Annotated in this window: 111 protein-coding genes (2 of these 111 only partly in view); 67 read left to right on the forward strand and 44 right to left on the reverse strand. The window is 62.1% G+C overall.

Annotation, left to right across the window (positions count from 1 at the left end; all coding sequences use genetic code 11):
- Positions 1-1,276, reverse strand: partial view of an alpha/beta fold hydrolase gene (locus tag YH3_RS16130; protein WP_064444208.1) — the 5' portion only. 281 nt of this gene lie to the left of the window's left edge; only the first 1,276 of its 1,557 coding nucleotides appear in the window; the start codon lies at positions 1,274-1,276; the stop codon falls past the left edge of the window.
- A 78-nt stretch (positions 1,277-1,354) separates the two neighbouring features.
- A complete protein-coding gene (locus YH3_RS16135) occupies positions 1,355-2,122 on the reverse strand; it encodes a MerR family transcriptional regulator (RefSeq protein ID WP_003940101.1) in 768 nt (255 codons plus the stop codon).
- Positions 2,123-2,297: 175 nt separating this feature from the next.
- Here YH3_RS16135 and YH3_RS16140 point away from each other — a divergent pair, with 175 nt between their 5' ends.
- From YH3_RS16140 to YH3_RS16155, 4 genes are all read left to right on the forward strand, one after another.
- Positions 2,298-3,248, forward strand: coding sequence for a TauD/TfdA family dioxygenase (locus YH3_RS16140; RefSeq protein ID WP_054187475.1), 951 nt, complete (start codon positions 2,298-2,300; stop codon positions 3,246-3,248).
- Positions 3,249-3,390: 142 nt separating this feature from the next.
- Positions 3,391-4,521: an ABC transporter permease gene (locus YH3_RS16145; RefSeq protein WP_030536958.1), complete on the forward strand. Its 1,131-nt coding sequence runs from the start codon at positions 3,391-3,393 to the stop codon at positions 4,519-4,521.
- Positions 4,518-5,204: an ABC transporter ATP-binding protein gene (locus YH3_RS16150; RefSeq protein WP_064443714.1), complete on the forward strand. Its 687-nt coding sequence runs from the start codon at positions 4,518-4,520 to the stop codon at positions 5,202-5,204. Before YH3_RS16145 ends, YH3_RS16150 begins: the two co-directional genes overlap by 4 nt.
- Positions 5,205-5,231: 27 nt before the next feature.
- The gene (locus tag YH3_RS16155) at positions 5,232-5,783 is read left to right on the forward strand and encodes a TetR/AcrR family transcriptional regulator (RefSeq protein WP_021331952.1); all 552 of its coding nucleotides are present in this window, start codon (positions 5,232-5,234) and stop codon (positions 5,781-5,783) included.
- 9 nt (positions 5,784-5,792) lie between these two features.
- Here YH3_RS16155 and YH3_RS16160 read toward each other — a convergent pair whose 3' ends face one another.
- On the reverse strand, positions 5,793-6,167 hold the full coding sequence (locus tag YH3_RS16160) for a nitroreductase family deazaflavin-dependent oxidoreductase (protein ID WP_058037648.1): 375 nt from the start codon (positions 6,165-6,167) through the stop codon (positions 5,793-5,795).
- A gap of 110 nt (positions 6,168-6,277) precedes the next feature.
- Here YH3_RS16160 and YH3_RS16165 point away from each other — a divergent pair, with 110 nt between their 5' ends.
- From YH3_RS16165 to YH3_RS16200, 7 genes are all read left to right on the forward strand, one after another.
- Positions 6,278-6,952: a TetR/AcrR family transcriptional regulator gene (locus YH3_RS16165; protein WP_058037649.1), complete on the forward strand. Its 675-nt coding sequence runs from the start codon at positions 6,278-6,280 to the stop codon at positions 6,950-6,952.
- A gap of 197 nt (positions 6,953-7,149) precedes the next feature.
- The gene (locus YH3_RS16170; RefSeq protein ID WP_064443715.1) at positions 7,150-8,622 is read left to right on the forward strand and encodes an aromatic amino acid ammonia-lyase; all 1,473 of its coding nucleotides are present in this window, start codon (positions 7,150-7,152) and stop codon (positions 8,620-8,622) included.
- 99 nt (positions 8,623-8,721) lie between these two features.
- Entirely contained in the window at positions 8,722-9,837 is a 1,116-nt protein-coding gene (locus YH3_RS16175) for an ABC transporter ATP-binding protein (RefSeq protein ID WP_064443716.1), read from the forward strand.
- A complete protein-coding gene (locus tag YH3_RS16180; RefSeq protein WP_003940005.1) occupies positions 9,834-10,484 on the forward strand; it encodes an ABC transporter permease in 651 nt (216 codons plus the stop codon). The genes YH3_RS16175 and YH3_RS16180 overlap by 4 nt, the downstream gene beginning before the upstream one ends.
- Positions 10,481-11,221, forward strand: a complete 741-nt coding sequence (locus YH3_RS16185) for an ABC transporter permease (RefSeq protein WP_030536962.1) — start codon at positions 10,481-10,483, stop codon at positions 11,219-11,221. The genes YH3_RS16180 and YH3_RS16185 overlap by 4 nt, the downstream gene beginning before the upstream one ends.
- Before the next feature lie 11 nt (positions 11,222-11,232).
- Complete coding sequence (locus YH3_RS16190) at positions 11,233-12,141, forward strand: ABC transporter substrate-binding protein (RefSeq protein WP_030536963.1); 909 nt, start codon at positions 11,233-11,235, stop codon at positions 12,139-12,141.
- A 238-nt stretch (positions 12,142-12,379) separates the two neighbouring features.
- The gene (locus YH3_RS16200; RefSeq protein WP_030536965.1) at positions 12,380-12,649 is read left to right on the forward strand and encodes a hypothetical protein; all 270 of its coding nucleotides are present in this window, start codon (positions 12,380-12,382) and stop codon (positions 12,647-12,649) included.
- A gap of 13 nt (positions 12,650-12,662) precedes the next feature.
- Here YH3_RS16200 and YH3_RS36060 read toward each other — a convergent pair whose 3' ends face one another.
- The 12 genes from YH3_RS36060 to YH3_RS16255 form a co-directional block, all read right to left on the reverse strand.
- Positions 12,663-12,821, reverse strand: a complete 159-nt coding sequence (locus tag YH3_RS36060) for a hypothetical protein (protein ID WP_155277930.1) — start codon at positions 12,819-12,821, stop codon at positions 12,663-12,665.
- A gap of 121 nt (positions 12,822-12,942) precedes the next feature.
- On the reverse strand, positions 12,943-13,911 hold the full coding sequence (gene hutG / locus YH3_RS16205) for a formimidoylglutamase (RefSeq protein ID WP_042926100.1): 969 nt from the start codon (positions 13,909-13,911) through the stop codon (positions 12,943-12,945).
- A 23-nt stretch (positions 13,912-13,934) separates the two neighbouring features.
- Entirely contained in the window at positions 13,935-15,125 is a 1,191-nt protein-coding gene (gene hutI / locus YH3_RS16210) for an imidazolonepropionase (protein WP_064443718.1), read from the reverse strand.
- A gap of 37 nt (positions 15,126-15,162) precedes the next feature.
- Positions 15,163-16,836, reverse strand: coding sequence for a urocanate hydratase (hutU, locus tag YH3_RS16215; RefSeq protein WP_064443719.1), 1,674 nt, complete (start codon positions 16,834-16,836; stop codon positions 15,163-15,165).
- Positions 16,837-16,878: 42 nt separating this feature from the next.
- Entirely contained in the window at positions 16,879-18,315 is a 1,437-nt protein-coding gene (locus YH3_RS16220; RefSeq protein ID WP_064443720.1) for a cytosine permease, read from the reverse strand.
- Between the two features lie 203 nt (positions 18,316-18,518).
- Positions 18,519-19,883, reverse strand: coding sequence for an FAD-binding oxidoreductase (locus YH3_RS16225; RefSeq protein WP_064443721.1), 1,365 nt, complete (start codon positions 19,881-19,883; stop codon positions 18,519-18,521).
- 16 nt (positions 19,884-19,899) lie between these two features.
- Entirely contained in the window at positions 19,900-20,973 is a 1,074-nt protein-coding gene (locus tag YH3_RS16230; protein ID WP_003940619.1) for a histidinol-phosphate transaminase, read from the reverse strand.
- Positions 20,970-22,538: a histidine ammonia-lyase gene (gene hutH / locus YH3_RS16235; RefSeq protein ID WP_007732730.1), complete on the reverse strand. Its 1,569-nt coding sequence runs from the start codon at positions 22,536-22,538 to the stop codon at positions 20,970-20,972. The genes YH3_RS16230 and hutH overlap by 4 nt, the downstream gene beginning before the upstream one ends.
- A gap of 109 nt (positions 22,539-22,647) precedes the next feature.
- Positions 22,648-23,439, reverse strand: coding sequence for an IclR family transcriptional regulator (locus YH3_RS16240; protein ID WP_029256284.1), 792 nt, complete (start codon positions 23,437-23,439; stop codon positions 22,648-22,650).
- Positions 23,440-23,530: 91 nt separating this feature from the next.
- Positions 23,531-24,193: an IclR family transcriptional regulator gene (locus YH3_RS16245; protein WP_030536970.1), complete on the reverse strand. Its 663-nt coding sequence runs from the start codon at positions 24,191-24,193 to the stop codon at positions 23,531-23,533.
- Positions 24,194-24,230: 37 nt separating this feature from the next.
- Positions 24,231-25,373 carry a CaiB/BaiF CoA-transferase family protein gene (locus tag YH3_RS16250; protein WP_003940060.1) on the reverse strand — a complete coding sequence of 381 codons (1,143 nt, stop codon included), beginning with the start codon at positions 25,371-25,373 and terminating at the stop codon, positions 24,231-24,233.
- A gap of 11 nt (positions 25,374-25,384) precedes the next feature.
- Entirely contained in the window at positions 25,385-26,554 is a 1,170-nt protein-coding gene (locus YH3_RS16255; protein WP_007732726.1) for an acyl-CoA dehydrogenase family protein, read from the reverse strand.
- Positions 26,555-26,788: 234 nt separating this feature from the next.
- On the opposite strand from YH3_RS16255, the gene YH3_RS16260 reads away from it, so the two are divergent.
- The 6 genes from YH3_RS16260 (at position 26,789) to YH3_RS16285 (ending at position 36,651) form a co-directional block, all read left to right on the forward strand.
- Entirely contained in the window at positions 26,789-31,435 is a 4,647-nt protein-coding gene (locus YH3_RS16260; RefSeq protein WP_238592628.1) for an NAD-glutamate dehydrogenase domain-containing protein, read from the forward strand.
- A gap of 109 nt (positions 31,436-31,544) precedes the next feature.
- A complete protein-coding gene (gene hutC, locus YH3_RS16265) occupies positions 31,545-32,300 on the forward strand; it encodes a histidine utilization repressor (RefSeq protein ID WP_024487384.1) in 756 nt (251 codons plus the stop codon).
- A 217-nt stretch (positions 32,301-32,517) separates the two neighbouring features.
- A complete protein-coding gene (locus YH3_RS16270; RefSeq protein ID WP_003940270.1) occupies positions 32,518-33,912 on the forward strand; it encodes a serine hydrolase in 1,395 nt (464 codons plus the stop codon).
- Between the two features lie 97 nt (positions 33,913-34,009).
- Entirely contained in the window at positions 34,010-35,089 is a 1,080-nt protein-coding gene (locus YH3_RS16275) for a dipeptidase (protein ID WP_064443722.1), read from the forward strand.
- A gap of 32 nt (positions 35,090-35,121) precedes the next feature.
- Positions 35,122-36,057: an alpha/beta fold hydrolase gene (locus YH3_RS16280; protein ID WP_007732711.1), complete on the forward strand. Its 936-nt coding sequence runs from the start codon at positions 35,122-35,124 to the stop codon at positions 36,055-36,057.
- Positions 36,058-36,144: 87 nt separating this feature from the next.
- Complete coding sequence (locus tag YH3_RS16285; RefSeq protein WP_064443723.1) at positions 36,145-36,651, forward strand: ClbS/DfsB family four-helix bundle protein; 507 nt, start codon at positions 36,145-36,147, stop codon at positions 36,649-36,651.
- Here the strand turns inward: YH3_RS16285 and YH3_RS16290 are convergent.
- Positions 36,642-37,220 carry a GNAT family N-acetyltransferase gene (locus YH3_RS16290; protein WP_003940097.1) on the reverse strand — a complete coding sequence of 193 codons (579 nt, stop codon included), beginning with the start codon at positions 37,218-37,220 and terminating at the stop codon, positions 36,642-36,644. The genes YH3_RS16285 and YH3_RS16290 overlap by 10 nt on opposite strands.
- Positions 37,221-37,434: 214 nt before the next feature.
- Between YH3_RS16290 and YH3_RS16295 the strand changes: the two genes are divergently transcribed.
- Positions 37,435-38,229, forward strand: a complete 795-nt coding sequence (locus YH3_RS16295) for an SDR family NAD(P)-dependent oxidoreductase (protein WP_054187462.1) — start codon at positions 37,435-37,437, stop codon at positions 38,227-38,229.
- A gap of 1 nt (position 38,230) precedes the next feature.
- Here the strand turns inward: YH3_RS16295 and YH3_RS16300 are convergent, their stop codons facing one another.
- Genes YH3_RS16300 through YH3_RS16315 form a run of 4 tightly spaced genes read right to left on the reverse strand, consistent with a single transcriptional unit; the run spans position 38,231 to position 40,997 of the window.
- On the reverse strand, positions 38,231-38,689 hold the full coding sequence (locus YH3_RS16300) for a nuclear transport factor 2 family protein (protein ID WP_064443724.1): 459 nt from the start codon (positions 38,687-38,689) through the stop codon (positions 38,231-38,233).
- Between the two features lie 51 nt (positions 38,690-38,740).
- Complete coding sequence (locus YH3_RS16305; RefSeq protein WP_020909164.1) at positions 38,741-39,529, reverse strand: SDR family oxidoreductase; 789 nt, start codon at positions 39,527-39,529, stop codon at positions 38,741-38,743.
- 30 nt (positions 39,530-39,559) lie between these two features.
- Positions 39,560-39,856 (reverse strand): hypothetical protein, encoded by a 297-nt coding sequence (locus YH3_RS16310; RefSeq protein ID WP_064443725.1) that lies wholly within the window; start codon positions 39,854-39,856, stop codon positions 39,560-39,562.
- Positions 39,834-40,997 (reverse strand): Rieske 2Fe-2S domain-containing protein, encoded by a 1,164-nt coding sequence (locus YH3_RS16315; protein WP_003940257.1) that lies wholly within the window; start codon positions 40,995-40,997, stop codon positions 39,834-39,836. The genes YH3_RS16310 and YH3_RS16315 overlap by 23 nt, the downstream gene beginning before the upstream one ends.
- 237 nt (positions 40,998-41,234) lie before the next feature.
- Here YH3_RS16315 and hsaA point away from each other — a divergent pair, with 237 nt between their 5' ends.
- The 7 genes from hsaA (at position 41,235) to YH3_RS16350 (ending at position 47,173) form a co-directional block, all read left to right on the forward strand.
- The gene (hsaA, locus tag YH3_RS16320; protein ID WP_042448427.1) at positions 41,235-42,401 is read left to right on the forward strand and encodes a 3-hydroxy-9,10-secoandrosta-1,3,5(10)-triene-9,17-dione monooxygenase oxygenase subunit; all 1,167 of its coding nucleotides are present in this window, start codon (positions 41,235-41,237) and stop codon (positions 42,399-42,401) included.
- 38 nt (positions 42,402-42,439) lie between these two features.
- Positions 42,440-43,732 (forward strand): glutamine synthetase family protein, encoded by a 1,293-nt coding sequence (locus YH3_RS16325; RefSeq protein ID WP_007732696.1) that lies wholly within the window; start codon positions 42,440-42,442, stop codon positions 43,730-43,732.
- 65 nt (positions 43,733-43,797) lie between these two features.
- On the forward strand, positions 43,798-44,157 hold the full coding sequence (locus tag YH3_RS16330; protein WP_003940373.1) for a helix-turn-helix transcriptional regulator: 360 nt from the start codon (positions 43,798-43,800) through the stop codon (positions 44,155-44,157).
- On the forward strand, positions 44,150-44,611 hold the full coding sequence (locus YH3_RS16335; protein ID WP_042448421.1) for an SRPBCC domain-containing protein: 462 nt from the start codon (positions 44,150-44,152) through the stop codon (positions 44,609-44,611). The genes YH3_RS16330 and YH3_RS16335 overlap by 8 nt, the downstream gene beginning before the upstream one ends.
- An 80-nt stretch (positions 44,612-44,691) precedes the next feature.
- Positions 44,692-45,573: an SMP-30/gluconolactonase/LRE family protein gene (locus tag YH3_RS16340; protein ID WP_030536983.1), complete on the forward strand. Its 882-nt coding sequence runs from the start codon at positions 44,692-44,694 to the stop codon at positions 45,571-45,573.
- Position 45,574: 1 nt separating this feature from the next.
- On the forward strand, positions 45,575-46,591 hold the full coding sequence (locus tag YH3_RS16345) for a TIGR03617 family F420-dependent LLM class oxidoreductase (protein ID WP_042924836.1): 1,017 nt from the start codon (positions 45,575-45,577) through the stop codon (positions 46,589-46,591).
- 30 nt (positions 46,592-46,621) lie between these two features.
- Positions 46,622-47,173, forward strand: a complete 552-nt coding sequence (locus YH3_RS16350) for a pyridoxamine 5'-phosphate oxidase family protein (RefSeq protein ID WP_030536985.1) — start codon at positions 46,622-46,624, stop codon at positions 47,171-47,173.
- A gap of 79 nt (positions 47,174-47,252) precedes the next feature.
- Here the strand turns inward: YH3_RS16350 and YH3_RS16355 are convergent, their stop codons facing one another.
- Positions 47,253-48,785, reverse strand: coding sequence for an FAD-dependent oxidoreductase (locus tag YH3_RS16355; RefSeq protein WP_037128865.1), 1,533 nt, complete (start codon positions 48,783-48,785; stop codon positions 47,253-47,255).
- Between the two features lie 153 nt (positions 48,786-48,938).
- Between YH3_RS16355 and YH3_RS16360 the strand changes: the two genes are divergently transcribed.
- The 7 genes from YH3_RS16360 (at position 48,939) to YH3_RS16390 (ending at position 56,732) form a co-directional block, all read left to right on the forward strand.
- A complete protein-coding gene (locus YH3_RS16360; RefSeq protein ID WP_030536987.1) occupies positions 48,939-49,565 on the forward strand; it encodes a TetR family transcriptional regulator in 627 nt (208 codons plus the stop codon).
- A gap of 192 nt (positions 49,566-49,757) precedes the next feature.
- A complete protein-coding gene (locus YH3_RS16365; protein ID WP_064444210.1) occupies positions 49,758-50,921 on the forward strand; it encodes a steroid 3-ketoacyl-CoA thiolase in 1,164 nt (387 codons plus the stop codon).
- Positions 50,922-50,955: 34 nt separating this feature from the next.
- Entirely contained in the window at positions 50,956-53,136 is a 2,181-nt protein-coding gene (locus YH3_RS16370) for an acyl-CoA dehydrogenase (RefSeq protein ID WP_064443726.1), read from the forward strand.
- A gap of 7 nt (positions 53,137-53,143) precedes the next feature.
- Positions 53,144-54,346 (forward strand): lipid-transfer protein, encoded by a 1,203-nt coding sequence (locus YH3_RS16375; RefSeq protein WP_064443727.1) that lies wholly within the window; start codon positions 53,144-53,146, stop codon positions 54,344-54,346.
- Positions 54,346-55,215, forward strand: a complete 870-nt coding sequence (locus YH3_RS16380) for a MaoC/PaaZ C-terminal domain-containing protein (RefSeq protein WP_042448411.1) — start codon at positions 54,346-54,348, stop codon at positions 55,213-55,215. Before YH3_RS16375 ends, YH3_RS16380 begins: the two co-directional genes overlap by 1 nt.
- Positions 55,215-55,865: a PaaI family thioesterase gene (locus YH3_RS16385; protein WP_003940283.1), complete on the forward strand. Its 651-nt coding sequence runs from the start codon at positions 55,215-55,217 to the stop codon at positions 55,863-55,865. The genes YH3_RS16380 and YH3_RS16385 overlap by 1 nt, the downstream gene beginning before the upstream one ends.
- Before the next feature lie 78 nt (positions 55,866-55,943).
- Positions 55,944-56,732 (forward strand): SDR family NAD(P)-dependent oxidoreductase, encoded by a 789-nt coding sequence (locus tag YH3_RS16390; RefSeq protein WP_003940182.1) that lies wholly within the window; start codon positions 55,944-55,946, stop codon positions 56,730-56,732.
- A 31-nt stretch (positions 56,733-56,763) separates the two neighbouring features.
- Here the strand turns inward: YH3_RS16390 and YH3_RS16395 are convergent, their stop codons facing one another.
- On the reverse strand, positions 56,764-57,588 hold the full coding sequence (locus tag YH3_RS16395) for a mycofactocin-coupled SDR family oxidoreductase (protein ID WP_064443728.1): 825 nt from the start codon (positions 57,586-57,588) through the stop codon (positions 56,764-56,766).
- Between the two features lie 135 nt (positions 57,589-57,723).
- On the opposite strand from YH3_RS16395, the gene YH3_RS36065 reads away from it, so the two are divergent.
- Positions 57,724-57,879: a hypothetical protein gene (locus YH3_RS36065; protein ID WP_003940615.1), complete on the forward strand. Its 156-nt coding sequence runs from the start codon at positions 57,724-57,726 to the stop codon at positions 57,877-57,879.
- Between the two features lie 40 nt (positions 57,880-57,919).
- Here YH3_RS36065 and YH3_RS16400 read toward each other — a convergent pair whose 3' ends face one another.
- Positions 57,920-59,416, reverse strand: coding sequence for a DUF222 domain-containing protein (locus YH3_RS16400; RefSeq protein WP_064443729.1), 1,497 nt, complete (start codon positions 59,414-59,416; stop codon positions 57,920-57,922).
- An 832-nt stretch (positions 59,417-60,248) separates the two neighbouring features.
- On the opposite strand from YH3_RS16400, the gene YH3_RS36700 reads away from it, so the two are divergent.
- Entirely contained in the window at positions 60,249-60,764 is a 516-nt protein-coding gene (locus YH3_RS36700) for a hypothetical protein (RefSeq protein WP_230691710.1), read from the forward strand.
- An 8-nt stretch (positions 60,765-60,772) separates the two neighbouring features.
- Here the strand turns inward: YH3_RS36700 and YH3_RS16410 are convergent, their stop codons facing one another.
- Genes YH3_RS16410 through YH3_RS16425 form a run of 4 tightly spaced genes read right to left on the reverse strand, consistent with a single transcriptional unit; the run spans position 60,773 to position 64,322 of the window.
- Positions 60,773-61,282: a nuclear transport factor 2 family protein gene (locus YH3_RS16410; RefSeq protein WP_042924821.1), complete on the reverse strand. Its 510-nt coding sequence runs from the start codon at positions 61,280-61,282 to the stop codon at positions 60,773-60,775.
- A gap of 1 nt (position 61,283) precedes the next feature.
- On the reverse strand, positions 61,284-62,180 hold the full coding sequence (locus tag YH3_RS16415; RefSeq protein ID WP_042924820.1) for a TIGR03619 family F420-dependent LLM class oxidoreductase: 897 nt from the start codon (positions 62,178-62,180) through the stop codon (positions 61,284-61,286).
- 13 nt (positions 62,181-62,193) lie between these two features.
- On the reverse strand, positions 62,194-62,664 hold the full coding sequence (locus YH3_RS16420; protein WP_054827056.1) for a nuclear transport factor 2 family protein: 471 nt from the start codon (positions 62,662-62,664) through the stop codon (positions 62,194-62,196).
- Positions 62,661-64,322: a class I adenylate-forming enzyme family protein gene (locus tag YH3_RS16425; protein ID WP_007732670.1), complete on the reverse strand. Its 1,662-nt coding sequence runs from the start codon at positions 64,320-64,322 to the stop codon at positions 62,661-62,663. The genes YH3_RS16420 and YH3_RS16425 overlap by 4 nt, the downstream gene beginning before the upstream one ends.
- 254 nt (positions 64,323-64,576) lie before the next feature.
- Here YH3_RS16425 and YH3_RS16430 point away from each other — a divergent pair, with 254 nt between their 5' ends.
- From YH3_RS16430 to YH3_RS16440, 3 genes are read left to right on the forward strand one after another with little or no spacing between them, the layout of a single operon-like run.
- Positions 64,577-66,208: an AMP-binding protein gene (locus YH3_RS16430; RefSeq protein ID WP_037128859.1), complete on the forward strand. Its 1,632-nt coding sequence runs from the start codon at positions 64,577-64,579 to the stop codon at positions 66,206-66,208.
- Positions 66,205-67,035, forward strand: coding sequence for an SDR family NAD(P)-dependent oxidoreductase (locus YH3_RS16435; RefSeq protein WP_030536994.1), 831 nt, complete (start codon positions 66,205-66,207; stop codon positions 67,033-67,035). The genes YH3_RS16430 and YH3_RS16435 overlap by 4 nt, the downstream gene beginning before the upstream one ends.
- Positions 67,032-67,913, forward strand: a complete 882-nt coding sequence (locus YH3_RS16440) for an LLM class F420-dependent oxidoreductase (protein WP_058037669.1) — start codon at positions 67,032-67,034, stop codon at positions 67,911-67,913. The genes YH3_RS16435 and YH3_RS16440 overlap by 4 nt, the downstream gene beginning before the upstream one ends.
- 52 nt (positions 67,914-67,965) lie before the next feature.
- Here YH3_RS16440 and YH3_RS16445 read toward each other — a convergent pair whose 3' ends face one another.
- The gene (locus tag YH3_RS16445) at positions 67,966-69,087 is read right to left on the reverse strand and encodes a tyrosine-protein phosphatase (RefSeq protein ID WP_082845730.1); all 1,122 of its coding nucleotides are present in this window, start codon (positions 69,085-69,087) and stop codon (positions 67,966-67,968) included.
- 55 nt (positions 69,088-69,142) lie between these two features.
- On the opposite strand from YH3_RS16445, the gene YH3_RS36705 reads away from it, so the two are divergent.
- The gene (locus YH3_RS36705; protein WP_223304510.1) at positions 69,143-69,301 is read left to right on the forward strand and encodes a hypothetical protein; all 159 of its coding nucleotides are present in this window, start codon (positions 69,143-69,145) and stop codon (positions 69,299-69,301) included.
- A 36-nt stretch (positions 69,302-69,337) separates the two neighbouring features.
- Here the strand turns inward: YH3_RS36705 and YH3_RS16450 are convergent, their stop codons facing one another.
- Together YH3_RS16450 and YH3_RS16455 are read right to left on the reverse strand one after the other, a co-directional pair.
- Positions 69,338-69,901, reverse strand: a complete 564-nt coding sequence (locus YH3_RS16450) for a GtrA family protein (RefSeq protein WP_003939753.1) — start codon at positions 69,899-69,901, stop codon at positions 69,338-69,340.
- Between the two features lie 65 nt (positions 69,902-69,966).
- Positions 69,967-71,172, reverse strand: a complete 1,206-nt coding sequence (locus YH3_RS16455) for an enhanced intracellular survival protein Eis (RefSeq protein ID WP_064444211.1) — start codon at positions 71,170-71,172, stop codon at positions 69,967-69,969.
- A gap of 133 nt (positions 71,173-71,305) precedes the next feature.
- On the opposite strand from YH3_RS16455, the gene YH3_RS16460 reads away from it, so the two are divergent.
- Positions 71,306-72,526, forward strand: a complete 1,221-nt coding sequence (locus YH3_RS16460; protein WP_021331991.1) for a fatty acid desaturase — start codon at positions 71,306-71,308, stop codon at positions 72,524-72,526.
- Positions 72,527-72,530: 4 nt separating this feature from the next.
- Here the strand turns inward: YH3_RS16460 and YH3_RS16465 are convergent, their stop codons facing one another.
- The 4 genes from YH3_RS16465 to YH3_RS16480 form a co-directional block, all read right to left on the reverse strand.
- Complete coding sequence (locus YH3_RS16465; RefSeq protein ID WP_007732650.1) at positions 72,531-73,199, reverse strand: methionine ABC transporter permease; 669 nt, start codon at positions 73,197-73,199, stop codon at positions 72,531-72,533.
- Positions 73,196-74,197, reverse strand: a complete 1,002-nt coding sequence (locus tag YH3_RS16470) for a methionine ABC transporter ATP-binding protein (protein WP_064443730.1) — start codon at positions 74,195-74,197, stop codon at positions 73,196-73,198. The genes YH3_RS16465 and YH3_RS16470 overlap by 4 nt, the downstream gene beginning before the upstream one ends.
- A 12-nt stretch (positions 74,198-74,209) precedes the next feature.
- Complete coding sequence (locus tag YH3_RS16475) at positions 74,210-75,067, reverse strand: MetQ/NlpA family ABC transporter substrate-binding protein (RefSeq protein WP_003940478.1); 858 nt, start codon at positions 75,065-75,067, stop codon at positions 74,210-74,212.
- Positions 75,068-75,181: 114 nt separating this feature from the next.
- Positions 75,182-75,640, reverse strand: coding sequence for a nuclear transport factor 2 family protein (locus YH3_RS16480; RefSeq protein WP_063315782.1), 459 nt, complete (start codon positions 75,638-75,640; stop codon positions 75,182-75,184).
- A 130-nt stretch (positions 75,641-75,770) separates the two neighbouring features.
- Between YH3_RS16480 and YH3_RS16485 the strand changes: the two genes are divergently transcribed.
- The 6 genes from YH3_RS16485 to YH3_RS16510 are packed head-to-tail and all read left to right on the forward strand — an operon-like array spanning position 75,771 to position 81,435.
- Positions 75,771-76,937, forward strand: a complete 1,167-nt coding sequence (locus tag YH3_RS16485) for an acyl-CoA dehydrogenase family protein (RefSeq protein WP_003940442.1) — start codon at positions 75,771-75,773, stop codon at positions 76,935-76,937.
- The gene (locus YH3_RS16490; protein WP_054827060.1) at positions 76,934-77,881 is read left to right on the forward strand and encodes a bifunctional MaoC family dehydratase N-terminal/OB-fold nucleic acid binding domain-containing protein; all 948 of its coding nucleotides are present in this window, start codon (positions 76,934-76,936) and stop codon (positions 77,879-77,881) included. The genes YH3_RS16485 and YH3_RS16490 overlap by 4 nt, the downstream gene beginning before the upstream one ends.
- Entirely contained in the window at positions 77,881-78,996 is a 1,116-nt protein-coding gene (locus YH3_RS16495; protein ID WP_030537002.1) for an acyl-CoA dehydrogenase family protein, read from the forward strand. Before YH3_RS16490 ends, YH3_RS16495 begins: the two co-directional genes overlap by 1 nt.
- A complete protein-coding gene (locus YH3_RS16500) occupies positions 78,993-79,421 on the forward strand; it encodes a MaoC family dehydratase (protein ID WP_003940399.1) in 429 nt (142 codons plus the stop codon). Before YH3_RS16495 ends, YH3_RS16500 begins: the two co-directional genes overlap by 4 nt.
- Complete coding sequence (locus YH3_RS16505) at positions 79,421-80,599, forward strand: lipid-transfer protein (RefSeq protein ID WP_003940050.1); 1,179 nt, start codon at positions 79,421-79,423, stop codon at positions 80,597-80,599. The genes YH3_RS16500 and YH3_RS16505 overlap by 1 nt, the downstream gene beginning before the upstream one ends.
- 14 nt (positions 80,600-80,613) lie before the next feature.
- The gene (locus tag YH3_RS16510; protein ID WP_064443731.1) at positions 80,614-81,435 is read left to right on the forward strand and encodes a MaoC/PaaZ C-terminal domain-containing protein; all 822 of its coding nucleotides are present in this window, start codon (positions 80,614-80,616) and stop codon (positions 81,433-81,435) included.
- A gap of 110 nt (positions 81,436-81,545) precedes the next feature.
- Here YH3_RS16510 and YH3_RS16515 read toward each other — a convergent pair whose 3' ends face one another.
- Positions 81,546-82,322, reverse strand: a complete 777-nt coding sequence (locus tag YH3_RS16515) for an SDR family oxidoreductase (RefSeq protein WP_003940546.1) — start codon at positions 82,320-82,322, stop codon at positions 81,546-81,548.
- A gap of 199 nt (positions 82,323-82,521) precedes the next feature.
- On the opposite strand from YH3_RS16515, the gene YH3_RS16520 reads away from it, so the two are divergent.
- Complete coding sequence (locus tag YH3_RS16520) at positions 82,522-83,283, forward strand: SDR family NAD(P)-dependent oxidoreductase (protein WP_007732643.1); 762 nt, start codon at positions 82,522-82,524, stop codon at positions 83,281-83,283.
- A gap of 15 nt (positions 83,284-83,298) precedes the next feature.
- Here the strand turns inward: YH3_RS16520 and YH3_RS16525 are convergent, their stop codons facing one another.
- Positions 83,299-84,075, reverse strand: a complete 777-nt coding sequence (locus YH3_RS16525) for an SDR family NAD(P)-dependent oxidoreductase (RefSeq protein ID WP_042448376.1) — start codon at positions 84,073-84,075, stop codon at positions 83,299-83,301.
- Positions 84,072-84,710, reverse strand: coding sequence for a hypothetical protein (locus YH3_RS16530; RefSeq protein ID WP_007732640.1), 639 nt, complete (start codon positions 84,708-84,710; stop codon positions 84,072-84,074). Before YH3_RS16530 ends, YH3_RS16525 begins: the two co-directional genes overlap by 4 nt.
- A gap of 188 nt (positions 84,711-84,898) precedes the next feature.
- Here YH3_RS16530 and YH3_RS16535 point away from each other — a divergent pair, with 188 nt between their 5' ends.
- The 5 genes from YH3_RS16535 to YH3_RS16555 all read left to right on the forward strand — a co-directional run bounded on the left by YH3_RS16535 (position 84,899) and on the right by YH3_RS16555 (position 89,852).
- Complete coding sequence (locus YH3_RS16535; RefSeq protein ID WP_007732639.1) at positions 84,899-85,798, forward strand: LysR family transcriptional regulator; 900 nt, start codon at positions 84,899-84,901, stop codon at positions 85,796-85,798.
- Positions 85,799-85,882: 84 nt separating this feature from the next.
- Positions 85,883-86,914, forward strand: a complete 1,032-nt coding sequence (locus YH3_RS16540; RefSeq protein ID WP_042448370.1) for a hypothetical protein — start codon at positions 85,883-85,885, stop codon at positions 86,912-86,914.
- Between the two features lie 5 nt (positions 86,915-86,919).
- Positions 86,920-87,906, forward strand: coding sequence for a hypothetical protein (locus YH3_RS16545; protein WP_064444212.1), 987 nt, complete (start codon positions 86,920-86,922; stop codon positions 87,904-87,906).
- Between the two features lie 9 nt (positions 87,907-87,915).
- Positions 87,916-89,205: an adenylosuccinate synthetase gene (locus YH3_RS16550; protein ID WP_064443732.1), complete on the forward strand. Its 1,290-nt coding sequence runs from the start codon at positions 87,916-87,918 to the stop codon at positions 89,203-89,205.
- On the forward strand, positions 89,202-89,852 hold the full coding sequence (locus YH3_RS16555; RefSeq protein WP_020909123.1) for an NUDIX domain-containing protein: 651 nt from the start codon (positions 89,202-89,204) through the stop codon (positions 89,850-89,852). The genes YH3_RS16550 and YH3_RS16555 overlap by 4 nt, the downstream gene beginning before the upstream one ends.
- 6 nt (positions 89,853-89,858) lie before the next feature.
- Here the strand turns inward: YH3_RS16555 and hppD are convergent, their stop codons facing one another.
- On the reverse strand, positions 89,859-91,064 hold the full coding sequence (hppD, locus tag YH3_RS16560; protein ID WP_064443733.1) for a 4-hydroxyphenylpyruvate dioxygenase: 1,206 nt from the start codon (positions 91,062-91,064) through the stop codon (positions 89,859-89,861).
- A 195-nt stretch (positions 91,065-91,259) separates the two neighbouring features.
- Here hppD and YH3_RS16565 point away from each other — a divergent pair, with 195 nt between their 5' ends.
- Positions 91,260-91,772 carry an Lrp/AsnC family transcriptional regulator gene (locus YH3_RS16565; RefSeq protein WP_003939810.1) on the forward strand — a complete coding sequence of 171 codons (513 nt, stop codon included), beginning with the start codon at positions 91,260-91,262 and terminating at the stop codon, positions 91,770-91,772.
- Here YH3_RS16565 and YH3_RS16570 read toward each other — a convergent pair.
- Positions 91,760-93,304, reverse strand: coding sequence for an MFS transporter (locus tag YH3_RS16570; RefSeq protein WP_050656830.1), 1,545 nt, complete (start codon positions 93,302-93,304; stop codon positions 91,760-91,762). The genes YH3_RS16565 and YH3_RS16570 overlap by 13 nt on opposite strands.
- A gap of 56 nt (positions 93,305-93,360) precedes the next feature.
- Between YH3_RS16570 and YH3_RS16575 the strand changes: the two genes are divergently transcribed.
- Positions 93,361-94,011: a TetR/AcrR family transcriptional regulator gene (locus tag YH3_RS16575; protein WP_064443734.1), complete on the forward strand. Its 651-nt coding sequence runs from the start codon at positions 93,361-93,363 to the stop codon at positions 94,009-94,011.
- Positions 94,012-94,014: 3 nt separating this feature from the next.
- Here the strand turns inward: YH3_RS16575 and YH3_RS16580 are convergent, their stop codons facing one another.
- The gene (locus tag YH3_RS16580) at positions 94,015-95,115 is read right to left on the reverse strand and encodes an adenylate/guanylate cyclase domain-containing protein (protein WP_007732623.1); all 1,101 of its coding nucleotides are present in this window, start codon (positions 95,113-95,115) and stop codon (positions 94,015-94,017) included.
- A 206-nt stretch (positions 95,116-95,321) separates the two neighbouring features.
- On the opposite strand from YH3_RS16580, the gene YH3_RS16585 reads away from it, so the two are divergent.
- Positions 95,322-96,041 (forward strand): DUF6319 family protein, encoded by a 720-nt coding sequence (locus YH3_RS16585; protein ID WP_003940205.1) that lies wholly within the window; start codon positions 95,322-95,324, stop codon positions 96,039-96,041.
- A gap of 74 nt (positions 96,042-96,115) precedes the next feature.
- Entirely contained in the window at positions 96,116-96,772 is a 657-nt protein-coding gene (locus tag YH3_RS16590; protein ID WP_007732621.1) for a S1 family peptidase, read from the forward strand.
- 13 nt (positions 96,773-96,785) lie between these two features.
- Here the strand turns inward: YH3_RS16590 and ilvD are convergent, their stop codons facing one another.
- A complete protein-coding gene (gene ilvD / locus YH3_RS16595; RefSeq protein WP_003940201.1) occupies positions 96,786-98,480 on the reverse strand; it encodes a dihydroxy-acid dehydratase in 1,695 nt (564 codons plus the stop codon).
- 142 nt (positions 98,481-98,622) lie between these two features.
- Between ilvD and YH3_RS16600 the strand changes: the two genes are divergently transcribed.
- From YH3_RS16600 to YH3_RS16610, 3 genes are all read left to right on the forward strand, one after another.
- A complete protein-coding gene (locus YH3_RS16600) occupies positions 98,623-98,964 on the forward strand; it encodes a hypothetical protein (protein ID WP_003940142.1) in 342 nt (113 codons plus the stop codon).
- 103 nt (positions 98,965-99,067) lie between these two features.
- On the forward strand, positions 99,068-100,756 hold the full coding sequence (locus YH3_RS16605; protein ID WP_064443735.1) for an alkaline phosphatase: 1,689 nt from the start codon (positions 99,068-99,070) through the stop codon (positions 100,754-100,756).
- Entirely contained in the window at positions 100,753-102,027 is a 1,275-nt protein-coding gene (locus tag YH3_RS16610; protein ID WP_007732611.1) for an alkaline phosphatase family protein, read from the forward strand. Before YH3_RS16605 ends, YH3_RS16610 begins: the two co-directional genes overlap by 4 nt.
- Here the strand turns inward: YH3_RS16610 and YH3_RS16615 are convergent.
- Positions 102,024-102,581: a TIGR03086 family metal-binding protein gene (locus YH3_RS16615; protein ID WP_007732609.1), complete on the reverse strand. Its 558-nt coding sequence runs from the start codon at positions 102,579-102,581 to the stop codon at positions 102,024-102,026. The genes YH3_RS16610 and YH3_RS16615 overlap by 4 nt on opposite strands.
- Positions 102,582-102,682: 101 nt before the next feature.
- Between YH3_RS16615 and YH3_RS16620 the strand changes: the two genes are divergently transcribed.
- The 6 genes from YH3_RS16620 (at position 102,683) to YH3_RS16645 (ending at position 109,169) form a co-directional block, all read left to right on the forward strand.
- Positions 102,683-103,678 carry an aldo/keto reductase gene (locus YH3_RS16620; RefSeq protein WP_064444213.1) on the forward strand — a complete coding sequence of 332 codons (996 nt, stop codon included), beginning with the start codon at positions 102,683-102,685 and terminating at the stop codon, positions 103,676-103,678.
- A gap of 45 nt (positions 103,679-103,723) precedes the next feature.
- A complete protein-coding gene (locus YH3_RS16625) occupies positions 103,724-104,995 on the forward strand; it encodes a nitrate/nitrite transporter (RefSeq protein WP_007732605.1) in 1,272 nt (423 codons plus the stop codon).
- 70 nt (positions 104,996-105,065) lie between these two features.
- A complete protein-coding gene (locus YH3_RS16630; protein WP_007732604.1) occupies positions 105,066-105,494 on the forward strand; it encodes a DUF6325 family protein in 429 nt (142 codons plus the stop codon).
- A gap of 24 nt (positions 105,495-105,518) precedes the next feature.
- Positions 105,519-105,845: an SHOCT domain-containing protein gene (locus YH3_RS16635; RefSeq protein ID WP_003939954.1), complete on the forward strand. Its 327-nt coding sequence runs from the start codon at positions 105,519-105,521 to the stop codon at positions 105,843-105,845.
- 63 nt (positions 105,846-105,908) lie between these two features.
- A complete protein-coding gene (locus tag YH3_RS16640; protein ID WP_064443736.1) occupies positions 105,909-107,816 on the forward strand; it encodes an alkyl/aryl-sulfatase in 1,908 nt (635 codons plus the stop codon).
- A 114-nt stretch (positions 107,817-107,930) separates the two neighbouring features.
- Positions 107,931-109,169, forward strand: coding sequence for an HNH endonuclease signature motif containing protein (locus YH3_RS16645; protein ID WP_064443737.1), 1,239 nt, complete (start codon positions 107,931-107,933; stop codon positions 109,167-109,169).
- Positions 109,170-109,239: 70 nt separating this feature from the next.
- Here the strand turns inward: YH3_RS16645 and YH3_RS16650 are convergent, their stop codons facing one another.
- Both YH3_RS16650 and YH3_RS16655 read right to left on the reverse strand, forming a co-directional pair.
- On the reverse strand, positions 109,240-110,235 hold the full coding sequence (locus YH3_RS16650) for an endonuclease/exonuclease/phosphatase family protein (RefSeq protein WP_064443738.1): 996 nt from the start codon (positions 110,233-110,235) through the stop codon (positions 109,240-109,242).
- A gap of 67 nt (positions 110,236-110,302) precedes the next feature.
- The gene (locus YH3_RS16655; RefSeq protein WP_064443739.1) at positions 110,303-111,724 is read right to left on the reverse strand and encodes a short-chain fatty acyl-CoA regulator family protein; all 1,422 of its coding nucleotides are present in this window, start codon (positions 111,722-111,724) and stop codon (positions 110,303-110,305) included.
- A gap of 167 nt (positions 111,725-111,891) precedes the next feature.
- On the opposite strand from YH3_RS16655, the gene prpD reads away from it, so the two are divergent.
- The 3 genes in view from prpD to YH3_RS16670 are tightly spaced (each overlapping or abutting the next) and all read left to right on the forward strand, a layout consistent with a single transcriptional unit that may run on beyond the window.
- Positions 111,892-113,394, forward strand: coding sequence for a 2-methylcitrate dehydratase PrpD (gene prpD / locus YH3_RS16660; protein WP_064443740.1), 1,503 nt, complete (start codon positions 111,892-111,894; stop codon positions 113,392-113,394).
- On the forward strand, positions 113,394-114,311 hold the full coding sequence (prpB, locus tag YH3_RS16665) for a methylisocitrate lyase (protein ID WP_003940134.1): 918 nt from the start codon (positions 113,394-113,396) through the stop codon (positions 114,309-114,311). Before prpD ends, prpB begins: the two co-directional genes overlap by 1 nt.
- Positions 114,308-114,749 carry the start of a bifunctional 2-methylcitrate synthase/citrate synthase gene (locus YH3_RS16670; RefSeq protein WP_020909098.1) on the forward strand. The gene runs 680 nt beyond the window's last position, so 442 of the gene's 1,122 nt are visible here — the first part of the coding sequence; it begins with the start codon at positions 114,308-114,310; its stop codon lies beyond the right edge, outside the window. The genes prpB and YH3_RS16670 overlap by 4 nt, the downstream gene beginning before the upstream one ends.

Consider the following 114,749-nt stretch of genomic DNA (forward strand, 5'->3'; position numbering starts at 1 on the left):
TGTTGTGTGTGCCGGCAAAGATCGGCTGATCATCACGGTGCTCCTCCAACTTGTTGCGGTACCACTGGGGATCGCTCGGCATCGACACATCTCCGCAGACGATGGCGATTGTCCCGGCATAGTCAGGACCGGTTCCCAGTTCGGTCTGGAACCATGCCTGCATCAATCCCGTCAGCTGGGGATGGATGTTCTCGACGGTCTTGCCTGCGGCGAGATCGCGCAACTGAACCAATACCTGTGCGAATGCCTCGCTCTCCTTCTCGGTGTCGCCGGTTCCGTTGACGTACATCAGGAATGGAAGGACGTGATTGTCGACGGCATGATCACCGATCTGTATCGGAGTGGTGGCCGCGTCCGAGATCAGCTTCTCGATGAGGGCGCGAACTTCGGCGGGCGTCGATCCGAGTGCATAGGTGGAGTTGTGTTCTGCTGCCCACTGCGAGAATCCGTCGATCGCTTTCTCGTTGGCCGGGCCCATGTCCTGGAACATCTCGTATCCGTATTTCTTCGGATCCGGTGCACTGTCGAGAACCACACGGTCGATCCTGTCCGGGAACATTTGAGCATAGGTTGCACCGAGGTATGTACCGTACGACCACCCGAAGTACGACGCCTTCTCCTGGTCGAGGGCGCCACGAATCACGTCGAGGTCTCGGGCGATGTTTTGAGTATTGATGTGCGGCAGATAGTCCGGGTACTTGTCCCAGCATGTGTCAGCGGCCTCGCGTGCGAGCGCAACACTCTCGTTCCATCCCTCGTCCGTGGTGCCCGGCGACCGCATCCATGTCATCTGTTCGACGCCGCAGTCGATCGGTGTGCTCTTGCCGAGTCCTCGGGTGTCCATGCCGATGACGTCGTATGCCGCTGCGACTTCCGGTGTCATGCCCGCATTCAGAATCTCGGGCAATCCCAGTCCTCGGCCACCCGGGCCACCAGGGTTGGTGAGCAGGATCCCGCGTCGCTGTGCGGGGTCGGTGGACGCGACCCGCGAGATCGCCACTTCGATCGTTTTGCCGTCAGGGACGGAATAGTCCAAAGGTACTGTGACCATGGCGCATTCACTTGCGGTCGACGTTCCGGTATCTGTGGCGCATGGCCCCCACTCGAGATCCTGTTCGTAGAACGCGCTGAGATTCGATTGTGGATCTTCCTGCGGAGTAGCAGGATCCGAGCACGCCGCCAATGCAGGTACGGCGAGCGCGGCAGCGGCGATTGTGGTAGCCAGCCACCTTCGTGGTCGAGGCATGCGTGATCTGGGCATGGTGAATCCAGTCATTGTCGTGTCCTTGCGTTGAGCCCATTTTCGGGCAGTGTTGGTCACCCCACTTCGAATGTGGGGGTTGATCAGGGTTTTTCAGAGGCGGGATTGACGGGCGGCGAACTCCGCGGCCACAGCCTTCGCGAATCTTTCCTGGGTGACGGTTCGTCGATCCGCTTGGTGTTCGCGCAGTACCGCTACCAGCCGGGTGGGGGAAGCGTCCTCCGGTGCAGCCTGTTCGGGTAGCACGCTCTCGGTGAAGTCGCAGAACTGAATGGCAAGGGCCGCAATCGTGTCCGCGTCAGCCGGTGCGTCGGCGAGGGCATACATGCGAGTTATCAATTCGATGGCCTGCTCGCGGTTCGGCTCGGCCAATACCCGGCGATGGGCGGACAGGAGTGAATCGCAGACCTCGGGATCGCCCCCGGAGACCGTGAGTGCGAGGATCAGAAGTTCACGCTCGTTGTCGATCCACGCTGTCGGCGCACCGGCAACGACGTACTGTGCGAGCACTTCCGAAAACGCGTCGGGTAGTTCAGGATCGGCATTGCGGCGTAGCGACTCGATGTGCGCACGCTGAACAGCGATCTGTTCGGCTTTCGTCGCCAATTCCTTGTCGAGGGCATCGAGTGCGGACCGAGTGTCGTGAGCGTCGCCGTCGAGTAGTTCGGCGATCTTGGCGACAGGAATCCCCAGATCGCGCAGGCGGCGGATGCGACTCAGTCGTGCCAGGTCCACCGCCCGGTACATGCGGTAGCCGTTGGGTTGGCGTTGTGGTTCTTCGAGAAGGCCGTTCGAGTGGTAGTAGCGCACGGATCTGACGGTGGTGCCGGCCAATTTGGCCAGCTCGCCGATGGTCATCATCGCCCTGCCCTCCCGTGATCGAATCGGATTCCGTCTGTGAAAACCATTCTCCAACCTTGACGCGGCGTCAGGGTCAAGATTCGCGCCGGAGAACGTGACCGTTGACACTTTAAGGAGGCGGACTTAATCTGACCTTTGTCCTTTACGACATCGTCGATTTCGAGGAAGTGCCCTGATGGCTACCCTTTTTCCTGCGGCAACAATCTTTCCGATCCCCACCGACCCGCTTGCTGCGTACGGTCCACTCGTTGCTCGCCGGAATCCCGAGTCGGTAGTTCCGGCACCGTACGAACACTTTGCGGTCAAGGCGGTCGCGCCGACGATCGGAGCGGAAATCTCCGGTATTCGACTCGGCGGGGGTCTGTCTGATGCCGTGATTGCGGAACTCCGCCGAGCTCTCCTCGAATGGAAAGTCCTCTTCTTCCGCGATCAGGACCTCGACCGAGCGGAACATCGAGCTTTTGCCGAGCGTTGGGGCGATCTCGAACAGCATCCGTTCTTCAAGTACACGCAGCCCGGGCAGACGGACGTCGATGTCACGACACTGGCGAAGGATGCGATGGTCGGCGGAGTCGAGAACAACTGGCACAACGACGTTACGTGGCACGAGTTTCCTTCGTTCGCAGCAGTTCTTCGTGCGGTGGAGGTGCCGGAGGTGGGTGGTGACACTTTGTGGGCCGATACTGCAGCTGCCTACGATCTGCTTCCTGAAGACATCAAGAAGCGTATCGACCCGCTTGTTGCAGAACACGATTGGATCAACTCGTTCGGCAGGTCGATGCCGGTGGATGCGGTCGAGATGTTGCGTCCGAAGTTCCCCGCTGTGCAGCATCCGGTGGTTCGGATCATTCCGGAAAGTGGCAGGCGGGTGTTGTTCGTCAACATGACCTTCACGCAACGGATCTTGGGTGTGTCAGAAGAAGAATCGAACGAACTTCTCACGATGCTGTATCGCCACGTCAATCGTCCGGAATTTCAGGTCCGTTTGAAGTGGGAGCCGAATACTGTTGCCTTCTGGGACAATCGGACCTGCCAGCACTACGCGGCCAGTGACTACTTCCCGGCTCGTCGTGTGATGGATCGAATCTCGATTGTCGGGGATCGACCGGTGGGCGTCGGGGGATGATGCGGCGCTCAGTCCCTCGAGTGTCTACTACGGGTAGTAGTAACGCACCTCACATAGTTTTTCGACGCCATGTCGATATGATTTCGACAAGGCGTCGATAAAAGTCGGCGTGACTCGCACCGACGACTTTGGAGCTTCCCGAATGTTCCTCGCCCTGCGTGAACTGTGGTTTGCGCGAAATCGATTCCTCTTGATGGGTGCCGTGGTTGCCCTCATCTCGATCCTGATGGTGATTCTGTCCGGCCTCTCGTCCGGCCTGGTAAACGACGGTGTCTCCGCTTTGCAGCGGACGCCGATTCAGGCGTTTGCCTTCGCGCCGGACACCAAAGCCGACTCAGCGTTTTCGCGCTCGGTCGTCACCGAGGAGCAGGCGCAGGCATGGCGTATGCAACCCGATGTCCAAGACGCCGAGCTCTTCGGCAACATGATCGTCAATGCAAAAACTCGCAGTGGCACGCCTGTCGATCTCACGCTCTTCGGCATCGAACCTGGCTCCTTCCTCGAGCCCGTCTCCGCCGACGGGAGGGGGCTGCAAGCCGACACGGACATCATCGTCAGCTCTACCTTCCGTGACGACGGTGTTGCGATCGGTGACACCGTGATACTCGATCGACTCGGTACGGAGCTGACAGTTGTCGGATTCACCGAAGACAAGCGCACTTTCGGTCACGTCGACGTCGCCTACCTGCCCCTGCGTACTTGGCAGGAGGTTCACGCCGGTGCCAAGATCGGCGAAACCGCCAATGCCAGTGCCTATTCCGAAGCAAGTGTTGTTGCGATTCGGGGCATTGGTGGCGCGTTACCGGATCTCGTGTCGGGCGATGCGGCGGCGGGAACGTCCGCAAAGACGCTCGAGGAATCTTTCGACTCCTCACCAGGGTTCTCCGCGGAAATGATGACTATGTCGATGATCAAGGCGTTTCTGTACGCGATTTCGGCCCTGGTGGTCGGTGCATTCTTCAGTATCTGGACGGTTCAGCGCGGTCGTGAACTCGCAGTGTTGCGCGCGATGGGAGCCTCTACCGGCTTCCTGCTTCGTGACGGCATGGCGCAGGCACTGGTAGTGCTGCTTGGTTCCATCGGCCTCGGTGTGTTGCTGGGCTTGGGGCTCGGTTCGGGGCTCGAAGGCGGGGGGATGCCGTTCGCCCTCGAGTCCGGCCCAGTCGTCAACGGCGCAGTGCTCTTGGCGGTACTCGGGCTGGTCGGCGCAGCCGTTGCCATCGTCCGTGTTACCCGTGTCAACCCGCTCACCGCATTGGGAGAAAACCGATGACCACAGTCGAAAAGACCACAACCGGATTGGTATTGACCGCTGTCAGTCTTCGATTCGGTGACGGTGACTCCACCGTGCTCGCCCTCGACAACGTGAACCTGGGGGTCTCGTGCGGCGAACTTGTCGCGATCGTCGGACCGTCAGGCGCTGGAAAGTCGAGCTTGCTCGCTGTGGCCGGCGGACTCGGTCGGCCGTCGAGTGGAACGATTGTCATCGACGGCGTGGACGTGTCGGCGATGCCGGCCCGTGCTCTCGCCAAACTTCGACGAGACAAGGTCGGCTTCGTCTTTCAGTCCGGCAACCTGATTCCAGCGCTGACGGCGCGCGATCAGCTTCGGCTGATTCCCAAGCTCACGGGGCGGCCGGGTCGCGATCCCGAGGAGTTGCTCGACTCGGTCGGTATGAGTCACCGTGCAGATCGTCGACCCGGTCAACTCTCCGGCGGTGAACGCCAGCGCGTCGGTATCGCTCGGGCATTGATGAGCAATCCCTCGCTACTGCTCGTCGACGAGCCGACGGCTGCTCTCGACCGCAAACGCAGCCATGAGGTGGTCGAACTGCTCTCGCGCGAAACTCACGAGGCAGGCGTCGCTACGATCATGGTGACCCACGATCACGACGTGCTCGGGCACTGCGACCGCATCCTCGAAATGGTTGACGGTCGATTGCGTCAGAGCGAGTAAGCCCGCAAGGGGGCTGGAGGAGATTCGGTGCCGAGGATCGATGCCCCCACTGTGGTCGAGCATCGTGCTGCTCAGCGCCGTGCCCTCCTCGACGCTGCACACGCTCTTCTGTCCGAGACCCCGGACCGGCCGCCGGGGCTCGGTGAGGTGGCAGCGAAGGCCGGGCTCGCCAGGTCGAGTGCCTACCACTACTTCCGGTCCCGAGAAGATCTCCTCAGTGCCGTCGTCGAAGACATGTTCCCGCGCTGGAACGACAAGATCGTCGAGGCGATGGCAGGCGCAGACGATCCGGTATGGGCGTACGTCGAGGCAAACCTCCAGCTGGTTGCCGACGGGGAGCATGCGATAGTCGGAGCGCTGGCGACGCTGACCCCGCAAACGTTTCGAGATTCGCGGATCATGGAAATGCACGACAGTCTTGTGCTTCCGCTGGTCGAGGCCCTTCGCCTCCGTGGCGTGTCGGACCCGAAGCTCACCGCCAAGTTGATCAACTCGCTGGTGCATACGGGTACTGAACTGATCGAATCCGGTTGCAGCATGGACGAAGTCAGGTCCGCCGTGCGTGAGGTCCTCGCGTGACGGGCACCCTCAGGCCGTAATCAGATCCATCCGAAGGTACTCGGTGATGCGGAGCAGCCTCGGGGGTTGGGACACGTCTGAGGAAAGTGCTTGAAATGCTTCGTCTTTCGCGACGAGGCGTGGGGTGCCGAGGCTCACCTCCGTCTCGTCGACCGACAGTCGAGCGCTTCCCGCTCTCAAGACGTTCTGCACCCAGTCCGAGCCCGATCCGTACACCAGAATGAAGACGTAGCCACCCTCGACCGGATAGGCGTCGAGGGGCGTCCGGTAGGTCGTGCCGGATGTGCGTCCGACGTGAGTCAGTACCGGCCATTTACCGCTCGAAATTGCACGCGGGTTGAACACTCGTTTGTTGACATGTCCCCACCATCTCGGCATCGGCATTGTGATCTCCTCTCTCGATCGCCTTACGAGCGTAAGGCGGGCTTACACCTGTAAGGGTGACTTACGTATGTAAGGTTGTCAACGTATTCGTTCCGCCGAGGGGAGTCTGTGTGTCACGGCAACCGCGACAGTCGCTGAACAGGACTCGCGTAATCGAGGGTGCGATCCGCGTTGCCGACGCGGGTGGTGTCGAAGCCGTCACGATGCGACGGGTGGCCCAGGAGCTGGGCATCGAGGCGATGTCGCTCTACCACCACGTGCCCAACAAAGATGCGATCCTCGACGGCCTCGTCGATGCGGTCTTCGAGGCGATCGACCTGCCCGACAGTGAGTGTGCGGATTGGCGAGATGCAATCCGTGGACGCGCCTTTTCCGCTCGCACAGTCCTGTCGCAGCACCGTTGGGCTCTCGGTCTGCTGGATTCGCGACGCAGCCCTGGCTCGGCGACCCTGCGTCATCTCGACGCTGTGCTCGGAGTGCTCCGGAAGGCCGGGTTCACACTCCCGATGGCCGCCCACGGAGCCTCGCTGATCGACAGCTACATCGGCGGATATGTTCTCCAGGAGGCGAATCTGCCGATCAGCGGGCCCGTCGACGTCGAAGAAGTTGCGAGTGACATCCTCGAGCGCCTTCCGGCTGAAGAGTTGCCCTTCCTTCACGAGATGATCGTCGATCACGGTCTGAGTCCGGCTTACGACCACACGAGTGAGTTCGCCTACGGTCTCGATCTCATCCTCGATGCGCTCGAGGCGCGTCGCGCATCGGCGGCACCGGTCCTCGAATAGCAACGATTCGTGCCCAGTTGCTCACTCGTACTGGGGTAACGCAAGGTGTGTGCACGCGGATGAGCTGCAGTGTCCTATTGACAGGTGGCTGTATATACAGGACTATACATTCATCAAAAGTGACCCAAGGCACATTACGTAGATGATGTGATGCACGCCGACCGCGGTGGCCGAGTCCTTCGATCGATGGAGTTCTGATGACTGAACGTCTTCCTGGAGAAGACCGGACGGAAGACGACAATGTCCTGCTCGACGGGAAAGGGTTGTCGGTTCACCGGGTGAACGAAATCGCGCGAGAGCCGGCCGTGATTCGACCTGCCGACGCGGCTCTCGAGCTCACACGGCGGTCATGGGAGACCGCGGTTCGGGTTTCCTCCCGTCAAGCGGTGTACGGGCGCACTACCGGGGTGGGCGGGAATCGCGAAACATCCGTCTCCGACGGTGTGCAGCAGGATCTGAGGCTTCTGAGAAGTCACGCAACGGGATCGGGCCCCAGGCTCCCCGACCGGGTGGTGCGCGCCGCGATCGTCATCCGCACCAACCAGATCCTCAACGGCGGCTCAGGTATGCATCCCGACATCATCGACGGTCTGGTTGCTGCTGTTGCTTCGCAGAACCTGCCGACAGTGCACGCACGCGGTGCGATCGGAACGGGTGACCTGAGTGCGTTCTCCGAAATCGCCATGGGGCTGATCGGTGAGAGCCCGCTTCGCGACGGACGCACCGGAATCGGTTGGACTCCGCACCACGGTGATGCACTTCCGTTCATCTCCACCAACGCGATGACGGTGGCGATCGCCGGCGACACCAGTATCGAAGTCGCGGGGTGGCTTCAGCACTGCTTGGTTGTCAGTGTTCTTTCCGTGCTTGCGTCGCGTAGTTCGATCGAACCGTTTGCTGCACAAGTACAGTCGGCAAGAATGCACTTCGGTCAAGCGGAAGTCGCAGAGCGGGTTCGCGATCTGCTGGCACCACACGACATCACACCCGTGAGAGTTCAGGACTCGTTCGGGTTTCGCGCCCTACCGCAAATCTTGGGTGCCACCTGGCAAGCGGTGCATCGACTGCAGAACACGCTGAGTATCGAGATGAATTCGTCTTCGGAGAATCCGCTGGTGTCGGTCGAAGACGACATGGTGTTCCACAACGGAAATTTCCACGCAATGCCAATAGCCCTTGCAGTCGACGAGGCGAAGTTGGCGGTCGCCAGTGCTGCCCTGCTCTCGCAATGTCGGCTCGCCAACCTCTCCGACCCCGCAGTCACCGGCCTTCGTGCGTTCCTTGCAGACGGTCCCGACGGCAGCAGCGGAACCATGCTTCTCGAATACACGACTTCTGCTGCCATTGCCGAGATCCGCTCGTCGGCGGCACCGGGGTCGTTGGGCCACACGGTAATTTCGCGCGGCACCGAGGATCACGCAAGTTTCGCATCCCAAGCTGCAACTCAATTGGCGGACATTCTTGCCCAATCTCGATTGGTGCTGGCGTGTGAACTGATCTCGGCAGTTCGCGCACTCTCGCAACAACAGCGTGAGCTGGATCCGGCGACCGAGCTCGGCGCGTACCTCGCGCGTGCGCGTTTGGTGCTGGACACGAGGACCGAAGACCGGCCACTCAGTGCAGATCTGAGTGCCGCCGTGAACTTTCTTTCTCAACCGCTCGACCAGTAAGCAGGTGGACCGAATCACAAGTAGGTGTGTGCTCGAACGGAACTCGACCATTTCTCCTGGGTGCGTCCGGACTCAGGTCGACACGAAAGTAGTTCGTAGATGATCAAATTCGACAAGGTCACCAAGGCGTATCCAGACGGAACCATTGCCGTCGATGCTCTCGATCTGGAGTGCCCGACGGGAAAGATCACCGCGTTGGTGGGTCCTTCCGGCTGCGGCAAGACGACCTCACTCCGCATGATCAACAGGCTGATCGAACCGACGTCAGGCACGATTTCGCTCGACGGCGAGTCCACGGCGGGAATGGATCCGGCCCTTCTGCGTCGACGCATCGGGTACGTGATCCAGCACGCGGGTCTCTTTCCCCATCGCACCATCGTCGACAACATAGCGACCATGCCTCGATTGCTCGGTGCGAGTAAAAAGGAATCTCGCACTCGCGCTATGGAATTGCTCGAAACGGTTGGTCTGACGACCAACTTCGCCGACCGCTATCCGTGGCAGCTCTCCGGAGGGCAGCAGCAACGAGTCGGTGTTGCGCGAGCATTGGCTGCGGATCCGTCATTCATGCTGATGGACGAACCGTTCAGCGCCGTTGATCCGGTTGTTCGCGGCCAGCTGCAAGACGAGTTTCTCCGTCTGCAGAAGGAAATCGGAAAAACGATCATCATCGTCACCCACGACATCGACGAAGCGCTGAAACTCGGGGATCAAGTGGTGGTTCTGCGTACCGGCGGCATTCTTGCGCAGGCGGCGACGCCCCTCGAATTGCTGACTCAACCTGCCGACGAATTTGTTGCCGACTTCGTCGGACGTGACCGTGGGTACCGATCGTTGGGGTTCACGACATTGGACGGCGACCTACCGACGGTGTCAGAACCCGTTGCGCATCTGGGCGATTCCGCTGCGGCGGCCCGCGCACTCACCGGCGATGCGTGGCTGTTGGTAGTGGATCCCGCGAACAAGCCGCTCGGATGGGTGAGGCCGGACGCGCTCACGGATTGTATCCGCCCGGATGACTTGAATCTCAGTGGAACACTTGCTGATTCCACCGGGACGATGCGCGCTCTGCTGGATGCGGCGCTGTCAGCGCCGAGCAAGCGGGGCGTTGTCGTGGACGACGCCGGACGCCTGGTGGGAACCGTCACTGCGCATGCTGCAGTGGAAGCCATCGAGGCTGCCGATCTGGCTGACGCGGGGAGGGCGCTCCGATGAACTTCGAATGGCTCGGACGTCAGTCCGACCGGATCATGGACTTGGTGGGATGGCATGTTCTGCTGTCGTTGATTCCCTTGGTGATCGGCTTGGTGGTCGCGTTGCCGATCGGCTGGGTCGCCTATCGCAGTCGTCGGTTGCATCCCTACGTGGTGGGGACGGCCGGATTGCTCTACACGATCCCTTCGCTCGCGCTCTTCGTGCTCCTGCCTCCAATTCTGGGTACCAAGATTCTGGATCCGATGAACATCATCGTGGCGCTCACCGTGTACACCGTTGCTCTGCTCGTGCGGGTAGTGGCCGACGCGCTCGATTCGGTTCCGCCGGAGACGGTTCTGGCAGCGACGGCGATGGGTTACCGGCCGTATCAGACGCTGTTGAAAGTACAGTTGCCAGTAGGAGTTCCGGTGATCTGTGCAGGTTTGCGCGTCGCAGTCGTCTCGAACGTCAGTCTTGTCTCACTCGGCGCACTCCTGGGTATTCCGCAGATAGGTTCCTTGTTCACCCAGGGATTTCAGTTGCGTTTCTACACGCCCATCATCGCGGGTATCGCTCTGTGTCTGGTGCTGGCGTTGATCCTTGATCTCCTCATCATGTTGGCGAATCGGCTGTTGACGCCGTGGACCCCGAAAGTGACTACATCATGATCAGCTTCCTTCTCGACGGATCCCACTGGACCGGGCCGGACGGCATCCCCACCCTTCTCGTTCAGCATTTGATGTACACATTCGCCGCGCTGGCGGTGGCTGCGGTTATCGCGATCCCGCTCGGTCTCTACATCGGACATACGGGCCGTGGCTCCGTTGTTGTTGCTGGACTGGCCAACTCGCTACGAGCGCTGCCGACCATCGGTCTGCTGATCCTACTGGTTCTCATCATCGCGCCGTCATTCCCGAACAAACTCGCGTATCTGATCCCCAGCCTCATCGTCCTGGTGCTTCTCGCGATCCCTCCCATTCTCACCAACACGTACGCCGGAGTTCGAGCGGTCGATCAGGCTGCAGTCGACGCCGCGCGGGGGATGGGATTTCGGTCGATGCGGATCTTGACCGAGGTCGAGATTCCATGTGCCCTACCACTCATGTTGTCCGGCATCAGAAGTGCCGTGCTTCAGATCGTCTCCACTGCGACTGTCGCCGCTTACATTTCTTTGGGCGGACTCGGCCGGTTGTTGATCGACGGAAAAGCTCAGAGCGATTACGGCCAGATGGCGGCCGGAGCCGTACTGGTATCGCTGATTGCCCTGGTTTTCGATCTCGGAATCGGAGCACTGACTGCGCGGGTCGTTTCGCCTGGCCTGACCAGGCGCGATCGGAAGAAGAAGACCGAGAAGACCGCCGCCCCCTCACAGCGCACCGCTGTGCCTGAGCCCGCACCGATCTGAGGACGTTCGACATGAAGAAGGTATTGATCGCCGCGTTGGTCGGCGTGACAGCGGTTGCGTTGTCCAGCTGCGGAATCGGCAAGGACCCCTTGGCTACGGACGGCGGCGGTAGTGCTGAGGGCGCCATCGTGATCGGTTCCGCCGATTTTCCCGAGAGCCAACTGATTGCGACCATTTACGCCGAAGCGCTTCGTGCCAACGGTATCGACGTTACCGAGAAGTTGAACATCGGTAGCCGAGAACTCTATGTACCGGCACTGCGCGACGGTTCCATCGATCTGATCCCCGAGTATTCCGGCGCCTTGTTGCAATATCTGGACAGCAAGACAACGGCGACGGCTTCAGATGAAGTATCCGCTGAAATCGATGCGAAATTGCCCAAGGGTCTGGTGGCTCTCGAGCCCTCGCCCGCAGAGGACAAGGATGTACTTGCCGTCAAACAGGAGACGGCGGAAAAGTATTCGCTGGAGACCGTCGAGGATCTGGTGCAGCATGCCGACGAGTTGACTCTCGGCGGACCGCCGGAATGGAAGACGCGCGAAAACGGCGTCGCCGGCTTGAAGACCAAATACGGCCTGACATTCCGGGAGTTCCTGGCACTCGATGCAGGTGGACCCCTCACGCTCAATGCGCTTCTGAGCGGGCAGATACAGGTTGCCGATGTCTTCAGTACCGATCCTGCGATGCGCTCGGAGAACTTGGTTGCACTCGAGGATACGAAGCACCTCTTCCTCGCGGAGAACATCACACCGATCATCAACGAGTTGAAGGCTCGCGATGACGTCCGCTCAGTGCTCGCGGGGGTTTCGGCGGCGCTGACCACCGAAGATCTCATCGAGATGAACCAGCGCGTTGCCGATCTCGACGACATGAGTGACATCGCTCAGGACTGGTTGCAGGAGAACTCCCTGGTGCCATGATCGAAGGCCGGGGTGGCGTCCTTGTCGTCGGCCGAACAGACGATATCGATTCGACCCCGCTCGGGGTAGCGTCGCGAAGTCAGGCATGCCTCGACCTCGCGGCGAGCCGTTCCGACCAAGGATGCCGACATGCCGAGAAGCCGACCGCGCGCACCCATTGGACGAGTTCGGAACGGCGCAGCCACTACAACCACGGTTGTAGTGTCCGGCCTGTGTCTGGCATCAGGCTGGAACGCCCATGCAGTTTCCGAGTTGCGCTGTAGTTCCGTTCACGACGCCTGGTGGCACCGGACGGGCAATTCTCACCAGCGAGGGCGTCACCGTCATCGAATCACCGCCGGGAACGCTGACTGACCGCGGCGTCGGTGACGGCTCACCGTGGCTCAAATCGAATCGGCCTACGGCAACGATCATTCGACACGGACGATTCAGACTGAGTCAGGCCAATCGATCTTCGTCACCACCGGTGATCCGGGGCAAGTCGGTAATGGCGACCCCGGAGGGTTGATCGGCTTTTCGATTCACGACGGTACGGTCGGGCCTCCTGTGATCGGTGGTGTCCCCGGCTTCGAGTACTGCTCGGGCAATTCGTCGACTTCGACTTCACGATTGCCGACGGCATCCACATCCGAGGGGTGCGGAACGATCACGTACCCCGAGACAGGCGTTGTCGCCGCCATCGGCAATCTGCAAGGCGGCATCACTTGTGAGGTGGCAAAGGACATAGTTTGGAGTGCTCGGACAGAACTCGTGGAATCAGTTTTCAGGCAGTCCCGTAGATCTGCTGGAGGCGCGCCGAGGCTAGCGCTGAACCGGCACGTGCTTCGTGACTATCCGGTGGATCAGACGAGCAGCCGTTCGGGCAGTGCGATTGTCGACGTCGAGGCTCGGGTTCAGTTCGGCGACATCGAGAACCGCGAGTTTTCCGCTGGACGTGACTCGGTCACATACGTATTGGATGGTTTCGAGGCTGACTCCGTAGGCCGCAGGTGCGCTGACGCCCGGCGCCACAGCTGCAGGCAGGACGTCGAGGTCGATGGTCAGGTAGACCAGATCGACGTCGTCGAGGAAGTCTGCGAGGAACTGATCCACGACGCCTCGGCCGATCGCTCCGCATTCTTCGTCGAGCAGATAGCGAACACCGAGGCGGTGAGCCGTGTCGAACAGTGCCGTGGTGTTGCTCGGTTGGCTGATTCCGATCACGCTGTACTGATGCGAGGTGCCTGCCGCGGCTTCGTCCTCGGCGATCTGACGAAAGGGTGTGCCGGAGCTGGGTATCGGATCGCCCCGCAGGTCGAAGTGCGCATCCAAGTTGAGGATTCCGAGTTTGGCTCCGGCGGTTCGCAACTCGGAGCCCGCGACGCCGAGGTATGTACCGTAGGCGATTTCGTGTCCTCCCCCGAGAACCACGGGGAAGTGTCCCGAATCAAGCGCAGCGCTGACGGCGTTCCCGAGTGCGGCCTGACCGGCCTCGAGTTCTTCACCCGACACGGCAACGGTTCCGGCGTCCTGAATCTGCAGTGGTTCGGCCAGCGCCATGGAAGCCAACCCGGCTCGCAAAGCGTCGGGGCCATCCGCGGCACCGCGGCGGCCCTTGTTGCGGCGGACTCCTTCGTCGCTGGAGAATCCGATCAGAACACAGTCGCCGGGAGCTGTTTCGGCTGAATACGGTTGCACGGCATGATGCCACCGCAGATGCTCGGCAGTGGTGCCGTCGGAGCGCCCGGTCCACGGCTTGGGTTCGATGTCGACTGCGATCTGATGTGCCACGACGGCCTCCCGGTGAGTGTATTTCAGTAGCTTGTGGCGAGTGCGCCGTTTTTCCAGACCTCGCGCACCAGAGGGACGCCCGGGCGGTAGGCGAGGTGGAGGTACGACGGTGCATCGAGCGCGATGGCGTCGGCACGTGTTCCGAGAGAAAGGGTTCCGACGTCGGTGCGCTGCAGCGCCCGGGCGCCTCCTGCAGTGGCTGCCCAGACTGCCTCGGCGGGTGTCATGTGCATGTCTCGCACCGCAATTGCTATGCAGAACGGGAGGCTGGTGGTGTAGCAGGTGCCGGGATTGCAGTCGGCGCCGAGAGCTACTGTGACGCCGGCGTCCAGCAGTGCGCGGGCGTCGGGGTACTTGTTGCGGGTGGAGAAGTCGGCGCCGGGCAACAGTGTTGCGACGGTGGAACTCTGAGCCAGGGCGTCGATGTCCTCGGCGGTGACGTAGGTGACGTGATCGACGGACGCGGCTCCCATCTCGACGGCGAGCTGAACTCCTGGCCCATCGCCGAGTTGATTGCCGTGGACGCGGGGGATCAGTCCAGCGGCGACGCCTGCGCTCAGGACTGCATGTGCCTGTTCGCGGTTGAACGCCCCTCGTTCGCAGAAGACGTCGATCCACTTCGCGTGTGGCGCACAGGCAGGGATCATCTCGTCGCACGCCATGGCGACGTAGTCATCGGCGCGGCCGGCATATTCGGGTGGTGGAACGTGGGCGGCCAGCAGTGTGACCTCGTCGGTGAACTGTCCGGCGATCAGTGCGCTGCGTAGTTCGCTCTCGGTGTTCTGCCCGTATCCGGTCTTGCATTCGACGGTTGTGCTGCCCGAGCGCAGGGATTCGTCGAGTAGGCGTCGAACATTGGCCTGCAATTGTTCGTCGGTGGCCGAGCGCGTCGCTTCGATGGTGTTGCGAATACCGCCCGCCGCGTACTTCTCGCCCGCCATGCGAGCTGCGAATTCCTCGGCCCGCTCGCCACCGAACACCAGGTGCGAGTGACTCTCCACGAATCCGGGGAGCAGGGCCCGACCGCCGATATCCTGACCGATATCGGCAGCCGGGGCGTCGGCGGAATCACCGACCCAAGCAACAACGCCCTCGTCGAAAACGATTGCCGCGTCGTGTCGTACGCCGAGCTTGCCCTCACCCAGAGTCGGGTCATTGGTGACGAGGGTTCCGATGTTGGTCAGAACTGTGGTTCGAGAACCATTCGTGGTCAATGTAATTCCTAACTCAGGGTGAGGTGGTGGGGCTGTTTCAGTTCTCGGTCATCGGGATTCGGACGCCGCGGGTGGCTGCCGTGTCGATGGCGTGGTCGTATCCTGCATCCGCATGCCGGATGACGCCCATCCCGGGATCGTTGGTGAGAACTGCTTCGAGCTTCTTGGCTGCGAGTTCGGTGCCGTCGGCGATGCACACCTGTCCCGCGTGGATGGAGCGTCCCATACCGACGCCGCCGCCTTGGTGGAGTGAAACCCACGAAGCGCCGGACGCGGTGTTGACCAGGGCGTTGAGCAGCGGCCAGTCGGCGATCGCGTCGGACCCGTCGATCATCGATTCGGTTTCGCGGTACGGCGAGGCGACCGATCCGGAGTCGAGGTGATCGCGGCCGATGGCGATCGGTGCGGAGAGCTCGCCCGAGGCCACCATCTCGTTGAACTTGAGGCCGGCGAGGTGGCGCTCACCGTATCCGAGCCAGCAGATGCGAGCCGGAAGGCCTTCGAAGGCAACCTTTTCGCCGGCCATGGTGATCCAGCGGCGCAGGTGCTCGTTCTCGGGGAAGAGTTCGAGGATGGCCTTGTCGGTGGCCTCGATGTCCTTGGGATCACCCGAGAGCGCCGCCCAGCGGAAGGGGCCGAGGCCTTCTTCGAAGAGCGGACGGATGTAGGCGGGAACGAATCCGGGGAAGTCGAATGCACGGTCGTAGCCGGCCTTGCGGGCCTCGTCGCGGATGGAGTTGCCGTAGTCGAATACCTCGGCGCCGGCGTCCATGAATCCGACCATGGCCTTGACGTGTGCGGCCATCGCGTTGCGGGAATCTTCGGTGAACTTCTGCGGATCCTTCTCCGACATGGTCTTCATGTCGCCGAAGTCGATGCCGATCGGCAGGTAGGCGAGGGGATCGTGCGCCGAGGTCTGGTCGGTCACGATGTCGATGGGGGCCTTCATCTCCAGCAGCGCCGGGAAGATCTCTGCCGCATTGCCTTCGAGGCCGATGGAGAGCGGCTTCTTGGCATCGCGTGCCGCGGTCGCCAGTTTGAGCGCGTGCTCGATGCTGTCTGCCTTGGTGTCGAGGTACTTGTGGGCGATACGACGGTCGATGCGGGTGATGTCGCAGTCGACGCAGATCGCGACGCCGTCGTTCATAGTGACGGCGAGAGGCTGAGCGCCGCCCATGCCGCCGAGACCCGCAGTGAGGGTGATCGTTCCGGCGAGTGAGCCGTTGTAGCGCTTCTTCGCGATGGCGCCGAAGGTCTCGTACGTACCCTGCAGGATTCCCTGGGTGCCGATGTAAATCCAGGAGCCTGCGGTCATCTGGCCGTACATGGTCAGGCCGAGGTCTTCGAGACGGCGGAACTCTTCCCAGTTCGCCCAGTCACCGACCAGGTTGGAGTTGGCGATCAGCACTCGCGGTGCCCACTCGTTGGTGCGGAAGACACCGACCGGCTTGCCGGACTGCACCAGCATGGTCTCGTCGTTCTTCAGCGTCTTCAGCGTGGCGACCATGGCGTCGAAGGCAGCCCAACTACGCGCTGCGCGACCGGTTCCGCCGTAGACGACGAGGCTGTCCGGGTGCTCGGCAACATCGGGGTCGAGGTTGTTCATGAGCATGCGCAGGGCACCCTCCTGCTGCCAACCGAGCGTCGTGAGCTCGGGGCCGCGGGGAGCACGGACGGGGCGCGGCTCGTGGCCGGGGGTGCTGATTTCCATTGTGTTCTCCTAGCTTGCTGAAGTTCGAAAGACGTTGGGGGATCAGACGCGAGAGTCGGTCATCGCGGTGTGATCGGGGTAGATCATCGACGAAGGGGGATTGCTCGTGCGCTTGGCGAGTGGGTAATAGATCAGCCCGGTGAACACGATGCCGACCAGCCACGAGATGTCGGCGCCGCCGAGCATGTCCGTGACGGGGCCGGTGTACATCTTCTGGGCGAGGAACGGGATCTGGGCGAGAACGCCGGCGGCGTAGCAAGCCAATGCGGTGAAGTTCCATGCTCCGTATCGACCGTTGACGTCGTACAGCGCCGGAATGTCGATGCGTTCCTTGGAGATCAGGTAGTAGTCGATCAGATTGATCGCACTCCACGGCGTGAACACCATCAGCAACACCAGGACGAAGTTCTTGAAGTTGTCCAGGAAGTCGGCGCTGGCGGCGATGGCGATCAAGACCGAGACCGCAGTGAAACCGAGGATGTAGAGGGTGCGCGCTGTGCTCGAGATTCGCGACTGTCCGTTGAAGGCGGTGACGGTGGTCAGGATCGACATGAATCCGCCGTAGGCGTTGAGCACGTTCACCGTCAACTTGCCGACCAGGATGACGAAGTAGATCAGGAAGGCGATGGCAGCGGGTCCGGCCAGATCTCCAATGAAGCCGACCTGGTTACCCAGGAACGCGTCGCCGGCGCAGGCCGCGACGAGAGCGCCGAAGGTCATGGACCACTGCGATCCGATGACACTACCGAGGAACGTCGACCAGAACGTGGTGCTCTCGGAAGTGCTGCGCGGCAGGTAACGCGAGTAGTCGGCGACGTACGGGCCGAAGGTGAGCTGCCAACCGGCACCCAGCGAGATCGCGAGCAGGAAGGTGACTATGTCGAAGCCCTTGATGCCGACGTACGAGGCGACGTCGTACTCGAGGAACAGTCGAACGGCCAGGTAGGAGAATCCGACGATGCCCACGACGGTGGCGATCCTGCCGACGATGTGGATCAGCTTGTAGCCGGTGACCGCGACGAATGCGGTGAGGAGACCGAAGACGACGATGCCGACGGTGGGGCTGTCGATGTGCAGGATCTTGTTGACGGCCTGTCCGGCCAACACGGTGCCGGTGGCAGCGAAGCCGAGGTACATCAGGATGACGAGAACAAGCGGTACGACTGCTCCCTTGACGCCGAACTGGGCGCGACTCGAGATCATCTGGGGGAGACCCATACGCGGGCCCTGGGCGGAGTGAAGCGCCATGACAGCGCCACCGAAGATGTTGCCGATCAGAAGTCCGACGATCGCCCAGATGGCGTCCGCGCCGAATACGACGGCGAGAGCGCCGTCGACGATTGCAGTGATCTGCATGTTGGCGCCGAACCAGAGAGTGAACTGGCTGCGCGGGGTGCCGTGTCGTTCTGCATCCGGGACGACGTCGATAGTGCGTCGTTCCGGAGTGAGGATGACCTCGGCCGGTCCATCGTGAGTCATAGGCCTGTCTTTCTGCTGCGAGCCCGTCGAGCGACGGAATCGACGTCGGGGTATTGCCCACCTTCTTCGTGCTTGGTGCTTTGCGCCGTGTGCTTTGTGCGCTGGGTCACTGTCACTGCGGATAAATGTATATGCCTGTATATACAGGCGTCAATACCCGGGACCCGTTTTCGCGTAAATGCTGTGTAACACCGCGCGAGAAATCAGAAACCCTTACCCGGGTTGAGGATTCCGAGCGGGTCGAAGGCAGCCTTGATCGATCGGTGCAGTTGCATGCTGTCCTCGCCGAGCTCGAGAGAGAGCCAGCGACGCTTCAGAACGCCGACGCCGTGCTCTCCGGTCAGAGTTCCGCCGAGTTCGAGAGCACGCCGGAAGACCTCGTCCGCGGCGGTCCACACGGCTTCGGGGACCGAGCCGTCGGCAGTGCGGTCGAAGACGAAGGTCGGATGGACGTTGCCGTCACCAGCATGCGCGACAGTCATGATCTTGACCATGTACTCGGCGGCCGCTCGGTCGATACTCTCGAGCATGTCGGGCAGTTTCGACCGCGGGACCCCGACGTCTTCCACGAGACATTGCCCGAGTCGTTCGGAAGCCGGATAGGCGAGTCGACGAATCTCGAGTAGCTGTGCGGCTTCTGCCGCGTCCTGCGAGACGGCGACAAAATCGGCGCCCGCCCTCTCGAAGTGTTTCTGCATCGCCGCGGCTGCTGCGTCGGCATCGACCCCGTCGGCCTGTGCGATCAGCATCGCGGCGGTGTTGTCTTCCAACCCGATTCGTTTCCAGTCGTCGACGGCGCGCAGCGTTGCTCGATCGATCAGCTCCAGCAGGCTCGGCCCGATTCCGTCGCGAACGACCGCGGCAACCGCGTCCGCTGCGGAGCGGAGAGAATCGAAACTGCCGACGACGGTGACCGGTGCTCTCTTGGGCTTGGGCTGCAACTTCAGCGTGGCACTCGTGACGACTCCGAGCGTTCCTTCCGAACCGACAAGAAGACTGGTCAAGTCGTATCCCGCAACACCTTTGACGGTCCTTCGGCCTGTCCGCACGATCCGACCGTCGGCGAGCACAACCTCGAGACCCAGGACTGAATCGCGGGTGACGCCGTACTTCACGCAACGCAGTCCACCGGCGTTGGTGGCGATGTTTCCGCCGATCGTGGAGATCTCGAAACTGCTCGGATCAGGGGCGTACATCAGCCCGTACTCGTCTGCTGCTCGGCTGATGTCAGCGTTGATCACCCCGGCTTCCACGACAGCGAGCTGATCGTCCGGATTGACCTCGAGAATCGAGCGCATGCGAGTGGTCGAGATGACCAGGCAGCCCTCGACGGCTACCCCGCCGCCCGCCAAACCGGTTCCCGCACCGCGGGTTACCACCGGGACACGGTGAGCAGTAGCCCATTTCAGAGCCTCGGAAATGTCGGCCGCAGTTTCGGCGAGCATGACGGCTACCGGATGGCCGGGTTCGGCGAGATGGGCCTCGTCACGGCGGTACGAGTCCATTACCGCAGGGTCGGTGATCAGGCGACTCGAACCGATCGACCGAGCAAGTTCGTGGACGGACATTCTTTTCTCCAGTCGGTCAAAGGTTGTGTGCGAGTGCATCCACAGCGGCGATCACGGCGTCTTCTGCTGCCCGCTCACCTACGGTCACCCGCACTCCCTCGCCGGGGAACATCCGGACCGAGACACCCTGCGCGACGCAGGCCGCTTCGAGTGCAGAAGCTCTCTTGCCGAGAGGGATCCACACGAAGTTGGCACCGCTCGGGACCGTCTCGACGCCGCGCAGAGCCAATTGCTCACGTAGGTGAGAACGACCCGCGGTCACCGTTTCGACTATCGAATCGGTGTGTGCCGGATCGGTCAGGGCCGCGCAGGCCGCGGCCTCGGCAACGGCGCTGAGCCCGAAGGGCGGTGCAGCGCTGCGAAGATCCGCTGCGATCGCCGAGTTGGTGACGGCATAGCCGGCACGAAGTCCGGCCAATCCGTAAGCCTTGGAGAAGGTTCGGAAGACGACGATGTTGGGAAAGGCTCGAAGCAGGTCGACGCCGTCGACGTCGCTGGTCGCGAACTCCCGGTAAGCCTCGTCCAGAAGGATGAGGACGTCACCCGGGATCGAGCGGGCGAACGAGACGAACTCCGCGGTCGAGAACTCGCTTCCGGTCGGATTGTTGGGGTTGCAGACGAGTACTGCGCGGGTCTGCGGCGTCACGGCTGCCGCCATTGCACTCAGATCGTGCCGATGTTCGGAATCGAGTGCGACGGGGACACCGCTCGCCCCGGCGATTCCGATCAGTATCGGGTACGCCTCGTAGCTGCGCCACGGGTAGACGACTTCGGTGCCAGGGCCCGTGTATGCGGTCAATACCTGCTGGAGCAGTGCCAACGACCCGGCGCCGACCAGTACCTGGTCGTCGCCCACGCCCAGACGGTCGCTCAACCGGGCTATCAGTGTGTCGCCGAACAGCGACGGATACAAGTGCGAGTGTGAGGCCGCGAGATTGACGGCCTCGAGAATGGCCGCCGAGGGTGCAACCGTCGACTCGTTGCTCGACGCCCGCCACCGAACCTGCTCGAGGCCGGCGGCTTTGGAGTATCGAGGAAGCGCTTCGATTTCGGGTCGGGGGCGAGGCCTCAGCGCACCGGGCGCGCTCATGCCAGGGCGCCGATCGCGTTCTCCGCAGCCGCAACAAGTGCACCCGATGCCGCCAAGTCCACCGCGGCCTCGATCTCGGGGGACAGGAAGCGATCGGTACCCGGCCCCTGCACCTTCTCGCGCAGGGTCCGAAGGACGGCTCCGGTGGCGGGGGAGGGCTCGAGTGGGGAGCGCAAATCGATTCCTCTTGCTGCAGTCAGTATCTCGATCGCGAGAACTCGGGTGAGACCGTCGATGGACCGGCGGAGCTTGCGTGCACCCGACCATCCCATGGAGACGTGATCTTCCTGCATGGCCGAGGAGGGAATCGAATCGACACTGGCCGGGCTCGCGAGTCGCTTGAGTTCGGACACGATGGCAGCTTGTGTGTACTGCGCGATCATCAGTCCGCTGTCGACACCGGGGTCGTCGGCGAGGAAGGGGGTCAGACCGTGATTGCGTGCTACGTCGAGGAAGCGGTCGGTTCGGCGTTCGCTGATACCCGCGACATCCGCGGTCACGATGGCGAGGAAGTCCAAGACGTAGGCCACGGGAGCTCCGTGGAAGTTACCGTTGGATCGAACCCGTCCGTCGAGGGTGACAACGGGATTGTCGACAGCACTGGCCAATTCGCGCCCGGCGACGAGGCGGGCGTGATCGACGGTGTCGCGTGCGCCGCCGGCGACCTGCGGTGCGCACCGCAGTGAGTACGCGTCTTGAACCCTGGTGCAGTCAGGGCCCGCATGGCTGGCGACGATCGGGGAATCGGCAAGCAGACGCACCATGTTCGATGCGGCCGCGCCCTGGCCGGGGTGGGGGCGAAGCGCTTGGAGGTCCGCGGCGAACACCTGATCGGTGCCGAGCAAGCCCTCGACGCTCATGGCGGCAGCGATGTCGGCCAACTTGAGCAGATGATCGAGATCGGTGATCGCAAGGGCCAGTTGGCCGAGCATCCCGTCGGTACCGTTGATCAGTGCGAGGCCTTCCTTCTCGGCCAGAACCACCGGTTCGAGACCATGGGCAGCCAATGCCGTTGCCGCATCGGTGAGTTCACCGTCGGCGGTGCGGACGGAACCTTCACCGATGATTGCCATCGCCACATGCGCCAGTGGTGCCAGATCTCCCGAGCATCCGAGGCTGCCGTATTCGTGCACCACCGGGGTGATGCCTGCGGTGAGTAGGTCGGCGTACGCCTGTGCGACTACAGGGCGCACTCCGGTTCGCCCGGTGGCGAGCGTCGAAAGACGCAGAAGCATCAAGGCCCGGATCACTTCGCGTTCGACTTCCGGTCCCGAACCTGCCGCATGTGAGCGGATCAGGCTGCGCTGCAACTGTGTCCGCAGATGCGCCGGAATGTGCCGGGTGGCAAGTGCGCCGAATCCGGTGGAAACTCCGTAGACCGGTGTGGGGTCTGCGGCCAGCGCTTCGATGCGTGCACGACTTTCGGCGATCGCGGCCAGTGATTCCGCGGTCAATGCAACGCCGTATCCGTTGCGCGCGACGTCGACGACGTCGGCGATGGTGACAGCGCCGATTCCGACCTCGATGGTTCGGGTGGCTGTCTGGGTGGCAGGGGTGGCGTTCATGGGACTCCAATGATGATGCGTGGCAATCTAACAAAGTCTTGTATACGAGACTCTAGTCTTGAATATGAGACGAAAACAAGGCCCACAGAGTGCGAAACGGAGAATTTCGTTACATGTCTGCGGTCGGGGTCTCCACCATTCGATCTCCGAGATCGGCGGAGAACTCGGCGCTGACGGCGCGCACTCGGTCGGCGATCAGGGCACTCTCCTCGGCCGATTTGGAGCCGGAGAGGAAGGTGACGCCGAGAGCTGCGACCGGACGACCGTCCCGTGTGATCACGGGGCTGGCGATGCAGTTGATCCCGGATGTCGTCGCATTCTCTTCGACCGCATATCCGCTCTCACGTGCTGCGGCGAGCAGTTCTCGCAGTTCGGCGAGCGTCGACGGACCCGTTCCGGTCCGCGTCGGCCAGGTGTACCCCTCGTAGAGCGCGCTGATCTGTTCCACGTCCAGACGGCTCAGAATCGCCCGCCCGACTGCGGTGAGATGCGCCGGAAGGCGGGTCCCGATCTCGGTCACCAACCGAACGCCGGGCTTCAGAGGTTCACGTTTGTCGAGGTAGATGACGTCAGAACCCTGAAGTACCGCCAGATGGGAGGTCTCGTCGGTCGACTGAGTGAGTGCCAGCATGAATCGTTGGCCCTCACGGTGAAGTGGGCCGGACCGCATGTACGACGCACCGACTTCGAACGCCGAGACACCCAGGGTCCAGGCGCGTTGATCAGCCCAGTATGAGACGAACCGTCGATCCCGCATGACATTGAGGAGGTGATGCGTCGTACTCTTCGGCAGCTCGAGGGCGCTGGAGATTTCTGCCGTCGCCAGCGGCACACCCCGGCGGGCCAGGAGATCGAGCACGTCGAGCACGCGCTCAGCAGATTTCACGCGGCTCGTCGTCATATGGGGTGTGTCCTTACGGGTAGGGCTGAGGTGGGAGCGGGGACCCACATTGTCTCGGATACGAGACTGAATCGCCAAGTGCTCGGGGTGGTCAGGGAGTCTGGTTGCCGAGTTCCGCGGACAACCGGGCGCAGTGCTCCACCAAGACGCGGCCGTGGCTGGCGCAGACCTCGTCCGTCAGACGGAAGGTCGGGCCCACGACGCTGAGCGCTCCGGCTATCTGACCGACCGCGTTGTAGATCGGCGCGGCAACTCCGGTCGAGTGATCCTCGATGGTGTCGTGCGCAATGGCGTACCCGCTCTCGCCTACCTTGCCGCTCAACGCTGCGCCGACGGCGGTGCCGTCCAGGGGAACGCTCTGGCCCACCCACCCCATGTGGCGGATCGCGTGCGTGCCCTCGATCTGATCGAGATACAGCGCAGTGTCTTTCGGTCCCTTCGTCGACAGGTAGGTCGACTCTCTCGTGGTTTCGGCGATGGCCTTCATCGCGGGCCGCGCTCTCGGCAACAGTTGATTGTCACCGAGTGCGCGAGCCCCGATCTGTAGTAGCCGCGGGCCGACGCGATAGACGTTGTCCTCGCCGCGGACGACGAACTCGGTTTGTTCGAGGCTTCTGATCAGGCGAAGCGCGGTACTGGTTGCCAGATCGGTTGCCTTGGCGGCGTCGCCGAGCGTCAACCCGCCGTGCTCGACGATCGCACCGAGAAGTTCGAACGTGCGATTCGCGCTGCGGGTCACGTCGCCGGGGGCCATGTCCTACTCCAAGTGCCGAGGGATGTCTGCGCTGAATCTATCGCGAGCCCGGCAGTACCTCACCGTGGTGCTCGTCCAGCAGGGGACTGCGGCGGACATCGGGGCGTCGGCTATCACCGAACACGACGGGTTGTCGTACGTAGGAGATTTTTCCTGCTACCGGGTGCTCGAACGATTCGACAACTCCGCGATACTCGGCCTGCGCGGAGGTGAGTGCCTGCTGGACGTCCCAGATTTCCGAGCCGGCGAGGCCCGCGTCGCCGAGAATACCGACCACGTCGGCGACGGTCTTTCCGGCAGCCCAGTTTTCGATCTCCTTGCGCAGTGCCGGTTCGTTCTCGGTCCGGGCGGTGTCGTCGGCAAATCGAGGATCTGCGATCAGGTCGACGCGATTCATCGTCTGCGCCAGCTTCTCGAAACCCGACTGGCTCGCAACCGCGAGGACGAAGAGTCCGTCGTCGGCCTTGTAGGTGTCGAACGGTGTTGACACCGGATGACGGTTGCCGACGCGTGGGGGAGTGAGCCCGGTGGATTGCAGTTGGCTGTGTGCTGTCGGCAGCATGGCGAGCATGCTGTCGAACATCGCGACGTCTAGGTGCTGCCCGAGTCCGCTCGCCCGTGCACTCAGCAGGGCGGTACTGATTCCCCAGGCGGCGAACAGCCCGGCGACCAGGTCTCCGAACGACTCACCCAACCGTGTCGGCCCGGATTCCTCCGAACCGGTGATGCTCATGATTCCCGAAAGAGCCTGGACTACAAGGTCGTAGGCGGCGGCTCCGGACATGGGCCCGTCCTGTCCGAAACCGGAGATGGACGCGTACACGATGCGCGGATTGCGAGCCCGCGCAGCCTCGTAGTCGATTCCCAGGCGCTTGGTGACGCCGGGGCGAAAGTTTTCGACGACGACGTCGGCGGTCTCGATGAGCGTCAGCAGCGCCTCACGGTCCTCGTCGTTCTTGAGGTTGAGTGCCACCGAACGCTTGCCACGATTGAGCACGTTGAAGTAGATGCTCTCGCCGTCGCGGAACGGGCCGAGGTGCCGAGAGTCTTCACCGTGTTCGGATTCGATCTTGACGACGTCCGCACCGGCGTCGGAAAGCAGTGCGGTGCAGTAGGGTCCGGCAAGGACGCGCGAGAGGTCGATGACCCGGATGCCGTCGAGTGGGGGAAGTGCAGTCATGTCCGCGCCTTTCAGAACTCGGTGGAACGCGGCGACGGAGCATTGCCGGCAATGGTGAGCAACTGGATCTGCGAGGTGCCCTCGAAGATGCGGAGAATGCGGCAATCGCGGTACAGGCGTTCGATTTCCGATTCGCGCATGAAACCTGCGCCACCGTGGATCTGTACGGTTTGATCGACGATCGAGAAGCAGGCTTCGGTGGCGACGTACTTCGAAATCGATGCGGCGCGGCGGATGTCCTGACCGGCGTCCTTGACGTCGGCGGCCCAGTCTGCGGTGACGCGTGATGCGACAAGTTGCGCGTCGCAGCCACCGAGGAGTAGCTGGATTGCCTGGAAGTCGAAGATCGGCGTGCCGAACTGCTTTCGCTCCGTTGCGTACTCGCGTCCCAGTTCCCAAGCGCGCAGAGCGATGCCGTTTGCCATTGCCGCTACGTCGATGCGTGCTCGGTTCAGGGCGGTCAAGGCAATGTTGCCGCCGCGACCTTCGGTGCCGATCACGGAGTCGAGCGGCAGAACGACGTCGTCGAGGTAGACGGTGTACGTCGGGGCCGAACGAATTCCCATCTTGTCCTGCGGCTCCGAGTAGCTGATTCCCGGAGTTCCCTTGGGGACGACGAAGGCGGTGATGCCTCGGAATCCTGCGCTCGGGTCCGTCTTGGCGAAGAGCACGACCAGGTCGGCTTCCTTGGCGTTGGAGATGTACGTCTTCGATCCGGAGAGATGCCAGCCGTCGTCCTCGCGTCGGGCGACGGTACGCATCGAGGCGATGTCGGAGCCGGCATCGGGTTCTGTGAGTGCAAAGCCGGCCAGTAGTTCGCCCGACGCGAGTTGAGGCAACCAGCGATGCTTCTGCTCTTCGGAGCCGCCGACGAGAATCGGCTCGAGGCCCAGGTAGTGCGCGGTGTAGATCGATGCCAGCGCGGCGTCGGTACGTGCAACTTCTTCGATGGCGACCAGTTGGGTTCGTGTCGACAGACCCAGCCCACCGAATTCCTCGGGCACGGAAATGCCCATGAGGTCCTGCTGCCCGAGGCGCTTGACCAGCTGCGCCGGGAACTCCTTGGACTCGTCGCGTGCGGCTGCTCCTGGGTGGATCTCGGCGTTGGCGAAGGCTCGGACAGTGCTGCGGAACTCTGCGAGATCGACGCTGTCGGTGTCGGGCGCGGTCTGGGTAGTCACGGGGGCTCCTTCGAGGCGGAATAGTTACGAATTTCATCTAATGAAATCTAATTGCCACTAGTTGGCATGGACTGACTATGGCCGAGGGTGGCGAATTTGTCCAGGGGTGAATTTGTTGTGTCGCGGCTCACGTTCTGCAATGATCAACTTGTCTAAGCCTGTATAGACAAGTTGATTGCGGATCGAACCCACTACAAGTCGGAAGCAGCGTGGCTTTCGGCGGAAGGTGCTGACATGAGCCTCGTTTCAGTCGACACGACACCGGACTCCGAGAATGTGAGGAGGGTGTCCAGTACGTATTTCGAGGGCTTGTCGGCGGACCGATACGCTGCGCTCGCCGAAGACCGCAAGCTGGCGATTGTCGCCGCGCACATGGACCTTTCGCGTCGACGAGGACACAACTCGTCGATCTCGCGACTCGCGCCGGCCGGGGAGTTAGGGGACGGCCCCGCGATTCAATACGTCGGCGACGACATGCCGCAGCTCGTCGAAGCGGTCTTGGCGACACTTGCCCGTGCCCGCGTGGAACCGGAATTCGTGGTGCACCCCGTGCTTCGCACAGCCGTGCAACCGGCGCACAGCACCGAAGACGCCCGGGCCGGGGAGCGCACCGAATCATGGATCCACATAGGACTACCCGCACACTGTTCGGACGCGCAGGCGCAGGTGATCGCGGACGACGTCGCCGGAATCCTCGACCGTATCGCGCGTGCCTTCCGCGATTCCGTGCCCCTGCGGGACCTCGTCGACGAGGCGCGCGAGCAACTGGACTCGAACGGCTACGCCGAAGAAGCTGACTTTCTCCGGTGGTGCAGCGCCGGAAACTTCAGTGTCATCGGTGGTGCGCGAACTGTCGACAGTGACGAGCCGTACGCCATCGGCGTGCTCCCCGATCCAACCGGCTCTTCGGATTCGAAAGCGGCGCCCCTCTCGATTGCAGTGGTGTACCTCCGGCAAGGGTTCGGTGGATCCGAATACGCCACCGAGATCGACGTGTCTGTCGGCGACCGTGCGTACCGATTCGTCGGGTTCTTCACCGCGACCGGTATCGTCGCCGACGTCAGGCGAACCCCGCTCGTGCGAGGACGCGTCGCAGACATCTTCGAGGCCTCAGGATCCACCGTCGATTCGTTTGTCGGACAATCGATGCTGGCAGTGATTCAGTCGATTCCGGTCACAGTGCTCCTGGCGGCCGAGCCGGCCCGAATCGCGGACGCGCTGGACGAACTCACTTCCGTGGACGGCCGCACATCGATCCACCTGTTCTTGCAACCGGTGGGAAGTTCCCCGGTGACAGGGCGAGATCAAGAGTTGTCGGCTTTGCTCTTCGTTCCGCGCGAGAAATTCAGTACGACGATCAGAACAACGGCCGAGTCGGTACTCGCCGACGCACTCGGTGCCCACAATATCGAGTTCTCCAGTCGAGTCTCGGAATCCCCCTTGGCCGTCGTACATTTCACGGCCACAGTCGGCGGCGGCGCGAACTTCGCGTCGGCGCGACAAGCACGGGAGATTCGGGACCTCGTCGTCGACGCGTGCCTGACGTGGGACGAACGATTCGTTCTGGATGCTTCGCACTACGACGAGCGGCGCAGGCGTGCTCGGTTCGCCGAGCGCGTTCCGGTGGCATACAAGCAGGATTTCGACGCTGTCCGAGCCGCCGAGGACATGGCGGTGTTCGAGGGCCTCGCGCCCGGAGAAGTAAGTCCACGGTTGGCCCGTTCTGTCGACGGACCGGGTACTCACCGTCTCGGGCTGTACGTCTCGGGTGATCCGCTCTCGCTGGGCGAGGTGCTGCCCGTATTGCAGAGCCTGGGCGTCGAAGTGGTCGACGAGCGTCCGTACGAGATCGCACCGGCGGGAACCGAACAGTCCAGGATCTACGAGTTCACGCTCGACTATCCGAGTGCTCCGGTCGAAGGCTTCGACAACTTTGCCGCGCGATTCGCGGCGACGTTTGCCGCGGTTCGAAACGGTGACGCCGAGCCGGACTCGTTCAACGAATTGGTCGCGATCGCGGGACTCGGCTGGAAACAGGTAGTGGTGCTGCGGGCATACGCGGAGTTCTTGCAGCAAGCGGGATTTCCTTACAGCACCGGTCGCGTCGCCGAGGTACTTGCCGATCATCCCGAGATCGCCGGCAGATTGTGCGAATTGTTCGAGAGCCGTTTCGATCCTGACGTCGTCGACGGAGATCGAGGTGCACGTGCAGCAGCGGACGTGGAAACGGCCGTGGCGCAGGTGCAAGGACTCGACGCCGATCGGATCCTGCGCGCGTTGTCCGAACTGGTCCGTAACACGTTGCGTACCAACTATTTCGTGTATCCCACTGAATCGCTCGGCGCGCTCTCGTTGAAGTTCGATTCGGAGAAGCTGTCCGTATTGCCTTTCCCTCGACCGAAGTTCGAGATATTCGTGTACTCACCCGATGTAGCAGGTGTGCACCTTCGTTTCGGTACGGTGGCTCGCGGCGGCTTGCGCTGGTCGGATCGGAAAGAGGACTTTCGCACCGAGGTACTGGGATTGGTGAAGGCGCAGGCAGTCAAGAACGCGGTCATCGTGCCTGTCGGAGCGAAGGGCGGATTTGTCGTCAAACGCCCACCGGTTCCAGGGCTGGGCGCAGACGCAGACCGAGAAGCTGCGTTGGCGGCCGGGATCGATTGCTACCGATCCTTCATTCGCGGACTACTCGATCTGACCGACAACGTCGACAAGCAGAGCGGGGCCGTTGTCGCGGCGCGGCGGGTCGTTCGCCACGACGGAGACGACACGTATCTTGTTGTCGCCGCGGACAAGGGAACTGCGAAGTTCTCCGACATCGCGAACGAGGTTGCCGCGGAGTACGGATTCTGGCTCGGCGACGCCTTCGCGTCCGGCGGGTCGGTCGGCTACGACCACAAAGCCATGGGTATCACGGCGAAGGGCGCCTGGGAAAGTGTCAAGCGGCACTTCCGTGAGCTCGGCGTCGATACCCAGCACGATGACTTCACCGCGGTGGGGATCGGAGACATGAGTGGCGACGTCTTCGGCAACGGTATGTTGTGCAGCAAGCACATTCGCCTGATCGCGGCGTTCGATCATCGGCACGTGTTCGTCGATCCGGACCCGTCGCCTGAGCGCTCGTACGACGAGCGATCACGTCTCTTTGCGCTCCCCCGATCCTCGTGGGCCGACTACGACCCGACCTTGATCAGTGCCGGCGGCGGAGTGTGGGAACGCTCGGCGAAGCGCGTTCCGATCAGTGACGAGATACGAGAGGCACTGGGCCTCGAGGACGACGTCACCGACCTGACTCCACCGCAACTGGTTCGGGCGATTTTGCGGTCCCCGGCAGATCTGTTGTGGAACGGCGGCATCGGAACGTACGTCAAGGCCTCCGGTGAGTCCGACCTCGAAGTCGGCGACAAGAGCAACGACGCCGTTCGGGTGAACGGCAACGAAGTGCGTGCCCGAGTGATCGGTGAAGGAGGCAATCTCGGCCTCACCCAGGCCGGACGGATCGAATACGCACGCGGCGGTGGACGGATCAACACAGACGCCCTCGACAATTCGGCCGGAGTCGATTGTTCCGACCACGAGGTGAACATCAAAATCCTTCTCGACTCCCTGATCAGCTCAGGCGTCGTCACGGACTCACGTCGTGACGCACTACTCGAATCGCTGACCGACCAGGTCGCAGAACTCGTTCTCGCAGACAACCGTTCGCAGAACGAACTGATGGGTACCACGCGGGCGGATGCGGGGGCGATGATCGGTGTGCACGGCAGAGTGATTTCCAACCTCGAATCGCGCGGGATCGTCGACCGTGTCATCGAAGGGTTTCCGACCAAGAAGCAGTTCGCCGCGGCCGAGAAGTCGGGAACGGGGCTGACGTCGCCGGAACTCGCCACACTGATGGCCCACGTCAAGCTCGATCTGAAATCCACGCTGTTGGCGGGAAGCTCGATCGACAACCAGATCTACCGCCAGGTGCTGGCGAACTATTTTCCGGAGGGCGTTCGAGTTGCAGGGGGTGACGCCCTCGACCGGCACCCACTTCGTCGCGAGATCGTCGCGACAGTGCTGACGAACAACGTCATCGATCGAGGCGGCATCACCTATGTGTATCGGCTCGGTGAAGAAGTCGGCGCTGATCCGGAAGACGCAGTACGTGCCTTCACTGTGGTCTCCGAGGTGTTCGGACTGTGGAAGTTGTGGCACGACATCAGCGAAGCCTCGCTCTCGACCGCAGTGTCCGACGAGTTGATCCTGCTCACCAGGCGACTGCTCGACCGGGCGTCACGGTGGATGCTGACACGTCGTCCGCAACCGCTGGCCGTCGGGGCCGAGATCAGCAGATTCGGTGATCGCATCGCGGAGGCGTCGGCAGAGCTCGATGACTGGCTGGTAGGCGCAGATCAGCGGAACCTGGCTGCGCGAACGGTCCTCATCACGGACAAGGGCGCGCCGGAGAACCTGGTCAGGCGAGTGGAGATATTGCTCGATCAGTTCGGACTGCTCGACGTGGTGGAGATCGCGGACCTTGCCGATCGGACGATCTCGGAGACCGGCGAACTCTATTTCCGGCTCGGTGAGCATGTTGGGCTCGTCCCGATGCTCAATCGAGTGTCGGCATTGAGCAAGGACGGAAAATGGAACGCGTTGGCGAGGTTGTCGTTGCGGGACGAGTTGTACTCGACGGTGCGGGCCCTGACCCTCGACGTCTTGGCCGACGCGGAAGCGGGTGACACGACAGCGGAAAAACTCTCGAGGTGGGAAGAAAGGAATGCGTCGAGAATCGAGAGGTCCACTCTCGCGCTCGCAGAGATCGAGGCGTCCGGGCAACACGATCTTGCTGCGCTTTCGGTTGCGACGAGCCAATTGCGGCGCATGGTGGGTTAGGTCCGGCGCGGACGCTCGCGGATGGATCGGAAAGGTGCACGAGGCGGATAGACTTCGGAGGCCGAACGGGAGAACCGACTCGGTGGTTTTCGACGAACGGGTGGTGGCGATGGCGATTGCCGAAGTGGACGCAGAACTCGCCGTGCTGTTCAACGAGGCAGGCGGCGAGTCCGCCCCTGCCTACGAACGGGTCAAGAACCTCGTGGTCTCGCAGATCAACTCGGGTCGGTGGACCGAAGGCGATCAGCTGCCTTCGGAGAATCAACTGGTCAGTGCGCTGGGGTTGTCACGAATGACGATCAATCGAGCGCTTCGCGAACTCACCAGCGACGGTCTGATCGTGCGGATGATGGGGGTCGGTACTTTTGTCGCCGCCACGAAGACCGCGTCCCCGCTGTTCGAAGTCAAGAACATCGCCGACGAGATTCAGCGCCGCGGCCACCGTCATCGAACCGAGGTCGTCTTCGTTCGTGAGGAAGAAACCGACCACGGGCAGACGTTCCTTCGTGAATCGGTGGGCAAACGGGTGTTCCATTCGCTGATGGTGCACTTCGAGGACGAAACTCCGATTCAGGTGGAAGACCGATTCGTGAATCCGAACGAGGCGCCAGACTATCTGCGCCAGGACTTCACCGCGATCACCCCCAACAACTACTTGAGTGACGTTGCGCCTCTGGTTCGCGGCGAGCATGTCGTGGAAGCGGTGTTGGGTAGCCCGGACGAATGCGAGCTGTTACGCATCGATCGCGGGGAACCGTGCCTGCTGATTCGCCGCCGCACGTGGTCGGCTAACGGATTGGTCAGCGCGGCGCGCTTGATCCATCCGGGTTCACGCAATCGCTTGGAAGGAACCTTCGAGCGCTGATCGTTTCGAATGGCGAATCCTGAACACTCGCTCGTCGGATTGCACCATTTTCGGGGTCGACTTCGGTGCAATCGACCAGGACGTGACTGCGAGCACACTGAGATCATGGGTGGACGGTTATTGCTTCCGCAACCTCACTTCCCGACGAGTGAGACCTGAGCGGATCCCAGCAACGCCGTCTACGCCGCTCGCTTCCATGATCGAAGGAGTTCGACCTGTGACCGACTTGCCCAAGGACCTACTTGTCGCCCCGAAGTGGCAGGAACGCCTCGACGAACTGGCAGCCAAGCATTCGGTACCGGGCGCGCAGGTCGGTGTGATCGCGCTGGGCGAAGACGGCGCAGCGGACATCCGTGTCATCACCACCGGAGTGACGAGCCTGAACACGCGCGTTGACGTCGACGCAGACACCCTGTTCCAGTACGGATCCGCGAGCAAGATCTGGACGACGACGCTGATCATGCAGCTCGTCGACGAGGGCAAGCTGACGCTGGACACCCTGGTGGTGGAGGTGCTTCCGGAGTTCACGATCGCGGATCCTTCCAACACGAAGGAAATCACGATCCGCCAGTTGCTCACGCACACAAGCGGTATCGACGGAGACCTGTTCAACGACACCGGTGACGGTGACGACTGCGTCGAGAAGTACGTCGACGAACTCGCGACCGCGATCAGCGTCACCGAGCCCGGCGGGCATCTGAGTTACAGCAACGCGGGTTTTGCCGTTGCCGGCCGCATCGTCGAGGTCCTTCGTGAGATGACGTGGGACGAGGCGTTGGTCGAATATCTCTGGAAGCCACTCGGATTGACGCACATCATCACCAAGGCCAAGGACGCGCCGCTGTTCCGCACGGCCGTCGGCCACGTGGCCAACCCGGATCGGACGTCGCCGGACAAGGTGATTCCGACCAAGCAGTGGCTGCTTCCGCGCGGTATCGGTCCGGCCGGGATCATCACCGGATCGGTCAGCTCGCTCCTGACCTTCGGTGCTGCACACATGCGTGACGGACTCGCATTGACGGGTGAACGCATTCTGTCCGAAGAATCCGCGCGCCTGATGCGCACTCCGCAATTCGACCTGACCGCGGTCTCGAGCGTCGATCAGGCCTGGGGCCTCGGCTGGATCCTGTCCGACTGGGGCGGCGTGACGTCCGCGCAGCACGGTGGTGCGACGATCGGCCAGATCACTCGTTTTCACACCTTCCCCGAGCTCGGTCTCGCCATGGCCGTGGTGACCAACTCGCGTGGCGGCGGCGCCCTGGCCCACGACATCGAGAAGGAGATCGCCCAGGAGCTCGATCTCGTTCTGCCGGAACCGAAGTCCGAGCCGAATGCGGAAGACATCGACCTGTCGCACATTCTCGGAACCTATGAATCGACAACCGTGCGAATCGAACTCACGCGCGGCGAGGACGGCGGATTCCAGGTGCAGAACTTCGCCAAGGTCGAGATCGACGGCGAGCCGCCGGCTCCGCCCACCAAGGTCGTACCTCTGTCCGCCTCCAGGTTCTTGATCAGTAACGAGAGCGCTTCGGGTGAGATGGCTCATCTCACGATCGATGGCGAGCAATATCTCTACATGACAAGGCTTTTCAAGAAGATTTCCGACTAGTCGCGGCGAGATGATTCTCTCCGCTGAATGAAATCTCGGGCAGGTCGAAGGCGATGAGGGCCCTCGACCTGCCCGCACTACTTTTCGAGGAAAACTCATGATGAAACCTCTCGCTCCTTTTCCGGACGTGAATCACCCCGCGGCACTGGATGCTTACGGCCTTGCGCCGGTCATCGACGGTCACAACGATCTGGCCTGGACGGCTCGCGAAACTGCCGCATACTCGGTGGAGAATCTCGAGAAGGATTCCATCTTCCAAACCGACATCGACAAACTCGGTCGCGGAGGCGTCGGTGCGCAGTTCTGGTCGGTTTACACCCCGTGTGACAGGACGGAGCCAGAGGCGGTTCAGTACACACTCGAACAGATCGACTACGTGTACCGGATGATCGAGCGATATCCGGATACTTTCGAATTCGCGCGTACAGGTGACGACGTGCGTCGCATCTGGAGCGAGGGCAAGGTCGCGTCCTTGTTGGGCGCGGAGGGCGGTCACAGCATCGGCAGCTCGCTCGGTGTCCTGAGAATGATGGCGCGCCTTGGTCTTCGGTACATGACGCTGACGCACAACGACAACACCGGGTGGGCGGACTCCGCGACGGACACTCGAGTACACGGCGGGCTGACCGACTTCGGTCGCGAGATCGTGCGCGAAATGAATCGGCTCGGCGTACTCGTCGACCTGTCGCACGTCTCGGTGGAAACGATGAGAGATGCCATCGAGACGTCGTCGGCGCCGGTGATTTTCAGCCATTCGTCGTGCTCTCAGCTATGCGGTCACCCCCGTAATGTTCCCGACGACGTCATGCGACTGCTCGCGGACAACGGCGGGGTCATCATGATCGCCTTTGTACCCATGTTCCTTTCTGCCGAGTACAACGAGTGGTTCAAAGGCGGGCGAGTCGGCCCACGACCGGCGATGACAGTGGACCATCTCGCCGACCACGTCGAGCATGCCCGAGACGTCGCGGGCATCGACCACATCGGTTTGGGCAGTGACTACGATGGGTTCGACGACTTTCCGGACGGTATGCAGGACGTATCCGGTTTCGCGGTGTTGATAGACCGTCTGGCGGAACGCGGTTGGTCCGCGGAGGACTTGGCAAAGCTGATGGGCAACAACGTGTTGCGTGTGCTCGACGAGACCAGTGCACCCTCGATGTCGAGCCTTTCCTAGCCGTATCGACGCCCGAGAAGATGAGGATGAGAATGAAGAAGATTCGTACCGTTGCACTGAAGCTGGTTGCTTCGGTGTCCGTAGTTCTGGTTGTGCTGGTATCGATAGCGCTCGTATTCAATGTCGGCTCCAGCAAAGCGAGCGTTCCGGCCGGGGAGACGGGCAACCAGTTCGTGTCCGTCGACGGAAAGAACATGAGCTACTCGATCCGCGGCAACGGCGATCAGACCATAGTGCTGTTACCCGGGTTCGGAACGTCCGCACCGATTCTCGACTTCACACCGCTTGTCAACGAGCTCGCACCCGACTACCGCGTCGTCACGATCGAGCCCTTCGGTTACGGCTACAGTGACGGAACGGACAAGGACCGCACGACTGCGAACATCGTCGAAGAGATTCATACGGCAGTACAGTCGCTGGGAATTGACGAATACATCCTCATGGGGCACTCGATCACTGGTCTCTATGCGCTGGACTACACCGCGAAGTACCGTGACGAGGTCACCGCATTCGTGGGTATCGACAGCAGTGTTCCAGGGCAGCCGAACATGGATACCAAATTCCCGATCGACGCACTCCGAGTTGGAAGGCAATTGGGCTTGGCGGAATTGCTGTCCAAGGTCGTCGGTGGTGAAGCCTCGGACGAGTACCTCGATCCCGCCGCAAAGGACGAGATGCGACAGTTGACTGCGAAGAACAACTTCAGCGATACCTATCTCAACGAGATGGATCATCTTTCCAGTAACTTCGCTGAAGCAATCGGCAAGACGTTCCCAGCCGATCTTCCGATTCTGTTGTTCGCCGTGAACAATTCAGAAGTTCAGGGCTGGACAGAGCTGCACGAGGGGCAGGCAGCCTCCGTCGATCACGGAGAGGTGATCTTGCTGGACGGAGACCACTACCTGCACCACACCAGGTCGAAGGAGATCGCCGAGAACCTCGGAAGGTTCTTGGGTGAGCTGAACTGAATCCGGGAGGACGTTAAAGTTGGAGGCGGGGCCATCGAGTCGAGATGGTCCCGCTTCTTTCTTCTCCACTGATCGTTCGGAGGCATTGTGGCGCAGACCTGGTCACGCGAAGAACTGGTGAGCGAGCTGGACTCGGCGTATTCGAAACTCGAAGCGTTACTCGACGGCGTCGCCGAGGCCGATGCGTTCGACGCCGTTGCCGTCGACGCGTGGACGGTGCACGACGTACTCGCTGTGCGTGTCTGGTGGGCAGAGGCCGTCGCAGAGTGGATAGGTGCCGGGCTGCGAGACGAGGCTCCGCAGACGCCGGCGGCGGGTTACAAGTGGACGCAAACACCCGCACTGAACCAGTCGGTTGTCGACGCGAGCATCGACATTCCGGCTCAGGAGCTTCGTGACCGCTTGGGAGCTGCTGTTGCGATGTTGCGCAACTACATCGAGACCCTTGACGACGATCAACTGCTGTCGGTCGGGGTTTTCTCGTGGACCCGGACGTGGCCGGTCTCGAGGTGGATCGCCGTCAACACGATCACCCAATACGCGTCGTTGTCGAAAATGATTCGGCGAGTGCTGAAGTCGAACAATCAGCCCTGAAGTCGATGCATCCGCCATACGTCCGGTCCGTCGGGGAGCGAGGTCTGGCCGACGATCGTGAAACCGAACCGTTGGTACAGCGGTAGATTTCGTTCGGTCGACGTATCGAGCCAGCAATTCTGTTCGGTTCGATCCAGTTCCGCCAAAGCATGTTTCAGTAGCGCAGAACCCAATCCGGTTCCGCGTGAGCGCGGCGTCGTACCGATCGTTGCCAACGACCACGCGTTGTCGGGGACGGGAAGCGCAGACAGTTGTTCGTCAGCCTGAAGAACGCGCTCGAACCGATCTCCGTGCAGTTCGACGATCTTCTCGACGGTCGTTTCATCAGGCTCTGGAGTGTCCGGCGGCAGGACTGCGATGACGCCGTTGCCGGAATCGTCGATGTAGGAACGCCCGAACGGTAGTGCCAGGTGTTCGAGGTAGATCCGTTGCAGAGTCGCGACGCGTTCCACGTGGGAGTCTTCGGCGACGCACCAGTTCGTCCAGGGGTAGTCGGCAAACGCCTCGCCGAGAACCTCGGCGGCACGGTCGAGGTCGTCGATGGACAGCGGTCGAACAGAATTCTGCATAGTGCCACTTCAGCACAGGGAGGTCTTCCGTCGCCACTCGATTTCGGCGGTGTAGCAGGTGCGCGGGTCGTGGTCACGTACTTGTGAGTTCATTCAAGAAAGTTGGACGAGGCTGTCGATCCTGCGTTGACTGGTAGTGATCGGGCAATCGCCGAGCTGTCAACTCCGGGCACGTGAGATCCGGGTATGGCGATTCTCCGCGAAAGGAACAGATATGAACAGGCTCGAAGGCAAGAATGTAGTGATCACAGGCGCCGCCAGTGGAATCGGGCGTGCAGCAGCACAACTCATGGCGGCAGAGGGCGCCAAGGTGTTGGTCGCCGACCTCGATCCTGCGCGTGCAGAGGAATCGGCGGTGGCGATTCGCGAGACGGGTGGCAATGCAGTGGGTTTCGGCGTCGATGTCATGAACGAGGACTCTCTGGCAGCGATGATCGAAAAGGCGGTCGCCGAATTCGGCGGCATCAACGTCCTGTGTAATCACGTGGGCGGTAGTAACCCGCGCAAGGATCTCGACCTGCTCCGGATGGACTTGGACGAGTGGGATCGCGTGATGTCGCTCAACGTCCGCAGCACTGTCGTCGCTTCACGACTTGCCATTCCGCACATGAACAGTGCCGGTGGAGGATCGATCGTCAACACGGCCTCGGTAGGTGGATTGATCGGGGATTCCCTGCAGTCTGCCTACGGATCCGCCAAAGCGGCAGTCATTCGTCTGACGCAGTACATCGCAGTCCAGTACGGAGCAAACGGTGTTCGGTGCAATGCTGTAGCGCCGGGCGCGATCATGACACCCGCTCTCGTGGACAACATCCCCGCTGATGTCATCGACGGCATGAAGCAGGCAAACGCCCTGCCTTACCTCGGCGAACCCGAAGACATCGCGCATGCCATGGTCTACCTGGCTTCGGACGAATCTCGCTACATGACGGGGCAGACCCTGGTGGTCGACGGCGGACTCACCAGCAAGAGTCCGCTCGCGACCGGCCGTTCGTCGATGTTGAGCTGAATCAGCTCCGCCAACCGCTGGGGCCGGCGCCCAGAACCTCGATGGATCCCTGACTGGCGTGTGAATGCTTGGTGCGGTGCGTCATTCGCCACTTTCCGTCGATCCGCGCCCATGAGTCGTGGTAGTCGCCGAGGGTGAAGAAGTTCAGGTGAGCCTTGCTCCCGGTGCCCACATGCATGTCGCTGACATAGGAGCGGCTGGTGGCGAGATCGCCGACCACCTCGACCAGCACGTTACCGATCAGATGTTGGGTGGGACCGCACTCGTCGAGGAACGAGCGGATGGACGCCACTACCTCGGCGGATCCGCGCAGAGTTCCGGTGCCCAATTCTGCCGTAGCGTCCGGCGTCATGATCCGGTGGAGTTCATCCCACGCTCGCGCATCCATGGCTCGGGCGAACTCGAAGATGGAGCGGGTGATCTCGCGTTCGTCGAGAAGAGTGGTGATGTCGATGCTCATGCTGTGCGCCTTTCTTAACGTCGGGGGGTTAATAAAGGCGCACAGCAGATGTCAGCGGTTGAGCAGCTTGCGCATCGCTTCGGCAGCGCCCTTGACCATCTTGTCTCGGGGGAAGCCACTGCGCTTCTTGGCGCCTTCGTAGTTTCCTGCAGCCACCCAGATCGGGCCGTCGGCAAGGTGTTCGAGACCTTCACGTGCAACATCTTCGGGCTCTGCGACGTTCATGCCCGGGATGTCGAAGTTCAGTCCCGCGCGAATCATAGCGGGTGTGCGAGTGACACCGAGAATGAACTCGACGACGTGAACGCCGTACGGCTGGAGTTCGAGCCACAGGCTTTCGGCGAAGATGCGCCCGAATGCCTTGGACGCCGCGTAGATGCTCTGGTGCTCGGAGCCCATGAATCCGGCCAGTGAACCGAGCAGCATGATGCCGCCGCGTCCGCGATCCTTCATCAATCCGCCGAAGTGGTGCGAGAGTTCGAGCTGCTTGTTGATGTTCAGCTCGATGACTCCGGCAAATCCCGTCAGATCTCCGGTGACGAACTCGTGGCCGTAGCTGTTGGCGCCGGCGTTGAAAATGAGGAGACCAACCTCGACGTCGTCGGTGACAGCCTTGATCTGATCGAGCGCGTCCGGAACGAGCAGATCCAATGCGAGAGTGCGTACTTCGACGCCGTTGGCGCGTGCCTTGGCCGCGGTCTCCTCGAGCGGGCCCGGCTTGCGGGCGATGAGAACGAGGTTGATGCCGATCTTGCTGAGCTCGTCGGCGAACCCTGCGCCGACACCTTCTGAACCGCCGGCGATGACTGCCCACGGGCCGTAGTACTGAGGATCGATCATTACTACCTTCTTCGAAAGATGTTGGCTTGACTAGTGAAACGGAGTCGGTACGGGTTCGCTGTCGTCGACGATCGGCTGAGGCACCGGCTCGTCGTTGAGGATCTCGAGTTGGCCCGCTGTTGCAGCGTTCACGATGGACGCGATCAAGGCGCCGCACTGCTTGCGAGGGGCACCGGGTCGTCCCTCTCGCTGCCCGAATTCACGGTCGTCGGCGATTTCGAGGCACTGGGCGCGGGCCTGGTCACTCCACTGAACGGTGGTGTGTTCCCAACTGTTCTTCTGGACCAGGACCTGAGCCTTGCACTCAGCGCACGGAAGAGGCTGCATCTTCGTCTGCCTTCTTTGCAGCGAGGTTGTCTTCGACTTCCTTCTGCCAGGCTGCGACGGGTCGCGCGGTGTCGAGTTCGAATTCGAAGCGCTCGGTCATCTCGGGAGCGATGTCCGCGACATCGACGTAGAACTGTTCGTACCAGCGACGGAGCTGGTAGACCGGGCCGTCTTCTTCGCACAGGAGCGGGTTCTCGATGCGAGTCTTGTTCTTCCAGATCTCGACGTCCTGCTCGAAGCCCTTGGCGATGAACGTGCCGAAGTTCGCGGCCATCGCGTCGGCGGCTTCACCCTGGAAGCGATCCGACTTCTTGACGATGATGCCGTACTGGAGCACGAACTTGTCAGCGCTGACCGGGTAGTGGCAGTTGATGAGCACAGAGTCGACGTTGTAGTCCTCGTACTCGTAGGTCAGGTCGTCGACCATGAAGGAGGGGCCGAAGTACGTGGCAACCGAGTTGCTGCCGACCATCTTCGGGGTGCCTGCTGCGTGGGGACGCATGTCCGAGCGAGCGACGCCGCGCATGTACTGCGTTGCGGCGTGGCCTTCGAAGACGTTCTTGAAGTACGTCGGGAAGGAGTAGTGCACGTAGAAGAAGTGCGCCATGTCGACGATGTTGTCGACGATTTCACGGCAGTTGGTGTCGACGGTCGTGGTGTACCAGACCCAGTCGCTCCACTCGTCGCTGAGCGCGCCTTCGATGCGGGGGATAGCCACGTCGTCGGTCGGCGGGTTGCCCTCGGGGTCATGCCAGACGAAGAGCATGCCGTCCTGGTCGAGGGTTTGCCAGGCGCGCGTCTTGGCCAGCGGGGGGACGCGGCGTGCGTACGGAATCTTCTGGCACTTGCCGTTGCCGCCCCAGCGCCAATCGTGGAACGGACAGGCAATGGCGTCGCCCTTGATGGTGCCCTGGCTCAAGTCGCCACCCATGTGACGGCAGTACGCGTCGAGGATCTTGACGTTGCCTTCACTGTCGGCGAAGACGACCAGTTTGGTGCCGAACGCCTCGATGGAGTGCGGCTGGCCGTCCTTGAAGGACTCCGTGAGTCCAATGCAGTGCCATCCACGCGCAAAGCGTGTAGGCGCGGTTCCAGCTTGGATCTCGCGAACCTCGTCGTTGTCGGACTGAGTGATCGTCACGATGAGTCCCGTCCTTTCCAGGGGCAGTGTCGACGCCCGACGCTAGGGGAGCGTGAATTGCCTCTGAAGTCTCGTCTCACTGGCCGGGACCAGCGGCGAGCGCGAGGATCCGGCGGCTGATCCCGGCCTCCGGGACTTCCGATCACCGGAACGCGTGACCGACATATCGTGACGGGGCAGCCGTTATGTCTATCTGCCGATCCGCTCCCTCACGGTTCGGTGCGAGGAGTGTCTCCCATGGTCAACAAGGTTCTGAGTTCAGTCCGTGATCTGCTCCCGAAGATCGCGGCCCGCGCTCAGAAGGTCGACGATTCGCGCAAGATCTCCGAACGGACCATCCGGGAGCTGTCCGAAGCCGGCGTCTTCTCCATGCTGGCGCCGAAAAGATACGGAGGTGCCGAGAGCGACCCGGTTCAGTTCTACGAAGTGGTCAGGGCCATCTCGGCTGCCTGCGGCTCGACCGGTTGGGTCGCGTCGGTGGTGGGGGTGCACCCGTGGCATCTTGCACTTTTCGACGACCGAGCGCAGGCCGACGTGTGGGGAGAGGATCAGACGACGCTCATCTCGTCCGCCTACGCGCCGGTCGGTCGACTGACGGCGGTGGACGGTGGTTACGAACTGTCGGGCCAGTGGGGCTTCTCTTCCGGCTGTGATCACGCGAGTTGGGCATTGCTGGGCGCGATGGTGGTCGGCATGGATGGTCGTCCCGTCGATTTCATGACGGTGTTGGTGCCGCGTACGGATTACGAGATCCGAGATGTCTGGGATGTCGTGGGGATGCGCGGCACCGCGAGCAACGAGATCGTGGTCGACAAGGCCTTCGTTCCCGAGCACCGATTGAAGCGCAACTACGAGACCGCACAACTTCGCGGCCCAGGCCAAGCAGTCAATCCTGGTCCGCTGTACAAGCTTCCGTTCGGGAGTATCTTCACCTCGACGGTTGCCGCTCCGTGTGTGGGCATCGTCGCCGGTTGTTACGAGGGGTACCTGGACGTGATGCGTGAGCGCGTCCGTCTGAGTTTGGGTGGTGGACGGTTCAGCGAGGATCAGTTCGCTCAGGTCGCCGTCGCACGTGCGTCGTCGGAGATCGATGCTGCGATTCTGCAGATGGATCGCAATATCCGGGAGATGTACGAACTTGCTGTGGCCGGTCAGGAGCTCCCACTCTCGATGAGGCTGCGTGCGCGTCGTGATCAGGTTCGTGCGACGGAACGCTCGGTGGAAGCGATCGACATGCTTTTCAAGACGGCAGGCGGGAACTCCCTCTCTCGCGGAAACCCGATCGAGCGTGCGTGGCGTGACGTTCATGCGGGCAGCGTTCACGTTGCCAACGAACCCGAGCGCGCGTTGGCGCTCTACGGCCGGGCGGCGTTCGGACTGCCGGTGGAGGACAACCTGATCTGACGGGTTGGCGCGTCACCGGGTGGGGTATTTGCCTTTGGATGAGGGAAGTACCGGCTCTGACCATCGGCTCGATCGTCGACATGGCGGGTGTCGCGCGCGCGAAGGTGATGCCGGCCGGCCGAACCGGTGTCTTCGAGAAAGCCGGTGCGGGAGTCTCACCGAGCTGGAACGTCTTCTGTAGCGACGATCGGATTGCCTTCACCGATTCCTTTTCCGTCGTGGGTGATCTCCGGTTGCGTATCGACCGCTCCGACCTCCGTGATCTCGGCGGGGGCGTGTCGTGGGCGCCGGCGACGTTGCACGAGCAAGACGGTGCGACGGCTGCCGTGTGTACTCGGTCCGCACTCACTGCCGTCGTGGCGCGGCTTGCCGCCGACGGACTGGAAGCTCGGGTGGGTCACGAGATCGAGTTCACTCTTTTCGGTGATGCGTGCAACGGAGCGTGGTCGGCGTACGGGTTAGGTGCAGTCCTGCTCCGCGAGGACTTCCTCAAGGACCTTCTGCGCAATGCCGAACGCGCACAACTTCATATCGAGCAAGTGCATGCAGAGTACGGACCGGATCAATTCGAGATCTCCATCGCTCCGGCAACTCCTGTTCAGGCTGCCGACCTGGTGATACTGGCCCGGATCTTGATCAGCCGCACTGCCAGAGCCCACGGATTGGCGGCCTCGTTTTCACCGATACCTACGGTCGGAGGTGCAGGGAACGGTGCACACCAGCACTTTTCGTTGAACTCAGGTGGGCGGCCCGTCTTCTCCGGTGGCGGGCAGGAGTACGGGATGACCGACAAAGGATCGTCAGCTTTGGGTGGAATCCTCTCTCACCTCGCGGAATTCACGGCCATCTTTGCGTCCTCACCGCTCTCCGGGGTCAGGCTGCGACCGGACAATTGGTCGGGGGCCTACGTCTGTTGGGGGCTCGAGAACCGGGAAGCGGCACTGAGGTTCTGCGCCGAGTCACCGTCGAATCCACACGGCGCCAACGCCGAAGTGAAAATCGTCGATCCATCGGCCAACCCGTATCTGGCGACCGCTGCGATACTTGGCCTTTCGCATATCGGTATCGGCAATGCCTCGCCATTGCCGCCGGAAATTGTGGTGAACCCGTCGACTCTCACGGAGGCGGAACGTGATGAGCGCGGGGTGACCCGAGTCCCCACCGATCTGCGCGAGATAGTGCAGAAGTTCAACTCCTCCTCGGTGGCGAAGGAAATCTTCGGGGAGTCGATCATCGAAGCGATGGTGTCAGTGAAGGGAGTTGAGCGCGAGACTTTCTCGCAGATGGACGAGGCGACAACCGTCGAGCGGCTTCGATATACCTGGAGCTGAAAGGGTTGACGCGCAAGATGTCGAGTCCTATGTTTAAGCTATTCCTTAATTAAGGAGTTGCTTACATGGACGAGCGAAGCGGCCGACTCGATGCAGTGTTCAGCGCATTGGCCGACCCGACGAGGCGTGAAATGCTCTCTCGCCTCACTGATGGTTCGATGACCGTCGGTGAGTTGGCCGAGCCGTTCGAAATGAGTCGACCCGCCATCTCTCAGCATTTGAAGGTGCTCGAGCGAGCCGGTCTCATCGAACGAACCGCCACCGCGCAATGGCGCACGTGCACCCTTCGCGCAGAGGGTCTCGACGACGCCAGCGCCTGGGTCGACGAACACCGGCGAGGCTGGAACGAACGCTTCGACCTCCTCGACGAGCGTCTACGTGAGCTGAAACAACGTCGACCGAAGAAGGAGAAGGACAATGAGTGACCAGAACGTCGATGCCACTGCAGAATTCACCATCACCCGGATCTTCGACGCGCCGCGCGACCTTGTCTGGCAGGCGTGGACCGACCCCGACGAGGCGGCGCGCTGGTGGCATCCGAAGGGTGTCAGCAGTCCTCGTGAGCATGTCACGATCGATCCCAGAGTTGGCGGAACGTACCGCTACCTGATGATCAACGACGAGAACGGAGCCGAGTACCCCACCGGCGGAACCTATCTCGAGGTCGACGAGCCGAAGAGGCTGGTCTTCACCTGGGGAAATCCGAGTGATCCGGTGGATGCCGCACCTCGGATAACGGTCACGCTCGCAGAACGGGGTGACAAAACCGAGATGACCTTCCACCTGGTAGGAATTCCGGGATTCAAGGGTGACGGGAATGTGTACGACGGATGGGAATCCGCTTTCGACGTGTTGGACGAAGTTCGCGCCGGCGACTAGTCGGGAATCGGACACCGCGACAGCGGTGCCGGTGATTGAATGGGCTGATAGTCCATTCGTCACCGACGCAGGAGAGCCTGATGGCACCAGAAGTTGCGGTAGTTCTCGAGGGATACACCTACTTCGAATGCCCGCGCTGGCACGAGAACCGGATCTGGGTATCGGACTTCTACACCTACCAGGTGATTTCGGCCTGCGAGGACGGGACAGACATACGCGTCGAGGCGGAGGTTCCAGGGCAGCCGTCCGGGCTGGGGTGGCTTCCGGACGGCAGATTACTGGTCGTCTCCATGCGGGACCAGAAGATTCTGCGGCGAGAATCCGATGGCGAGTTGGTGGTGCACGCAGACTTGTCCGGGTACGTCAGTGCCAACGTCAACGACATGCTGGTCGACGCACAGGGACGAGCGTACGTGGGCAACTTCGGGTTCGATCTGATGAACCTGGCCCCCGTCGAGACGGCAGATCTCCTCCGCGTCGACCCCGACGGATCGGTGCACGTCGTCGCGCGAGATCTCCACTTCCCCAACGGAATGGCTCTGACGTCGACCGGAGATCTGCTCGTGGACGAAACGCTGGGAAATCGAATCAGTGCGTTTGCCGTCCAGGCCGACGGCTCTCTGGGTGAACGCCGCGACTGGGCGTCGTTCGGGCCGGTGCCTGGTGGACCCGAGATGGAGACCACCCTCGCTCAGATCGTCGTTGCGGCGGACGGGTGTTGTATCGACGGAGACGATTCGATGTGGGTGGCCGATGCCCTCGGAAGCCGTGTTCTTCATGTGGGCGCCAGCGGGGAGATAGTCGACGAAATTGCCTTCGACAGCGGTGTCTTCGCTTGCGGACTCGGCGGTTCCGACGGTCGTACCCTGTTCGTTTGTGCCGCCCCGGATTTCAATGAACACGCTCGCAAGGTGGCTACCGAAGGAAAGCTGCTGTCGATTCGCCTGGAGCCTTTGAGCTGATATGGAATTGGTGACCTCGCTACCTGCCGACACTCCGCTGCGGCAGGTAGCTCAGCACGTCCGACGCATCGAGAACCTTGGTTTCGACACGGTGCACATCTCCGAAACCATTCGTGATCCGTTTGCGGTGGCGGCCCTGGCCGTCGAGCACAGCAGTACTCTCACTGTCCGGACGTCGATGGTTGTCGCGTTTGCGCGCAGTCCCATGGTGACGGCTTTGGCTGCCTGGGATCTTGCGGGTTTCTCGGGTGGACGATTTCAACTGGGGCTTGCGACGCAGGTGCGTGGGAACATCGTCGGGCGGTACTCGATGCCGTGGACGGATCCTGTTGCGCAACTGCGTGATTACGTCAGCGCTGTACGCGAGATCTTCCGAGTGTTTCAGGAGGGCGGTGAACTCGACCATGCCGGAACGCACTACACCTTCGACCGGCTGCAGCCCTACTTCAATCCCGGGCCGCTCGATGTTCCGGCTCCGGAGATCTGGACCGGGGGAGTGAACTCGCGCATGTGCTCACTGGCGGGAGCCGTCGCCGACGGTTTTGTTTCTCACCCCACCAGCTCCCATCCGAAGGTGCTCGCGGAGAGGATCATTCCATCGTTGACGGCAGGAGGAAGGAAGCCGCGACTGATTGCCGTTCCGAAGATGATCACCGGCAAAGATCCTGCCGCGATACTTGCTCAACGAGAAGCGGTGCGCAGTGAACTTGCCTTTCTCTACTCCACTCCGGCGTACCGAGTCGCGCTGGAGGTCCTCGGATTATCCGAGGTCGGGGAAGAACTGACAGTGATGGCGCGGGCAGGTGATTGGGCTCGACTACCTGACGTCCTCACCGACGATGTTCTCGACAGGCTGGTCACGCAATGCACCTACGCCGAACTCCCCGAGGTGCTGAGTTCGAAATACGCGAGTCTCTGCGACGGCATTGCACTGGCGGTGCCGGCGAATCCCGCCGACGACCGCGTCTTCGCAGCGATGTGTGAGGAGATTCGAGCCGCCGCAGCGTCTGCCCCGTGACGTCCAGTCGGCGCGAACTACACTCTCGACATGGGGCGCGTCTACGAAGGCATCGATGAAAAGCTCACCACGTGGTTGCAGGCTCAACCGCTGTTCGTCGTTGCCACCGCACCGTTGTCTGCTGACGGGTTGGTCAATTGCTCACCCAAAGGGGGAGTCGGATCGTTTGTGGTGCTGACATCCAACCGGGTGGCGTACCTCGACCTCACCGGCAGCGGTGTGGAAACCATCGCGCACGTGCGCGAGAACTCCCGAATAACACTGATGTTCATGGCGTTTGACGGACCACCGAAGATCGTACGACTGCACGGTCACGGACACGTTCTGCTTGCAGGGTCGGAACCGTTCAACGAGCTTGTCGGTAGGTTCCCTGAGCACCCGGGGCTGCGGTCGATCGTCGTGGTCGATCTGACGCGCATTTCGGATTCGTGCGGATTCGCAGTACCGCTGATGGACTACCAATCCGATCGTGACGTGCTCGACCGCGTAGCGGAGAAGAGGGGGCCGGAGCGGCTCATCGCCTATCGCGCCGAGAAGAACGCGAAGAGTGTGGACGGGTTGCCCGGTATCGACCTGGAGTGATACAAAATCGCGTCGCCGTGCGAAAGAGTGTGGGGCAGGTGATTCTGACATTGCCTGCCCCACGTCCTCGTTGTGCTGGTTACTTCGCCATGTCCTGGGCTGCTCGGTACGAGAAGACCATGGCCGTGCCGAGCGGAACGCCAGGACCGGGGTAGAAGCGGCCGCTCAGTGACGCGCTCGTGTTGCCGGCGGCGTACAGGCCGTCGATGGCGCTGCCGTCGGCACGCAGGACTCGACCGTTGACGTCGGTGACCAATCCGCCCTTGGTGCCGAGGTCACTGAGGACGATGCGGGCCGCGTAGAACGGACCGTTCTCGATCGCCGTCAGTGCCGCATTCGCGCCGCCGTTGGGTGGGCAGAAGAATGCGTCGTACGGGTCTTCGCCGCGATGGAACTCTTCGTCGACTCCCAGCTTTGCGGCGTCGTTGAACTTTTCGACAGTGCTGCGCAATGCGTCGGCCGGCAGTCCGGTCTTGGCGGCGAGTTCTTCGAGAGTGTCGGCGGCGACCCAGGTTCCGGCCTCGAGGTGCTTGGCGGGCGCCGTGTTCGGGATGCAGATGGCAGGCAGTCCGCCACCCTCGCGCGAGTCGAAGATCATGAACGACGGCACTGCAGAACCGTTGTCGTCGTGCGCATCCATGGCCCGGCCGAACTGGTCGTACGGGAGAGACTCGTTGAGGTAACGCTCGCCCGCGTTGTCGACGACGAGTCCGCCGCGAACGCCGACCATGAATGCGGCGCTGCCGTCCGGCTGCTCGACGCCGGGGCAGAACCACGCCTGATCGAGCAAAGCGGTTGCGCCACCGACAGCAATTCCGGCGGAGATCGCGTCACCGGTGTTGGCGCCGAAGGGACCCATACTCCAGATCGCTTTGCCGGGGGTGCCGGCCTGCTCACGCATCTCGGCGTTGCCTTCGATGCCGCCCGCTGCCATCAGCACACCGCGGTTCGCCTTGATTCGCTGGGTTTCGCCGCCGGATTCGACCTCGGCGCCGACAACCCGACCGTCTTCCACGATCAGGGAGGTGAGGATGGATTCGGTACGAAGTTCTGCGTTACCGGTGCTCTGGACTGCGGCCAGCAGTCGGCCGATCAGTGCGCGCCCACCGATCATCGGGCCGGGAGCATGATCCTGACCGGTGCGGTCTTGGTCGAGTTCCGGACGCACCTTGCCGGCGAGGTCACCGATGTCGGCGGGATCGAGATCGAGAGGGTTGATGGAGCGTCCCGTGTCCATCCGGCCTTCGGCCTTGTAGTAGTCGGGGAACGCACGGAACTCGAATTCGATGTGCGGGTTCTGCTCGAGTAGTGCGACGACATCGGGAGCGGTCTCGACATAGGCATCCTGGCGCTCGGACTCGGCGTCGCCGAGCAATGCGCGCAGATAGGTGCGTGCGTTCTCCGTCGAGTCGGGGAGTCCCGCACGTTCCTGTACTTGGGTTCCCGGCAGCCAGATGGATGCGCCCGAGTACGCGGAAGTTCCGCCGAAGCGATCGGTTTTCTCGAGGACGATCGTCGTCAATCCTCGAGCTGCCGCGGTGTATGCGCCGGTCAGCGCGCCGCCGCCGGAGCCGACTACCAACACGTCGCACTCGGTGGTCCAGTCCTGCATCATTGCGTCCTTACTCCAAGAGGGTGGGGTGTCCACGGAATACCGCACGGGGATAGAAGGCCATGCCAGGTCCCACTGAGCGGGCAATATGCCGAGATGGGTGGTCGAGATGAGAGAATTGGCGAGGTCGTTCGCGACCGGGACACAGAATCGATGATGGGGGCGACGTTGCCGAGAATTGCCGAGGTCAGGGACGCTGCAGAGCCCAGTTCGGACGAGCAGCGGGCGCGCCATGTGCGGATGCTGGAAGCGGCAGCCGAATTGGGGACCGAGAAGGAACTCTCACGGGTACAGATGCACGAGGTCGCCAAGCGGGCGGGCGTGGCCATCGGCACTCTTTATCGCTATTTCCCCTCGAAGACGCACCTCTTCGTCGCTGTGATGGTCGAGCAGATCGACCAGATCGGTGCCAGCTTTGTCAGGCATCAGGTTCAGTCGGACAATCCGCAGGATGCGGTGTACGAGGTATTGGTTCGCGCGACTCGCGGGTTACTGCGTCGGCCGGCTCTCTCGACTGCGATGCTGCAGTCGTCCAGTACCGCCAACGTCGCGACGGTGCCGGACGTGGGAAAGATCGATCGCGGCTTCCGGCAGATAATCCTCGACGCGGCCGGGATCGAGAACCCCACCGAGGAAGACAACACCGGGTTGCGTCTGCTGATGCAGCTGTGGTTCGGGGTCATCCAATCGTGCCTCAACGGTCGAATCTCCATCCCCGATGCGGAGTACGACATCCGCAAGGGATGCGACCTGCTTCTGGTGAATCTCTCACGGCACTGACGTGACTTCGCCCCTCTCTGGGGAGGGTTCGTCATGTTCGCAAAATTGAAATAAATTCTATTTTTGAATCCGCATCAGTTGAGAGTTGATGTCAATCCGGACATTGCCCTGACATCATTAATAGAATAAATTACAGAAAAATAGACGGTGAGCCAGCTCACCGACCGAAAACTCCACGAAGGAGCGAACATCATGGGTCATGCAGTCATCGTCGAGGCCGCTCGGACACCTATCGGCCGTCGTCGCGGCGCCCTGGCGGGACTGCACCCCGCCGAGATTCTGGGAGCAGCGCAGCTCGGCGTTCTCGAACGGGCAGGCGTCGCACCGGAAGACATCGGACAGATCATCGGCGGCTGTGTCACCCAGGCAGGTGAGCAGTCCAACAACGTCACGCGGCAGGCGTGGCTGCACGCCGGATTGCCGTACAGCACCGCGGCAACCACTATCGACTGCGCCTGTGGATCCGCCCAGCAGGCAGTGCATTTGATTTCCGGCCTGATTTCGTCTGGTCAGATCTCGGCCGGTATCGGCTGCGGCGTCGAGGCTATGAGCCGTGTGTTCCTGGGTCAGGCAAACGCACCCGGAACGGGAAACCCGTACCCGGACGACTGGACCATCGACATGGGTGACCAGTTAACCTCCGCGCAGCGAATTGCCGAGAAGCGTGGGATCACGCGCGCCGACGTCGACGCGTTCGGTCTGGAATCGCAGCGCCGCGCAGCTCAGGCTTGGGCTGAAGGACGCTTCGACCGCGAGATCGTGCCCGTCAAGGCTCCCGTGGTGGACAAGGAAGGCGTGCCTACCGGTGAGATCGCCACTGTCACTCGCGACGGGGGACTGCGTGAGACGACGGCAGAAGCGCTGGCTGGGCTCAAGCCGGTCATCGAAGGCCATATCCACACCGCCGGCAACTCGTCGCAGATCAGTGATGGCGCGGCTGCGGTACTGCTGATGAGCGAAGAGCGCGCACAGGAACTGGGATTGAAGCCCCGCGCGCGGATCGTCGCGTCCGGCATGGTCGGATCCGATCCCTTCTATCACCTGGACGGACCGATCGAGTCCACCCAGATGGTGCTCGACAAGGCCAAAATGACCTTGGACGACATCGATCTCGTCGAAATCAACGAAGCCTTTGCCTCGGTCGTGCTCTCCTGGGCGCAGGTTCACGGCGCAGACCTGTCCAAGGTCAACGTCAACGGTGGTGCGATCGCGCTCGGACATCCCGTCGGTTCCACGGGCGCTCGTCTGATCACCACTGCGCTGCACGAACTCGAGCGCTCGAACAAGTCGACGGCTCTGGTCACGATGTGCGCCGGTGGCGCTCTCTCGACCGCCACCATTATCGAACGCATCTGACCCGTACTGACACTGTCGAATTGACGAGGTAGACATGACTATTGGATTGAGTGAAGAAGATCGTGACCTCCGCGACTCCGTACGGGGCTGGGCGGCGCGTCACGCAACACCCACCGTCGTCCGTGAAGCCGTCGAGGCGAAGGTCGAAACTCGCCCCCAACTCTGGAACGGGCTTGCCGAGCAGGGGCTTCTCGGACTACACGTAGCCGAGGAATTCGGCGGCGCAGGATACGGATTGGTCGAACTCGCCATCGTCGTCGAGGAACTTGGACGCTCGATGGTTCCCGGACCATTCCTGCCGACGGTAGTGGTCAGCGCTGTTCTCAGCGATGCCGGAGAAACGGACAGACTGCCGACGCTCGTGGATGGCAGCACGCTCGGAGCTGTTGCACTACAGCCGGGTTCGCTGAAGATCACCCGCGACGGCGACAACACCACCCTCAGCGGAACGTCCAGCCTTATTCTCGGCGGCCATGTCGCTGACCTGTTCCTCCTCGCGACGGACAGCGGATTCGTTCTGCTCGGACGTGACCGCCTCGAGGTCACGGACTTGGCCAGCTACGACGTCGTGCGTCGTAACTCCGAGGTCACCGTCGACGGTTTGGTGCTCACCGATTCCGAGATCCTCACCATCGATACCCAGCGTGTACTCGACATTGCCGCAACACTGTTCGCGGCCGAGGCATCAGGCTTGGCCGACTGGGCAGTCACGACGTCGGCCGACTACGCGAAGGTGCGTCAGCAGTTCGGTCGCCCAATCGGCCAGTTCCAGGGTGTCAAGCACAAGGCTGCACGTATGCTCGCGCTTTCCGAGCAGGCACGCGTCTGCGCTTGGGACGCTGCGCGCGCGCTGACTCCCGCCAACGGCGTCGGTGCCGAAGAGGCTTCTCTCGCAGCAGCCGTCGCCGGAGCCACGGCCCTCGAGGCTGGCTTCTCCGTCACGCGTGACTGCATCCAGGTGCTCGGCGGAATCGGCTACACGTGGGAGCACGACGCGCACCTGTACCTGCGCCGCGCGCAGTCCCTGCGAATTCTGCTGGGTTCCACGGCATCCTGGCGTCGTCGCGTTGCCGAGCTGACCATTGCCGGAACCCGTCGCGTGCTCAGCGTCGAGCTGCCGCCCGAGGCCGAGGCGATCCGAGCCGACGTCCGAGCCGAGCTCGCTCCTGCACTCGAACTCGAAGGCGCCGCCCAGAAAACGTATCTCGCGGAAAAGGGCTACACCGCACCGCACTTCACGGCTCCGTGGGGCAAATCCGCCGATGCCGTCAGCCAGCTGGTCATCGCCGAAGAGCTACGCGCTGCGAAGATGAAGCCGCACGACATGATCATCGGCAACTGGGTCATCCCGACGCTCATCGCGCACGGCAACGAAGAGCAACTTGCCAAGTTCGTCCCGCCGTCACTGCGCGGCGACATCGTCTGGTGCCAGCTCTTCTCCGAGCCCGGCGCAGGTTCCGACCTCGCGGCGCTGAGCACCAAGGCCACCAAGGTTGACGGTGGCTGGAAGTTGCAGGGCCAGAAGGTGTGGACGTCGATGGCACGCGACGCGCACTGGGGAATCTGCCTCGCGCGCACCGACGCCGACGCACCCAAGCACAAGGGCCTGTCCTACTTCCTCATCGACATCAAGAACAGTGGCCTCGACATTCGTCCGCTGCGCGAGATCACCGGTGAAGCACTGTTCAACGAAGTCTTCTTCGACGACGTCTTCGTTCCCGACGAGTGCCTGGTCGGCGAGCCAGGCGACGGCTGGAAGCTCGCTCGCACCACGCTGGCCAACGAGCGTGTCTCGCTGTCCAACGACTCGTCGCTCGGATCGGGTGGCGAGGCTCTTCTGAGCCTGGTCGACGGACTGCCCGGTGGCATCGACGACGAGCAGCTGACCGTGCTCGGAAAGGTGCTGTGCGACGCGCAATCCGGTGGTCTGCTCGGTCTGCGCACCACGCTGCGCTCGCTCACCGGCGCGCAGCCGGGTGCCGAATCCTCGGTGGCGAAGCTGATCGGTGTCGAGCACATCCAGCAGGTCTGGGACGTGGCAATGGAGTGGGCCGGACCGAGTTCACTTCTGGGCGAACAGCATCGGATGTCTGCAACCCAGATGTTCTTGAACTCGCAGTGCATGTCCATCGCGGGTGGTACAACCAATGTTCAGCTCAACATCATCGGTGAGCGAATCCTGGGTCTGCCTCGCGACCCTGAACCGGGAAAGTGACCTGCACATGAGCAATCGCACCTTCGTCATCGGCGTCGGCATGACCAAGTTCGAGAAGATCGAGACCCGCGACTGGGAATACCCGGACATGGTGACCGAAGCCGTCTCGAATGCCCTGACCGATGCCGGGATCGGCTACGGCCAGATTCAGCGTGCTGCGGTCGGTTACGTGTTCAACGCGTCGACAGCAGGACAGCGAGCTCTCTACGAGACCGGTCTGACCGGCATTCCGATCTTCAACGTCAACAACAACTGCGCGACCGGCTCGACGGCGCTGATGATGGCGCGCGAGTGGGTCCAGGCCGGACAAGCCGAGTGCGCCTTGGCCGTCGGCTTCGAGAAGATGACCAAAACGGCGTTGACCGGTAACGGTGAGATGCCCAAGGTCACGACCTTGGACTCTCAGCTGAAGATCATGGTCGAGGATTACGGGTTCGCCCGATCGCCGATGACAGCTCAGCTGTTCGGTAACGCTGCCGTCGAGCACATGAAGAAGTACGGCACCACGGTCGAGCAGATCGCAGCGGTGGCGGTCAAGAATCACAAGCATTCGGTGAACAATCCGTACGCACAGTTCCGTGACGAGTACACCCTCGAACAGGTACTCGGCGACAAGATGATTCACGATCCGCTGACACGTTCGCAGTGCTCGCCGACCTCGGACGGCGCCGGAGCCGCGATCGTCGTGAGCGAGAAGTTCGTGCGTGAGCACGGCCTCGAAGACCGGGCGATCGAAATCGTCGCACAGGCGTTGACCACTGACACCGAGGCAGCGTTCGCCGAGAAGTCGATGATCGACGTGGTCGGCGCGCCGATGACGGCAGCTGCGGCAGAGCAGGTCTTTGCGCAGGCCGGGATCACCATCGATGACGTCGACGTCATCGAACTGCACGACTGCTTCGCGATCAACGAGATCATCACCTACGAGGGCCTGGGGATGTGCGCGGTCGGAGAAGGCGGAAAGCTCGTCGAATCCGGCGCGACCACGTACGGCGGCCAGTGGGTCGTCAACCCGTCGGGTGGTTTGATCTCGAAGGGACACCCGCTGGGCGCGACGGGCTTGGCGCAGTGCGCCGAACTCACGTGGCAGCTCCGCGGGACCGCGGATGCGCGGCAGGTCGACGGCGCTCGTATTGGCTTGCAACACAACCTCGGACTGGGCGGCGCGTGCGTCGTGACGGTCTACCGAGCCGGAACTTTGGAGAACTGATGGCTATCGATCTCGAGGTGGCGTTGGCCGCCGAACCGACTGTGCGCGAGGCGTCGTGGACCGATCGCGACGTCATGCTCTACCAATTGGGACTCGGGGCAGGGGTGAATGCTCTCGATCCCGCCGAACTGACCTGGGTGTACGAAAAGGGGCTGAAGGTACTCCCGACGTTTGCAATGGTTGCAGGCCAGGGAGTTTCGGCGGGTGTACTGCCCGCACCGTCGATGAGTATGCCGGGAATCGACATCGATCTGCGAAAGATCCTGCACGGTGGGCAGTCGCTGGCACTTCACGCGCCCATCCCGTCGACGGGTGCTGCCCGTATTTCCTCTCGGGTCGCCGATGTCTGGGACAAGGGTAAGGCAGCTGTGATCGTTCTCGAGACGGCGGCCGAGGACCTGGACGGGAATCCGTTATGGACCACCGGAATGCAGATCTGGGCGCGCGGCGAAGGTGGATTCGGCGGCAACGCCGGACCCGAAGTTGTTGCCGGGGTGCCTGATCGAGCGCCCGACAAGGTACTGACGTCGAGCACGAGTCCCTCACAGGCGCTGGTGTACCGACTCAGTGGAGACATGAACCCGCTGCACGCTGATCCCTCCTTCGCGAAGATGGCGGGCTTCGATGCACCGATTCTGCACGGCCTCGCGTCGTACGGAATCGTCTGCAAGGCCGTGGTAGACGGGATTCTCGACGGAGATCCGACGCGGGTGAAGAACTACTCGGTGCGGTTTGCCGGTTCGCTCTTCCCCGGCGAATCCATCACCACCTCGGTATGGCAGGACGGCAACACACTGACGTTGGCGGCGACGTGCCCCGAACGCGAGAACTCCCCGGTTCTCACGCACGCAACAATGGAGATCAACTGATGGACCTCGGTTCGCACCCCACAGCAGCGACACATCCGGGCGGCACGATTCTGACGTCGCCGCCGCAGGACGCCCCGGTCGACCGGGCCACGGCAGCAGCGCGTCGCGTTGTCGACGCGATGCTGCGCACCGACCGCGGAAACGCCAATTTGGACCGGGTTGCGGAGGAGCTCAACAGCATTGCAGAGCATCTCGAACAGCACTCACCCGAGGTGGCCGAGCGGTTGATCGACATGTGGAACGGTGAGGGCGTGACTCGTCACGACCCCGTGACCGGCCCCGAGAACGCCATTGCGCCGCCGCTCGTTCTGGAAGGGCTCGCTGACGGGTCGGTGCAGGGAGTGGTCACGTTGACGCTGCCGTACCAGGGCCCTCCCGGCCATGTGCACGGCGGTGTTTCGGCGCTGCTGCTCGATCACGTTCTCGGCGTCGCGAACGCCTGGGGTGGAACTTCCGGCATGACAGCACAATTGAGCACTCGGTACCATCGCCCGACTCCGCTGTTCGAGCCCCTCACGATCAGCGGCAAATTCCTGTCCAAGGACGGCCGCAAGATTCACACCGTCGGTGAGATCAAAACTGCGGACGGCGAATTGTGTGTGTCGGTAGAGGGACTGTTCATCGACAAGACCGTGCCGCGCCCCAGGTAGGGGCTTCGCCCCCGTGCGCCTTTTTGGTAGTGGGAACTACCAAAAAGGCGCACAGGGGTTCTGACGAAGGAAGGCCCAGTGGGCAAGCTCGACGGACGTGTAGCAGTGGTCACCGGTGCCGGTATGGGCATCGGGCGCGGAGTGGCGGGCGCGTTCGCGCGTGAAGGCGCGTCGGTGTTGGTTGCCGAGATCGACGAGGCAGCGGGCCTCGAAACCACCCAGTGGTTGCGGGACGAATGGGGCGCGGAGGCGGAATTCGTCCGGACCGACGTCACTGACAAAGCTCAGGTTGTTGCCATGGTCGACAAGTCCGTCGAGCGGTTCGGACGCCTCGACATCCTGGTCAACAATGCTTGGCGGACTTTCGGTTTCGCTCGGCTCGAGAAGATGTCCGACGAGCAATTGCGCGGCGGTTTCGACATGGCAGTGATGGCGGCATTCTGGGCGATGCAGGCTGCCCTGCCGGAACTGGAGCGTCACGGCACGGGCCGCGTGATCAACATGTGCAGCCTCAATGGCGTGAATGCTCACATGTACTCGGTGCAGTACAACGCGGCGAAGGAAGCATTGCGAACCCTGACTCGCACTGCTGCCCGCGAGTGGGCTCCCAAGCAGGTGAACTGCAACGTCATCTGTCCCGGTGCGCAGAGTGCGGCGTACAAGCGTGTCGCCGAAGCCAATCCGGAGAACGTGGCAGTGATGGCCGCACAGAACCCGATGGGGCGGATCGGCGATCCCCTCGACGACATCGGCCCCGTTGCGGCCTTCCTGGCAAGTGACGACAGCCGTTACGTCACCGGCAACACCCTCTTCGTCGACGGTGGTGGGCACATCAACGGCGTGCAGTGGGCGCCGACCGTCGACTGATCGACGGCGACGCAGCCGGTGTATCCGGCGTCTATTTGGCCGTGAACCCGGCGTCGACCGGCAACGCGATACCTGTGACGTACCGAGCCTGATCCGAAACCAGCCAGGCTATCGCGTTGCTGACGTCGGCAGCTTCGATCAACTCGACGTTCAAGAGGTTGCCCACGTAGGCTCCGCTCGATGTCGGGGAGTCCGCAAACAGCTTCGCGACCGCGTCGTTGACGACCATCGGTGTATTCGCGCCAGTCGGGTGCACGGAGTTGACACGAATATTGTGGGGAGCAAGCCAGTGCGACCACGTGCGCCCAAGCCCCACGATGGCGTGTTTACTCGCGCAGTAGCCGTCGGATCCGCCGGTGCCGTCACCTCCACGACCGACAAGTCCCAGAGTTGATCCGGTAAGGACTATTGCGCCACCTGTACCTTGTTCGATCATCGCGGGCGCTGCGGCCTGGACGGTATTCCAGACGCCGAATAGGTTGACCTCCATCTGGTCGCGGAAGGCGCGAGCATCGTCGATATCCGGGGACATCATGCCGATACCGGCGTTGGCCAGGACGATGTCGACGCTGCCCAGCTCCGCAATTCCTTCGGATACCGCAGTTCGCAGTGCGGACAGATCGCGAACATCCACTTCTCGCGCGACGATACTTCGTCCCAGGTTCTCGACCGCTGCTGTTGTCTGCCGCAAATCGTCGGCGGTTCCCATCGGGTAGGCCACCGATTCGATCTGACGGCAGATGTCGAGCGCAACGATGTTCGCGCCCTCCTGCGCCAATCGCACGGCGTGGCTCCTGCCCTGACCTCGGGCGGCCCCGGTGATCAGTGCGGTTTTGCCTTCCAACTGTCCGGGCATGCGTGCTCCGTCCGTCGTGAATCACGATTACTCGGTCATGAGTACTGACCCGAGGGGACGGCGAAATTCGTCGCCGGCGACGTAGTCTGAGTTCAGTTACAGCGGGAACTCGCTTCGGAAGAGAAGAGGCTCGGGATGTCCGATTGGGTGAAGAAGGTCGAAGCTGAAGCCAAAGGGCTCCTCGCCGAGGCGGAAGAAGAGCTGACCGTCCTCGAAGGTGTCGACACCATAGATCCGCTTGCCGACGACGATCCGGCACCAGAAGACGGCACCAAGCCGACGTCAGACTGACCCTGCGACCCGTCGGCGCGCCTCGACACCGCTCGGTATCTCAGTACGGTGGCGGGTCGTCCCCGTAGTCGATGGGTTCTCGGTGAGCCGGCGGTGATTTCCACTGCCTACATTGAACGTATTTCTCTGCTCGTTTCTGTATCCGTCGGCGCTGGCGATTGCGTTCACTCTGGATACGGGCAGCTTTGTTCTCCGCCTGGGTCCGCCGATTTCGACCGCCCTGGGGCGGTGTCGGTTCGTGCGATCCAGCCATCAGTCCTGCGGGTCGCGTTCGGTAACAATGCCCGGTCGGCGACGTCAGCGACATGGTCCGATCCTCGTTCGACGCGAACCGCCACCGGTCGGAATGCTTGAGGCGATGATGGTTGCGGCAGAACGCACTCATATTCGACGCGATCGTTTTACCGCCGCATTCGGGGTCGCCGTGATGGAACGGTTCATTGTGGTCCAGATCGGAATTCCAGGCCGGGACATCACAATGCAGCCATTGGCAGCTGCCCGCGATGATCCGTAACCAGGTATCGAGAACGGCGCCCGGTCGGTAGACGCGCGCCGAAGCAGGCACCGGCTCTGCGACGTCATCAGCAGGTGCGCGGACGTTTCGAATTGCGGCGTCACGGGCGATATCGCGAGCATGCTCAGCGCTGATCACCCCGTACCCGTCGAGGTGGGCGGGCTCACCGCCACCGTGCAGAGTGGAATCAGTCATCACGACGTGAACCACGGGCCGACGAACGACAACACCACCGCTACGATCCTGCGGGCAATCATCTCGGCCACAGTTGCACGGCAAGAATTGTGATCCGTTGGTCAACTCGAAGAGCGAGTCGGCTCGTCGCTGCTCGTACGTTCGTGAGTCGTTTCGGCATACCGACACTGCCAACTCGCGTAGTCGGCCGTCGAATGCCCTAGCCTGCTCTGCCGGAACGCTTCCCAAGATCTTTGCCATCCCGTCCTCGGCAGCGCTGACCCCGACGAAGCGATCGGTGAGAGCACGGCGTCGGCGTTCTCGCATACCTTCCGGGTCCACCATCGCCACGATCCGATCGATCGCCGCTGTCAGTCGCCTTCCCGTCAAGCCCGTTCCGCCTGCTACTGGTGGGGCGAGAACCTGCGCGAGCAGTAGTCGTTCCACCTCGTCGATCAATTCGTCTTTCACGTTCGCGGTCGCGGAATCGATCAAACCAACTCGGTACAGATCCAACTCGCCACGGGCCATCGCCGCTCGAGTGCGATGCAGACGAGTCTTTAACGAGAACCCCAACCCGATCAGCTTGCCGGCAGCCGCGCGACCCATCGTCAGTGACGCACCGACTTCCGATTCAGCCAATTCGTGTGCGGTCGACGACCACGCACCACTGGCGACATGCTCCGAGCTTCGCCGCGAAAAGAACTCGGCAATCACAGCGAGCTTGCGTTCGACCAGCATCGCCTCGCATGCATGCAGATCGGTCATGAGATCAACCAGCGCACAATCAGTTTCGGTACCGGTCAGCTGTGCTGAGATACCGAAGAGCTCTGTTGTCGGGTTGAACATGCATCCATTCTATTCGAATGTGTGTTCGATGCGAACTGAATTCTCAAATCAGTCGGAATAGTCCGAATCGGCCGAAATGCTTATTGTGCTTGCGTTTTGGATCCTGTTCATTCGAAACTCGAACGTGATTGTCGTGCCACTGTGTAAGTATCGGCTTGTGGCAGACAACGCGGTGAAACTCAGTGAACAGTCGCTTGTGCTCTTCATGGACTATGGACAGTTTTACATATACGGCGACGATGACGGTTTCGGGAGGGAAACGGACCTGCTCGAACTCGCGATGGCTTCGCGCCCTGCTTACAGTGACGGCACAGTTGTGATTGTCCTGAGCCCGCACCAGAACAACTTCAACATGCATACAACGGTCGAAGTCTGGTCCTCCCGACCCACATCCGATCGCGAGAAATGGCAGCAGGTCAGTGAGTCGTTTCTGACGGTTGGTCCGCAGGGGTCAATCAGCTTTGATTCACCTCCGGGTGGGGAGTTCATTGTCTGTGATGTACCCGAGGGGTCATATCTGGTCGAGATTGCCGGCCGCGGTTTTGTAAACTACGGCTGGCCCGGATCGACGGAACCCGGAGATGTTTGGCGGGTGCGTATGTGGCCTGCAGGTGGTGACGAGGTGCGGCCATCGCTGCAGTGGGACATGCCGGGATATGGCGTTCCTGTGGACGAACCGATACCTGAACCGATTCCTCGTCCACAACGGGACATCGAGTCGAAATGGATAACGATTTACGGCGAGAACGGCGAGCCGTCCAGGGTTGTGCAAATCAGTGACCTCCGCGCCGAAGCTGCTGAACGAGAGCGGCAGGAGTGGGGAGGAGATCCGATGCCTGAACTCGAACGATTCCAGTCCGGCAAAGATCTAGCTCGTATGGACCGACCACTTGTCGAAGCGGTCGTCCGCATGAACGTCGCGACTCTTCGTCGACTCGCGTTTTGGGCCGCTGTGCAGGCGTATGAGCATGCGGGATTAGCCGACAGGGATTGGGTTCGTCCGGCCCTCAACGCTATGCATGTGGGACAACAACTTCCGGAACCCTTCGGAAATCGCACAGCGGCATTCGAGCACCTACACGAGGAGGAATTTGGTGCGGGGACCGAGAATGTGGAGTTGGAAGTCAAGATCGAGATAGTGGACCATTCGCCGCAACCGGAGTCCAATCCGTTCGATCACGGGAATATTCATGTCCCGTCCTACGCTCTCAATGCGATTTTCGACGCGATCGAATCGGACCCGTTGACCGCAGCGGTCAATGCATTGGGAACGGCAGCAGTCACGTTCGGGAAGGATATCCGCATGTTGTTCGCGAGAGCGCGAGTTGAATTCGACCTCGAAGACTGAACCCCAAGTTATTCAAGGGACCTTCGTAGTGCGGTGAGCGGATCCGAGGCATCTCGACGCCCACGCGGACCAGGCCCTTCGGGGTTGACGAAGCGGCCCTCGTCCGAGCGAGTCCACTCGCGTACGGCCCATCTCTCCTTGATCGCCCAACGGCCGTCGCGTCGCTCCATGTGGTCGATGAACCGCGCACCACTGGTGAAGTTGATCATTCCGATGTCTTCGGGCCCGCCCCAGTGTGTGGACATCGAATATGCCTCGCTGATCGCGTGGTCGCCGTGCAGTTCGACCAGGTGGTTGCCGATGTGGTGCATCGTGCCGCCGATCGCGGAGAGTTTTGTTGTGGCCCAGGCGATGTACTCGTCGATGGTGCCGTCGAATCCGGTGTGATGGTCGATCGCGTCCGGGTGGTAGGCGCTGCGGACGAGATCGAAGTCGAGGCGATCGATGCCGCGGCAGTACGTCAGAACCACCTCACGAATTGCCTGCTTGTCGATGAGATCCTGCAGTGCCTGGTCCATGTCACGCCTCCTTGATGCTGGTCATCCAGTCGAGTAATTCCGGTAGTTCTTCGGCAGCGCAATCGAATACGGCAGGCCGAAGCACCACGGCAGACGCGCCGCGGTCGGACCAGTCCAGGACCTTGTCAGCGGTTGCCGAGAGGTCGACGGACCGATTGTCGCGCCGAACCGGCGCCGCAGACACTTGCACACGTGCGGTATCCGGCTCGCGGTCGTGGGCTTCGAACGTGTTGCGCAGCAATGTGACACTGTCGGTGAACGTTCCCAGGTCGGTCGGGTTCACGGTCCAACCGTCGGCGACGCGTGCTATGCGGTCGAAGTTCCGCCGGCTTGGTCCGAAACCGAAGAGCACCGGTACGCGATTTTGGATCGGCAGCGGGAGGCTGTGGTAGTTCTCGAAGGCGAAGTCGCGTCCCTTGAAGGTGGCCGGAGCATTGGTCCACAGTTCGCGACACGCTGCGACAGCCTCCTCCATGCGCCCGAATCGCGCGTCGAAAGGCATGTTGGTAGCGGTGTATTCGGCTTCTTGCCAACCGACGCCGAAACCCATGACGGCTCGACCTTCGGACAATGAGTCGAGAGTTGCAACCTGTTTGGCAAGCAGGGCGGCTGGGCGAACAGTGGCGATCAGAACCGATACTCCGAGGCGAGCGCGTTCGGTCACTGCGGCGATCGAGGAAAGAAGTGAAATCGGTTCGTACCAAGGGTGATCCAACGGGAACAGGAAGTTGTGTTCGGCTACCCGCTGAGCGTGTGCTTCGGCATTGAACCCGAGATGATCGCCGGTGCAGATCAGATCGATCCCGGCACGGTCAGCACGCGCGGCGAAGTCCAGAACCGGGCGAATCTTGCCGTCGAACAGGGCCTCGAGGCCCAAGATGTTGACGCCGATTTCCACAGTCGTCGTTCCTCTACAGTGCCCGCTTGGCATGCGCGGACATCTCGCCCATGTTGTCCAGACAGAAGAGTCTCGAGCTGAACTGCCACGACCCGTCGACGCAGGTGAAGCGATCGAAGTAGCGCCCCGCCAGAATAGGTTGCAGGGCAAGATCTTCGGTACCTTGGATGACCGTGACGTACGAGAGTGCCGTCGCTGATTCACCGTCGACCGCGATTCGCGTGTTGGTCAGCAGATGTTTGGTTCGTGGAACCGGCGGATCACCGTACATTCGAATGAAGCCGCTGCAGGCTGCGAACACTGCGTCGGCGTCGGACGAAATGAGCGTGATGGCAACCCCGTCCGGCCCGCACTGCCCGTAGTCGGACGAGGCGAACAATGCAGCGACTTCACGCAATCGGCCCTGATCGATCAGATGCGTGTACTCGCAGAGCAGGTCACGGATCGCCGACTCGGCGACGATCCGTGACAGCTCCGTGGTCATACGGTGATCTCGCGCCGAACCATCTTGCCGGTTGCATTGCGAGGCAACAGATCGCTGGTGATGCGCCACTTCGACGGCACCTTGAAGTAGGACAGTCGCTCGGCGGCGTAATCACGCAGCTCCGCCTCCGTTGTGGCGGCTCCGGGACGCAGGACGACCACGGCGGACACTTCCTGGCCGAGGTCGGGGTGCGGCATGCCGATGACAGCGCACTCGATCACGTCGGGGTGTTCGTCGAGCGTCTGCTCGATCTCGGTGGGGTAGACGTTCTCGCCGCCGCGCAGGATCAGGTCGGAACGACGACCGGTGAGACGGAGACGCCCGTTCTCGATTACGCCGAAATCGCCGGTGCGGAGCCAGCGTCCGGGGGCAATTGCCGACTCGGTCGCCTCGTCGTTCTCCCAGTATCCGAGCATGACGAAGGGGCTGCGTACGCACACTTCACCTTCGATGCCGTCCGGCAGCCATTCGCCGAAGGGATCGCGAATCTCCATCGAGACGGTGATGATCGGACGCCCGAGAGTGCCTGGGAACTCTTCGAGTTCGGCGCCGACGGCGACCGCAATGGCGGTGCTGCATTCGGTGAGGCCGTAGCTGTCGACCAGAGCATTGCGTGCGAACGGCACCTGCTCCTTGAGGCGTTCTTTGAACGCGGGCGACGACGGCGCGGATGCCAGTGAGAATGCAGTCAACGAAGAGACGTCGTACTTGGCGATGTTGCCGTGCTCGAGTAGCCGCGATGCCATCGTGGGGACAGCACCCCAGTTGGTGACGCGCTCGCGTTCGACCAACCCGAGCACCTTGTCGACGTCGAAGCCGCCCTCGGTCAGGATGACGGCACTGCCCGTCGCGAGACGGGGGACCACCAGATTGTGCAGGCTGGCGATGTGGAAGAGCGGGGAGGTGAGTAGATAACGCAGTGGGCTCGGCTTGGAAGCGTCGTACTCACGGCCGGTGAATGCGGCGCCGATCGCGTCGCTGTACTTGTGGTAGTCGACGACGGCCATCACGTTGCGGTGCGAATGGAGTGCGCCCTTGGGGCGGCCGCTGGTACCACTGGTGAACAGGATGACGGCGGGGTCGTCCTCGTCGATGTCGGTGCTCGGCACGTCGGAGCCTGCATATTCCGCGATGAGCGCGGGCAGATCCTCTTCCATGGTGAGGACCGTGATGTCTGCCGGCAGTTCGGGGAGGGCGGCGCCGCGCTTGGCGTCCACGACCAGAACCTTCGGACGTGAGAGCTCGATCCCGTGGGTGACCTCGCGCGGAACCCACCAACCGTTGAGACCGACTGCGATCGCGCCGAGCGCCTGCGTCGCGAAGAACGTCATGACCCATTCGGGAGTGTTGGCAGCGAGGATGCCCACACGGTCGCCCTTGCGGACTCCGTACTTGTCCCGCAGAGCAGTTGCCAGCGCGGCAACGGAATCGGCATGCTCGGTGAACGAGATTCGACGATCGCTGGTGACGAGATAGTCGCCGTCGCCCCAGGCCCGGGATGCCGAGATCAGTTCACCGATGGCGTGACCGCGGTTCTTCATCACAGGCATGACGGTGCCGAGAACCTCTTCTTCGACGATCTCGAATGGCCCACCTGGACCGGTGAGGCGTGAGACCGCCTGGTCCAGAAGCAACTGCGGATCTGCGGGGGCAGTCATGGAATGGCCTTTCGTATTGTGGCGCTTTTCACGTCACAAAATCTCACGAGAAAATCATATCTGTGGCGGCGGTTACCACTGAGCGAGACTGGGACGGTTCCGGCTCTGAGGCGTCGATACGTTCGAGTCGTATCGCAGTTGGAGTAATCGACATTCCGATATCGACTAGGACACAGGACACGATGACGAACACCGCCACCGAAGCATCTTCGAATGCAGCTCTTGCAGCTCCTCAGCGCGAGGACGTCGCGCAGATGTTGATCGACCGTCTCGGTGATCAGCACCTGGGCCTGCGGACGCGGACGCAGGACTGGAGCTGGGACGAGGTGGTGCGCGAGAGCGCAGCGCGCGGCTCGCTGGCGAAGTCGCTTCGCGCGCCCGGACCGTTTCACATCGGAGTACTTCTCGAGAACGATCCGGAGTTCCTGTTCTGGCTCGGCGGCGCGGCCCTGACCGGGGCCACGATCGTCGGCATCAATCCGACCAGGCGTGGAGCTGAACTCGAGGCTGAGGTCCGGTACGTCGACTGCCAGCTGATCGTCACCGACAAAGCAGGCTACGAGAAGCTTGCCGGCCTGGACCTCGGGCTGACCGAAGATCGTTTCGTCCTGGTCGACGACGCGTCGTACCCGGACAGGATTGCAGCACATCACGTCGAGTCGCCTCAGATCGACCTCGGTGTCGACGCGTCGACGCTGTTCTTGCTTCTCTTCACCTCGGGCACTACCGGAATGTCCAAGGCAGTGCGGTGCAGCCAGGGGCGTCTGACGCGGTTGGCCTACGCGAACTGCGCCAAGTACGACATCGACCGCGACGACGTCTGCTACTGCTGCATGCCGCTCTTCCACGGCAACGCGTTGATGGCTCTGTGGGCGCCGGCCCTTTCGCAGGGAGCTACGGTCTGCCTCGTTCGTAAGTTCACGGCCTCGGGATTCATGCCGGACGTTCGGTTCTACGGCGCAACATATTTCACCTACGTCGGTAAGGCCTTGGGGTATCTCATGGCGACGCCGGAACTGCCCGACGACATCGAGAACACCCTCACCCACGGCTTCGGGACCGAGGCGTCGCCGGGGGACAAGGCAGAGTTCATCCGTCGTTTCGGTGCACAACTTTTCGAGGGATACGGTTCGAGTGAAGGTGCCGGTTCAGTAGTGCTCGATCCGAACCAACCTGCCGGAGCACTGGGCCGTCCCGCGAGCGAGAACATCGTCATCGTCGATCCCGATACGCGCGAAGAGCGACCCCGCGCAATTCTCGACGAGCACGGTCACGTGCTGAACCCCGACGAATCCATCGGCGAGATGGTCGACAAGGCCGGATCGAAGAAGTTCGAGGGGTACTACAAGAACGAAGACGCGATCGCCGAGAAGATTCGCCACGGTTGGTACTGGACAGGCGATCTCGGCTACGTCGACGAGGCCGGCTTCATCTACTTCGCGGGACGCAAGGGCGACTGGATCCGGGTCGACGGTGAGAACACCTCGGCCCTGATGATCGAGCACATCCTGCGTCGGCACCCCAAAGTGATTGCCACGGGTGTCTTCGCGGTACCGGATCCGCGTTCGGGTGATCAGGTCATGGCTGCGATCGAGGTCGCCGATCTCGCCGATTTCGATCCGGTCGAGTTCGCCGACTACCTTGCCGCGCAGGCGGATCTGGGTACCAAGGCAGCGCCACGATTTGTTCGCGTTTCGACCGACCTGCCCGTCACGGGCTCCAACAAGGTACTCAAACGTGAACTTCAAGCCGATCGCTGGCGGACCGACGAACCAGTGTTCCACTGGGTGGGCCGAGGCACTCCCGAATACACGTTGATGACCGAAGCTGACGTGGTGAACCTGGAGAAGGAGTTCGAGACGCACGGCCGCACGCGGTTCCTGTGAGTGAAGTTGCGCTGGTGACCGGCGCTTCCCGGGGGATCGGCCGAGAGTGCGCGCTGGCATTCGCGCGCGCCGGATTCGACGTTGCAATCACTGCTCGCACCGTTCGTGAAGGAGAGGGGCGGGCAGCCCCGCGAACGAGGCAAGGCGAGCAAGTGATTCCGGTGCCCGGCAGCCTGGAGACGACGGTTGCCGAGATCGAGTCCTTCGGTGTGCGCGCATTGGCCGTTCCGATGAACCTGCTCGATCTGGCATCCGTCCGCGGCGCCGGTGAACGGGTGCTGGCCGAGTGGGGACGTGTCGACGTGCTGGTGAACAACGCCTATGCGCAGACTGTCGGAAACATGGACCGGGTGCTCGACATCGAGATCGACGACGCTCAGGCGATGGCGATCGGGAATTATCTGCACCAACTCGCTCTGGTCCAGGTGATACTCCCGTCGATGATCAAGAGCGGCAACGGCGTAGTGGTCAATCTGGCATCGGGCTCGGCGACCATGGATCCGCCTGCGCCTCCCGGCGAGGGTGGTTGGGGTCTGTCGTACGCCGCGTCGAAGGCGTCGTTCGGACGTATTGCCGGAGCGATCAACTCCGAGTACCGAGACGCCGGAATCAAAGCGTTCAACCTGAGTCCGGGATTTGTCATCACGGAATCAGGGAAAGCCCGTGGTGGCGCGGACGCAATCGTGGACGCCGGATTTGCGGCCACACCGGCATCCGTACCCGCTGCAGCGGCGGTGTGGCTTGCAACAGATCCCGATGCGGACCGGTACCTCGGTCGCGTCGTGGATGGTCCGAAATTGATGGCGACACTGGAGGAAACGGTATGAAGCTCGGCGTGGTCGTTCCGGTCGAACTGGGTCGAAGCGGAGACCCTGATTGGATTCTGCAATTCGCCCGTGCGGCCGAGTCGCTGGGTTTCGACGAGATCTCGGCAGTGGAGCACTCGGTGGTCATCGCCGACACCGAGAGCGAGTACCCCTATTCTCCGACCGGAAAATCGCATCTTCCCGATGACTGCGACATCCCGGATCCGCTCGAACTGCTTTCGTTCGTGGCGGGTGCCACAACCACTTTGGGCTTGTCCACTGGAGTTCTGGTGCTGCCCAATCACAATCCGGTAGTGCTCGCCAAACGATTGGCGACGCTCGATCGCCTTTCCGGTGGGCGATTGCGCATCTGCCTCGGCCTGGGGTGGATGAAGGAAGAGATCGAGGCGTGCGGCGGTGACTTCGAGCGCCGCGGCAAGGTAGCCGATGAGGCCATCGCGGTGATGCGTTCACTCTGGGCGGGCAAGGAAGCAGTCGATTTCGACGGCGATTACTTCTCGTTCAAGGGTGCGTACAGCTGGCCGAAGCCGCACCGCGAATCCGGAGTTCCGCTCTACATCGGTGGACACAGTCTCGCTGCTGCTCGGCGAGCAGGCCGGTTGGGTGATGGTTTCCAGCCGCTGGGACTGGCCGGTGAAGATCTCGACAAGGCTGTAGCGGCGATGAAAGCGGCTGCGGTGAAGGCAGATCGAGATCCTGCCGACGTATCGCTGGTACTCGGTGCGACACTGCCCAGGCTCGACGAAGCGAAACTCGACTGGGCACGCGGGTTGGGAGCCGATCGAATCGTGTTGTCCGCGAGTCGTCGTGGCACGTCGCTGGAACTGATCATCGACGAAATGGCCGAATGCTCGAAGCGGCTGGGGCTGAGTAACTAGGAGTGCGGGCGTGACCGGCAGCCATCGGAGCGGCTGCCGGTCATTGCTGTAGTTATTGCTTGGTCAGCAATTTGCTCCGGAGCTTTGCGATCGTGTCGGCGTCAAGTTTCAGCACGTCCTGCGAAAACTTCTCCCACCCACCGAACTGGTCGCGAATCTTGTCGAGTACTGGCTGAATCTGGCTGGGACGCTGCTCCATCAACGGTTTCAACAGATCGACATCGATTCCTTTCGAAGACAGAAACGTGTAGGTCTGTTCGTTCTTGGCTTTGTTGTAGGTGTTCGACAGGACGAAGTCGTCGACGATGGTCTTGTCAGGAACACCCAGAATGCCGAGAAGTAGAGCTGTCATCAGTCCAGTGCGGTCTTTGCCTGCCGTGCAGTGGTAAGCGACTGCGGACTCGGAATCGGCGATGGTCCGTAGGGCTTGGGAATACCCAGTCATTCCGTCAGGCTTGGACAGTTGGTCGACGGCGCCGGTGTCGCTGATCCGGACGGCTTCACCGCCCCCGAGCACCTGCTCCACGATTGCAGGGTCACCAGATTTCAGGGCACTCGTAATCGCTGTGGCAAGAGCCTGAGTGCCGGCATCCAGGACTGCCGTGTTGACCACTTTCACGTTCGCGGGAACCTTGTCTGCTCCGTCCTTTGCGATCTCGCTGTCACCTCGGAAATCGACAACGGTCCGGATGCCTGCGTTCTCGATCGTTTGTTGATCGTCAGCAGTCAGATCGCTCAAGCGGTCGCCACGAAAAACCAGGCCCCACTTGACTGATCGGCCGTCGGCTGTCTCGTATCCGCCGACATCACGCACGTTGGCTGCGCCCTGCAGCGTCACGTGGCGGGTTGACGCGATGGTGGAAGTGCCGTCCTCGTCTATGACCTCGAAGTACCAGCGTGACAGTGGGTCGAGGCCGTCGACCTCAGTGGAGAAGCCGTCGACCGTGCCAATTTCCTTTCCTTCTGCGGCTGGGTTTTTCGGGTCGGTGGCGGCGAATACACGCACCTTTTCCGAGCCGCCGTGTTCCCAGACCAGTGAGTAGTGTCCGGCGGACGCTGATGTCACGTCGAGGTCGGTCGGCGTTTTCGCCGACTCGGCCTTGCTGCATGCGCCGAGTACGAGCATGAGTCCTGCCGCCGACAGCGCAAGAACTCGAGTTTTGCAAGTAGCCATGGGTCCTCCGAATCCAATTGGAAATCGGAGGCTACGCACCAGTGATCACTGTGTCGTGACCGTGTTGTGCAGAGCGGGAAAACTGCAGGCTGGAGTGCTTGTCGCCGATGATGATCAGGGATGGGCCAGCCCGTTCAGGAGCATCGCGCCGACAAAGATGGCACTGCTTGCGCGGGCGCTGCAGGACGGGTTGATCGCAATCGACGAACTCTGATCGAAGCGCGAGCGATCGGGTGCGTCGATCCGGGAGTCAGTCGAGGGCGGTGGCGTCGGTTGTCGGCGTCTTGGTGCCGGGAGTCGCTTCGATGTCGAGAACGACCTGGCTGTCGGTGGCTTCTTCGGGGAAGACGTACCGACGCATGGCCCACCAGCGGAAGGCCGTCGCCAGCAGGGTCCCGATGATCGATCCGCTGATGAAGTCCGCGAAGTTTTCCATCAACACCGACACCTCGGGTTGACGCAGATGGAACACGTACCGGGAGGTCCAGAGTGGTACCTGGTTGATGGCCAAACCGATACCCGCGACGATGAAGAACAGAGCGGCCTCGTGATGGCGCTGTCGACCACCGCGCTGCGCAAACGACCATTCGCGGTTGAGGACGTAGGACAGAACCGTCGCGATCAGGACCGCAAGGATGTTGGCCGTCACCGGGTGCTGAGGCAGAACCGTCCACTTGATGCCGAAGAACAGCACCGTGGTGACGATGAAGGCGATGCCGCCGACCACCAGGAACTTGAGCATTTCTGCGTGCGGCAGGACGCGCACGAGAACCCGCTCAGGAAGCCTATTGACCATCTTTTCGACAAACGCCATTGTTCGAGGCTAACCCTGAATACGACGGAGGGCACAAATCGTCGATGCCCGTGTCGGCAAGATCATCAGAATCCGTACCCGAGAATTGCGGGCTTCTGCGCGTTGAAAGCGAAGTCGAAATTCAGGATCTCCTGCGGATCGGACGCGTGGAGTCGGTGCGCCGCCGCGAAGGTCTTGGCCTGGTGCTCGCCCAAGTACAAGCTGCTCAGGACATCAGAGGGCATCGTGATCGCAGGCACCGCGTCAGTGGCCGCACAGGTGGCCTTGCCGCCCTTGACCTGAAGTGCGAAGGTTCCGCCGGCCTTCAGGAACGGATCTTCGACCTTGATGACGGTGTCCAGGTCAGCAGCATATTCACGAGCCTCGAGAGCCGCGGGAACGTCCATGATGCGCAGCCACAGTCGATCGGAGCGCGTCGTCGTCCGGGCAAGACGGTAGTCCGTCAGCATCAGCCGGAGAGGATCGGCAGGATGCTGGCGTGTCTCGATCCGGGTGACGAGGTCGAGGCCGCAGATCGTGCGCCACAGCGCCGCGTGCGCATCTTCGGTGATCGTCACGAACTCGTCGATCCGGGCGATGCTGTCGCGGCCCTCGCTCGTGTGCCGGTAAGCGATGTATCCGTCCGCGTGTGTCAGAAAGAACAGTCCGGAGGCGCCGTCACGATCCTCGGACGGGTCGGCGAACATATGGTCCCAGAGCGGTTGCGGACGGACCTGAGCGCCGGGTGTCTGCAGCCGCCAGCGGTCGTAGATCTCGGGAAGAAGCGTCGAGGCAGCTTTGATGTCGACGATGGACACGCCACCATTGTCGGGCACCTCGGGGCGGAATCGTGCGAAGCGGCGATCGAGGGTGATGCCTTCGCTGAAGGTGGCCGGGCCGTATCCGAAGCGGTTGTAGATGCCGGCCTCGCTGGCCGTCAGGGCCGCAAGTGGTGCTCCGGTCGACTCGATGTGGGCGTGAAGTGCAGTGAACATCGAGCGTAGGACACCACGTCGACGGTGAGTCGGGGCGACGGATACCCAGGTGATTCCGCGCGTGGGGAGTTGGCGTCCGCCGGGCACGGTGAATTCCATGTCGATTTCGATGGCCACGCCGACGGGTAGGTCACCGTCGACGGCGAGGATGATGTCCTCGGGCTTGTAGAGCGCCTTCGTCAGTTCGCTGACCGCGGGAGACGGGTGAAAACCGAACCCCACCGAGTCGAGTAGTTGGAGAGCCGGCCAGTCGCTCTCGGTAGCGGTGCGGATGGTGATCTTGTTTTCGGGGCTCACGTATATCGACTTTGGCATAGATTGCGTGAAGACGCACATGAATATCGGGGCTGACGTTTCCGCACCGGCTCCCAGGGGTACCGCCCGACGGACCAGTCCTGCGGCACGGAGAAAACCGATACGGAGAAACACTGTGGCGATCACCGACATCAAGGAATATGCCCATCTCACCGAGGAAGACGTCGAAGCGCTCGGGCGCGAGTTGGACGCCATTCGGCTCGACATCGAGGAGAAGCGCGGCGCGCACGACGCTCGATACATCCAGCGGACGATCGCGTTTCAACGCTCTCTGATGGTGGCCGGCCGCATCGTCTTGTTCGCCAGCAAGAAGAAGCCTGCCTGGATTCTGGGGACTGCGCTGCTGGGGGTCGGCAAGATCATCGAGAACATGGAACTCGGCCACAACATCATCCACGGCCAGTGGGACTGGATGAACGATCCCGAGATTCACTCGAGCAACTGGGAGTGGGACAACACCTGCCCGTCCTCGGGATGGAAGCACTCGCACAACTTCACCCATCACAAGTTCACCAACATCGTCGGACTGGACAACGACGTGGGCTACGGAATCATGCGCGTCACGCGCGATCAAAAGTGGCACGCCGACTATCTCTTTCAACCGATCACGAATTTTGTGCTCGCGACCCTCTTCGAGTGGGGAGTGGCACTGCATCACCTCGAAACGGACAAACTCCGCAAGGGTGAGGTGAAGTGGTCCGAGAAATCGGACATGGCCAAGGACGTCGGTAAGAAGATCGCGCGTCAGGTGGCGAAGGATTACATCCTGTTCCCCGCCCTGACCGGCCCCGCGTGGAAGACCACGTTGACGGCGAACGTCGTTGCGAACCTCATCCGAAACTACTGGAGTTACGCCGTCATCTTCTGCGGGCACTTTCCCGACGGTGCCGAGAAGTTCACGCTCGAGGAATTCGAGAACGAATCGCGCGCTCAGTGGTACCTACGACAGATGCTGGGCTCTGCCAACTTTCATGCCGGTCCCGTCATGGCCTTCATGAGCGGCAACCTCTGCTACCAGATCGAGCATCACTGCTTCCCGGATCTGCCGAGCAATCGGTACTCGGAAATCGCGGTGCCGTTGCGCGACCTGTGTGACAAGTACGACCTCCCGTACACGACCGGGCCGCTGTGGAAGCAGTACGGATTGACTCTGCGCACCATCTGGAAGTTGTCGCTGCCCAACAGGTTTCTCTCGGCTTCCCAGGACGACGCTCCGGAGACGCACTCGGAGTTGAAGTTCCGCATCCGAGGCGGAATCAAGGAAGTGTTCGGCGTCGATCCGCAGACGGGTAAGCGGCGCGGACTGCGAACAGCGATCGCGATGGTCTCGAGCTGATCAGTTACCGCTTGTGCGCCATTGAACGAACCACGAGATCGCCGGTCGACTGGATTGCCTGCACCAGCACGATCAAGATCACGACTGCGACGAACAGCACCGGTGTGTTGAATCGTTGGTAGCCGTACTTGATTGCGAAGTCGCCGAGTCCACCGGCGCCGATGGCACCTGCCATGGCCGAGAAGCCGATCAGCATCACCGCCGTCAGGGTTGCTCCTGCTACCAATCCCGGAACGGATTCGGGCAGTAGCACCTTGGTGATGATGTCTTTGTCGGTGGCGCCCATGGACCGCGCTGCCTCGACGCGTCCGGAATCGACTTCACGCAAGGCGTTCTCGACGACGCGCGCAAAGAAGGGCACCGAACCGATGGTCAGCGGGACGATCGCTGCCGTGGCGCCGAGCGCTGTTCCGACGATCGCCCTCGTTGCCGGGATGAGGAGCACCAACAAGATGACGAACGGCAGCGAACGGCCGATGTTCACCACGGTGCCCAGAACCGAATTGAGGACGCGGTTGGGACGGATTCCGTCGGGCGCGCTCGCGTGCAACAGAACACCGAGAGCGATACCGATGATCACGGTGAGCACGAACGAGACACCGACCATGTAGAGCGTGTCGAGTAGGGCTTCCCATGCTTCGCCCAGGGAATCCTGCCAGGACGTCTTGTTCATGAGAACGTCACCTTCACTCCGCGCTGCGAAAGATGTTCTTCGACAGACTTTCTTGTCTCTTCGTTGCTGACGAGTCCCGTGTGCGAGGCGAACTCCACGCGAAGGCGACCGACCTGATGGGATCCGATGTCCTCGATACCGCCGGAGATCACGGTGACGTCGACATCGAGATCGCGCGAGAGTTGGGAAATCACAGGCGAGGTCGACAGCGAATCGACAAAGGTGAGGAGTGCCGGAATTCCGGTCGGGGACGTTCGCACCGTTCCGGCCGGCAGTAGCGCCTCGCCGAGGGGTGAGTCCGGGTCTGCGACCAGTTCGGTGAGCGTTCCCTCGTCGACGATGCGTCCCTGGTCGATCAGGGCGGCGCGGTGACAGATCCGTCGAACCACGTTGAGCTCGTGGGTGATCAGAACAATGGTCACACCCAGACGTCGATTGAGGTCGGCGAGCAGGTCGAGGATCGAATCGGTCGTATCCGAGTCGAGGGCGCTCGTGGCTTCGTCGCACAGGAGGACATCGGGAGAAGCCGCCAAGGCCCTCGCGATCCCGACCCGTTGTTTCTGTCCGCCGGACAGTTGCGAAGGGAAGGCGTCACGTCGGTCTTCCAGGCCGACCAACTCGATCAGCTCGTCGACGCGGGCACGGCGATCTGCCCGCGAGTATCCCGCCACTTCGAGAGGGAAGGCGATGTTGGCGGCGACCGAACGGGAATGCAGCAGGTTGAAATGCTGGAACACGACACCGATCCGCTTGCGTGTGTCGCGCAGTTGCGCTGGGCTCAACGCGGTCAGATCGGTGTCGCCCAACAGAATCCGGCCACTGGTCGGGCGTTCGAGCAGGTTGAGGCAGCGCAGCAAAGTCGACTTGCCGGCGCCGCTTTTGCCGATGATGCCGAAGATTTCGCCGTCTTCGATTTTCAGGGATACGGAATCGAGTGCATGCAGAACTTGTGTGCCGCTGCGGTATTCCTTGGAGACCGATTCGATCGAGAAGACCATGACGGGTCTCGATCAGGTAGCGCTGGCCGGAATGACCGAGCCCTGGTAGGTCTGCTCGATGAACGTCGCGACGTCGGCGGACGTCAATGCCTCGGCCAACTTCTGTACTCGCGCATCGTTTTCGAGCGAGGTGCGTACGGTCAGGACATTGGCGTACGGGTTGCCCTCGGCCTTCTCGAGCACCAGGGCGTCCTTGGCCGGGTTGAGGCCACCTTCGATTGCGTAGTTGCCGTTGATGATTGCGAGATCGACATTTCCGTCGTCGAGCGTGCGCGGCAGCTGCGGGGGATCGACCTGGGTGAACGTGAGTCCCTTGGGGTTGTCGATGATGTTCTTCTCGCTGATCTGCGTGATGTCGGTGCCGGGGGCGCCCAACTGCTGATCGAGCTTGATCAATCCGGCCTGCTGCAGCAGGTACAGCCCACGGGCGAAGTTCGTCACGTTGTTGGACAAAGCGACCGTTGCGCCCTGGCGCAGGTCGGCCACGTTGGTGACCTTCTTGGAATATGCACCGAGGGGCTCGACGTGGACCTTCGCCACGGCGACCAGGTCGTCGACACCCTTTTCCTTCGACCACGATTCCTGGTACGGCACGTGCTGGAAGAAGTTGGCGTCGGTGTCTCCGGCTTCGAGCACCTCGTTGGCGTCGAGATCGCCGGTGATCTCGCTGACCTCGATCTTGGTGTCACCGAGCAGGCCCTTTTCTTCGACGAACTTCAGGATCTCGGCGTGCGGAACCGAAGAAGCGACGATGCGAAGAGGTGCGTTCTCGTCGGAGGAGTTGTCGCTCGAGCACGCGGCTACGGTTCCGACTGCGACGGCGGCCACTGCGAAGGCAGCGAGGAATCTTCTGGTGCGCGAGCGTGACATGTGAATCTCCAAGACATAGCCGAACGCACGCCGAGATGGCGTGACAGTTGCTGAACGCTAGCCCGGTAAACCTCCCGTGAGGAGATACAGAATCACCGCGATTTTTTCATGTACCTATTGTCCGAGCAGGATGACCGGAACGTCCTCGGCAAAATCGACTACCAGTTCGCGACGCGAGAACAGCCAGGTGCCGTCGACCTTTTGGAAGCTGTCCTGGTAACGGATCTCGATCCGGTTGTCCCGGTGGCCCTCGCCCCGCGGATAGATGTGGTGAGCGGAGCAGTAAGCCTCACCGTGTGCGGTGGTGGGGCCGTCGAGGTCGAGGATCTGCTGCTCGACGATGTGCCGGGTCGAGTGCAGATGTGAGACGGCATCGACCACCGAACTACTGACGACGGTGTTCCCACGTATCTCCGTCGGCGCATCCGTTCCGTTCAGTGCCGGCGGCAAGACGAATGCCACGTCGTCAGTGAAGAGAGCCGCAAGTGCAGTGGTGTTTCGGCGGTCGACGGCCTGTGCGTACCTGGCGGCCAAGTCGGTGAGAGCGACGCGATCCGAGGAGTCCATGCGCATATCTCACCCTATGTGACGCCGCTCATGTTTCGGCTTCCCGCTCATCGAGACACTCACAGCGCCCACCTGGGCATCTGGTTAGCGTCCAGGCCAAGAGTTGCCAGCCATGAATGCCATAGGAGAAACAGCGATGGATCTGAGGGAATCGCCCGAGCAGCAGGAGCTCCGCAAGGAGTTGCGCGCGTACTTCGCGGCGCTGCTGCCGGAAGAGAAGCGTCGCGCGGCCGGCGAGCAAGGTGTGGGTGGCGAGTACTTCCGCGAGATCGTGAAGTTGCTGGGCAAGGACGGTTGGCTCGGTATCGGCTGGCCCAAGGAATTCGGTGGACAGGGACGCTCCATCGAAGAGCAGTTCGTGTTCTTCGACGAGGTTCAGCGCGCAGGTCTGCCGTTTCCCTTCGTGACGGTCAATACCGTCGGACCGACGTTGATGAAGTACGGCACCGAAGAACAGAAGGAACGTTTCCTGCCCGGCATCCTGGCCGGCGACATCGTCTTCGCAATCGGGTACACCGAGCCCGAGGCCGGCACCGACCTTGCGTCACTCAAGACTCGTGCGGTTCTCGACGGTGACGAGTGGATCGTCGACGGCAACAAGATCTTCACCAGTGGCGCCAACACTGCCGACTACGTGTGGCTGGCCTGCCGCACCGACGCGGATGCCCCCAAGCACAAGGGAATCTCGATCCTGATCGTCCCCACCGAGGATGCAGGCTTCGAGTGGTCACCGATCAACACCGTCGGCGGCTTGATGGTGACGTCCACGTACTACTCCGGCATTCGAGTTCCGTCGAAGGACGTTGTGGGCGAGGTCAACGGCGGCTGGCAGCTCATCACGGCTCAGCTCAACCACGAGCGAATCGGCCTGGCGGCCATCGGTGGTCGCACGTACGGTCTGTGGAACCTGGTCCTGGACTGGGCCAAGGAAAACGGCGCCATCGACATCCCGTGGGTGCAACAGGACTTCGCTCGCACACACGCCAAGCTCGAGGCCATGCGACTGCTGAACTGGAAGATGACGGCAGCCGTCGCACAGGACACGCTCTCCGGAGCCGACGCCGGTGCCACCAAGACGTACGGGACCGAGACTCACGTCGACGTCTACCGCACCCTGCTCGGAATTCTCGGCTCCGCCGGTCGCATCCGCCCCGAGTCTCCGGGCGCTCTGCTTGCCGGTCAGATCGAGCAGATCTCGCGTCAGGGTGTCGTGAACACCTTCGGCGGCGGCGTCAACGAAGTTCTGCGGGACATGGTCGGCACCATCGGCTTGGGACTCGTTCGCGAAAAGAGGGTCAAGTGAGCGACATTTCGGCGCAACTCGACGCTTTTGTCGGCCAGACGCTTGTTCCCACCACCTGGGGGCCAGACGAGGTCAACATCCCCATGATTCGGCATTGGGCCGAGACCATGGGCGATACCAACCCCGTCTACCTCGACGACGACGCTGCCCGCGCCACCGGTCGTGACGGCGTCGTCGCTCCCGCTCAGATGCTTCAGGTCTGGATCATGCGGACCTTTACCGACAAGATGGCGGGCAACGACCCGTCGCAGGTGTGGACCGATCTGATCGCCACCCTCGACGCAGCCGGCTACAGCTCTGTCGTGGCCACCGATTCCGATCAGGAGTTCTTCGCCGAACTGCGCCCAGGCGATCGCGTTAACTACACCGAGGTCATCGAGTCGATTTCGCCGGAGAAGAAGACCGGCCTCGGTGTCGGACACTTCGTCACGACGCTCAAGACCTACCGCAACGGTGACGATCAGGTTGTCGGCACCCAGCGGTGGCGGACGCTGCGGTTCAAACCTCAGGAATCTGCTGCGCCCGAAGCTCCTCGTGCACTGCGTCCGCGTCCGGCTCTCAACGCGGACAACGCTTTCTGGTTCGAAGCAGCCAAGGAGCACCGTCTGGTGATCCAGCGCTGCACGTCCTGCAAGACGCTGCGTCATCCCACCGGCCCGATGTGCGGGGAGTGCCGGTCACTCGAGTGGGACACGATCAACGCGTCGGGTCGTGGCACGGTGTACAGCTTCGTGGTCAATCACCACCCCAAGATCGACGCGTTCGACTACCCGCTCATCGTTGCGGTAATCGAACTCGAAGAGGGAACCCGATTGATCGCCAACATGGTGGGTATCGCGCCCGAAGATGTCGTGGTCGACATGCCCGTGGAACTTGACTGGATCGACGCCGACCCGGATCTGACGCTTCCCGCGTTCCGGCCGGCCGTACGCGAGGAGCACTGATGGACTTCAATTTCAGCGAAGAGCAGGAAGCAATTCGCGCACTGGCCGACGAGGTCTTCACCAGCAAGGCAACGATCGAGCGCACCAAGGAGATCGAACTCTCCGCCGAGCGCGTCGACCGTGAACTGTGGCGCGAACTCGCGAGCACCGGGTTGCTCGGTATCGCCCTGCCGGAGGAGTTCGGCGGCGGTGGCCTCGGCTTGTCCGAGCTGTACGCACTGCTCGAACAGCAGGGACGTCACGTTGCGGCCGTGCCGATCTGGGAAACGACCCTTGCAGCATTGGCTGTCAACGAATTCGGCTCTGATTCCCTTCGCGCCGAACTCCTTCCGGGAGTTGCCGACGGCAGTCGATTCCTGACCGTCGGTCTCGAAGAGTTCGGTCCGTACACTGGCGGCGACCCACTGACCACGGCTGAGCAGGACGCCGACGGCAACTGGACTCTGACGGGTGAGAAGGCAGTAGTGCCGATGACTCACGTCGCGAACCTTGCTCTCGTTTCGGCAACCGCTTCCACTGGTACGGCACTGCTGCTGGTCGACCTGAGTGCCGAGGGAGTGACGCTCGAACAGACGCAGTCCACCAGTTGGGAGATCTGTGCCAACGTCACCTTTGCCGGTGCCCCCGCGCAGCTGATCGGTGCGGCTGACGGCACCACGGTTCCGTGGCTGATCGACCGCGTTCAGCTGGCATTGGCCGCAATCCAATGGGGCGTCGGCTCGGGTGCAGTCGCGCAGGCCGTCACGTACCTGAACGGCCGCAAGCAGTTCGGCCGTCCGCTGGCGACCTTCCAGGCCGTCAATCATCAACTCGCTGACTGCTACATCGATCTCGAAGCGATGCGCGTGACACTGTGGCAGGCCGCCTGGCGCATCTCCGAGGGACTGGATCTCGGCACCTCGGTACTGGTCGCCAAGTGGTGGGCTACCGACGGCGGACAGCGCGTCGTGCATCGCACCACGCATGTTCACGGCGGCATGGGCGTCGACACCGACTACCCGGTTCACCGTCACCTGTTGTGGGGCAAGCAGATTGCTGCCACCCTCGGTGGTTCCAGCTCCGATCTAGCGCGTCTGGGTGCGCAGCTCGCATCCGGTGTGGAGGTGCTCGCATGACCGTACTTGCCGGTCGCAGTTACGCAGACGTCGTTGTCGGAGAGGCATTGCCCGAGTTGGCGATCCCGCTGACCCGCACGTTGATCGTCGCCACGGCAATCGCCACTCGCGATTTTCAGGACGTGCACCACGATCCGAGCCTGGCCCAGGAGCGTGGCTCGAAGGATGTCTTCATGAACATCCTCACGAGCAACGGTCTTGTCGGTCGATACGTCACGGACTGGGCCGGATCTGCATCGACCCTGCGCCGCATCGCCATTCGTCTCGGGGCGCCCAACTACCCGGGTGACACCATGACGATGACCGGTGAGGTCGTGTCCAAGGAAGACGGAGTGGTCGTGGTCAAGGTGCAGGGTGCAAACAGCCTCGGCAACCATGCATCCGGCACCGTCGCAGTCGCTTTCAAGGAAGAGGAGAGGCCCTGATGGCGATCAGCCCACTCTCGGGAGCCGCCGCCATCGTCGGCATCGGATCCACCGAGTTCTCCAAGAACTCCGGCCGCACCGAACTGCAGTTGGCGTGTGAGGCCATCGTCGCGGCACTCGCTGACGCCGGTATCGATCCGTCCGAGGTCGACGGTCTGTCCACCTACACGTCGGAGACGAACGGCGAAGCGATCGTGGCTCGCAACTGTGGTCTCGGCGAGCTGAAGTTCTTCTCGCGCATTCACTACGGTGGCGGCGCTGCGTGTGCCACCGTGCAGCAGGCGGCCATGGCAGTTGCGACGGGTGTTGCCGACGTCGTGGTTTGTTACCGCGCCTTCAACGAGCGCTCCGGTGTGCGCTACGGCCTAGGGCAGCACGATCGCCCCATGGACAGCACCGCGGATCGCGCGGCATATGCGTGGATGACTCCGCAGGGATTGTCGACTCCCGCTCAGTGGGTCGCCATGTTCGCCCGCCGCTACATGCACCAGTACGGTGCGACGAGTGAGGACTTCGGACGAGTTGCAGTGGTGGCGCGCAAGCATGCCGCCAACAACCCGGCTGCTTGGTTCTACGAGCGTCCGATCACGCTCGAGGACCATCAGAACTCGCGCTGGATCGCCGAGCCGCTGCACCTGCTCGACTGCTGCCAGGAAACCGACGGCGGCCAGGCATTGGTCATCGTCTCTGCCGAGCGCGCAAAGGATCTGGCCAACAAGCCCGTCGTCATCAAGGGCGCCGCTCAGGGCAGTAGCAAGGATCAGCACATGATGACCAGCTACTACCGGCCCGACATCTCGGGTATCCCGGAGATGGGCTTGGTTGCTCGTCAGCTGTACGGCCAGAGCGGCCTGACACCGGACGACATCAACGCCGCGATCCTGTACGACCACTTCACTCCGTTGGTGCTTCCCCAGCTCGAAGAACTGGGCTTCTGCAAGCCAGGCGAAGCCAAGGACTTCATCCGCGAAGGCAACCTCGAGATCGGTGGACGCCTGCCGTCCAACACTCACGGTGGTCAGGTCGGCGAGGCGTACCTGCACGGTGTCAACGGAATTGCCGAAGGTGTGCGACTGGTGCGAGGCACGTCGACCAACCAGCCCGAGGGCGTCGAAAACGTATTGGTCACAGCCGGAACAGCAGTACCCACCAGCGGTCTCGTTCTCGGCGCTGTTTGAGAGAGGAAAAGACAGTGACAACTTCGGAAGCTGCGAAGACCGCCGGCGATTGGCGTGGAGCCGATCTCGGGACCCGCACCGTGTCGTACACCGAGCGCGACGCGATCCTGTACGCACTTGCCGTGGGCGCCAAGGCGACCGAGCTGGACCTCGTCTTCGAGGATCAGCTTCGGGTACTGCCGACCTTTGCTCTGACGCTGGCGCAGTGGGCTCCCGACGCTCTGGGTTCGGCGGGCGCCTTCGACACCTCGACGGCACTGCACGGCTCGCAAGAGCTGAAAGTGCTTGCTCCGCTTCCGCGTAGCGGTGACGTGACCTTGAAGGCTTCGGTCGGCGAGGTGTGGGACAAGGGCGCAGCGGCCGTGTTCGAAGTGAAGGAGGAGTGCGAATACTTCGTCGCGACCTGGTCACTTTTTGCCCCCGGTGCCGGTGGATTCGGCGGAGAACGTGGACCCTCACGTCCGGCGGAGCCGACCGGCGAGCCTTCGTTGACCGGTGTGCTGACCACAGCGGAGAACCAGACGGCGATGTACCGGCTCCTGGGCGACAAGCACCACATCCACATCGATCCCCAGGCTGCGGCGCGGATCAACCAGCCGCGTCCGATCATGCACGGCCTGTGCACGTTGGCCGCCAGCACACTCGAGCTTGCTCGGGTCGCCGGAGTGCATCCGGCTGATCTTGTCAGTCTCGAAGGTCGATTCGCTGCGGCGATCCATCCGGGTGAGGCGCCGTCCATCGTTGCGTGGGGAACTCCCGACGACCTGGCCTTCCAGGTCACCAAGGGTGATCAGGTAGCGATTTCCGGTGCACGAGTGAGCTTCTCCGCTCGCTAGTCCCTCCAGACTCAACTGCGGGGTGCTTGACCCCTCGTCGCGCCCCGCAGTTGTTCACACGAAGAAGCAGCCCCCGAGCGAATCCGCTCAGGGGCTGCTTCGTATTTGTTTCAATCCTGGTGGGTCGCCATGTAGCGAGCCGGGTACTCACCGCCGCCGTGAACGGCGATGTCGGCGCCGTTCACGTACGAGGAGAGCGGGCTCGCCAGGAACAGGCAGGAGTTGGCGATATCGGCCGGCACGGCCATGCGCTCCATCGGAATGGTCCTGGTGACCGCAGCGCCGCCGTCGGCGCCGTAGACCTCGGCGGCAGCCTCGGTACGGATCAGGCCGGTGGTGATGTGGTTGATCCGGACCTTCGGCGCCCATTCGAGGGCCAATGCCTTGGTCAGAACGAGGAGGCCTGCCTTGGCTGCGCTGTACGCCGCGGTTCCGGGCTGCGGGTCGATCGCCGAGACACTGCCGATGTTGATGATGGCACCGCCGTCGTCCTGAGTCTGCATCACTGCATTTGCGGCCTGGGCAACGTTGAAGGGTGCCAACAGGTTCAGGGCCACGATCTTCTCGACGAAGCGGGGTGACACCGTCGCAGCGTCGGCGTCGGGGGAGCCGCCGGCGTTGTTGACCAGGACGTCCAGACGGCCGAAGCGCTCGACGGCATCCTGGACGAGGGCTGCGGCGTCGGCGGGATCGCGGACGTCCGTGGCGCGAAAGGCTGCGCTACGACCGTCGGCGGTGGGTAGGTTTTCGGGCTCGTTACGGCCACAGACCAGCACGTTCGCACCCGCGGCGAGGAAGGTTTCGGCGATGACGTAGCCGATGCCTTTGGTGCCGCCGGTGACGATCACCGAGCGTCCGCTGAAATCGACGGGGTTGGGCAGTGTCACGGTGGAGCCTTCCTGGTGCGGTGCCGAGCTGAATTGCCGCCCAATGTGATTGACGCGACGTGGTCGCACACCTTAGGGTCAAGCAAGTGCTTGGTTGTTTTGTAGGTCGAGTGTAGACGACAAACAGCGGCAGTCACCAGAATCGACCGGTCCCTCCCGCAAAAGGGACCTCTGCGTCGACGGACATTGGAGTAGTCACATGGGCAAGCTCGAAGGCAAAGTCGCACTCATCACCGGTGCGGGTCAGGGAATCGGGCAGGGGATTGCCCTGGCCTTGGCCAAAGAGGGCGCCGTGATCGCCGTTGCCGGCCGCACCGAATCCAAGTTGCACACCACGTGCGGACTACTGGCTGACATCGGTGCGCGCGGTGAGGCGGTGGTCTGCGACGTCAGCAAGAAGGACGACATCACCGACGCCGTGGACCGTACCGTCGAACTGTTCGGCGGAATCGACATCCTGGTCAACAACGCCAACGACTGCAAGCCCGGCCCACTCTTGAGTGTGCTCGACGAAGACTTCGAGCGTTCCTTCGCGACGGGGCCGCTCGCCACCCTGCGCATGATGCAGGCGTCGTACCCCCACATGAACAGTCGTGGCGGTGGCGTCATCATCAACATGGTCACCTCGGCGGCGGTGCGCTGGGATGCCAGTAACTACGGCGCTTACGGTTCCATCAAAGAAGGCATGCGCTCGTTGACCCGCGCTGCGGCCTGTGAATGGGGCAAGGACAACATTCGCGTTCTCAATGTTGCCCCGCACGCCAAGACTCCCGCGTTGCAGTGGTGGATGGACAAGAATCCCGAAGAGGCAGCGGCATTTGTCGCAGGTATTCCGCTGGGACGCGTCGGAGACCCCGAGACCGACATCGGTCGTGCCGTCGTCTTCCTCGTCAGCGAAGACGCCGGGTACCTCACGGGTGCCACGATCCCGCTCGACGGCGGCCAGTCGCGCTGGGGCTGACCGCCATCGACCCGATCAGGTCATCACGGCGCCGCCGTCGACGGCAATCGTCTGGCCGGTGACGTTGCGAGCCTTGTCACTGAGCAAGAAGGCGACCATCTCGGCGATGTCTCCGGGCGTCTGAGCTCGACCCATCGGAACCATCTGGGCCACAAAAGAATCGAAGACGTCAGCATCGGAAACGTCTGCCAGCGCAGGATCGCGTCGACGCAGTTCCTTGATGGTTCGAAGCCACATGTCGGTGAGGATCAGGCCGGGCATGACCGTATTCGAACGGAGTCCTCGAGTCGCACCGATCCGGGCGACGCTGTGACTCATCTCGATCACGGCGGCCTTCGACGGTCCGTAGTGCGCGAGCATGTCACCGCCCAAGCGGGCACCGATCGACGCGATGTTGACGATCGCTGCCGGACCCTCGGTTCTGCTCACGAATTCGCGGCACATCAGGAAGCTGCCCTTGGTGTTCACCGCAAAGGTGTTGTCCCACTGGTCTTCGGTGATCTCGAGGAACGGAGTGAAGACGCCGATTCCGGCGCCGTTGACGAGTGCAGTCGGGCTTCCGGCCGACGCAGCCACGTCGAAGGCGTTCTTGACGTCACCTTCACGTCGAACATCGCATCGTGCCGTGTGGACTGCTACGCCAAGGCTTTCCAGGCGTGCTGCGGTGTCGGCGAGTGCAGCCTCTTCGATGTCGAGGAGAAGCAGGGTGCCGAAGTCCTCCGCAAGGCGCTCGGCAATAGCGGCGCCCAACCCGGCAGCTGCGCCGGTGACAATGGCTACGGGCGCGCTCACGGCAGGTGCGTTTCGAGCAGTGGGGCAAGCAGTTCGGCTGCGCGCGCCGCCGTGATGACCTCGCTCGGGTCCACCTTGGTCACGACTTTCGAAGCAGAATCTTCGTAGACATGCTCACCGATGAGTCGCCCCTGCTCGTCGTACGGCCAGACAAATGCCAAGGTCCGACGCACGAGATACCAACCGTCGGGGTCGATGTCCGACGACTGTTCGGGGGCTGCGGGGGTGGATCCACCCGATTCGTGCACCGCGCCGAACACCCCGTCTCCCAGAATCGATCCTGGGACGAATTGACTGAAGAGAGTCTCACCCGAGAATCCGCTGTCGGAGACCGCGAAGTCGGACTGTCCGGTCCACATGACAAGGGTGTCCGTCTCGGCGAGTGACTGGTAGAAGTTGGTGACGGCGTCCATGCCGTCGAGGACAATCGACTGCCCGTCTTCGAACAACCGGTAGACGGGTTCTTCGACGGTCATGTCGGGCGAGAGGATTTCCTTGTAACGACCGGAGACCTCGAGCAATGCGTGGCGCCGGTAGTTTCGGAGGATCTTCTGGTGCCGCGGATTGTCGATGGTTTCCAATTGCTTTTCGACGCCATCCATCATGTGGACGAATTCGTGCTCGTACTTGCTCATCACATCTCCTGGTTTCGCGGATTCGGCGGGCTGTCCGGATCTGCGACAACTGTGACCTGACGTGGCATTCGCTGTACATGTAGAACTTCGTTCGACAATTGCCGGTTTGCTTAACTCCGCTGTTCAGATACCGTGATGGTCATCACTTTGCTGGCGAACAGCGGCCTAAGACAACCCAATGGACGGTAATGAAAAAGGCGAGAAGAGGTGAAGATCTGAATCTGCGGTTGGTGTCCTCGTTGCTCGTCGTCGTGGCGGAAGGGCACTTCGGCCGAGCGGCAGACCGGTTGTTCGTCACGGCGCCTGCTCTCAGTCAGCAGATTCGTCGACTCGAGGAACAGGTGGGTGTCGAGTTGGTTGATCGCAGTTCGCACCCGGTGGTGCTCACCGCCGCGGGTGAGGTGTTCGTCGCGGATGCGCGGCCCGCTCTCGAGTTCGCCGTTCGCGCGATGAACGGGCTCGACGCACTCGAGCGTCGGCGGGCCAGGCGGTTGCGGATCGGATTCATCAACGGGGCGGCCGGAAGTTTGGGACGTGCGGTGATCGATTCGTTGCATGCGGAGGTGGAGCTGGTCCAATTGGACTGGTCCCAACAGGTTTCCGCGGTGGCGAGCGCGACCGTCGATGCCGCCTTCGTGCGCCCTCCACTGCCGGTGCTCGACGGTGTGGTGCTCGAACGGATCGGCGTCGAACCGCGGGTGGTGGCCCTGCCTCGAGGACACCGACTGGCGGGCCGTACGAGTATCGAGATTTCTGAAATAGATGGGACTGTGCAGGTTTCGAGTGACGGTGCGCCACCCGAATGGGTGAAATGGTGGTCGGTGGACCCGCGCCCGAGTGGTGTACCCGTCCGGTACGGTCCCTCTGTCCGCACGATGGACGAAGCGCTCGAGGTTGTCGCCAACGGTCGGGCGGTGGTGATAACGGCAGCAACCATTGCCGAGTACTACACCCGCTCGGATATCAGTTTCGTGCGCATTTCCGACATCGAGCAGTGTTCGATCGATCTGTGTACCCGCGAGGGCGACAGCAGTCTGGCAGTGATCGAGCTACGCAAAGCTGTTTCAGCCCTCGGTACCGCCAGGTGATTGCCGTGTCCTGATGTGATGCGCATGTACTCGGATGAAATACGCATTCTTGCCGTCTTCGTTTTAGTCAGATAGACTAAAACCATGAAAACGATCAGCACGGCACTTGAAATCGTCGAGGCAGCACGAGTTTCGGCCGATGTGTTCGGGGGAGACTCCAGCGATCTCGACACCCGTCGCGCTGCGAAGCGTCGTTTTCATCGGCTCGCCTCCGCCATTCATCCGGACCGGGCGAAGCCCGAAGATCGGGTGCGATACTCGGCCGCAACATCTCGGTTGAACGAGCTATACCGCAGTTGGACAGCGGAGTTCGAGCCGGCAGATTCTCGGCCCGTTTATGTCGGCGAGCGGGGCGAGTACACGTTGGGTGGACTGGTAGCGCGCGGCTCGGTCGCTAACCTGTACCGGTCCGATGCCCGTGTCGTACTCAAGATTCCGCGAGACCCTCGGGCGAACTCGATGATCGAGGCCGAACGGAATGTGTTGACGGACATCGAGAATTCGTGCGAAGCCGGTTGGGCAGTCTCGTACTTCCCGCGATTGATCGATCAAATCACCCATGTGGGCAGCGGCACGAGACGTCAGATCGATGTGCTGGACGATCTGACCGAAGGTTTTGTGAGTCTCGCCGACGTCCGTGAGGCGTATCCGGGTGGCCTCGATCCACGGGACTGGGCGTGGATGCACCGACGGCTACTTCGGGCTCTGGCAGCAGCGCATGCGACTGGTTGGGTGCACACCGCGATTACCGCGGAGAACGTGCTGATCGAGCCTGATCGGCACGGGGTGGTGCTGGTCGGCTGGTCCTTTGCCACCCGTACGGGCAGCCGCCCGGTGGCGACGATCGGTTCCGATCGTGATTCGTACCCACCGGAACTCGGCGAAGGAGCGTCTCCGGCCTGGGACGTCTACATGGCTCATCATTTGATGCTCCGAATGCTGGGCGAGCAGACCCACGAACGGATGAAGGCGTTTGCCGACGGCTGCATGCAGGACAACCCGAGATTGCGTCCCGACGCGGTCGACCTACTGGGTGAGTTCGACGAACTCCTCGATCTTCTCTATGGCCAGCGGACATTTCGTCCGTTCGCCGTTCCATCCACGAAAGGACAGTGATTGTCATGGGCTACGGAAACTGGGACGACAACACCTATTTGGCGGGCAAGACTTTTCGTGCCGCACGCGGTGTCGACGATTTCGGTTACACCGATTCGCTTCGGTCGCGTCCGCGAAGCAGTTGGAAAGCGGACCCGACCCTCGACCCCTTCGGCGTCGACAAGCGTGAATGCCGAGACTCGGCCGGGCACCCCGATTCTCTCCCGATAGCAGTGCTTTTCGATGTCACCGGCTCGATGGGCGCTGTTCCTCGAATCATGCAGGACAAGCTCGGAAAGCTGCACGGGCTGCTGCAACGCAAGGGATACGCGGATGATCCGCAGATTCTGTTCGGTGGTATCGGCGACGCCGATTCCGATCAGGTGCCACTACAAGTCGGCCAGTTCGAGTCGGGTAACGCGATGGACGAGCAGCTTCGGACCATCTTCCTCGAGGGCAACGGTGGTGGACAGAAGTCGGAAAGCTATGAATTGGCAGCATATTTCATGGCGCGCCACACCAGTGCGGATGCCTGGGAGAAGCGCGGAAGGAAAGGCTACCTCTTCATCATCGGCGACGAGCTGAACAAGCCGCGGCTCTCGGCTCGTCACATCCGTTCGGTGATCGGCGACAAGGTACGTCAGGACGTATCGGTCTCGTCGATCTACCGTGAACTCGAAGAAAGATGGAATGTCTACTTCGTTCTGCCAGATCAGTCGTCGTACTTCAACGATCCGGAAATCGCGGATCACTGGAAGAAGTTTCTCGGTGAACGCTTCGTCAAACTCGACGACCCCGCTGCGGTGTGCGAACTGATCGCGCTGACGGTCGGAATCGGTGAGGACCGCATCGACCTGCGTGACGGACTGGCGGATCTCCGCGACATCGGTTCAAGAGCTGAAGCCGAGACCGTCGGCAAGGCTCTCGCTGTGATCCCAGGGCGCAGCACCGCGACGGTGGCCGGGTTGCCCCACGATCTCGGAACCGATACGGACGATGTTGATTTCGCATAGAAGGAGAGCATGATGGAGCCGTTCGAAGACCGCGATATCGTCGTCGTAGACCTCGGGTTCGGAGATGCGGGGAAGGGAGCAACCGTCGATTGGCTTTGCTCCGACCAAGCCGATTTGGGTGTGGCCGCAGTGGTCCGGTTCAACGGTGGGGCACAGGCAGCGCACAACGTGACGGTCGGCGAGTGCCACCACACGTTTTCGCAGTTCGGTTCGGGAACGCTGTCCGGCGTCCCGACGTTTCTCTCGAGATTCGTGTTGGTCGAGCCCATCGCCCTCGCCCGGGAGGCGCGTGCTCTGGAAGCGCTCGGAGTTCGAAATCCGTTCGATCTGATACGGATCGACGCGCGCGCATTGTTGACGACGCCGATTCACGTGGCCGCCAACAGGGCCCGTGAGGATGCTCGCGGCGGTAACCGACACGGCTCGTGTGGCAAGGGGATCGGTGAGACCGCGGCGTATGCGCTCGAAGTTGCGAATGCGCCTACGGTGGGAGACTGCCGGCGACCTGATTCCTTGCGTCGTGAGTTGTCGGCGTTGGCCACATTCTACGGACCGTTGATCGCGGAGAGTCGCCACGGTTTTCCGCCGATCGACGACATGGTCGACATGTACGCGGAATTCGGTGCCGTCGTGGACATCGCCGACCCGGATGCGCTGGGCGCGTTGGGCGCCGGTGGTCGTCTGGTATTCGAGGGGGCACAAGGTGTCCTTCTCGACGAGTGGCGGGGGTTTCACCCACACACCACGTGGTCGACGGTCGAGCCGTCCAACGCGCGAGCGATGATCGACGAGTTGGGCCGGGACAGTTACGTACTCGGCGTCACCCGCACGTACATGACACGACACGGAGCTGGGCCCTTCCCGACGGAGGATCCGGAGCTGGCGAAGGTGTTGCCCGAGCTGCACAACGGGACGGGTGAGTATCAAGGCGGATTCCGGACGGGCCACCTCGACGAGTTGTTGTTGCACTACGCAATCGAGGTGAGCGGTGGCGTCGACGGTTTGGCGCTTACTCATCTCGACGCGATGGATCGCGCGCGGGCTGCAGGCGTCCCGATCCACGGGGTGCACGCGTACGAAGGATTGCCGTTCGTTCCCGTCGGAGAGTGGAAGGATCTCGATCACCAGCAGGCGCTGACAGATTCCCTGAAAGCCGTAGGGGTCGTGCCGAAGGAACTTCCGGCCGACCCGGAGGATTTCGCCCGGTATCTGAGCGAGGAAATGGGTGCGCCGGTAGTGCTGACCGCGAACGGTGCCGACCGGGTCGATCGTCAGATGCGATGCCCAGTGCCTGCATGATGGACGGTGTGGACCAGTCACTTGTCTCGATCGATGTCATCGCGCTCCGGTTCGGCAATCCGGAACCCGGGATGTTGCGATTTGCCGTCACTCCGCGGCAAGCGGAGCCGTACACCGGGCAGTTGGCGCTGCCCGGTGTACTGCTGGGCGCCGGTGAGCGGTTGCAGGACGCCGCCAGGCGAGCCGTGACCACCAAGCTCGGAATTCCCGACGAGAAGATCCTCGTCAGCGGTCAATTGACCGTGTTCGACGAACCCAATCGCGACCCCCGCGGTCCGACGCTCTCGGTGACCATGTGGGCAGTGATCTCGTCGGACGAGGTGCCGGGTTCGGCCGAATGGGTGAGCTGGGACAACCCGGGGGACCTTGCGTTCGACCACAATCGGATAGTCGCCGATACCCGCCCGATCCTTGCTGACACCCTGTTGTGGCGAGATCAGGCATTCACGCGGGCATTACTGGGTCCGTCGTTTCCGGCGTCGTACGCGCTGGCCGTGGCGGAGGAGCTTTCCGGTGTGCGTCCGGACCCGGGCAATTTGAACCGGACGCTCAAAGCGTTGCCAGGGCTGGAACGTACGGACGAACGAGTCCGGGTCAGTGCCACCGGGCGACCCGCGGTGGTCTGGGCGTGGACCGAAAACAGCTGACCTACCTCAGAAGTTGCCCCGCGCGGCCTGCTCACGCTCGATCGCTTCGAACAGGGCTTTGAAGTTTCCCAGTCCGAATCCCAGTGAGCCGTGGCGTTCGATGATCTCGAAGAACACGGTGGGACGATCTCCGATCGGCTTGGTGAAGATCTGAAGAAGATAGCCGTCCTCGTCGCGGTCGACGAGGATGCCTCGCTTCTGCAATTCCTCGATCGGAACTCGAACCTCTCCGATACGCGCGCGCAATTCGGGATCCTCGTAATACGAAGCCGGAGTAGAGAGAAACTCGATTCCTTCGTCGACCAGAGCATCGACTGCTCCGAGGATGTCGTTGGTCGCAAGCGCGAGATGCTGAGCGCCGGGACCTCGATAGAACTCGAGGTACTCGTCGATCTGTGACCGCTTCTTCGCGATGGCAGGTTCGTTGAGTGGGAACTTGACTCGGTGATTGCCGCTCGAGACGACCTTGCTCATCAGCGCGGAGTAGTCGGTGGCTATGTCGCCGCCCACGAACTCGGCCATGTTGGTGAATCCCATGACCCGGTTGTAGAAGTCGACCCACTGGTCCATCTTGCCGAGTTCGACATTGCCGACGACGTGGTCGAGGGCCTGGAAGATTCGCTTGGGCGCGCCGTCACGCTTGCGGTACGACGACGTCCGTTCGACGTATCCGGGAAGGTAAGGGCCGGTGTAGCGGGAACGGTCGACGAGGGTGTGCCGAGTCTCGCCGTACGTCGCGATGCTGGCCAGGCGAACGGTGCCGTGCTCGTCGGTGACGTCGTGCGGTTCGCTCAACACCGTCGCGCCTTGGGTGATGGCGTGTGCGATGCACTTGTCCACGTCAGGGACGCTGAGCGCGATGTCGCGGATACCGTCGCCGTGACGGCTGTGATGTTCGATCAGCGGACTTGCCGGATCCACAGCACCTTTGACGACAAACCGCACGGCCCCGCTTTTGAGTACAAACGCGTGGTGGTCGCGGTTTCCCGTCGACGGGCCTGAATAGGCCACCAATTCCATGCCGAACGCAGACTGGAAGAAATGTGAAGTCTGCGTGGCATTTCCGACGATCCATTCGAGGCCGTCCCAACCGCTCACGGGGAAGGGATCGTGATCGCTGTCGTACTCGACCAGTCCGACCAGCTGGCGTAATTGCTCCAGATCCAGGCCGGCCAACTGTTCGTCGTCGGTGAGAGTCTGTTCGACGGTCATGGTGAGTCCCCTCTGAGTGCGATGTACACAGCGCGGTGCTCGAGTTATGTTCGGCACTGCCAGTACAAACAGATAAGTCCTTCAGAGGTTGGGTAGTCAACAGAGGTAGTTGAAAGTAGACACAGCGCCGGAATGCGAAGATGGTGGCACTGTTTTGTAGGCAATTTGCATAGTTGAACGACGAGTGGAGCAGACGTGAATCTCGACGCAGTGGATCTGGCTCTGTTGGACGCGATGAACAAGCACCCGAGAGCCGGTGCGTTGGAGCTTTCGCGTCAGGTCAAGGTTGCGCGGGCGACAGTGCAGGCGAGATTGAAAAGGATGGAAGATGCGGGCGTCATCGCCGGATACGCGCCGCACATCAATTTGGCTGCAGCGGGTTTCGGAGTACAGGCATTCGTGACTTTGCAGATCGCCCAGGGGGCGCTCGACACCGTCACAGCGGAACTCGAGGCAATCCCCGGTGTGCTCGAAGCCTTTGCCACCACCGGCTCCGGCGACGTGCTGTGCCGGATTGCCGCTGCGTCGCACGAGGATTTGCAAGCGACGCTGCTCGAACTGAATCGGTCGGGGATAGCCACCCGGTCGACCAGCGTCATGGTTCTCTCGGTTGTGGTGCCACTCCGGTCGATGCCCCTCCTGCAGACTCTGCAGTCGGAGCAGACGACCAAGGCCCCGGCGTACCGACGAGGCGGTCAGTCTCGCTGACGACCCGGAGCCCAGAATCCCAGAACGATCGCGGATACCCACATGATCGAAGCGAGCGTGAGTGCTCCTTGATCCATGCCTTTGATGAAGGCTTCACGGGCGAATTCGGCCAACTGGGCACCCTGCGGCCCGGCTGCTTCGGCGACGTGGAGAGCGGCGGCCAGAGAACCGGATACCGGCTCCTTGGCCGGTTCGGGTAGCAAGTCGACCGCGGGCTGGACGTGATTTCCGTAGCCGGCGGCGAGGATACTTCCCGCCAGTGCAACGCCGATGGCGGAGCCGATCTCACGGGTTGCGTCGTTGACTGCTGAGGCAACCCCCTGTTTGGAGTCCGGTGCGTTGGAGACGATGGCAGCAGTGGCGGGGGTTGTCGACAAACCCAATCCAATGGCGGCCACTACCAAGGGAACACAGACTTCGGCATAGGTCGAACTGGCATCCAAGCGCGTCAGGAGTGCAATTCCGGTTCCGAGGAAGGCAACCCCGGTGGCGGTGAGAGCGCGAAGGCCGATACGCGGAATCAGTAGGGGAGCAACCACGGACAGCGCCATCACCGGCACAGCGATCGGCATCAGGGCGAGCGCCGATTGCAGGGGGGAGTAGTCGAGCACCAGTTGGAGATACTGCACGATCAGGAAGAACAAGCCGAAAGTCGCCAGGAATTGCAGGGTCAGTGACGCTGCGCCGCTGCCGAATGCGCGATTGGCGAACAGTCTCACGTCCAGAAGTGGATGGCGAGTACGTAATTCGACCCAGCTGAATACCGCGGCCATGGCAATTCCGCCGACCAGCAACGCGAGAACTACCGGATCGAGCCAACCACGGGCCGGCGCCTCGATCATCCCGAGGACGAACAGCCCGATCGAGCCGGCGATCAGCGCTGTACCAGGTAGATCGAGTGGAGTTGCCTCCGTGTCCTTCGACGTCACGATCGTGAACGACACCACGAGGATGAGAACTGAGACGACGGCCAGGCTGACGAATATCGAATGCCACGACCATTTTTCGAGGAGCAACCCGGAGACGACAAGTCCGGCGATTGCACCGGACCCTGCGACGCCGGACCAGACTCCGACGGCGCGGGCACGCTGCGCCGGCGGGAAACCTGCAGTGAGTAGAGACAGCGTCGCCGGCATGACAAATGCGGCGCCGACGCCGGAGATCACGCGGGAGACGATGATCCACGACGGTTCGTCCGCGAAGACCGGAATCGACGAGCCAGCAGCAAAAACGAGTAGTCCGAACATGAGCAGTTCTCGTCGACCGTATCGATCGCCGAGTGCGCCCGCCGGCAACAAGAGACAAGCCAGCGTGAGCGTGTACCCGTCCACGATCCACGTGAGCTGGCTCTGTGTTGCACCGGTATCGCGGGCCAAGTCGGGAAGGGCCGTGTTGAGAGCGGCCATCGCTGCGACGACCAGCGCGACGGCGCAGCACGCGACCGTCAGCATCCAGATCTGTCGGATGGTCCACGTGGACTGTTCGAGCGTCGTATCGCTACTCACGAAACCTCCCGATAGAAACAAGACCATCAGTATCGTTACAAGAACAGCAGTTCCACAACCCCCAAGTGGGTATAACTGAAGTTGTGACGGTGGGAATCGACAAGCAGGGAATCGAACAGCAGGGAAACGACGAGGACCCGCGCAAACAGCGTTCCAGGTCCAGGTTGCTCGACGCAGCGACCACGCTGCTGGCAGAAGGCGGCGTCGACGCCGTGACGATCGATGCCGTCACCACGTTGGCCAACGTCGCGCGTGCGACGCTGTACCGCCATTTCGACAGCGGCACGGAGTTACTCGCCGCGGCATTTGCACGTCTACTGCCGCCGGTGCCGGAGATGTCCGGTGAAGGCGATCTCCGCGCGCAGTTGCTCGAGTTGTTGACCAGTCAGGCCAAGGCCATCGAAAGCGCACCGATCCAGGTGACGGCGATGTGCTGGCTCGGCTTGGGGCCGGAACTGAAGGGTTATTCGAGCGTCGATGCCCTGTCCACGGACAAGCCCGAATTGCGATCGCTGCGCCAGACGGTTTTCGAGCAGTACCGACACGCGTTCGATCGGATCCTGCGCTCGCCGGACGCGATCGACGCGTTGGGGGAGTACGACTACGACGTCGCACTTGCTCAGTTGGTCGGACCGTTGGTGCTCACCAAGCTGGCCACGCTGACGCCTCTCGGGGAGGCTGCGTGTGAGCAGATCGTGGACGACTTTCTGGCTGCACGCGGAGTGTCGAGCTGACGCTCACGGCTCCAGGTTGCGTCGAAGGACGTACTGTTCGAGCCTGTCGATTCCGCGTACTCGTCGCGGACGTAGGTGCCGCAGTTTGAAATTGGCGTCCGAGCCGAGTTGGGTGGCCAACTCGGAGTCGATCAGCACGGTGCCGGGACGAGCAGAGCTGGTGAGACGCGCGGCCTTGTTGACCACCGAACCGTAGAGATCTCCGAAGCGAACCAACGTCGGCCCCATGGCCAGACCCACCCGAAGCTGCGGATCGTCGTGATCGGCGAGGACCGCCTGCTGGATCTGCAAAGCGATCTCGGCGGCATGGTGGGGACTTTCAGCGGCGAACATGACCTCGTCACCGACGGTCTTGACCACCCAGCCGTAGTTGCGACCGATGATTTCGGTGGACGCGGACTCGAACCGCTCGAGCAGATCGTTGAGTTCGGCGGAGTCGAGGCCGCGGGTCAGCGAGGTGTACCCGACGATGTCGGCGAAACCCACGACCAGAACACGACTCGCTACTTCTTCGCCCGGGTTTCCGACGTTGCGGCCCGTCGACGACGCGACGTGGCGCTTCCAGACGTACGTCTGCAGAGATTCGACAGCGGGAATGATCTCGGCGCCGAGGCGCAGAACGATCTTCCGGATCGCTTCGGGCTCGTGATCTGCCGAGTCGGCGAGCTGGTCGATGATGTGTGTGCTGATCAGCGAGACCTGCCACTCAGCCAACCTCGACATCGACTGCCCCAGTGAACGGGCGGCAGCCACCTCACTGCTCTGCGAGATGACTCCTCGATTGACCATGTCGATGATCGTCTTGAGGGCGTTGGCGTCTTGCTGGGTGAACATGACGGCGTCGGGATCCTCGTCGACGGCAAAGCCCATCGCGACCCACAAACGATCGGCACGCTCGCGTGTCACACCGGCGAATTCCGCGATCTGCGATTGCGTGAAGCAGCGCGGTCCGCCGAGGAGGGACTCCTCGATGTCGGCTTGAATCCGGCTGAGCAGATGAGCATCGACGTCGACCGGATCAGCGGTGTGAGGTTCGGCAACGTGAGATTCAGCAGGGGCGGGTTCGGTGACCTCGTCGATCCACTCTGACTCCGAACTGCTCACCGTGCTCCTTATTGCCGCAACGAATTTCTGTCCACCATCTTCCACGCGGTGCCCCGAGAACAGTACTGAATTGGCCGAACCGTCTACGGATCCTCGGGCTCAGGCGGGCGGTGAGAGTCAACACGTCGGTGGCTTGTGCAAGAGTTGCCCCGAGAAAAGCACTGTCGATACCGAAATGCACGAGATACTTCTGAAAGGACCTGCGCATGCCACCCCGTAGACGTTCCGGCGCTGCCGCATCAACGCCGGATCACCTCACTGCGGACAATCTGGCAGCGCTCGCCACGGCTGTCGCCGAAGGCAAGCGCGCCACCGTCTATCTGCGCGAGGCGACTCCCAGCTTGGGGATCGAAGCCGGTACCTCGGCGAAAGTCGTGTCGGTGGACGGCAACACCGTGATGATCCGCCCCAAAGGCGTCAACGACGAATTGCCTTTCGAGGCAGAGGAATTGCGCATCAACCGCGTCTCTGCGGCACCGGCCAAACCGGCGCCACGGCCCAAACCAGTTGTGGAGTCCGAGCCCCTGATGGAGCCACTCGTAGAGCCTGTTCGACCGAAGCCGCGTGCGCAGCCTGCACCCGCTCCGGTACCGACTACTACTGCTGCCCCTGCCGCGACACCTCGTCCGGCCGTAAAGCGTGCGAAGAAACTGCCGGCCGGCATCAGCGTCACGATCCATGCGGGCGCGGACAACGACTGGAGCGTGACGGTCACACAGGGCGCCAAGCGTCCGGGCAAAGCAGTTCCGGTCGCACCCGATGCGGTCGAGCGAGCTGTCCGCGAGTTGGGTGAGCCCACCGCAATCGAGGCTGTCGAGTCCATCATCGTCGCTGCACGGGACATGGCTGCAGCGCGAGTCGACGAGTTGAGTCGTCAGCTCGAGGAGGCACGCAAGATGCTCGAAGCGCTCGGAGCTACCGACTAGAAACGCTGCGTAGGTCCGCACTTTCCGGGGTATGCGTTTTTTGCAGCGGGGAGATTACCGGCGGAGAGATTGTGATGTTGCAGCGAATTGTTTCGGCTCTGGCAGCGTTGGTCTTGGCACTCGGACTCGGGTTCATCGTCAGCAGCAACGCTGTTGCTGCACCCACGCCCATGGGTGGTGGTTCGGGCATCATCATCGACAATCAGCTGGTCTGTACGTTGACCACTATCGGTCACGACAACGGCGGCAGACTCGTGGGTATCACCGCAGGTCACTGCGGTGGTCCTGGATCGTTCGTGATCCCGGAAAGCAACGAGGACGCAGGCGTGGTCGGCACGTTCGTCGAGTCGAACCCGGACCTGGACTACGGGGTCATCCAGTTCGATCCGGGCAAGGTCACACCAGTTCGAACGGTGGGCGCGGCAACCATCACCTCGATCGGCGCTCCGGCCAGCTTCCCGGCTACGGCCTGCAAGGAAGGCCGTACGACGGGCACGACCTGCGGCGTCGTCTGGGGAGACCTGAGCGCCGACGCATCCACCTGGACTCAGATCTGCGTCGACCACGGTGATTCGGGAGCCCCGGTCACGGTCGGGACGACGCTGGTCGCGATGGTCAACGCCTACCTCTGGGTGCCGTGCCTGGGGCCGGAACTCGGCACCAACATGACCTCCATCGTGGACACGATCAATGCCCACGGAGGCGTCGGCGCCGGGTACCGGCCCATCTAGCGGCGAGCTGGGATCAGCCGCACACTGCTCCACCCGAGGCTGATCCCACGAGCTTGGAGTACTTGGCCAACACACCACGTGTGTAGCGAGGCGGCAACGGCTCCCAGCCCTTCTTGCGGGCTTCCAATTCGGAGTCGTCGACCAACAATTCGAGTTGTCCGGTACCCACGTCGAGTCGGATCTGATCGCCGTCGCGAACGAACGCGATGGGACCGCCGTCAACCGCCTCGGGCGCAACGTGTCCGACGCACAAGCCAGTAGTGCCACCAGAGAATCGTCCGTCCGTCAGCAGCAGGACGTCCTTGCCGAGACCCGCGCCCTTGATCGCGCCCGTGATGGCCAGCATCTCGCGCATGCCGGGACCACCCTTCGGGCCTTCGTAGCGGATGACGACAACGTCACCGCCGGTGATGGTGCCGTCCTCGAGAGCATCCATCGCGGCGCGCTCGCGTTCGAAAACCCGTGCAGTGCCGACGAATACATCAGACTCGAATCCTGCCGACTTGACCACCGCGCCGCCGGGCGCGAGTGACCCCTTCAAGATCGTGATGCCTCCGGTGGGGTGAATGGGCTTGTTCATCGCCCGCAGGACCTTGCCGTCCGGATCGGGCGGGGTGATGTGCGCGAGATTCTCCGCCACGGTCTTACCGGTGACGGTCAGGCAATCTCCGTGCATGAGTCCCGCGTCGAGCAATGCCTTCATGATCACGGGGACGCCGCCGATACGGTCGACGTCCGTCATGACGTGCTTTCCGAAAGGCTTGACGTCGGCGAGGTGCGGGACCTTCGCACCGACGCGAGCGAAGTCGTCGAGCGTCAGCGGGACGTACGCTTCGTGCGCGATCGCGAGGAGATGGAGCACCGCATTGGTGGATCCGCCGAATGCCATGACTACTGCAATGGCGTTCTCGAACGCTTCCTTGGTGAGGATGTCCCTCGCAGTGATACCTCGACGCAGGAGTTCGACAACGGCTTTGCCGCTCTCGCGGGCGAAGCCGTCGCGGCGACGATCCGGTGCGGGCGGTGAAGCGCTGCCGGGCAGCGACATTCCCATGGCCTCGGCGGCGCTGGCCATCGTGTTTGCCGTGTACATGCCGCCGCACGCGCCTTCGCCCGGGCAGATCGCCCGTTCGATGGTGTCGACGTCGGCGCGGCTCATCAGCCCACGCGAGCAGGCGCCAACCGCCTCGAACGCGTCGATGACGGTGACTTCCCGCTCACTGCCGTCGGAAAGTTTGGCGACGCCGGGGAGGGTGGAGCCGGCGTAGAGGAACACGCTGGCGAGGTCGAGGCGGGCCGCCGCCATCATCATGCCGGGCAACGACTTGTCGCAGCCGGCGAGAAGGACCGATCCGTCGAGACGCTCGGCCTGCATGACGGTCTCGACGCTGTCCGCGATCACTTCACGGGAGACGAGGGAGAAGTGCATGCCCTCGTGCCCCATCGAAATGCCGTCGGAGACGGAGATAGTGCCGAATTCGAGAGGGAACCCGCCGGCTTCCCGTACGCCCTCCTTGACGGCCTTGGCCAGGCGATCGAGGGACAGGTTGCATGGCGTGATTTCGTTCCAGGACGAGGCGACGCCGATCTGCGACTTGACCCAGTCGTCGTCGCCCATTCCTACTGCACGCAACATGCCGCGCGCTGCGGTCTTTTCGAGTCCGTCGGTGACGTCACGACTTCTGGGCTTGATGTCGGGTTCGGTCATTTTCCAAGCATAGGCGTCAGCGGGGTGTGTTTCCGGCAGACGAGCGACTCGACTTGCCGACAAACGCCGTCCGTCGTGAATAGACTCGTCGCATCGCAGTTGGGGCTGAGTGTGCAGGTGATTGACGTACAGGGGGATTCACGTGGAGTCGGAACTGACTTCGGCTTTCGGATTTGCAGTTCTGGCCGCCTTCTTGACCGGTAGTGGTGTCTTCCTGGTCGTTCTGACGGTTCTGCACGAGATTGCCCGGTGGAAGGGCCGCTTCGTATCGGTGTGGGTGACTTTCTTTGCCGCTCTGCTGATACTGCCCATCCTGTTCGGCGCGTTGATCGCAGGTTATTCCGCGTTTTCCGAGGTCGACGGGTCCGAGGCTCTGCTTCCGCCGGCGTTCTGGATCCTGATCGCGGCCGGGGGTGCACTCGGCGGTTACATCGGAGTCAAGGTCGGTGTGGTTCGAGGCTCGGCCCTCGATTACCGGTTGTGATCGGGATCGACTCGATCAAACTTCCAGAGAAGCGCAGGCGAAGCCTGGGTGAACATCCCGAAGCTCTCTTGAACGCCCGTTCAGGTGCGGGTTCACTCCTAGCGTGCACACGAATGCCTTCGATCGAATATCCAGACGTGGCCTGCTGCAGGGATCGGCGGCCCTTGCCGGCGCAGTAGGTCTCGGTGTCGCTTCGGCGAGCCACGCCGGTGCCGAGGTTCCGGGTGGCAGCCCGGGCTTCGCGCACGGCGTGGCATCCGGTGACCCGTTGCCGGATGCGGTGATCATCTGGACCCGCATCACCCCGACGGCAGACGCGACGCCCGGTTCCGGCGTCGGGCCGGCGGTGACTCTCAACTGGCAGGGCGCGACCGATGAGGGGTTCGCGAGCGTCGTTGCGTCCGGAAGTGTTGCTGCTTCGGCGGATTCCGATCACACCGCGAAGGTCGACGTCACCGGACTCGATTCGTCGACGACGTACTGGTACCGATTCACTGCGGGTTCGGCTGTTTCTCCGGTGGGCCGCACCCGCACGGCTCCGTCGAACTCGGCAGATCTCGATCGTCTCCGCTTCGGCGTGGTGTCCTGCTCCAACTGGGAGGCGGGGTATTTCGGTGCCTATCGTCACCTCGCGTTCCGCGAAGACCTCGACGCGATCATCCACCTCGGTGACTACATCTACGAGTACGGGCAGGGGGAGTACGGCGCGAGAAACGGATCCGTTCGCCTTCACGAGCCGGCCCACGAGATCATTTCGCTGGCCGACTACCGAATTCGGCACGCGCAGTACAAGACAGACCCGGATCTGGCAGCTCTGCACCTGAAGCTCCCGTTCATCACCACGTGGGACGATCACGAATCGGCCGACAACGCGTACCGGGACGGCGCCGAAAACCACACTCCCGGTGTCGAAGGTGACTGGGTAGATCGAAAGGCCAACTCGGCCAAGGCATATTTCGAGTGGATGCCCGTCCGCCCGTCGGGTAGTGGTTCGAGCGTTCAGCTGTATCGTCGGTTCCGCTTCGGGAATCTGGCCGAGATCTCGATGCTCGATCTGCGTACTTACCGCGACGAGCAACCGACCATGAAGCAGGTCGACGATCCGTCGCGCACCATTACCGGACGCGCACAGATGGATTGGTTGACCAACGGAATCGTCACCTCCCCGACGCAGTGGAAGGTCGTCGGCAATCCGGTCATGATCACGCCCTGCGTGTTCCCGCCGCTGGAACCGGCGACCACCGCGGCGTTGACCGAACTGGTGGGTGTGCCGCAGGCCGGTGTCCCGTACAACACGGATCAGTGGGACGGGTACACCGCCGACCGCACCAGGCTTTTCGACGCGATCACCTCGAACGGTGTGGACAACACCGTCTTCATCACCGGTGACATCCACACGTCGTGGGCCTGCGACCTACCGACCAACGCCGCCAACTATCCGGGTGGGCCGACCGTCGGCGCCGAGTTCGTCGTCCCGTCGGTGACGTCGCCCAATATCGACGACATGCTGAAAGTGCCACCGCGCACGGTAACCGTTGCGGCAGAAGAAGCATTCAAGGCCGTGAACCGACACGTGCGGTACGTCGAACTGGATTCGCACGGCTACGGCGTATTCGAAATCGCCCGCGAAGGTACTCAGATGGACTGGTACTACGTCGACGATCTCACCAATCCGCAGAGCAATGCGCACTACGCCGTGAGCTACCGTCTTCCGGCAGGCGCGGGCAGTAGAGTCTCACCCACCTCGGCCGCCCTCGATCAGGCCTCGTACCGACCAGGAGTCGACCAGTGAGCATCGAAGTTTCGCGTCGTAGCGTTCTGATCGGTGGAAGTGTTGTCGCCGGAACGGCATTGCTCGGAACGCCCGCTCGCGCGAGTGTTCCCACCAGCGCCGGAATCCCAGACCTGGACGTGCATGTCATAGTCGTCGACGGCATGCGGCCGGACGAGCTGCGATCGGAGCTCACCCCGACGCTGACCGGGCTTGCGGCCGGCGGTATCCACTACCCGGACGCCAGTGCCATCACGATCGCAGAGACGCTGCCGAACCACACGGCGATGATGACGGGAGTGCTGCCGGCGCGTTCGGGCGTACCCGCCAACTCCGTCTACGATCCGGCCATCGACAAGAAGCGTGACCTCGATCGGCCTTCCGACCTGCAGGCATCGACGGTTCTGGATCGGGTGCGCACCGAACTCGGATTGACCACTGCGAGTGTGCTGTCGAAGCGCTACCTGCACGGGTTGTTCGGTGACCGCGCCTCATTGGTGTGGGATCCGCAGCCGCTCGTTCCCGGTACCGAGCATGCGCCGGACAACTTCACGATCGACGCCTTGATCCGTATCGTCGGCGGGAACTCGCCGCGGCTGTCATTCACCAACCTCGGTGACGTCGATCGGGTCGGGCACCTGGATCTGTCCGGTCCGTCCATCCGGATCGCTCGCACGGCTGCACTTCAGAACACCGACAACCAGGTTCGCCGCTTCGTCGACTTCCTTCATGACACGGGTCGCTGGAATCGGAGCATTCTGATCGTGTTGGCCGACCACTCCATGGACTGGTCGGAGCCCGCGCGGCTCATCGGCTTGGATCGACCGCTGAACGCGGACCCGTTGCTGGCAGGCAAGATTCGAATCGCCCAGAACGGTGGCGCAGACCTGATCTACTTCATCGGACCCGATGGCGAACGGGCGGAAGCCGTCAGCCGGATTCAGCAGATCGTGGATGGTGTGGACGGCGTCGAATCCAGCCACCTCCCCGCCGAATTCGATCTCGGCACCAATGCCGGTGACGTCGTTGCGTTTTGCGCTCAGGGCTGGCGGTTCAGTGATCCGACTCCACTGTCCAACCCGATTCCCGGCAACCACGGTCACTTCGTGACACTGCCCATTCCGTTCTTCCTCAGCGGCGGACATCCCGCTCTGGACGGTGGACGGAAGATCGACACGCAGGCTCGCACGATCGACGTCGCGCCGACGGTTGCGGCTCTGCTCGGCCTCGGTGCACCTGCCGGCGGCTGGGACGGCGTCGCTCGCACGACGGGTGTGTCGCTGAACGTCTAACGAGGATCGCGACCGGTCAGGGCAATCAGCTTGTCCTGCAACGACGCATCGTCCGGGAGGTCGACGGGATCGGAGAAGAGTCCGCTCTCGGCGAGCATGTCGCGCTGCCCGTCGAGGTCGGACCAGACGGCCTCGACGAGGTCTGGATCGAGTCGCTCGTCTGCTCCGACCGCTCGCGCGAGGTCCCAGGTGTGGATCGTGACGTCCGAGGTCTGCTGGCGCAGATAGGGTTCCACCTTCACCGTGCCGTACGAGAGGTGAACGTGGGCACTGAGGTCCGTCGATTTCCACGCTTTGATTGCGGCATCGGAGTACTTCTGCCATTCGGTCCACAGGTCGTCCCCGACGGGAACGATGTCCGGTGTCGCCTCGCCGACCGTCAGTCCGGCCAGGAGCGGCGGTACCCACTGCTGCTCCTCGATGACGTGGCGGACGAGGTGTTCGACGTGCCAGTCGGAGTCGGGCGTGGGTGCGTTCCAGTCCTCGACCGCAGCGAGTCGTGAACCGAATTCGCGGTGGGCGGTGAGTACGAGTTCGAGCCAATCGAATGCCATCACTCGAGGGTAACCCGATCAGCGTGACGTTAATCGGTGCGTGAGGCTTCGATTCGGTGAAGACTGTCGGGGTTGTCGCTCAGTCGAATCGAGGAGTTTTCATGACCGTCCCCACCGTCACTCTGGCCGAAGGTCTCACTGTCAGCGCCCAGGGATACGGCGCGATGTCCCTCGCCCCGGTCTACGGCCCGGTGGATCCGGCCGAGGCGCTCGCCACGCTGCACCATGCGGTGGACATCGGGATCACGTTCATCGACACCGCCAACGTGTACGGCGAGGGCTCGAGTGAGCGTGCGGTGGGAGAGCTTCTCAAAGACCGCCGGGACGAAGTGCAGTTGGCGACCAAGTTCGGTCTGGTCGGCAACATCGCCAACGGTCAGCGCGGGATCAACGGAGACCCGGCTTACGTGCCGCGGGCACTCGACGAGTCTCTGGGACGACTCGGCGTCGATCATGTCGACCTCTACTACTTGCACCGGGTCGACCCGAACGTGCCGATCGAAGACACCGTCGGCGCGATCGCGGAGCAGGTGAAGGCGGGCAAGGTCCGCAACATCGGACTGTCCGAGGCGACCGGTGGCGAACTGCGTCGTGCGTACGGGGTACATCCGATCGCGGCGATCCAGTCGGAATGGAGCATCTGGAGCCGTGACGTCGAGAACAAGGTAGTACCCACCGCGGCGGAACTCGGAGTCGGGTTCGTGCCCTTTTCACCTGTGGGCCGAGGCTTCTTGGCGGGATCGTTCGATGCGGCGACGCTCAGTGACAACGACCTACGCCGACGCTTCCCCCGCTTCTCGGACTCCGCACTTCCCGCCAATCAGAAGGTTCTCGACGTGGTCCGCGCCGTCGGTGAGGAGCTCGGCGCGACGCCTGCACAGGTTTCCCTGGCATGGCTCGATGCCAAGGGCCGCCAGTACGGGTTGCCTTCCGTTTCGATTCCCGGCACTCGGTTCGCTGCACGAGTCACCGAAAACGCCGGAGCGTTGGACATCGTTTTGAGCGAAGACCAGATCGCTCGCCTCGACTCCCTCGCCGCGATCACCGAAGGCTTCCGTTCGGCCGATCTGAATTGGGTGTCTCAGGGCCGCGAATAATCATGTCCTGAGCCTTGCGAAAGACAGGAGTAACATACAGACCCGATGAAAAAAGTGTGGTTGGTCTGGGGTGTCGGTGTTTTTGCCTACGTGATCGCCGTGCTTCACCGCACTTCGTTCGGCGTCTCGGGTCTGTCTGCTGCTGATCGGTTCTCGATCTCGCCCAGCGTTCTGTCGAGCTTCGTCGTGCTGCAGATCGTCGTGTACGCCGGCATGCAGATTCCGGCGGGAGTCCTCCTCGACCGCTACGGTTCGCGGATCATGATCGCAGTCGGTGCGTTCATCATGATGTCCGCGCAGTTGGCTCTCGCCTTCACCGAATCGCTGCCCGTCGCGATCGGTGCACGTATTGCCGTCGGTGCCGGGGATGCACTCACCTTCATCTCGGTGTTGCGGTTGGTACCGCAGTGGTTCCCGCCCCGGCAGGTGCCGTTGGTCTCGCAGTTCACGGGCATCCTCGGTCAGCTGGGCCAGGTGATGTCTGCGCTTCCGTTCATGTTGCTGTTGTCCGGACCGGGCTGGACTTTTGCCTACGGCAGCGCTGCCGCTGTCGGACTGTTGGCGTTTGCGCTGGCGTTGAGTGTCATCCGCGACGCGCCTCCCGGTGCCGACGTGGTCGCCGTGCCGGCCGGCGCCAAGGAGATCGGGCGACAGATCAAGACGGTGTGGATGCGGCCCGGCACCCGACTCGGGTTCTTCAGCCACATGGGGACTCAGTTCTCGATCACGACGTTCGCGCTGCTGTGGGGTGTGCCGTACCTGAAATCGGCTCAAGGCCTCGACTCCACGACGGTCGGCTCGCTGCTGACGCTGTCAGTCATCTCGGCAATCGTGGCCGGCCCGATCCTCGGTATTCTCACCGGTCGCTATCCCATGCGTCGATCGTGGTTGGTTCTCACCATCATGGTGGCCAGCGCGCTCATGTGGACGATCGTGCTTTCACGAAGCGAACCGTCTCCGCTCTGGTTGTTGACGATCCTGGTGGTCGTCATCTCGGTGGGTGGGCCGGGTTCGGTGATCGGCTTCGACTACGCGCGCACATCCAATCCGAGTTCGGCGATGGGCACCGCCCAGGGCATGGTCAACATCGGGGGATTCCTCGCTTCCCTCATCGTGATTCAAGTGATGGGCGTCATCCTCGGGCACATGGGCGGGTACACGTTCGACGGATTCCGTGTCGCCTGGATGGTGCAATATCCAGTTTGGATTCTCGGTATCGTCGGTGTGCTCGTCACCCGAGGCAAAGCCCGGCGAGCCCTCGCAGCAGAAGGCGTACACGTACGGCCGATTCGCGAAGTCATTCGTCGCAACAAATAACTCGATCGCATCGGGTAATTCATCCCCTGCGGGTGAGGTTCCCAAGCGTCCGAGCCACCAGGCTTGATGGATGAACGACGCAATGAACATCGGACCGGTCGAGCTCGTGGTGCTGGCATTCCCAGGTTCAACTGTGGATCCTGAAGCTGTCGCCGCGCTGCAGAACGTGGTGGAACGAGGTTTTGTCACTCTGCTCGACCTCGTGTACATCGCCAAGGACGCGGACGGACAGGTGTCGCAGATCGATGTCGACGAAGATCTCACCGACATCGGACTGGCGATTCTGTCCATCGAAGCCAAGGCATTGATCAGTGACGAGGACCTGGACGTGGTCCGTGAGTCACTCGAACCAGGAACGTCCGCCGCAGTCATCGTCTACGAGCAGACGTGGGCGCGTGAGCTCGCGTCGACGGTTCGCGGTGGCGGCGGCGACGTAGTCCTTCACGTTCAGATACCGCGCGAGGTAGTCGTCGCAGCGGTCGAAGCAGCATTTCAGTAGCGACAATTTCCCAAGGAGTTCGGCATGGTTTTTCGAGGTGGACGCAGAGGGCGGCCGGGGTTGCTCGGCACGGTGGCGCGCACGGCGGTAGTGGCTGGAACCGCAAAGGCGACGTCCAACGCCATGGATCGACGGAGTCAACGAAAGGCCAGCGAGCAGCAGCAGGAATATCAGCAGGAGTACCAGCAGCAACAGCCGCCGCCGCAGCAGCAGGTCGCCCCCGTGCAGTCCGTTCCCCCTTCAGGCGCGGACGATCTGGTCTCCAAGCTGCAGGAGTTGGGACAGCTTCATCAGTCCGGCGTGTTGACCGATGCCGAGTTCGCGGCGGCAAAGGCGCAGTTGCTGAGCTAGCCCTGCTGTTCTCTTCAATTGCGGCAATGCGCATTGCCGCAATTCGGCGTGAAAGGCTGACTTATGATCGACCCACGTGCGGCATCGGCCGCAATCGAAGCCGCGAACGCCCGAGTCGCCGAGACTCTACCGTTCTCCGACGACGCCGACTTCACCGAGGCGAAGCGGGGTTTCGTCGCCGCAATCGATCCGGGGCTGGTTTCCGATTCGGACGGAAAAGTCCTGTGGAACAACGATTCCTACGCGTTCCTTGACGAGGACTGCCCGCCAACGGTCAATCCGAGCTTGTGGCGTCAGTCGAAGTTGGTCGCCAAGCAGGGACTCTTTGCGGTGACGGATTCGATCTATCAGATTCGCGGACTTGATCTGTCGAACATGACGTTGATCGAGGGAGATACCGGAATCATCGTCATCGATCCACTGATCTCCCGGGAAACCGCTGCCGCTGGTCTCGCGTTGTATCGGGAGCATCGTGGTGATCGACCGGTTGTCGCGGTGATCTACACGCATTCGCACATCGACCACTTCGGCGGGGTCAAAGGTGTGACCACCGACGACGACGTCGCCGCCGGGCGATGCGTGATCGTCGCACCCACCGGGCTCGTGGAGCACGCGGTCGAGGAAAACGTCTATGCGGGAACGGCAATGGCTCGACGCGCGGCCTACATGTACGGAGCGGCCTTACCCCGAGGTCCCCGAGGTAGCGTCGGAGCCGGGTTGGGGCAGACCACCTCAACCGGCACACCGACGCTCATTTCGCCGACGGTGTCGATCTCGAAGACAGGTCACACGGAGACGATCGACGGCGTTCGGATCGAATTCCAGATGACGCCCGGAACCGAGGCCCCGTCCGAGATGAACTTCTACTTCCCGGATTTGCGCGCACTGTGTATGGCGGAGAACGCAACTCATACTCTCCACAACCTGCTCACGCTTCGCGGTGCCCTGGTACGAGATCCTCATGTCTGGTCTGCGTACCTGACGGAATCGATCAATCGTTACGCCTCACGATCCGACGTTCTGTTTGCGTCCCACCACTGGCCGACGTGGGGGACCGAACGGCTCACCGAGTTCCTGTCATTGCAGCGCGACCTCTACGGGTACCTTCACGATCAGACACTTCGTCGAATCAATCAGGGGTGGACCGGTCTCGAGATCGCCGAATCGATCGAGCTGCCACCTGCATTGGCGCAAGCGTGGCACACGCACGGGTACTACGGTTCCGTCAGTCACAACGTCAAAGCCATCTACCAGCGATACATGGGTTGGTTCGACGGTAACCCTGCGCATCTGTGGGAGCATCCACCCGTCGAATCGGCCAAGCGTCACGTGGAGTTCATGGGCGGATCAGCAGAAGTGTTACGGAAAGCTCGGGAACCGTACGAGCGCGGCGACTTTCGCTGGGTTGCGCAGGTGGTGAACTACGTGGTCTTCGCTGAACCGGACAACGTCGAGGCCAAGAATCTGCAGGCCGATACCTTCGAGCAACTCGGGTACGGCGCCGAGAACGGCACCTGGCGGAACTTCTACCTCACCGGTGCATACGAACTGCGCAACGGCTCAGTGGGGACGCCCACGGTTGCCGCGGCGCCCGACATCACCGCAGCGCTGTCGGTAAGTCAAGTCTTCGATGCAGTATCGCTGCGCGTGGACGGAGTGCGCGCAGCGGGCTCGCACATCGTCGTCGATTGGAACATCACTGACGAAAACATCGTTCACCGAACGGAACTCAGCAACGGAGTTCTGATCCATTTCGACGTGGAAGGTGGGTCTGCAGATGCTGGGTCTGTGGATGCGATGTTCAGTTTGAGTCGGCGCGACTTACTCGGTGTGCTGCTCGGTGGTGTGGACTTGGGTGCCGAGATTGCGAATGGAACCATCTCGGTTTCCGGCGACCCGGCGAAGCTCGCAGAACTTGCCGGGTACCTCGACGAGCCGGATCCGAACTTTGCGATAGTCACTCCGACCTAGCGCTGTATCAGTCCTGAACGAGCCTGTACTTCAACAGGTCTCGAGTCGCGCACCTTTTTGAAGTTGTCCGGTTCGTCTCTGGTTATCGAAAGTGTGTTCGATTAAACTTTGGGCATGGACAGTCGGGATGCGTGGCAGCTGGATGGCGAGGGCCTCAAGGGGGAGGTTCTGGATCTGGTGCGTGTCCGGCACGAGTTGCAGTCGCGGATGGTGTTGTTGATCGTGGAGATGTTTTCCCGGGAGGTTCTCGGTGGGAAGGGTTTTCGGGCGATCGCGCAGTGGTTGCATGGTTCGACGAATCTGGAGATCGGTGAGTGCAGTCTGCTGGTCGGGTTGGCGCGGTTGTTGATGCTCGAACCTGTTGTCGGCGATGCGTTTCACCGCGGGGATGTTGATGCGTTGAAGGCGCGGCAGGTGGCGTCGTTCTGTCAGCATCCGCCCAAGAACATGACCCTGGCGGACGTGGACACGGCTCGCGGGATCCTGCTTGGCCTGGCGTCGAAGAACATTGCGGATTGTGATGCGGTGCGAGCGGCGATCCGGCGGATCGAGAAGCAGTACGGCAAGCGTGAGGACGGCGTCCCGGTGGGTGAGGATTCGGAGCGCAACGAGTTCTACGCCTCGAAAGGCTTGTACGGGCGCGTGTCGGTGAAGGGTGATCTGGATGCTGTGAACGGGGCGCGTCTGATCACGTTGTTGTCGAGTCTGTCGGCGCCGACGCCGGAGAAGGACGGCGTCAAGGACACGCGTACTCCGGCGCTACGGCGGGCGGACGGGTTTTGCGAGTTGTTGCGTCGGTATGAGCGGGCGGGGTTGGGTCCGATCGAGGGCGGGGTGAAACCGCACATCACGGTGACTGCGTCTGCGAAAGATATGACGGACCTCAAAGCCTTGAAGGATCTACTGCCGTCGACTCAGGAACTGGGTTTCGCGTGGACGGATTGGGTAGGTCCGATCAGTATCGATACCGCGCGGATGTTGGCGTGCGACTGCACGGTAACGCGGATTTTGTTGGATGAGAATGGTGTTCCGCTCGACTGCGGTAAGGAAGCGAGAACGGCGACGGTTCCGCAGCGGCGGGCTCTTGCGGTTCGTGATGGTGGGTGTGCGTTTCCGGGGTGCGGAACTCCGTCGGGGTGGTGCGATGCTCATCATATTGTTCACTGGAACGATGGTGGCCCAACAGATCTCGATAATCTGGTCTTGTTGTGCGGTCATCATCACCGGACGCTGCATCACACGGAGTGGCGGGTGGAGATCGGGCCGGATCGGAAAACGGTGTTCTATCCACCGATGTCGATTGATCCGTTCCAGCGGCCCATCGGCGGGAACAGCCCGCCCACCGCGGCGTGAATCGCGACAACTGAAGACGTGAGCACCGGGGCACAACCATGGCCCGGTGCTTGCTCAATCCAGTATTTACTCAAGACAACGTGATGTCGGCAATCAGGCCGTGGTGATCGGATCCCTCGATCTCGATCCGTTCCAAGGATGTCGCCACGGCGCCTTTCGTGATGATGTGGTCGATACCGACCACCGCCGGATACCGCTTGTCGGTCGGATAGGTCGGGATCAGGCCGGAACCCAATTGGTCGGCGGCGCTGGTGTATCCGTTCGTGAGAAGATTCCGGAACTGTTTGTTCGAGTACGACGCGTTGAAGTCGCCGCTCACTATCACGTTGTCCCGCCCGGCGACTTTGTCCATGTAAGACCCAAGCCTTCGCTGCTCGTCCGCCCACACCGAGGCCGGTGAGATGTACGCCGGTGCCGGATGCACGGCGAACAATGTGACTGGCTGCGCCAAGCCGACATTCAGTTCTGCGGACAGCGTTTCGGGTGAGAATCCGTCGAGGCTACGCGGATTGGAGAGTGGAAAGCGACTGTAGATTCCTGCCCCGCCACCACCGTCGGTGTACGGGACGAGGAATTGGTGGCTCAGAACCTCGTCAAGCCCGGCGGCTTTGAGCGCGTCGGCTTCCTGGTACGTCAACTCCTGGACCGTCACCACGTCGACCTCGCGTTCGCGGATCATCGCCACAAGCGACTCCGGATCCGCTGCACCGACCATCAAGTTGGCCTGCATGATTCGAATCGGTGGACCGTTCGCAGACGTCGACTCCCCAGTTCCGCCGATGTACAGCGGGCTCACAGACCATCCGAACAACCCAAGGACGAGGATCGAGGCGGCGCACACGATCCACTGACGCCCGATACCCGAGACGACGGCACCGATCAGCGGAGCAATCATCAACAAGGGCGCCACTGACGCGAGAACGATCACGATGTTGTGATCGACGTCCAACTGAGTTGCGATCAAGGCAACCAAACCAGTCACGATGCCGGCCACACCGGCCACGGCCGAAAGGCGGCGAAGAACCAGTCGACGAGGGGTCACGGCATCGGGTTGCATGACGTCCATGGAAGCAGAAGAGCGTCGTAGCTCCGGGAAACTGCAGGTGGAGTCGGTGCGCCCTATTGTTTGCGCCCTATTGTTGCGGATACGGAAGGTGGCTGCTGCTGTTCTCACTGACGGAGATCGAGCGGCCGAGTTGAGGGAAGGCGCGTTGAGAGCACGCTGGCCTGTCACAGACTTTGCACCCCGCGCCGATCGGCACGATGGTCGCGGGGTCGTCCGTCTGAATTCCGTGTGAGTAGACCATGCGATCGGCGTAGCCGATGTCGCAACCGAGTCCGACGGCGAAGTTGCGCTCGGGTGCGAGGTACCCGAGTCCGCCGCTGTGGGTAGTGCGCGCCACCCAGAGGTATGTCCGGCCGTCGGGCATCTTCGCGACCTGAGTGAGGATGCGACCTGGGCTCGCGAATGCCTCGTGGATGACCCACAGCGGGCAGCTGCCTCCGACTCTGGAGAAGTGAAAGGCGGTAGCAGACTGACGCTTCGAGATGTTTCCGGCGCGATCGGTTCGGACGAAGAAGAAAGGGATGCCGCGTTGGCCGTGTCGTTGGAGAGTGGACAACCGGTGGCAGACTGTCTCGAAGCCGACCTCGAACTTGAGGCTGAGCAGGTCGATGTCGTACCGCAAGGCCTCAGCGGATTGCAGGAATTGGGTGTACGGGAGTAGCAGTGCGCCGGCAAAGTAGTGTGCGAGTCCGACGCGAGCCAGCGCTGCGGACTCGGCGCTCAATGATTCATCCTCGGCGACAAGGGAATCGATCACGTCGGCCTGCGTGAAGAAGGCCAACTGCATTGCGATCTGGAACGCGCGTTGTCCTGCCGACAGACGACGGGCGAGTGTGAGGACCGACTTGTTCGGATCGTAGTAACGCTTGGGGCCGAGCTTGTCGGGTTCGTCGGTACGGATCGTCACGGTGACGCCGTGCTGATCGCGAAGTAGTCGTGCCAGTTGCAAATCCACTGCGCCCACGGACAATCCGTTGTCCAGGAACATCTGCTCGGCAGCGTCGTCCAGAACGGCGATGTGATTCTTTCGGTCGTAGAAGAAGTCCCGAACTTCCTCGTAGGGCATCGGTACGAGTGACACATCGGACGCTGGTTCGCCGGACAACTGCATCGAGAACTGGTCCAACTGCTCTGTCGCGGCGTGAAGGCGGCGGTGCAACATCACGAGGGTGCGTCCGACCGCCGGCATGCGGGCCACCAATTCGTCCACCTCGGCCAGAGATACGTCTCCAGATTCCGAAGTTTCGGCCAAGGCGTGATGAACGTCCGCAACCAGGCGTGCGTCGGAATCGGAGGCGAAGAATTGCACGTCGAGATCGAACTCGGCGTTGAGCTTGAGAAGGACGGGCACCGTCAGCGGTCGTTGATCGTTCTCCAGTTGATTGACATAGCTGGGGGAGAGTTCGAGTGCCTTCGCCAGTGCGGACTGTGACAGGTTTCGTTCCTCCCGCAGCCGTCGCAGCCGCGCTCCCGCGTACATCTTCTTCATCGAATCTCCTCGGTGCCGATCGCGTTCACCCTACCGAGAAGCTATTCGCAACATTCGCAACATTGCAGCATTGTCATTGCACAAATAGGCAATTGCGAGGGCCTATCCCGAGGTGAATGAGCTGCGTAGCGTGCAAATAGATACCGAAGAACGTGAGAAGAGGACCGATGAAGACGCATCTCGTACGCACTCACCGCTCTGCCGAAGAGTTCCCCAAGGAAGACCACCTCGCGTGGAAGATCGCGGAAGTTGCGACGGATTCCGTCGACGTCACCGACGCCACATCCGAAATGATCGTCAACCGGATCATCGACAACGCGGCGGTTGCCGCAGCTTCCCTGGTGCGCCGTCCCGTGGTGAATGCGCGGGCGCAAGCGCAGTCGCATCCGTATACGCCGGGCTCCACCGTGTTCGGTATCCCCGGTACGTTCTCGCCTGAATGGGCCGCCTGGGCCAACGGTGTCGCGGTTCGTGAACTCGATTTCCACGACACGTTCCTCGCCGCCGAGTACTCGCACCCCGGAGACAACATCCCGCCGATCCTCGCCGTCGCTCAGCACACCAGCCGTGACGGTCGAGACCTGATTCGTGGTCTGGCGACCGGCTACGAGATCCAGATCGACCTGGTTCGGGCTATCTGCCTGCACGAGCACAAGATCGACCACGTCGCACACCTCGGCCCCTCGGCTGCGGCAGGTATCGGAACTTTGCTGGGCCTGGGCACCGAGACGGTCTACCAGGCAATCGGCCAGGCGCTGCACCTCACGACGGCGACACGTCAGTCCCGCAAGGGCGAGATCTCCAGTTGGAAGGCGTACGCGCCTGCGCTGGCAGGCAAGGTTGCCGTAGAGGCGGTCGACCGCGCGATGCGCGGTGAGGGCGCACCGTCACCGATCTGGGAAGGCGAAGACGGCGTCATCGCCTGGCTACTCGGTGGCCCGGACAAGGAGTACCACGTTCCGCTACCCGGTTCGGGTGAGGCGAAGCGCGCCATCCTCGACTCGTACACCAAAGAACACTCCGCGGAGTACCAGAGCCAGGCGCCGATCGACCTCGCTCGCCGAATGCGTTCTCGTGTCGGTGATCTCGACCAGATCGCGTCGATCGTCCTGCATACCAGTCACCACACCCACGTCGTCATCGGCACCGGTTCCGGCGATCCGCAGAAGTTCGACCCGACCGCCTCGCGTGAAACCCTCGACCACTCGGTGATGTACATCTTTGCCGTTGCGCTACAGGACGGTACGTGGCACCACGAACATTCCTACGCGTCCGAGCGTGCACAGCGCGCGGACACGATCGAGCTGTGGAACAAGATCTCCACGCGCGAAGATCCCGAATGGACACGCCGTTACCACTCGACGGATCCGGACGAGAAGGCTTTCGGTGCTCGCGCCGAGATCACCTTGAAGAGCGGCGAAGTCATCGTCGACGAGCTTGCGGTGGCCGATGCGCACCCGCTCGGCGCACGTCCGTTCGCTCGCGATCAGTACGTCGCGAAATTCCGCACCCTCGCCGAGGGCGTCATCGAGCCGAGCGAACAGGACCGCTTCCTCGATGCGGCTCAGCGCACCGCCGAATTGAAGGCAGGCGAACTCGATCAGCTGACCTTCACCGTTTCCGAAGACGTTCTCGCTCGGGCTCCCAAGGTCGCCAAGGGACTTTTCTGATGTCGGGCCTCATCGCAGCAGCGACGTCTGCAGCCGACAAGCGGATTGCCTTCCGGGCGGGGCTGACGTCCGGAAAGATTCAACGACTCCCGGGTGCGATCAATCCGCTGACAGCCAGACTGATTCAGGAAATCGGGTTCGAGGGTGTCTACGTTTCAGGTGGTGCGTACTCCGCCGGATTGGCGCTTCCCGACATCGGACTGACCACCTTGACCGAGGTCGCCGGCCACAGCAAGCAGATCGCGCGCGTCACGGACCTCCCGACGCTCATCGACGCCGACACCGGTTTCGGTGAACCTATGAGCGCGGCCCGCACGGTCACGATCTTCGAGGACGACGGAATAGCCGGTCTGCACCTCGAGGATCAGATCAACCCCAAACGCTGCGGGCACCTCGACGGCAAAGCAATTGTGCCCACCGAAGACATGGTTCGCCGTGTTCGTGCTGCAGTGTCGGCGCGTCGTGACCCGAACTTCGTCATCTGCGCGCGCACCGATGCTGCCGGAATCGACGGTATCGACGCGGCGATCGAGCGAGCAAAGGCCTATGTGGATGCCGGTGCCGATCTGATCTTCACCGAAGCTCTTGCCACCGAGGCCGACTTCGAGAAGTTCCGCGCAGCAGTCGACACTCCGCTCCTCGCCAACATGACCGAGTTCGGGAAGTCGAACCTCATTTCGGCGAAGACATTGGAAGAGATCGGTTTCAACGCCGTCATCTACCCCGTGACCACCCTTCGGCTGGCGATGTTCGCTATCGAAAAGGGTCTGCGCGAGATTTTTGCGGAGGGCACGCAAGAAGGACTGCTCGGCGAAATGCAGCATCGCAGCAGGTTGTACGAGATTCTCGAGTACGAGCGCTACAACGAATTCGACAGTGGCATTTTCAATTTCAGCTTGGAGGGGAGTAGGACATGACCGAACAGATTCCGACGATCTACAAGGGCTTGGCCGGAGTTGTCGTCGATACGACGGCTATCTCCAAGGTAGTGCCCGAGACGAATTCGTTGACGTATCGCGGTTACGCAGTGCAGGACCTTGCCGCGAACTGCAGCTTCGAAGAAGTTGCGCACCTGCTCTGGTACGGCGAACTGCCGACTCCCGAGCAGCTCGAATTACTCTGCCTGCGTGAGCGTGCGGCCCGCCGTGCCGACCGCTCACTGCTCTCGCTTCTGACCAAGATGCCGGACAACTGCCACCCCATGGATGTTGTCCGCACGGCGATCAGCTACCTCGGCGCCGAGGATCCGGCGGAGGACGACAACTCGGAGAAGGCCAATCTGGCCAAGGCGCTGCGGATGACAGCTGTGCTGCCGACCATCGTCGCAGCCGATTTCCGCCGCCGGCGCGGTCAGG

Origin of the sequence: Rhodococcus sp. YH3-3 (assembly GCF_001653035.1) — a bacterium.
Classification (GTDB): domain Bacteria; phylum Actinomycetota; class Actinomycetes; order Mycobacteriales; family Mycobacteriaceae; genus Rhodococcus_F; species Rhodococcus_F qingshengii.

Coding starts and splice junctions, on each gene's coding strand:
- YH3_RS16535 (WP_007732639.1), top strand. CDS start 84,899: ATGAAAAAGGCGAGAAGAGGTGAAGATCTGAATCTGCGGTTGGTGTCC.
- YH3_RS16520 (WP_007732643.1), top strand. CDS start 82,522: ATGGGCAAGCTCGAAGGCAAAGTCGCACTCATCACCGGTGCGGGTCAG.
- YH3_RS16470 (WP_064443730.1), bottom strand. CDS start 74,197: ATGGTCTTCTCGATCGAATCGGTCTCCAAGGAATACCGCAGCGGCACA.
- YH3_RS16570 (WP_050656830.1), bottom strand. CDS start 93,304: ATGGTCTTGTTTCTATCGGGAGGTTTCGTGAGTAGCGATACGACGCTC.
- YH3_RS16485 (WP_003940442.1), top strand. CDS start 75,771: ATGGATCTGAGGGAATCGCCCGAGCAGCAGGAGCTCCGCAAGGAGTTG.
- YH3_RS16420 (WP_054827056.1), bottom strand. CDS start 62,664: ATGACCACGGAGCTGTCACGGATCGTCGCCGAGTCGGCGATCCGTGAC.
- YH3_RS16220 (WP_064443720.1), bottom strand. CDS start 18,315: ATGACTCACGATGGACCGGCCGAGGTCATCCTCACTCCGGAACGACGC.
- YH3_RS16305 (WP_020909164.1), bottom strand. CDS start 39,529: ATGATCGATCCTCAGTACTACGGCCCGTGGGCAGTCATCGCCGGCGGT.
- YH3_RS16345 (WP_042924836.1), top strand. CDS start 45,575: ATGGAATTGGTGACCTCGCTACCTGCCGACACTCCGCTGCGGCAGGTA.
- YH3_RS16280 (WP_007732711.1), top strand. CDS start 35,122: ATGAAGAAGATTCGTACCGTTGCACTGAAGCTGGTTGCTTCGGTGTCC.
- YH3_RS16325 (WP_007732696.1), top strand. CDS start 42,440: ATGAGGGAAGTACCGGCTCTGACCATCGGCTCGATCGTCGACATGGCG.
- hutC (WP_024487384.1), top strand. CDS start 31,545: ATGGCGATTGCCGAAGTGGACGCAGAACTCGCCGTGCTGTTCAACGAG.
- YH3_RS16150 (WP_064443714.1), top strand. CDS start 4,518: ATGACCACAGTCGAAAAGACCACAACCGGATTGGTATTGACCGCTGTC.
- YH3_RS16380 (WP_042448411.1), top strand. CDS start 54,346: ATGGCTATCGATCTCGAGGTGGCGTTGGCCGCCGAACCGACTGTGCGC.
- YH3_RS16400 (WP_064443729.1), bottom strand. CDS start 59,416: ATGTTCAACCCGACAACAGAGCTCTTCGGTATCTCAGCACAGCTGACC.
- YH3_RS16430 (WP_037128859.1), top strand. CDS start 64,577: ATGTTGATCGACCGTCTCGGTGATCAGCACCTGGGCCTGCGGACGCGG.
- YH3_RS16650 (WP_064443738.1), bottom strand. CDS start 110,235: ATGGACGTCATGCAACCCGATGCCGTGACCCCTCGTCGACTGGTTCTT.
- YH3_RS16500 (WP_003940399.1), top strand. CDS start 78,993: ATGACCGTACTTGCCGGTCGCAGTTACGCAGACGTCGTTGTCGGAGAG.
- YH3_RS16395 (WP_064443728.1), bottom strand. CDS start 57,588: ATGCCCGGACAGTTGGAAGGCAAAACCGCACTGATCACCGGGGCCGCC.
- YH3_RS16180 (WP_003940005.1), top strand. CDS start 9,834: ATGAACTTCGAATGGCTCGGACGTCAGTCCGACCGGATCATGGACTTG.
- YH3_RS16170 (WP_064443715.1), top strand. CDS start 7,150: ATGACTGAACGTCTTCCTGGAGAAGACCGGACGGAAGACGACAATGTC.
- YH3_RS16620 (WP_064444213.1), top strand. CDS start 102,683: ATGACCGTCCCCACCGTCACTCTGGCCGAAGGTCTCACTGTCAGCGCC.
- YH3_RS16555 (WP_020909123.1), top strand. CDS start 89,202: ATGATGGACGGTGTGGACCAGTCACTTGTCTCGATCGATGTCATCGCG.
- YH3_RS36065 (WP_003940615.1), top strand. CDS start 57,724: ATGTCCGATTGGGTGAAGAAGGTCGAAGCTGAAGCCAAAGGGCTCCTC.
- YH3_RS16365 (WP_064444210.1), top strand. CDS start 49,758: ATGGGTCATGCAGTCATCGTCGAGGCCGCTCGGACACCTATCGGCCGT.
- YH3_RS16200 (WP_030536965.1), top strand. CDS start 12,380: ATGCAGTTTCCGAGTTGCGCTGTAGTTCCGTTCACGACGCCTGGTGGC.
- YH3_RS16240 (WP_029256284.1), bottom strand. CDS start 23,439: ATGACGACGAGCCGCGTGAAATCTGCTGAGCGCGTGCTCGACGTGCTC.
- YH3_RS16465 (WP_007732650.1), bottom strand. CDS start 73,199: ATGAACAAGACGTCCTGGCAGGATTCCCTGGGCGAAGCATGGGAAGCC.
- YH3_RS16630 (WP_007732604.1), top strand. CDS start 105,066: ATGAACGACGCAATGAACATCGGACCGGTCGAGCTCGTGGTGCTGGCA.
- ilvD (WP_003940201.1), bottom strand. CDS start 98,480: ATGACCGAACCCGACATCAAGCCCAGAAGTCGTGACGTCACCGACGGA.
- YH3_RS16550 (WP_064443732.1), top strand. CDS start 87,916: ATGATGGAGCCGTTCGAAGACCGCGATATCGTCGTCGTAGACCTCGGG.
- YH3_RS16190 (WP_030536963.1), top strand. CDS start 11,233: ATGAAGAAGGTATTGATCGCCGCGTTGGTCGGCGTGACAGCGGTTGCG.
- YH3_RS16450 (WP_003939753.1), bottom strand. CDS start 69,901: ATGGCGTTTGTCGAAAAGATGGTCAATAGGCTTCCTGAGCGGGTTCTC.
- YH3_RS16445 (WP_082845730.1), bottom strand. CDS start 69,087: ATGGCTACTTGCAAAACTCGAGTTCTTGCGCTGTCGGCGGCAGGACTC.
- YH3_RS16425 (WP_007732670.1), bottom strand. CDS start 64,322: ATGACTGCCCCCGCAGATCCGCAGTTGCTTCTGGACCAGGCGGTCTCA.
- hppD (WP_064443733.1), bottom strand. CDS start 91,064: ATGACCGTCGAACAGACTCTCACCGACGACGAACAGTTGGCCGGCCTG.
- YH3_RS16540 (WP_042448370.1), top strand. CDS start 85,883: ATGAAAACGATCAGCACGGCACTTGAAATCGTCGAGGCAGCACGAGTT.
- YH3_RS16495 (WP_030537002.1), top strand. CDS start 77,881: ATGGACTTCAATTTCAGCGAAGAGCAGGAAGCAATTCGCGCACTGGCC.
- YH3_RS16370 (WP_064443726.1), top strand. CDS start 50,956: ATGACTATTGGATTGAGTGAAGAAGATCGTGACCTCCGCGACTCCGTA.
- YH3_RS16360 (WP_030536987.1), top strand. CDS start 48,939: ATGATGGGGGCGACGTTGCCGAGAATTGCCGAGGTCAGGGACGCTGCA.
- YH3_RS16440 (WP_058037669.1), top strand. CDS start 67,032: ATGAAGCTCGGCGTGGTCGTTCCGGTCGAACTGGGTCGAAGCGGAGAC.
- YH3_RS16145 (WP_030536958.1), top strand. CDS start 3,391: ATGTTCCTCGCCCTGCGTGAACTGTGGTTTGCGCGAAATCGATTCCTC.
- hutH (WP_007732730.1), bottom strand. CDS start 22,538: ATGAACGCCACCCCTGCCACCCAGACAGCCACCCGAACCATCGAGGTC.
- hutU (WP_064443719.1), bottom strand. CDS start 16,836: ATGGAAATCAGCACCCCCGGCCACGAGCCGCGCCCCGTCCGTGCTCCC.
- YH3_RS16290 (WP_003940097.1), bottom strand. CDS start 37,220: ATGCAGAATTCTGTTCGACCGCTGTCCATCGACGACCTCGACCGTGCC.
- YH3_RS16375 (WP_064443727.1), top strand. CDS start 53,144: ATGAGCAATCGCACCTTCGTCATCGGCGTCGGCATGACCAAGTTCGAG.
- YH3_RS16310 (WP_064443725.1), bottom strand. CDS start 39,856: ATGCAGCCTCTTCCGTGCGCTGAGTGCAAGGCTCAGGTCCTGGTCCAG.
- YH3_RS16300 (WP_064443724.1), bottom strand. CDS start 38,689: ATGAGCATCGACATCACCACTCTTCTCGACGAACGCGAGATCACCCGC.
- YH3_RS16545 (WP_064444212.1), top strand. CDS start 86,920: ATGGGCTACGGAAACTGGGACGACAACACCTATTTGGCGGGCAAGACT.
- YH3_RS16590 (WP_007732621.1), top strand. CDS start 96,116: ATGTTGCAGCGAATTGTTTCGGCTCTGGCAGCGTTGGTCTTGGCACTC.
- YH3_RS16530 (WP_007732640.1), bottom strand. CDS start 84,710: ATGAGCAAGTACGAGCACGAATTCGTCCACATGATGGATGGCGTCGAA.
- YH3_RS16230 (WP_003940619.1), bottom strand. CDS start 20,973: ATGAGCGCGCCCGGTGCGCTGAGGCCTCGCCCCCGACCCGAAATCGAA.
- YH3_RS16250 (WP_003940060.1), bottom strand. CDS start 25,373: ATGACTGCACTTCCCCCACTCGACGGCATCCGGGTCATCGACCTCTCG.
- YH3_RS16410 (WP_042924821.1), bottom strand. CDS start 61,282: ATGGACCAGGCACTGCAGGATCTCATCGACAAGCAGGCAATTCGTGAG.
- YH3_RS16475 (WP_003940478.1), bottom strand. CDS start 75,067: ATGTCACGCTCGCGCACCAGAAGATTCCTCGCTGCCTTCGCAGTGGCC.
- YH3_RS16135 (WP_003940101.1), bottom strand. CDS start 2,122: ATGATGACCATCGGCGAGCTGGCCAAATTGGCCGGCACCACCGTCAGA.
- YH3_RS16615 (WP_007732609.1), bottom strand. CDS start 102,581: ATGGCATTCGATTGGCTCGAACTCGTACTCACCGCCCACCGCGAATTC.
- YH3_RS16645 (WP_064443737.1), top strand. CDS start 107,931: ATGGACAGTCGGGATGCGTGGCAGCTGGATGGCGAGGGCCTCAAGGGG.
- YH3_RS16385 (WP_003940283.1), top strand. CDS start 55,215: ATGGACCTCGGTTCGCACCCCACAGCAGCGACACATCCGGGCGGCACG.
- YH3_RS16350 (WP_030536985.1), top strand. CDS start 46,622: ATGGGGCGCGTCTACGAAGGCATCGATGAAAAGCTCACCACGTGGTTG.
- YH3_RS16260 (WP_238592628.1), top strand. CDS start 26,789: ATGAGCCTCGTTTCAGTCGACACGACACCGGACTCCGAGAATGTGAGG.
- YH3_RS16295 (WP_054187462.1), top strand. CDS start 37,435: ATGAACAGGCTCGAAGGCAAGAATGTAGTGATCACAGGCGCCGCCAGT.
- YH3_RS16355 (WP_037128865.1), bottom strand. CDS start 48,785: ATGCAGGACTGGACCACCGAGTGCGACGTGTTGGTAGTCGGCTCCGGC.
- YH3_RS16175 (WP_064443716.1), top strand. CDS start 8,722: ATGATCAAATTCGACAAGGTCACCAAGGCGTATCCAGACGGAACCATT.
- YH3_RS16480 (WP_063315782.1), bottom strand. CDS start 75,640: ATGCGCATGGACTCCTCGGATCGCGTCGCTCTCACCGACTTGGCCGCC.
- YH3_RS16640 (WP_064443736.1), top strand. CDS start 105,909: ATGATCGACCCACGTGCGGCATCGGCCGCAATCGAAGCCGCGAACGCC.
- YH3_RS16335 (WP_042448421.1), top strand. CDS start 44,150: ATGAGTGACCAGAACGTCGATGCCACTGCAGAATTCACCATCACCCGG.
- YH3_RS16185 (WP_030536962.1), top strand. CDS start 10,481: ATGATCAGCTTCCTTCTCGACGGATCCCACTGGACCGGGCCGGACGGC.
- YH3_RS16340 (WP_030536983.1), top strand. CDS start 44,692: ATGGCACCAGAAGTTGCGGTAGTTCTCGAGGGATACACCTACTTCGAA.
- prpD (WP_064443740.1), top strand. CDS start 111,892: ATGAAGACGCATCTCGTACGCACTCACCGCTCTGCCGAAGAGTTCCCC.
- hsaA (WP_042448427.1), top strand. CDS start 41,235: ATGGTCAACAAGGTTCTGAGTTCAGTCCGTGATCTGCTCCCGAAGATC.
- YH3_RS16635 (WP_003939954.1), top strand. CDS start 105,519: ATGGTTTTTCGAGGTGGACGCAGAGGGCGGCCGGGGTTGCTCGGCACG.
- YH3_RS16585 (WP_003940205.1), top strand. CDS start 95,322: ATGCCACCCCGTAGACGTTCCGGCGCTGCCGCATCAACGCCGGATCAC.
- prpB (WP_003940134.1), top strand. CDS start 113,394: ATGTCGGGCCTCATCGCAGCAGCGACGTCTGCAGCCGACAAGCGGATT.
- YH3_RS36700 (WP_230691710.1), top strand. CDS start 60,249: ATGCCTGAACTCGAACGATTCCAGTCCGGCAAAGATCTAGCTCGTATG.
- YH3_RS16160 (WP_058037648.1), bottom strand. CDS start 6,167: ATGCCGATGCCGAGATGGTGGGGACATGTCAACAAACGAGTGTTCAAC.
- YH3_RS16225 (WP_064443721.1), bottom strand. CDS start 19,883: ATGTCCGTCCACGAACTTGCTCGGTCGATCGGTTCGAGTCGCCTGATC.
- YH3_RS16275 (WP_064443722.1), top strand. CDS start 34,010: ATGATGAAACCTCTCGCTCCTTTTCCGGACGTGAATCACCCCGCGGCA.
- YH3_RS16330 (WP_003940373.1), top strand. CDS start 43,798: ATGGACGAGCGAAGCGGCCGACTCGATGCAGTGTTCAGCGCATTGGCC.
- YH3_RS16245 (WP_030536970.1), bottom strand. CDS start 24,193: ATGGCCCCCGGCGACGTGACCCGCAGCGCGAATCGCACGTTCGAACTT.
- YH3_RS16140 (WP_054187475.1), top strand. CDS start 2,298: ATGGCTACCCTTTTTCCTGCGGCAACAATCTTTCCGATCCCCACCGAC.
- YH3_RS36060 (WP_155277930.1), bottom strand. CDS start 12,821: ATGGCGGCGACAACGCCTGTCTCGGGGTACGTGATCGTTCCGCACCCC.
- YH3_RS16505 (WP_003940050.1), top strand. CDS start 79,421: ATGGCGATCAGCCCACTCTCGGGAGCCGCCGCCATCGTCGGCATCGGA.
- YH3_RS16625 (WP_007732605.1), top strand. CDS start 103,724: ATGAAAAAAGTGTGGTTGGTCTGGGGTGTCGGTGTTTTTGCCTACGTG.
- YH3_RS16655 (WP_064443739.1), bottom strand. CDS start 111,724: ATGAAGAAGATGTACGCGGGAGCGCGGCTGCGACGGCTGCGGGAGGAA.